Origin of the sequence: Pedobacter ginsengisoli, from assembly GCF_030244015.1 — a bacterium.
Taxonomy (GTDB): domain Bacteria; phylum Bacteroidota; class Bacteroidia; order Sphingobacteriales; family Sphingobacteriaceae; genus Pedobacter; species Pedobacter ginsengisoli.
Map to the genome: position 1 here is coordinate 346,030 of NZ_JASSYX010000001.1, position 115,343 is coordinate 461,372.

Below are 115,343 nucleotides of genomic sequence, written 5' to 3' on the forward strand. Positions count from 1 at the left end.
ATCTGGACAGCAATCTCTGGGTACTGTCATCCGGACAGGCGGCAAAAGTATATTCATGGCCTGGTTTAATTCTGAAACCTGAGATGGTCGTTAATAATAAAGGATTTTGGGAGGACAATGTCTGGAATGATATTTTTTGCAATGATGATGGAAAAGTATGGCTCGCCGGGTGGACTCCAAAAAGCTTTGGAATTGCAATCTATGACCGTTCAAAGCGTTACTTTAATGAAATAAGTAAACTGAAGGCAAACGCAGACCAATCCTTGTTTGTAGGTGATTATTATAACCGGATCACTAAAACACGTAACGGCGACATTTTGGTTTCTGCCTACGGGGGCTGGAATCTGCTGAACCCGGACGGCATAGTAAAAAAGCAGCTGAATACAAAAAAATATGAAGTAGCCAATGACAGGGTCGAAGGAATAGAAGAAGACAACAACAGGAAAATCTGGTTTGCAACTGAAGAAGGATTGCACGTTTACAATAACAATACTGATAAAGTGATCAGAATCTCGCAGATAGATGGATTGCCGGCTGATGATCTGGTCCATGGATTCAGAAAGTTAAACAATGGAAATCTTGCACTTGGATTTGAAAACGGACTGTCAATTGTAGATGTAAATATGATAGTCAGGTCGCAACTGGTAAACAAGCTGGAGCTGTGCGCCGTAAAGATCAACGGGAAAGTCATCAATACGAGCAATACTGACATCAGGCTTAAGGAAGGCGAAACGGAACTGGAGCTATTGTTCTCTTCATTAACTTATATAGACAAGCGAAAGATCATTTACAGGTACAGATTTTCTGAAGAGAAAGAGTGGAACTATTTGGGAAACAAACCTGAACTGTCACTAAGACATCTGGCACCGGGAAATTATAACATCAGGATCGAGGCAGGGGATAACCTGGAAAACTGGCAGTCCAAAGATTTAAAGGTATCCCTGTATCTGCCAGCTCCCTTTTATAAAACACAATGGTTTACGCTCCTGATCTTCGTTGCAATTGTATTGGTGATTATTTATGTATATCGTTATTTACTCCATCAGCATAAGGTGGAAGAACAATATAAGAGAAAGTTAAAAGAAGCAGAGATGCAGGCATTGCGTTCACAAATGAACCCGCATTTTATGTTCAATACGCTCAACTCAATAAATAGTTTCATTATAGAACACAAAACAGATGCTGCGAGTGAATACCTGACCACTTTTTCCAGACTCATGCGGGATATTCTGGACAATTCCAAACACACCAGTATTCCGCTTCATAAGGAGCTGCAGACGTTAAAACTGTATTTAAGCCTGGAAGCTACACGACTGGAGCATATTTTTGATTATTACATTAAAGTGAATAAAAATATTTCGCAGGAAACATTGAAGGTCCCCCCGCTGATCTTGCAGCCATTTGCGGAGAATGCAATCTGGCATGGACTTAGAAATAAGGAAGGGAAGGGGCTGCTGGAAATCCTCATTTCTCTTGAAGATGAAAATACGCTTCATATCATTATTAAAGATAACGGGATAGGCAGAAAAGCTGCCGCCCTGTTTATGGTCAGCCAGTTTAAGCACAAATCTTACGGCGTAGACATTACCTCGAGCCGCCTGAGGCTGCTGAGCAGTGAAAGCAGTATTGCAATCGAAGATTTGTATGACAAACACCATAAGCCCGCCGGTACGGCTGTCCATATTTATTTAAACCTGGACATAAAGAATTGAGGGCCAGTGTCTGCCGTTCAATGGCTCAAACCCACCATTCACTAAATAATTTTGATATTATAGGAAATATTAAATTAAATTTAGCTGATTTGATACCATACTTGTACATCTAAATCTCGCCCTATGAGTTTAATCAAAGCAGTCATCATTGACGATGAAAAACACGGTCTCGTAACACTTCAGCATTTGATCAGTCAGTATTGTGAAATGGTTGAAGTGGTTGCAACATGCCAGAAAAGCACTGACGCCAAACGGATCATTGAAGATCATCAGCCGGATATCGTTTTTATGGATATTGAAATGCCGGTATTAAGCGGTTTCGATGTGTTGAGCCAGTTTGATGAATTTAATTTTCAAACAATCTTTACGACGGCCTATGACCAGTATGCTATAGCAGCATTGAGGCTGAATGCGCTGGATTATCTGCTGAAGCCTATAGACCGTGAAGAGTTAAGAGATGCAATTGACAGATTTACCCGCAGGGAAACTACGGCTTCAAAAAAGCAGTTTCAAATGGCCAAACAGTTTACCCAGTCTGGTGTGATGGATACGCTTGCACTTTCCAGCAGCAAGGGTCTTCACTTTGTTAAGATCAAAGATATACTATACCTGGAAGCGACCAGTTGTTATACCAATATAGTGATGAACGATGGTCAGGTCCATCTGGTCAGTAAAACATTGTGTTCTTTTGAAGAAGCATTAAACGACCATTCTTTCTTCCGGGCCCATAAGTCCTTTATCATCAACCTCGAATTTATTAAACATTATATCCGCGGTGAAGGCGGAGAGGTGATCATGACCAATAATGCATCCATTAACCTGAGCCGCACAAAGAAACAGGAATTTTTAAATTTCTTCACTAAGATCTGATACCGCTGTTTGCCGGTAGGGCGCAACAGCCGGCAATAAAGAAAGGGATGAAACGCATCCACGTCATCCCTTATCTAACCAAATATAAACCTGTATGAAACGGGTTTTATTTTAAATTCGAGTAGTACTCTACGAATTTGGCCAATGCTGAAGAATAGCCCCATTCGTTGTCATACCATGAAACAACTTTTACGAAGTTATCATTCAATGCGATACCCGCATTTGCATCAAAAATAGATGCGTGATCATCTCCGATAAAGTCAGAAGAAACAACTTCATCTTCTGTATATCCAAGAACACCTTTCAAAGCTCCTTCAGAAGCAGCTTTCATAGCGTCTTTAATTTGCTGGTAAGTAGCAGGTTTTTCTAAACGTACAGTTAAATCAACTACTGAAACGTCAGCTACCGGTACACGGAAAGCCATACCTGTTAATTTTCCTTTTAAAGCAGGAATTACTTTAGTTACTGCTTTAGCAGCACCTGTTGCAGAAGGAATGATGTTAGAGAAACCACCACGTCCACCTCTCCAGTCTTTAGCAGACGGGCCGTCAACAGTTTTTTGAGTTGCTGTCACAGCGTGAACAGTACTCATTAAACCTTCAGCAATGCCCCAGTTGTCATGCAATACTTTAGCAATTGGTGCCAGACAGTTGGTTGTACATGATGCATTGGAAACTACAGTTTGATCTGCAGTCAGCTGATCATGATTTACACCCATTACGTAAGTTGGGATAGCATCATCTTTGGCCGGAGCAGAAAGAACTACCCTTTTAGCACCTGCTGCGATGTGTTTCTCAGCATCTGCCTGAGTTAAGAACAAACCAGTTGACTCAATAACGGTTTCAACACCAACTTCATTCCATTTCAAATTTGCAGGATCTCTTTCAGCAGTGATACGGATAGTTTTACCGTTTACCACAAGATGTCCGTTTTCTACAGCAATGGTGCCGTCAAACTTACCATGTGTAGAGTCATATCTTAACATATAAGCCATGTAATCCGGCTCTACAAGATCATTGATTGCTACAACATCTAATCCTCTTTTTAAAGCAGCTCTAAAAACCAGTCTGCCGATGCGGCCAAAGCCGTTTATTCCAATTTTGCTCATTTTAATTTTTATTAATTCGAATAGTAGTTTAGTAAATTATAAATCGGTTCTTTAGTAATTGATGTAATTTCAAGACCGTGCCTTCTGGCAGTCTCCCGCAGCTGATCCTGGAAGCTTCCCGCTACGATGCCTACAAAATGGATCTCTTTTCCCGGATGCAGTTTAACTGTTGGAAGCATATAAGTTTTGAAATAACTTTCAAACGCCGAGGTAATCAGTTCCAGTATAAATTTATGGTCACGGTTTTCCAGAAAAAAGTCAAAAAATGAACTCAGAAATTGCTGGGCCAAAGGTTTTCTGTAAACCCTTTCCAGTATCTGCGGTCTGTCCAGGTTATATTTGGACTCAAATTTTTGCTGAAGATCTGCAGGCAGCTTCGTCTGCATAAAATTTTTCAAAAGAATTTTACCCAGGTAATTGGCAGAGCCTTCGTCACCAAGGATAAAACCGAGTCCGAAATTGTTCTTTTCAGCGATCTTGCCGTCAAAGTAAGCACAGTTTGCGCCGCTTCCCAAAATACCCACAATGCCTGTATTGTTATAGCATGCGGATATGGCCGCACCGTACAGGTCATCTTTTACAGAGATCTTGCTGTATTTAAAGAATATACCCAAAGTTTCGGCCAGTTCGTTCCGTCTTTCTGCAGAAGATGCGCCCGCGGCAAAGACATAGATCTTTTTAATGCTTTCAGCGTGATTGATCAGGGTAGCTTTTTTGTTGAGGAACTGAAGGATGGACTTCTGGTCATTAAAGCAGGGGTTAATGCCGGGCATACTGCACTCGGCAATGGTCTTACCATCCCTGGCTATTTTCCAGAAAGCTGTCTTCGATCCGCTGTATACTACCGCTATCATTTTATATGGACAAAACTTTAGTCATTTCTAATAAATCACTTTCCAGTTTAAAGCTATGCTTGTTCAGTGCCTCCTCTATACTCGTAGTCCTGATGTCATTTCCCCGTAAACCGACCATTTCCATCGTATTTCCCTTCAGCAATTCATTTACTGCCGCGAAACCAAGCCTGCTTGCCAGGATCCTGTCAAAGCTGCTTGGACTGCCCCCGCGCTGAAGGTGGCCTAAGATAGTTACTTTTGTGTCATAATGATCAAAACGGTCCTTAACTTTTTTTGCAATGTCGTAAGCACCGCCAGCTTTATGACCCTCAGAGACAATTACGATACTTGAAGATTTTTTGGTGGTAGCGCCTGCTTCAAGCTGCTGGATCAGTTCATCCAGACTGGTTTGTTTTTCAGGTAACAGTACAGCTTCAGCACCGCTCGCAATCGCGCTTCTCAAAGCTATACATCCCGAATCCCTGCCCATTACCTCTATGAAGAAGAGCCTGTCATGAGAATCGGCTGTATCCCTGATCTTATCTATGGCCTCGATAACTGTATTGATCGCAGTATCATAACCCAGGGTAAAATCTGAGCCATAAAGGTCATTGTCTATGGTTCCGGGTATACCCATCACCCTTACACCGTGCCTTTTGGCGAAGCGTTGCGCGCCGGTGAATGTTCCGTCACCACCTATGACGACAAGACCGTCTATATCCCTTGCTTTTAAATTCTCAAAAGCGATATCCTGGCCTTCGTCTGTTTTAAATTCTAAACAGCGGGCTGTTTTCAGTATTGTACCACCCTGATGGATTATGTTACTTACGGATCTTGCATCCATCGGAATAATGTTGTTATTAATTAATCCCTGATATCCTTGCAAAACTCCAAACATATTTATACCATTGTATATCCCGGTTCTTACTACTGCTCTTATGCAGGCGTTCATTCCCGGGGCATCTCCTCCAGAGGTTAATACAGCAATATTTTTGATATTTGGTTTCATGATTTATTTATACGAATATAGCGTGTATATTTTACACTAAGTAATTTATTTTGTAATTTTCTATGTAATTAGGAAACAAGTATATTTATTTGCTTTAATATTTAAAAATTTAATATTTTGAAAGAAGTTTTACCAAAGTTTGATTCCACTTTCTCGATTGATTGTGTGGTGTTCGGATTCGATGAAGGAGAATTAAAAATTCTTTTAATAGAACGTAATGAAGAGCCTTTTAAAGACTGGTGGGCACTGCCCGGCAATATTGTAGGTGAAGATGAAAGTTTAGACCAGTCCGCATCAAGGATATTGAATGAGCTTACAGGCCTTACAAACATATACATGGAGCAGTATTATACTTTCGGAGATGTAAACCGGCATCCTCAGGGCAGGGTGGTAAGTATTGCCTACTATGCATTGCTCAGGCTGGGCGGAGAGAAATCTGTCAAGCCGCTAAGTACTTATGCTAAACAGGCCTACTGGCGAAATGTAAAAGATCTTCCCAAGCTTGCATTTGACCATCAGAAGATCTTTGAAAAAGGCCTGGAGAAAATCAAAAGGAGGATCAAACATCAGCCTATTGCTTTTGAACTTCTACCCGAGAAGTTTACACTAACCCAGCTGCAGAATGTGTATGAGGTCATCCTCAATAAAAAACTCGACAAGAGGAACTTCAGAAAGAAAATGCTGAGTTTTGGTGTCCTGAGAGACCTCGATGAGAAGCAACAGGGAGTCTCCTTCAGAGCAGCTACACTGTATAAATTTGACAAGAGGAAATACGCCAAGCTTTTTGGAAAAGAGATCTCTTTTTAACACCTGCGTTATTGATCAATAATGAAAACTATTTTAAAAGAAAACCCCCCAAAGGCATTCGCATTTGGGGGGTTGTTATAAAAAGAGTGATCCGTTGCTTATTTAGCAGCTACATTCAAATGATAGTCCACCAGATCGTCTATAGGTGAGCGGATAATTTTTCCAATTCCCATTTCGTAACGGTCTGCCACTACACTCAAAATATCCCGGAAGCTGTATCCTACTGAGCCAACACAGTTTAATGTATAATCTTTATAGTTAGGGTAGTGGATCACCAGGTTTTCAAAGAATGCGGAGAACGCGTAGTCAACTGTAGCATAAGTATAGTCTTCATAATTGTCTTTGAAGTCATATAAAAACTTACTAAAGCTTGCACAAAAGCGATTTGGTAACGGTTTATTGTAAATGTTATCAAAAATATCTTCATTGGTCAGAGCGAAGTTATCGTAGAAACTTTCTCTTAGTCCTTTGGGCATATAGCCTTTCATATAATCAGAAAGAATTCTTTTGCCAATGAAGCAGCCACTTCCCTCATCACCCAGAAAATAGCCCAGTGAATCGATATTCAGTGTAATGTCTTTTCCATCATAAAGACAAGAATTGGTTCCCGTCCCTAAAATAGCTGCAAAACCAGCCTCATCTCCAAGAAGGGCCCTGCATGAAGCCAAAAGATCGTGGCCAATATTGATCTCCGCATTTACGAAGATCTGTTTCATTGCATCAGCAACAATTTTTCTTTTGGCATCTGTAGAACAACCTGCTCCGTAATAATTTACCTCTGTAAGTTTGTCCGCTTCTAAATGATCAGGCAAAGAATTTCTTAAGGATTCAACAATATATTCTGTACTTGAAAAATACGGGTTGTAACCCTCTGTATTGAAAAGGATTTTTCTACCTGCCTCATTAATTAAACACCAATTGGTTTTGGTTGAACCACCATCTGCAATAACTATCATCTTAATTTGAATTTTTGGGGATAAAAGTAAATAATCCTAACACTTTGGTAGATTTTTTTTTCATAAATTTAATTTATATCTTTTGGTTTCAGTTTTAGTTTTGTGCCCTGAATTGTCTTTAAATGGACTTTATTTGTATTTTGCTCGCTATTTTAAAGTTACCATATTGTTAAAAAAACACTAAGCCTAAAATACACTTAGTATTTTAAAATCCAAATTTTAAAATTATCTCTCCTTTGATAACATTTTAACATTAATCTTAAATCCCCCTTTAATTGAAATTAACGTACATTTTCGTAAACTTACTTTGTGAAAAAAGATAAAATTATGGCCATAAAAATTGACTTTAGAAGTGATACGGTAACCAAGCCTACCGCAGAGATGCTTGAGGCAATGATGGGCGCTAAAGTAGGAGACGATGTATTTGGCGAAGATGAGACGGTAAACAGGCTCGAGCATAAGCTGGCTGCGATGTTCAATATGGAAGCTGGTCTGTTTTGCCCGTCCGGGACCATGAGCAACCAGATTGCCATAAAGTGCTTTACTCAGCCTATGGATGAAGTAATCTGCGACCAGACCGCACATGTTTACCGTTATGAAGGCGGCGGCATCGCCTACCATTCTATGGCATCTGTGCGTCTGCTGAATGGCTCCCGGGGAATACTGACCCCCGAACTTATTGAACCCGAAATCAACGAGGCCAACATTCACTATCCCAATTCCAGTCTTGTTGTGCTGGAAAACACGGTGAACAAAGGGGGCGGAGCTTGCTATAGTCTGGCCCAGATCGAACCGATCCATACGCTGTGCAATATAAAAGGACTTAAATTGCATCTGGACGGCGCGCGGATCTTTAACGCCCTAATCAGGACCGGAGATGCTGCAAGAGATTACGGCAAATATTTTGACGGCATCTCTGTCTGTCTGTCAAAGGGTCTGGGTGCACCTGTAGGGTCTGTATTACTTGGATCCGCAGAAACTATAAAGAAAGCAGTTAAGATCAGGAAAGCTTTTGGCGGCGGCATGCGCCAGGCAGGGTTTTTAGCCGCCGCAGGAATTTACGCTTTAGACCATCATGTCGACCGTCTGTCTGTGGACCATACCCATGCACAAGCCCTGGCCGGCGCGTTGAGCAAAGTGAGTTATGTTTCTTCCGTAGTACCTGTTGAGACCAATATCGTGCTTTTTGAAGTGGCCGAAGGATTTAAGGCGGGCAGCGTTGTTCATCAGCTGGCAGAAAAAGGAATAGCCTGCAATGCCACAGGTCGTAAAACGATAAGAATGGTCACACATTTAGATATTTCTGCTGAAATGATAGATATGGCAATTGAAAACATAATACATTTGCATCCGTAGTCCATAAATAAAAAAAAGCCCGGTGATGAAGAAAATTCTTGTAGCAAACAGAGGTGAAATCGCATTACGCATCATGCGGTCTGCCCGGGAAATGGGGATCAAAACTGTTGCTGTTTATTCCGAGGCAGACAGAACAGCCTTGCACGTCAGGTATGCAGATGAGGCCGTTTGTATCGGACCCGCGGCCTCAAATCAATCTTACCTGCTTGGCGAAAAAATAATAGAAGCCTGCAGAACAACCGGAGCAACAGCAATTCATCCCGGGTACGGGTTTTTATCAGAAAATGCCGCCTTTGCCAGAATGGTTAAGGACGCAGGGCTTATTCTGATCGGGCCGACACCCGAAGCCATGGAAGTTATGGGAAATAAACTTTCAGCGAAAGCGGCAGCCTTAAAATACAACATCCCGATGGTCCCCGGTACGGACACAGCGATAACTGATGTCAGCGAAGCAAGAAACAGAGCGATAGCAGTCGGATTTCCAGTTCTGATCAAAGCAGCCGCAGGAGGTGGGGGTAAAGGTATGAGGGTAGTAGAGCAAGTGTCCGATTTTGAAGAACAGATGCAGCTGGCAGTAAGTGAGGCCACTTCTGCATTTGGTGACGGATCTGTTTTTATAGAACGTTATGTTTCTTCACCCCGCCATATCGAAATACAGATCCTGGGCGATACCCATGGAAACATCGTTCACCTGTTTGAACGTGAGTGTTCCATACAACGGCGTCACCAGAAAGTAGTTGAAGAAGCCCCTTCCAGTATCTTAACAGAAGACATCCGTCAAAAGATGGGTAAGTGCGCAGTTGATGTAGCCCGATCGGTCAGTTATACAGGAGCAGGTACAGTAGAATTTATCCTCGATGAAAATCTCGACTTTTTCTTTCTTGAAATGAATACCCGTTTACAGGTCGAGCACCCGGTTACGGAAATGATCACCGGCCTGGACCTCGTCAAGGAACAGATCAGGATTGCCAGGGGAGAAAAACTGGCTTACACACAAGACGACCTGAAAATAAACGGTCATGCGCTGGAGCTGAGGGTATATGCTGAAGATCCCGAAAATAACTTCCTGCCGGATATAGGCATACTTCAAACTTATCGTACCCCCAAAGGTAATGGGGTACGCGTTGACGACGGTTTTGAGCAAGGCATGGAGATCCCGGTATATTACGATCCGATGATCGCCAAACTGATCACCTTTGGCAAGGACAGGCATGAAGCCATAGAAAGAATGATCAGGGCCATCGACGAATATGACATTACCGGTATAAAAACTACCCTTAACTTTGGGAAATTTGTCATGCAGCATGAGGCTTTCAGAACAGGGAAGTTTGACACACACTTTGTGAGTAAATACTTCAATCCCGGCCAGGCGGCAACTGAAACTGAAGAAGAAGCATTGCTGGCGGCGATCGCATCAGTGATCTCACTAAAAAAACAACCGGAAGTTATTTCGGAAAGTCAGCAGACGGCTGGCACAGCCAGCAACTGGAGAAGGAACAGGGTAAAGTTTAATTCATAAAAATGTTTACAGGAATCATAGAAACACTTGGCACGATCACGGAAGCCCGGACAGAAGGAACCAATATTCACTACACCATTCATTCTGAGATCAGCGCGGAATTAAAGATAGATCAGAGCGTGGCCCATAACGGCGTCTGCCTCACTGTAGTTGAGCTGAATGGAGATACCCATACCGTTACAGCGATCGAAGAAACCCTTAGAAAAACAAACCTCTCTGATTTAAAACAAGGCAGCAAAGTTAACCTTGAACGCTGCATGCAAATGAACGGCAGGCTGGATGGCCACATTGTACAGGGCCATGTAGATCAGACAGCAGTTTGTATAAAACGGGCCGAATTCGACGGGAGCTGGGAATACCGCTTTAAGTATGACCGGAGCATTGGAAATGTAACAGTAGAAAAGGGCTCCGTATGCGTAAACGGGATCAGTTTAACGGTTGTCGGCTCTGCTGACGATGAATTCTCGGTATTCATCATACCTTATACATTTGAACATACAAATCTTCAGGAAGTATATGAGGGCGATACAGTAAATATCGAATTTGACATTATCGGCAAATATGTCGCCCGCTTGATCAATAGATAACTATCGTTTTAAATCCTCTATTTTAGTATTGATGAACTTAACAAGCTTCGGCTGTTTGGCCTTATCAATCGTTTTGAGATATTGTTCATAATAGCTGATCGCATTTTTTTTGTCATTTAACTTCGTTTCGTACACCAGGGCAATATTATAGAGCAAGCTGCCGTCATTCTCAAAGTCCAGACCTTTCTTGTAAGCCTTATTTGCGTCTTCATTTTTGCTGAGGTTTTCAAATGAATCACCCAGCAAACCATAATAACTGGCAGCCAGGGGAGATACACCCTCATTAATTGCTTTTTGCAAATAAACTACTGCATTGCTGTAATCCCTTACACCTCTGTAGCTTCTGGCGATATTATAATACAAGGCCTCCCGGTCATTCATGTTTTCCTTGATCAGCAGAAAATATTTAAGCGCGTTTTTGTAATCCAGCGTAAGGTAATAGGCCTTTCCCAGATTATTCAGGACGAAAGTCGAGCTGTCGCCAAAACTCAGGAGTTTTTGCCCTGTTTCAATGGCCTCACTGTACTTCTTTTCAGCGGTATTTATTGGCATACTCATTTTCAGCAACTGCAAATTGGAGGTGTCTGCTTTTAAAGCAGGAGCGATCACCGCAGCGGCCCTGTCCATATAATTCATCTTAAAATAGAGCTCTGCCAGATCAAATGCCACTTCAGCATCTTCGGGGTTCAGATCACTTGCTTTGCGCAGGTACTCTATCCTGTTGATATCCAGATCCGCCTTAGTCAGTTTCGACAATTGCTTGTAAGTAATATAGTTCGTACTGTCTGCCTTAAGTGCCTGCAGGTAATATTTTTTCGCTTGTGAATTATTTCCCCTCCTGATATTAATATCTGCCAGACTGTATAATACAGGTATGCTCGCGGAATCCTTTGCATACAGCTGCAGATAGTTTTTTTCAGCTTCCGGAAGTTTTCCGGCCATTAAAAATGCGTAGCCGAGTTCGGAAAGCTCTTTTGGGTTTTCAGTATCTTCCTTGTATATCCCTTTCAGGTAATCTGATGCTTCTGCATACTGCTGAGCCTGGTAATAATCGAGTAATTTTCCTTTGTCAAATTTCAACGAGTCCTGGCTCCAAACGGTTTCAGCCACAGTAATCAACATCAAAAATAGGAGTGTCTTTTTCATAAATTCTTCGGTATAGAACAACTAAGTTATTAGTTATCCGTCAGATATACAAATTTGAACTTTTCAATACAAGCAATTTCATAGCCAAAACAACCCGTCCGGGTTAATTTTTTAAAACATATCCATAGGTTGGTTCGTTGAATAGGTATAAAACTGAATGTTAATCTTAATTAAAATATAATATGGATACCTTAAAGAAGTTTGAATTGATGCAGAAGATAGTTAGGGAACTTGAAGATTTACAGCACTCCCAGCAGGCCATTATTCAAAAGATTGGAAAAATTGAAGTAGACAACATTGAACTCGGTGATCAAAGACTGGAAAAAGACCTGCCTGATATGCACCAGCGGGTCTCAGATAATCTTGATGCCATAGGCAGCATACTTGAATATTTTGCCGGCAAGACTGAAAATTTCGGAAATAAAAATAATGTTGATGCGCTAAAAGAACAGCAAGCCATTAATCAGGCCACCGGAAACAGCTAATTTAAAAAACAATCAAAGGCTCAGGCTTCTATCGTCTACCGGAAGATAGGCCGAAAAGCTTGAGCCTTTTCCGATTTCGCTTTCCGCGACTAATTTCCCGTCGTTCTTCTCCGCAAACTCTTTACAGACCATCAGGCCAAGCCCCGTACCCTTTTCATTCATGGTGCCGCGGGTAGACTTGTTTTCTCCCAGGAATAATTTATCCAGTGTTTCTTTAGACATACCCACGCCATTGTCTTTTATGCAAAGCCGGATCATGTGTTCGCCGGAATAAACGGCAGTAATGTGAATGGTGCAATTTACATGGCAGAACTTGATGGCATTGTTCAAAAGATTCCTGATAATGATCTGAACCATCAGCACGTCAGCATAAACCATTTCCCCTGGAAAGACATCCTGTATGATTTCGATATTCTTTGCTCTGGCAGCCGGCAGATGATGGTCTACCTCATTTACGATCAGCCCCTTGAGGTCAAAGAATTCCTTGTTGACTCCATAACCTTTTAACTGGCTTCTGGACCAGTGCAGAATGTTTTCAAGCAGATCAGTGGTGTATACAATGTCTTTGTTCAGATTCGGGGAAAGGGTTTTAAATTCTTCGCTGCTGATCTGATCCTCAGAGATCATTTTAAGAACCTCAGATAAATTTACCAGAGGTGCCCTTAAGTCATGGGCAATCACGGAAAATATCCGGTCTTTAAGCTGGTTGAGCTTCTGCAGTTCTTCAGCCTGTATTTTTGATTTTAACGACTCAGCACGGAGTATAGTTAAGTCCTGCAGTTTGATGATAATGGCCTCATTGTTCAGCTGATTGTCATCCAGGTATCCAATGTCAGCTTCCAGATCAAACAAACCCTTGTCCGTTTCCATTTTCAGTTCTAGCTTTCCTGCGCGGTGCGCCTTTAAGAATTCAAGCAATTCTGTTTGTCCGGGAATAAGCACTTCCAGCGGAGTACCTATAATTTTATTCTTGCTATTTGCCGGCAAATATTTGCTGAAGGTTTTATTGTAATCAATAATGCGGTGCTTGTTGTCTAATACCAGGAAACCATCCTGCATCAGGTCGAGGACCTTTTCCCGGGCCACCGGCAGAATGTCGAAAAGTTTAAAGCGATAGATCGCCAGCGAGATCAGGAATATGGTGGCAATAAAAGAAAATGGAGTAAGGTCAAGGTTCTTCACCGGCCTGAAGCCGGCGATATAACTGAGATTGGTGATCCATGGGATCATTGCCGCTATGATGACACTATAATTCTGACGTTTATATATCGGATCCGCCTTTCGGAACTTAACGATCAGCAGGTAGCTGCCGGTGGCCAGGAGTATATAGAAATAAACCGTGAACAGGATGTAAGAAATACCAGGCTCTACAGTTACTGTTGGAAAATCACCAGTCAGGTCCAGATAGTAATTTTTATAGTGAAGGTGGTGAAAATGATTGGTCCATACCAGCAAAACAGTAACAACCGGAACAGCGATCAGCAGAAAAAGTACGGACCTGTTCTTATACCAGCCTTCCTTACCTGATAATTTCAGACAGAACAGGAACCAGGTAAGGGGCAATGCAGTGATGCCCAGATACTCAATATTTATGAAAGCCTTAGCCTGTCTGAGCGTGATGCTGGCCAGTTCAAATCCATATGCAAGTGACCAGATGGCATTGGCAAGCATCATGATACCAAAGAACTGAACGGCTTTCCCCTCCTTTCTATAGACGTAATGAGATAGAAATAATGTAACTGACCCGCAAAAAATTAGAATGAGGGAATAAAAATTAAAAGTAAAGTCCATTAAAAAGGTATCCTAAATATAATTTGAAGGAGTACTATTTTAACAATAAGGGTGATTATCGCACTTTTACGATAAAACTACGTATTTTAGTTCCAAATTAAAAATATTCTTATTTTTACCCTTAACTATTAAATAACACACCAAGTATGATGTACTGAAACTATCCCATTTATTGATTGTTTGAGTATTATAAAAAACAAAACCATAAAAACATGAAAAAAATATTCTTAGCAGTGCTGTTCGCGGGTTTCAATCTTGCAGCCTTCAGCCAGGTACTCCCAAGCTTTCAGTTAGGTGTTAAAGCAGGAACAAACCTATCTAAACTGAGCACTGAAAACACTTTTAGCAGTGACAACCGCGCAGGTTATTACGCCGGCTTATGGGCCCGCATAGGAGCAGCAGGCATTCATCTGCAGCCAGAGCTCTATCTGAGCGGCAAGAACACGACTTTAAAAGCAGAAAACGGTGAAGAAAACAAAGTAAAATTTACCAGTCTGGACGTTCCAATATTAGTAGGCACCAAAATAGGCGCTGCCGGGATCGGCCTTCGTTTAAACACAGGCCCAGTGGTTTCTTTTATCCTGGATGATGAGCAATCCTTTGGAGACGCAGCAAGTGAAGCGTTTAAGGGGAACTTCAAAGGCCAGAACATTGCATGGCAGTTTGGCGCGGGACTGGACATCAAAAATCTCGGTGTAGACCTCCGGTACGAAGCAGGCCTTTCTAAGATAGGTAAAGACGGCTATGACGACACCAAACTCGGTCTGTTTACACTTGGACTTGCTTATAGATTGTTCTAAAAAACATCAGTTAAACATAATTTTGTAAAAGAGGTAAACTTTAAGGGTTTACCTCTTTTTTTGGCTTTAAAATTGATATTGCTTTCATTCCTAACCTAATGAATACTACTATGAATATCAAAGAATTATTGCTAAACGGGCAGAGCTTTTCTGATCTGCTAAAACAGTTCTCAATTGATGCCAGCGACGTGAAAATACAAGACGAAGATGTGATCCTGAATGATCAGAATTTAGAACACCGGGAGATTGTAAAAGAAAGTATTTGTATCGAGGGCAGGAACAAAGAAGGCGGGATTATCAATTTCTTTGGTACCTTACATTACAACTTGTTCAATAAGCTTGCTGTGTTTGAAATGCAGGGTTTTGAGCGGGTGTCTAAGCCGGTAGCTTGTTAGGAACCCTTTAAAATCTCTTTTATTTCATAATTGAACGCCCCTTTAATTGGTCGTATAGGTGTTTCCCGGTCGTCACTCAATACTTTTACGTAACATGCCCCGAAATAGAATATGAAAGAAGAGTAGAATACAAAAAGCATGATCAGGACGATAGAACCGGAAGTGCCATAGATATTTCCTATGCCGCTTAGAGGGAGCAGGATCCTCAATATATACTTTCCAAAAGTAAACAGGACGGCAGTGAGCAGGCCACCCCTAAGCGCTGCTTTCCATGTTGGCCGGCCATTGGTCAGGAAACGGAACAACACCGTAAACCAGATCATAACAATGGCAATAAAGACCATTTGATTGAGTACATATAAGAACAGCCGGCCAAATGTAGGAGAAGCCGTATTGATGTATTCGCCAATGTAAGCCTGGATACTGTCTGTTAAAAAGCCCAGCAGGAACAAGACACCCGCGAGCAGGATGATCACCATAGACCTGCCCCTAAGTTTCAGTTTAAACAAAAATCCCGACTGCGCTTTATTTGCTATAGACCAGATCTGGTCCATAGAATTTTTGATTACATTAAATAAGGTGGTCGCTACAAATAAAAAAAATATGAAGCTCAGTAAGGTTGCATACCATTTATGATCTATCCCTCTTATATTTCTCAGGGTCTGTCTGATCTGCAGCGTACTGCTGTCGTCCAGGATACTTGCCAGACGTTCAAATAAACGCGAAGCAAGTATCTTCCGGTCCATAAAAAAACCAAATAATCTGATGAGGATCAGTAAAATAGGAGGCAATGCAAAATTTGTAAAAAAAGCAGTGGCACCTGCCAGCCTTAAAGGATCGTTCTTGCTAAAGAGCTTGAATGCCAGCCTGAGCCGCATAAAAAATAATGATGTCCTCTTGATCAGGTTAAATTCCATGCCCCCTCATTAATGCCTTGAAGCCCGAAAATAATAAAAAAAGCGGACATCCATATTATGAATGCCCGCTCCGTTTTTAAATGAATAAGAGGTTTATAAATTTCCCCTTAGCTCTTGCTCGCGCTCCAGCGCCTCAAACAATGCCTTAAAGTTGCCCGCACCAAATGACTGGGCACCTTTTCGCTGTATAATTTCAAAAAATAAAGTAGGACGGTCCTCCACAGGTTTCGTAAATATCTGGAGCAGGTAACCTTCCTCATCACAATCTACCAGGATGCCCAGTTCTTTCAACTGTGCGATCTCCTCGTCAATATCCCCGACACGCTCCGGCATCATATTGTAATAGGCTTCAGGGGGTGCGCTTAAAAACTCAACCCCCCGGGCTTTTAATTGCCTCACGGTAGCCAAAATATCCTTGGTTGCTACCGCAATGTGCTGCACCCCCTCACCTTCATAATATTCCAGATACTCTTCGATCTGTGATTTCTTTTGTCCCTCGGCAGGCTCGTTGATCGGAAACTTGGAATAACCGTTTCCATTGCTCATTACCTTGCTCATCAGGGCACTGTATTCCGTATTGATCTGTTTGTCGTCAAATGAAAGGATGTTCACAAAGCCCATCACCTCTTCATACCATTTTACCGTCTCGTTCATCCTGTTCCAGCCCACATTACCCACGCAATGATCGATGTAAAGCAGGCCGGCATCCGCGGGGTTATAATCACTGTTCCATTCCCTGTAACCCGGCAGAAAAGCCCCTTTATAGTTCTTCCGCTCCACAAAAAGGTGTACCGTTTCACCATAAGTATAAATCCCTGATAAGCGTACCTCCCCATGTTCGTCTGACTGGGTCACAGGCTCCAGATAAGGTTTTGCACCACGTTTGACCGTTTCCTCAAAAGCGCTGTAAGCATCATCGACCCACAGTGACAAGATCTTTACCCCGTCACCATGTTTGCGGACATGCCCGGCAATGGCACTATCCGATTTCAGTGCTGTTGTAAACACCAGCCTGATCTTTCCCTGCTGCAGTACATAAGAAGCCCTGTCCCGCAATCCCGTTTCCGGACCGGCATAAGCCAGCGACTGAAAACCAAAAGCAGTTTTATAATAATGCGCCGCCTGTTTCGCATTTCCAACATAAAACTCAATATGGTCTGTCCCGTTTATCGGGAGAAAATCCGGAGCCTCAGCTATCTTTTCTGCAAATGTTTGTGTTGACATTTTAGTTTTTTTTATGAATAATAAATCAGTTTTTCAGTTTTTGTATATCTCACTACAATCATTCCTTAATTTTTCTACTCCCTGCTTTCCCCTTAAAATTCTGTACGCTGAACTGACATGTGAAATCCTCCTTCAGGATTTCGAGTCAGTGAGGCGTATTGAATTTTAACCTCCTCCTTCAGGATTTCGAGTCAGTGAAGCGTATTGAATTTTAACTAGCCCCCCTGCCAGCTCTTGTAGTACCCCTCATCCTCAATCGCCACCGCGTCCTCTGTAAGCATCAGCGGCCGGAAGGGATCAATCATTACCGCAAGCTCATCAGTGCTTTCTTTCCCAATGGATTTCTCTACCGTACCCGGATGCGGCCCATGGGGAATACCCCCCGGATGAAGAGTGATCTGCCCTTTTACCACACTTTTCCTGCTCATGAAATCACCATCCACGTAATACAGCACTTCATCGCTGTCCACATTACTGTGGTTGTACGGCGCAGGAACAGATAAAGGATGGTAATCATATTTGCGCGGCACAAAAGAGCAGATTACAAAATTATGCCCTTCAAAGGTCTGATGTACAGGCGGCGGCTGGTGCAAACGGCCAGTGATCGGCTCAAAATCATGAATAGAAAAAGCATAAGGATAATGAAAACCGTCCCAGCCCACGAAATCAAAAGGATGTGTGCCATATATATAAGGATACATCAGTCCCTGCTTTTTGATCAGCACTTTAAAATCCCCAAACTCATCAATGGTTTCCAGGTCTGAAGGCCTTCTGATATCGCGTTCACAATAGGGCGAATGCTCCATCAGTTGTCCGTACTCATTCCGGTAACGCTTGGGCGTGCGGATCGGACTAAAACTCTCAACAATGAAAAGGCGGTTCTGTTCATCGTCAAACACCATCTGATAGATCGTGCCCCGGGGCACAACCAAATAGTCCCCGTAACCGAAACGGATCTGCCCAAATCCGGTTTTCAATGTACCTGTCCCTTCGTGAACAAAGATCACCTCATCTGCCTGGCTGTTCTTATAAAAATAATCCGTCATCGATTTGCGGGGCGCAGCCAGTGAAATGTGCAGGTCATTGTTGACCAGTACTGGCTTCCTGCTCTGCAGGTAATCATCTTCAGGTTTGATGTTAAAACCAATCAGGCTGGTATGCTTCAGGTGTTTCTCCCTGGCGATCTTTGGCGCTACCGAATACGGTTCACCCAGCGATTTTACAATAGTAGGCGGATGACAATGGTAAACAAGCGAATATAAACTCGAAAACCCTTCGGTAGATACCAGTTCCTCAGCATAAAGCTGTCCATCCGGTTTTCTGAAAACGGTATGCCGTTTAGCAGGTACAGTTCCTAATGTATGATATACAGGCATAACATAAGTTTAATATGGTGAATTTGATTAAATAATAACGTTTAAACGTTCAAAACGTTTTTAATGAGCGGTTGTTAAGCGCATTTAGAGTACAGCAGGCAAGTGTGTATCTAATCAGGAAATCTTAAAGGGAATATTGGGCAAAAATGAGCTTGGACAGCATGGCATATCTAAACGAGGCCAGCACTTGTCTGGCTATTTGATCCTGAGCGATGTAATTGCTTTTTACCATTATTTTTATTGCGTCAGCTAAATTAAGTATTTAATCGCGTAAACAACAAACTCTAAACCATTTATCTCATCAGAATTTATTTTAGTATCAGGTTTGCTGTATTTTTATATAGCTTTGGACAACAACTTCAAACATCATAAACTAACGATATGAAACTGGTATCCTATAAAACAGAAGACAGAGAACACCTGGGTGTTTTTGTAAACGGACACATTTATAACCTGAATTCCTGCGATAAACAGCTCCCTGATCAAATGAATGGTTTTTTGGAAGGCGGGGAAGTATTGATGGAACGCGCAAAAAAGATTGATGCACAAATTAAATCAGGTGCGATCGAACCCAAACAGGAAGCCTTTTTCGAATTGCTTGCCCCGGTACCTCATCCCGCTTCGTGCAGGGACGGTTATGCTTTTCGTCAGCATGTAGCAGCGGCACGCAAAAACCGCAGGGTAGAGATGATCCCTGAATTTGACAAATATCCCATCTTTTATTTTACCAACCACAATGCCATACAGGGCCCCGGCGAAATCGAATGCATGCCGGATCATTTTCAGAAGCTTGATTTTGAACTTGAAGTAGCAGTCGTGATCGGAAAAAAAGGGCGGAACATCACCGCCGCAGAAGCCGACAGTTACATTGCAGGTTATATGATCATGAACGACATGAGCGCCAGGACACTTCAGCTGGAAGAGATGCTGCTGAACCTCGGCCCTGCAAAAGGGAAGGATTTTTCTACGGTAACCGGTCCCTGGCTGGTCACCCCTGACGAACTGGAGCCCTATAAAATCGACCCAAAGCCCGGTCATACCGGCAATTCCTACGACCTGAAAATGACCTGCACTGTCAATGGGATACAGGTATCCCGGGGCAATATGGCCGATATGGACTGGACCTTTGCAGAAATTATCGAACGCTGCGCTTACGGCACTGACATTCTGCCCGGCGATGTCATTGGTTCAGGTACCGTAGGCACAGGTTGTTTCCTTGAGCTTAATGGTACCGGCCTGCTCAGCGATCCTGATTTTAAACCGCAATGGCTGCAGGACGGGGATGTAGTAGAAATGGAAATTACGGGGCTGGGTCATTTGAGCAATACGATCAAAGCTGTAGATACTGATTTTTCAATCCTGGCCCTGAAAAAATAAATGCTGACCCTCGACACCTCAGAACTTTCCCCTGCGCAACTGCAGAATTACATGCAATATGCCATTGCGCCCAGGCCCATTTGTTTTGCCTCTACCATAGATGCAGCCGGCAACATCAACCTGAGTCCCTTTAGTTTTTTTAACATGTTCAGCACCAACCCGCCACTGTGCGTCTTTTCACCGGCAAGGCGTGTGCGCGACAACACCACAAAGCATACCCTGGAAAATGTATTGGAAGTGAAAGAATGTGTCATCAACATTGTCAACTATGCGATGGTACAGCAAACCAGCCTGGCCAGTACAGAATATGCAAAAGGCACCAATGAATTTGAAAAGGCAGGATTTACCATGCTGCCGGCTCAACTGGTCAGACCTCCCCGCGTAGCGGAGGCACCCGTACAGATGGAATGTACCGTAAAAGAAGTTATCCATCTTGGTGACAATCCTGGCGCAGGCAACCTCATCCTTGCTGAAGTCAAACTGATCCACATTAAGGAGGAAATATTGGATACAGAAGGTAAAATAGACCAGGCGAAAATAGATCTCGTGGCCCGGCTCGGTGGCGACTGGTATTGCCGGGTGACCCCTGAAAGCTTATTTAAAGTAACCAAACCCCTGACTACACTTGGGTTGGGGGTTGATGCACTGCCAAAAGCGGTTCGCAATTCAAAAGTACTGACCGGTAATGATCTGGGTATGCTCGGCAATATAGAACAATTCCCTTCGGATGAGGAGATAGACGCCGCGTACACATGGCCGCAGGTAAAAGAAATACTGGACGCTACTATAGGGGATTCAGGGAACCGCGAGCGTGAGTTTCATGAACTGGCCAGACAATTACTGAATGAAGGAAAAGTAAATGAAGCACTGAAGGTTTTGTTACTGTAACCGGCCGGCCCGCCGGGAGAAAACGCGGCAACAAAGCGATCTAAAAAATGCTGATCACCTTTAAAAAGCGTTTTTTATAAAAGCCCTCGTTTAGACTGGTAATGGTTACCCCCCTGGCACTGCCGGAAGAAGAATGTATAAATTTAATCTCATCACCATCTATTGAATAAACAATACCTACATGTCCCGGCCTGCGTGACCTGCTGTTTGTCCCGGTAAACAGGATGACATCTCCGATCTTGGCATCTTCCAGCTTTACCGCGTCGCCGCTTGCTGCAAAGTCCCTTGAAGAGCGGGGTACCTTAAAACCAAAATTGCTGAACACATAATTAACAAAACCGGAACAGTCAAAGCCCCTGCTTGGGCTGCTGGAAGCCGCCCGGTACCTGATACCGATCATCGATTTCGCAAATTCAATGATCTTGCTGGTTGATGTGGCTTCCTGATCTTTTAGGGGCGGGCTGACCAGTTGTTTGGAAAGCTTGTCCACCATTTCCTGGTATTCTGCCGGAATAGTGGTCTGCGATTTTGCCGCAAACGTACCAACCAATAAAACAGTAAACAGGACAATGGTTTTTCTCATCAATAGGATCTTATTTAATTGCAGTTATGTGCAAGCCCACAATGCTAAAGGTATTAAAATTATTTTTAACCCTAAGAAATGTTGATAAAATGGCGGTTATGGTGTTGTTACGGCCACAGGGAGGGTTTTTCCGTTGAAAAACTTGTGCCCTGTTCTCGCAAAATCAGCAATGTACTTGCCCATTTCAAATGCCATGACCGGCGATTCATAGCCCGGAAATGCCTGTTCCAGCATCTCCGTCTGCGCCGATCCCAGCGCCAGGCAGTTTACTTTTATGCCGGTATCAGCCAGCTCATAGGCCAGGCACTCCGTCAGTGTATGCAGCGCAGATTTAGAAGAAGAATACGCAGAAAGTCCGGGAAATTTAACACTGCCCTGAAAACCGCCCATACTGCCGATATTTACAATATGGCCGCCTGTGCCCATTAAAGGCAGGATATTTTGGATCATATTAAAATGCCCTATTACATTACTCTCAAACATCTGGTACATATCAGCGGCAGAAGTTTCCAGAAAGGGCTTGTTGATCAAAGCTCCGGCATTGTTGATCAGGATATCTACATTGCCCAGGTGTTCTTTCAAAAAGGGAACAAGAGCAGCATAGTCGTCATTTACAATGTCAAATTCGACGGGAAATAAAATACAGTCCGGATTAATTCCCCTGGCGATCTCCAGGAGCTTGCGCAGCTTGTCTGCTGATCTGGCAATGCAGACCACTTTGTTTTCCTTGCTGAGTGTAAATTCTAATGCAGCTTCAAAGCCAATTCCACTGCTGGCACCTGTTAGTATTATGTTCATTTCCTGTTTTATTGTTTTCGTCATTGCGAGGTACGAAGCAATCTCATCATAAAGGAGATTGCTTCGTACCTCGCAATGACGGGATGTATATCAAAATCTGTTCTAATCTTCTTCTGTAATCAGCTGCAAAACCGGGTTTTCAATAACGTGCAATCCGTCATTAATTAATTTCGTATGTTCAGGCTCAGCTGAGGATTTCAGTTCCAGGTACACACGGATCTCTTTTTCCAGTTCAGGATACAGCCCTCTATGGTGCAGGATCTCCAATATCTCGAGAGCAGAAAGCCAGTCGTCGCGGTGGTTTTTTTTCAGGGCATCAAAAAGTGCCGGCAATTCTTCAAATCCAAGCTCTTTTTCTCTTATTGACCTTACCTGTTTATAGATCTGGTGCAGTTTAGCCGTTTTCTCATCGTATACAATTTTATGCGTCTGCTTGTCGCTCACATGGGTGGGCTCCTCGTAAGCATCCTTGTCGGCTGCGCCGTTAAATACCGAAACGATCTTTTGGCCGACAGCCATATCATATACCCCCCAGTCCGGCTGAAATAAAATGTTGCCATTGCTTTCCTTAACCGTGCAATCTTCCAGTGTGATCATAAAGGTCCGGCCATCCTTATGCTGATGAATGATGGTCACCAGGCCCTTTACAGTAATGCCGCTCTCAAATTCCAGAACGGCAATATGGTTTGGCCTGATTCCACAATTTATCAGCATAAGGATGTCCATATCCTCAATCGCCCTGTCAATCCCCTTAAGTTTGCCGACCGGCGATGAAAAACCGTCCTTATGGTAAAATTTACCATGTCCTTCCAGCTGCCTGCCTTCATAAGCCAAAGCTGAAGGCCCTGAAGTCCTCAGAAAAGTAAGCTCATCCTGCTGGTCCAGACCCATGTCTGTAAATATACCCGTGACCTGCAGGCCTGAACTGTAAACAGCCGTTGCAGGGTTTTTGCATTCAATCGCCTTCACAATACCTTCCGAACCGCCGCGTCTGAAAGCCATGGTATCTGCAAAAGCCTCCAAAACATCAATCAGGTTCTGGAAGGTCTCTGTTACAAAGAGCTGAGGCTGCGGCTTGGTGATGTCGTAGGCATAATTGACAGTATCCATATTGTACCACAATTTTTCTACTTCAGGTTTCATACAGGAGGAACTCTCGCCAATGGAAGAGAGCAGGCCCGCCCCGTAGATCTTTGGATTTTCCAGCGTGCCGATCAGGCCATATTCTACTGTCCACCAGTGCAGTCGGCCCAGCAAGGCCATTTCAGAAGGCTCACCCATGTTTTCGGAAATCAGTTCCAGTTGTTTCTCTGCCCGGGCAATTTCCTGCGCCGGTGCGTCCGGTGCTTCCTTTAAGATAGACAAGTGGCGGATGGCTTCATAAAGCTCAAAATCTTTGGATGAAAACATCGCTTTGGCGCCTATAGAGCCAAAATAACTCAGGTAATTGTTGTAATCTGTATCAGCAATGATCGGCGCATGGCCCGCCGATTCATGAATGATATCCGGAGCTGGTGTGTACTCAATGTGATTGATCTGGCGGATATCAGCCGCAATGACCAGCACCCGGTAGGCCTGGTACTCCATAAAGGCCGCAGGAGGAATAAATCCGTCTACCGTAACCGCACCCCAGCCTATTTTGCCCAGGTTGTCGTTCATGGTCTGCAGATCCGGAATGTGTTCGATACTCAGACCCGCACGCTGCAAGCCTTTAATGTAAGGATAATAAGCAACGTGTTTTAAATAACTATAGTTCTGCCGCATCACATAACGCCATACTGCCTGATCTACAGGAGTATACCTTTCATAACGCTGCTCTACAATAAACTGTTGCAGGTGCCTTGGCAGTTTGGCTACCTGTGGATTGTTAAAGTCATTAAAATCGTTCATCGCCTGATCAAATTGAAAACGCGGCTAAGTTAAGCCTAACGTCAAAGGATAACAAATAAAAGCGGCTTGTTTACCCCAAAACAGGAAATTAAACTTTTTTTACCCTGAAAGTGAAGTATTTTTGCAGAAAATAGCTCATTAAAGACAACACAACAGTAATAATTGCCTGTGAAATGGAAGGGTAGAAATGCAGGCCCTCCACCAGGTACTTGATCATGCCGTAGTTGATCATAAAATTTAACAGGAACACCACAGCATACCGAAAGATCTGAATCCTGCCCTTCAAATTGGACTCTGTGAAGATCAGGTATTTATTGAGCACGAACCCAACCAGGAAAGTACAGGCCGTACTGATGACCAGTGCAGCTACGTGCGCAGTAATCATTTTCGGCAGAAAAGGAAACTCAACATAAATGTTCTTCTGATGCAGGATCCAGTTGTAAGCAATATAATAAGAAACAATCGCTGAGGACGCAGTTGTGCCGCCTGAAGCAAGATACCTGAAAGTATGTAAAGATAACCAGCGCGAAAAAGGAGGATAGAAGAAGTCAATGATTCTCAATAAGGCTTTGCGCATCCTTTTATTTTGCAGTTAAAGTATTGTTTATCATTCTGTTGTTGTATTGCTGCTCAAAAGCCTTCAGAAATTTCCCCATTTTATCAGCTACTAACGGTTCTTTTTGCAATATGTTGTTATGGGTCAGCCGGTCTGTCTTTAAATTATAGAGTGCGGTATTTTCCTTTCCGTCATTGGTCAGCATATAATCTCCCTGGTAAAAGCTGAAATTTCCGTCGTTGTTGTTCACCACAAAGTTATCATTACCTTTTGCAAAAGCATCAAAACCCAATGCGAAATATGGTTTGTCATAATGTAAATAATTTAAGACAGTAGGCATGATATCGATCTGCTGCACCAGCTTGTCCGTCTTTCCTTTTAGGTCCCCGCCAGGGTAATAGAAGAGAATAGGTATCGAAAAATAACCGGGAGTGGTCTGGTATTCCGGAAAATAAGAAACAGTCGCATGGTCTGCACAGAGCACAAAAAGGGTGTTTTTAAACCAGGGCATGCCGGAAGCTGTCCTGAAAAAGTTCCGGAGGGCCATATCTGTATAACCGATCACTTCCTGTACCGGGAGCGGTCCTTTAGGAAACTTACCTTTATATTCATCGGGCAGCCTGAACGGATGGTGCGAAGACAAAGAAAAGAAACTGGAAAAGAAAGGCTGTTTTAAGGTATTCATGGTCTGTGCCATGTACTGCATAAACGGATCGTCCCAGATCCCCCAGGTACCATCAGAATCCCCCGTTTTCTTATATTCATTTTGCCCGAAGTAATGTTTGATGCCGGCAAGGTGCGTATAAGAAGAAAAACCCATGGAACCGTTGGGTGCTCCGTGAAAGAAAGCAGTTTCGTATCCTTCATCGCCCAGTAGTTTGGCAATGCTGGTGGTTCTATTGCCCGAGTAAATAGACAATACAAAAGGCTCCCGGATAGAGGGAATGCCGGTGATGACCGAAGGAATGGCGTCAATGGACTTGCGGCCATTGGCATAAGTATGGGTAAAGGTGTAGCTCTGCGCTACCAGTGAATCGATAAAAGGCGTATAACCCTTGTACTTGCCGCCCGCCAGATCTTTGTTGAGACTGCCCACGTGTTCCTTCCCAAGACTTTCAATGATCAGAAAAACCACATTGAGTTTTTTGAAATGACCGGTATCTGCCGGCAGGTGCACGGGGTTGTAAATCGAAGCCAGGGTTTTTTCATCATAAAAATCCAAATGCTTGAGCTTAGAGGCTTTGAGTGTCCTGAAGATGCTAAAAGGTGTGTTCAGTACCAGGCTCATCTGGTCAGGCGTGTCCACATACTCGCCGGCATTGCTCAGTGTAATGGGCCGGGTACCAAAGCCCCAGCCACCCCTGATGCCAGTGAGGCAGGCGACAGCGATAGCCAGCATTAAAACCGTCTGAAAAAGGTAGGCAGGCCAGCCAAAACGCTGGGCCTTTTTAACTTTGACCACATCATAAGCCTTGATCAGCAGCCACACAAGCAAGGCAAAAAGCAGGAGCAGGTACCAGTAATCTGCCAAAAAATCCCCCGTCAGCTTGAGCTTGTTCTGCTCATTTTTGAACTGGCTGTATACGGTAGCGGTGGTGCGTTTTAAAGTATACTTATAATAAGCAAAATCAGCCAGATTGGCCGCAATGCCGATGCTGTTGGTGACGATAAAGAGCCACTTGCAAAATTTCTGGTAAGTTTCCCCGTACTTGAAGGGGGCGGGGAGCACATGGAGCAGAATGAATACGGAATTGATGTAAAGCAGGGCGGAAACGTCAAATTTTACACCGCCATAAAGGATCCGCAGGTATTTTACAAAAGAAATGTGCTGAAAAAGGCCTGAATTAAACAGATAAAAACCGACCCTGCAGAAAGTATAGATGACCAGTATGATCAGGAAACGGTATGCCAGTGAAATATATAGATTTAACGCCGTACTTGCTGTTGTTTTCAATTTGCCCGAAATTATGGGCGCAAATTTAAGTAATGGTAACGATGTGTTAATATTAAATTAACACAAATGACTCATCTAAAGGTAAATTAATTGTTATTTTTCAAAGCAAGCCCGGCAGATAGCTATCTTAGTCATTCAAAACGATAAAAATAAATGAACAGGATTTTTTTGGCTTTATGGATGTGCGGTATGCTGGCGGCAGTTACTGCTGATGGGCAAACTGATACCACTGTTTACAAGAACCTGGCTGCGGAAATACAGCAGAAACATGCACCCGACAAGCGTTCTGTTTTTTTCAGGACAATTATAAAATCAGATTCCCTGATTGTAGAGAGTACCTCTGAAGCAGCATTAAAGGAGTATGTTCAGTCGGCCAAAACACTTAAAGGGTTAAAAGTGGTTCAAAATCTGCTGCCCGACAGTTCACTGGGCGCGCAGACTTATGGGATTGCCAATCTGTCCGTCACCAATAATAGAAGCAACCCGCGCAACTCCGCAGAGATGGTCACCCAGCTCGTCCTCGGCACCCCTGTGCGGGTACTGAAAAAGGAAGGGCCGTTTTACCTGGTGCGCAGCCCCGATGGTTATTTGTCCTATACAGACAGGCAGGCAATCGCGCTCATGGACCTGGCGCATTTTAAAAGATGGCAGACTGCGGAGAAGGTGATATTTACAGCCGACGCAGGCCATGCTTATAGTGAAAGTTCTGTGAAATCTTCCAGGGTATCTGATCTGGTGGCCGGAAATATACTGGAAGTAAAAACAAAACAGGGTAAATTTTACCAGGTTGTGTTTCCTGACGGCCGGCCCGGGTATATTGAGAAAGACCAATTGCAGCCTTATAAAGAGTGGATTGGCAAACCTGATCCGAAAGCAGATGACATTTTAACCACAGCCAAAACCATGATCGGGGTACCTTACCTCTGGGGCGGTACTTCGGTGAAAGGAGTGGACTGCAGCGGCTTTACCAAGACCAGCTACTTTTTAAACGGCATTATCATCCCGAGAGACGCTTCCCAGCAAGTCCTGGCAGGGACGGCAGTAGACATTATGGACAATGATAAGCTCAGTACCGAAAAATGCCTGAAAAACCTGCAGCCCGGAGATTTGCTGTTCTTTTCAGCTTCAAAGAGAAGAGGGATTAGCGGCGGACGGGTCACTCACACAGCCATTTACATGGGCAAGGGGGAATTCATCCAGTCGGCCGGTATGGTGATGATCAGCAGCCTGCTTCCCGGGGCCGCAAATTATGACCGTTCACAAGTGCCTACTATAGTCGGTGCCAGGCGTTTTTTAAACAATATCGGAAAGCCGGAAATTACAAGGATCGACAAACATCAATGGTATAACGGCGACTAGCAGGCTATCAGCTTAGGGGCAGGCATTTATTTGGGCAGGGCGACAAAATCCATTACCGCGCAGTATTTGTAACCCTTGTGCGGCTGTATGCTTACGCCCACAAAATTGAGCTCATAAGAAGTATCGAGTATCAGCTTTCTGTGCCCAAGATTAGAGACACCCTTGTCCAGTATCAGCATACAGGCATTGCCAAGGCCTGTCGCAAAGCCAAATGACAGGTTTTCGCCCATCGCCCGTCTTGGATACATCTGGCTGATCCTGTCCCTGACGGAGCGGCCGTCGCGCGACTGGTGTTCTGCATAGTTGTACCTGTTCATGTCCTTTGCGTGTTGCCTGGCCACCCAGCTCAGGGCCTCATCGGGCCAGAATACAGGCAAATCTCTGATGTCCTTCAAATCCTTTTCAAGACTTTTATAATATTTATCTGTCCTGCTGATCTTTAGTGAATTGTAATTGGCATACTGGGCCATTCGTTTGTTATGCGCATCAACATAATCCTGGAAAAAAGTATTGAAGAATTTCTCTCCGTTCATCCGGATCAGGTTGGTATACATGATGAAGTCACGCTCTTCGGGTGTAAGGTATTTTTTATCACCGGCTGTATTGGCCAGTGTCAGTTCTTCTTTGGACCAGCTTTCACGGTTTGATAGCGCAGCATAATTTTTATCGCTGGCCGGGGTGCTGCTGCTGATCGCCGAAGACAAAAAAGAGAAAATGGAAACTGCAATACTGATCAAAAAATGCTTCATGTTTATGGGCATACAAAAGCCAGGCCAGAGCACAATGGTTAAGGTAGGGCGGTATTACTGTTCAGAACTAACAATATTTGAACAGGGTAGTAACAGGGTCTTAACAGGGTGATAACAGGGTCGTTGATATAATTATTATCTTATTATGATATACTAATCATCTATTTTATGTATTTTTATGCTGCAATCATCAGGCCCGAAAGGTAAAAGGAAAGAAGCAGGGGGTTAGCATTAAATATAAAAAAATGGCAAGAATAAAGAATGGGATTTTAGGCGCGTTTAGCGGAAAGGCAGGAGCCGTAGTGGGCTATATGATTGGCGATGAAGCATACATGCGTGGCTTGCCGCGTAAAAAAACATATACGGATGCGGAGCGGCTGAACCAGAAAAAATTTAAACTCGTACAGGATTACCTGGAAGATTTAAAAGACCTGCTAAAGGTTGGTTTTAAAAACTATTATACCAAAACAGGTGGATTCAGGGCTGCTGTGGCCTATACGCGTAAGGTTGCCCTGGTATCTGATGATGCGGGCTTTTATATCGATCCTGCTTTGTTCAGGATCAGTGGGGGTGACCTGCCGGTTGCGGTCGATCCGTCGGTTACGCTTGTCGAGCCGCTCCAAATGCGTATCGACTGGAATGCGGCTGAATTGCCGTATGAGATCAAATCAGATCAGCTGATGCTGCTGATTTATGATCCGGTTGCCTATAAGAGTAAGTCGCTGATATTCGACGGCCCTTTTCGCAGAGAAGGGACACTAACTGTTGAATTGCCCGCTTACTTTAAAGGAACAGAACTGGATGTTTATATTGGTTTTGTGGCAGCTGACAGGAGCAGGCAGTCGGATAGTCAGTATTTGGGGCGGGTCAGTGTGCCGGGATAAAGAGAGAATAGTTTACAGATTGCGTAGTAACAGTGGTATGTTTTGAATAACCCTGCCGAAATCAGCAATCAACTAGCTGAACTGATTAAATTTACTAATCGGCTCATTTTTTGCTTATATTTGAGCCGATTAGTAAATTTAATCGGCTCATGAAATACAACTGGGAACTTCCGGACTGGCCAAACTTTAGTTATAACCTTAAAAAAATTGAGGGTATGTTGTATGCTTTTGCTTTGGAAACAGGTGAAGTCAGCGGAATACTAAAGGCGCTTCCTGATGATGTGCAGCAGGAAGCTTTGCTGCAAACCATGATTTCGGAAGCGATCAAAACCTCTGAAATAGAAGGAGAGTTTTTGAGCAGGCAGGATGTCATGTCGTCCATAAAAAATAATCTTGGTCTGACTGCCGTTCCGGAGATCGTGCATGATCAAAAAGCTGCCGGAATTGGAAAGCTGATGGTCGATGTCAGAGGTTCATTTAAAGAAGAACTCACTATAAAAAAACTATGGGAATGGCATAAATTACTGTTGGGTGCCGTTAAGGGCATTAACACAGGGAAATGGCGTGCAGGTGATGAGCCTATGCAGGTCATATCAGGGAGTATTGGCTCTGAGAAAATCCACTTTCAGGCACCTCCTTCTGCAGTGGTTCCGCAGGAGATGAAACATTTTATAGACTGGTTCAATGCAACAGGTCCCGATGGTAGCCTGGAGATCAGCAGTGCCCCTGTCAGGGCGGCTATTGCCCATTTGTATTTTGAATCTATCCATCCTTTTGAAGACGGGAACGGACGTGTCGGAAGGGCTATAGCAGAAAAAGCATTGTCGCAGACCCTGGGCAGGCCAGTCATGCTGAGTCTCTCCAAGAGCATCGAGGCCAATAAAAGCAATTATTATAAAGCGCTGGAAATGGCACAGCTTAATAATGAAATTTCTGAATGGCTGGAGTATTTTGTATTTACAGCACTGACAGCCCAGCGTGAAGCTAAGTCCCTTGTAAATTTTACACTAATAAAAACTAAGTTTTTCGATAAGCATATCGGGCGGTTAAATGAGCGACAGCTGAAAGCAGTGAATAAAATGCTGGATGCGGGTTTTGACGGGTTTAAAGGTGGGATGACGGCTAAGAAGTACATCTCTATTACCCGGGCATCTAAAGCGACCGCAACCCGTGATCTGCAGGAACTGACCGAGTTGGGTTTGCTGCTGGCGACCGGGGCGGGGCGTAGCGTATCTTATGATCTGAATTTGTAACCCGTCAAAAGCGATAAAATATCAAAGAGAAAATAAATGAGCCGATTAGGGTAGCTAATCGGCTCATCGTTAAAATATATTGCTGTTTGCTGTTTTGCAATTCAGCTGATCTGATCTCTTGCAATTCAGCTTACCTCAACAAGTTTTTCCAGCTTACTTTATTGCCGATGATGTCAAACAGGTCCTTGATCTCTATACGCTGCTGCTCCATGGTGTCGCGGTGACGGATGGTAACCGTATCGTCTTCTAAAGTCTGATGATCGATGGTCAGGCAGAATGGTGTGCCTATGGCATCCTGACGGCGGTAGCGTTTGCCGATGGCATCTTTCTCTTCATAAATACAGTTGAAGTCCAGCTTTAAGCTGTTCATGATCTCTCTTGCTTTTTCCGGCAGGCCGTCTTTTTTGGTCAGCGGGAAAATGGCTACTTTAACAGGGGCCAGGCAAGGGTGCAGGCGCAGTAAAGTTCTGCTGTCCTGTTTGTCTTCAGTGCTCAGGTCTTCTTCTTCAAAAGCATTGATCAAAGTCAGTAAGAACATCCGGTCCAGGCCGATAGAGGTCTCGATCACATACGGGATGTAATTGCCATATGGCTTGCCTTCTTCGTTCAGATCGTTATCAAAATACTGCATTTTCTTACCGGAATATTCCTGGTGCTGCGAAAGATCAAAGTCTGTACGGCTGTGGATACCTTCTACTTCTTTAAATCCAAATGGAAATTCAAATTCGATATCAGTAGCCGCGTTTGCATAGTGAGCCAGTTTTACATGGTCATGGTAACGGTATTTTTCTGCCGGCGTGCCCAGTGCTTTGTGCCATTTTAAACGGGCTTCTTTCCAGTAAGCAAACCATTTCTGGTCTTCTCCCGGACGTACAAAAAATTGCATCTCCATTTGCTCAAACTCGCGCATACGCATGATGAACTGTCGGGCGATCACTTCATTTCTGAAGGCCTTGCCGATCTGTGCAATACCAAATGGGATCTTCATCCTTCCTGATTTCTGCACATTGAGGAAGTTGACGAAAATGCCCTGTGCGGTTTCAGGTCTCAGGTAGACTTCTTCAGAACCTTCAGCCATGGCGCCAAACTGGGTGCTGAACATCAGGTTGAACTGGCGTACTTCCGTCCAGTTTTTGGTGCCGCTAACCGGGCAGGCGATGTCATTTTCTTCAATCAGCGTTTTCAGCAGCTGCAGGTTTTCAGCTTTGAGGGCGTCATCCATGTCGGCCTGCAGTTTTGCTGCTTTATCTGTTTTGCCGTCTTTTTCATAACGGGCTATTTTATCTTCTAATAACTGATCGGCACGGTAGCGTTTTTTCGAATCCTTGTTGTCGATCATCGGATCGTTGAAGCCGTCTACGTGGCCGCTGGCTTTCCATACTTTCGGATGCATAAATATGGCGGAATCGATGCCTACAATGTTTTCATGCATTTGTACCATGGCCTTCCACCAGTAGGTTTTGATGTTGTTTTTTAGTTCGGCACCCAACTGCCCGTAATCGTATACAGCGCTGAGTCCATCATATATTTCGCTGCTCTGAAATACAAAACCATATTCCTTAGCATGTGATATTACATTCTTAAATTGCTCGTCGTTAGTGTTTTTTGCCATAGTGATGCAAACTTAGAAAAAATTGTTAATGGTTTTCATGATTGCAGGGGTGATTTTTCTACTTTTGGGTATGAGTATCAGGGTAAAGGATTTATCGAAAGATTATAAGGGCCAAAAAGCGGTTGACGGGATTAGCTTTGAGGCTGTTCCTGGCAGGATACTCGGGTTTTTAGGGCCAAATGGCGCAGGGAAATCGACGACCATGCGCATGCTCACAGGTTATCTGAAACCCGACTCCGGAAGGGCTGAGGTCTGCGGTTTTGATGCACAGCTGCAAAGTATGGAAGTGAGACGTATTATCGGTTACCTTCCGGAAAACACACCTTTATATACTGACATGTATGTTAAGGAGTTTTTGACTTTTGCTGCTGAGGCCTACGGACTGGTTGAGCCGAAACGTAAAGTTGAACTGGCATTGGAACAGGTTGGGCTGAAAGATGAGGCACATAAAAAGATCAGTATGCTGTCTAAAGGGTACAGGCAGCGCGTGGGATTGGCACAGGCCATCATCCATGATCCTAAAGTGCTGATACTTGATGAACCAACTTCGGGGCTGGATCCCAATCAGCTTGCTGAGATCAGGGAGCTGATCAAAAAACTGGGCAGAGACAAGACCCTGATCCTGTCTACGCATATTATGCAGGAAGTGGAGGCTTTGTGCGATGATATTGTGATCATCAGCAAGGGACGGATCGTAGCAAACGATTCAATAAAAAGCCTGAAGGACGCACATACCGGTGCTGCTCTGGAAAGTATTTTCAAGATATTAACAGCCTGAACGCTCTTTGAGGTCTTTAAAATGCAGTTAAATTTCTCTTACAGAAAAAATACATTTACTTTAGCTGTCATAAGCTAGTCTTTATAGCTCATAGATTAATCTCATTTAAATTAACGTGAAAAAATGAAAAAACTATTACTATCAACGGTGATCGCTGGTGCTGCACTTACTGCATCAGCCCAGAATCCTGTGAAATACACCATTAAGGCAGGGGCAACTTTTCCAACTTATTCAACTCCGGACGTAGAGGAGAACGGGGTTTCATCAAACCGCTTGTTTTATGCTGGTATTACTGCAGATGTTCCGGTCGGAGGCGTCGTATCAATTCAGACAGGCCTCATGTTTGTTGGTAAAGGCGCTAAATTCGGGGCATCAGGGACAGAAGAAGGCAAAACTTTTAGAGGAACATTGAAGCAAAATTTAATGTACCTCGAAATTCCGATAAATGCAGTTTTAAATATTCCGGTAGGAGCGCATAAAATATTTCTTGGGGCCGGACCTTATTTTGGTATGGCTGTTATTGGAAAAAACAAACTGACAGGCACTTTAACCAGCGGTGGCCTGGAGGAGAATTTCTCTGAGTCAGATGATGTCGATTTTGACAATGAGAATAAACGCCCTGATTATGGCATAAATGCACTTGGCGGCTTTCAGCTTAGCAACGGATTTAATATCCATGCGGGTTACGGCTTTGGTCTTGCCAATATTATTCGCTCCAGTGAGGGAGAACTAAATCACCGCGTATTTTCTGCTGGAGTTGGCTACTCATTTTAAAGTCTCTGAAAAATCCTACACTGCTGAATTAAAATGGCGACATTCCGTATACAGGGGGATAAAAATTCCGAAAACTGACTTCTCAAAGTAAAAAGTCAACTGCATGATTTATTGAGCTATACTTGAACACAGCATCGAATTTGACTTATTTTTGTTTAAATGTTGATAACTTACTGTAACGATTGGCAACGTTTTTGCGTCAAAGGACTTTAATTATTTAAACACATTTAAATTAAACAAGCATGAAAAAATTAATTTTACTAACAGCAATCGCGGGTATTTTTACATTTTCAACTGTAAAAGCTCAGGACGCAGCAATGTCAGGACCTAAATTAGGCATTGGCGCAGAATTCGGATTTCCAATGGGAGATTTCGGTGACGGTTACAAATTTGGTGTAGGTGGCTCTTTACTTTATCAGCATCCAATCGCCGACAAGCTGAATTTAACTGGTAGCGCCGGTTATTTAAGTTTTCAGGGAAAAGATATTGATACAGAGATAGGGACAATTAGCCTTGGTTCTGCCGGATTTATACCTGTAAAAGCTGGTCTAAGGTATTTCCTTGCAGAAAACATCTATGTAGGTGGTGAGCTCGGTGCTGTTTTTGCAACAGGCGATGGTGCCAGCGGTACCGCCTTTGCTTATGCTCCTGGAGTAGGTGTTGAATTTCCGGTAGCCGATAAATCTACTATTGAACTCGGCGGACGTTATGAAGGATGGTCAAATGACGGAACTTCTTCTTTCATCGGTCTGAGACTGGCCTGGAACTTCGGTTTGTAGTCCAGAAATTATTTAATAGAATGAAAAGGCCCCGATTTAACATCGGGGCTTTTTTTTGTAGATTTGGATTTTTAGAGTTCTATGAAGAAGATAATTTTAATGACTGCCTTTATTGGCCTTGCTTGTTTTTTAAAAGTGAATGCACAATCTAACGACGATGGGCCTAAATTGGGAATAGGTGTTGATTTTGCTTTCCCATTAGGCTCCTATAGCGATGCAGCCAATTACGGCGTGGGTGGTTCGCTGCTTTATCAGCACCCGCTGGCGGAAAATCTGAGGCTCACCGTGAATGCGGGCTACCTGAGGTTCAACGGTAAGGAAGTTTTTGTCGGGGTGAAGTTCAGAGAAGGGTATGTGCCCATTAAGGCAGGACTGAAATATTTTTTTACAGATTACATTTATGGAGCTGCCGAGGCGGGTGTCGCGATATCTACTGCTAATGGCTCGGGGACGGGAACGGCGTTTGCTTATTCACCAGGTATTGGAGCGGAGTTTCCTATAGCTAAAAGGCAATCGCTGGATTTTGGTGTCCGGTATGAAGGCTGGTCCAGAAGTAATGGTACACGCTCCTTTGCTGGCCTGAGGGCCGGGTTTAATTTTTAAAGACCGATATTTATAAATCAGGATATTCAATAGTAGTACATGTACGCAGTTTTCAAACGGGAATTATTTAGCTCACTCCACTCATTGATGGCTTATGTCACGATTGGTATATTTTTGCTGGCATCCGGCCTGTTGCTGTGGTTTTTTCCCGAGACTTCTATTCTGGAATACGGATATGCGGAACTGACCGGGTTTTTTAGCCTGGCGCCTTTTCTGTTTATGTTCCTTGTGCCAGCCATTACCATGCGGTCATTTGCTGAAGAGCGGAAAGAAGGTACCTATATCCTGCTCGCGACCAAACCGCTTTCAGACTGGCAGATCATTCTGGCAAAGTATTTTTCCTGTTTTGTTCTCGTAGCCTTTTCGCTGCTGCCCACTTTAATCTATTACTATACGGTATACCAGCTGGGCCTTCCGGCCGGCAATGTGGATACCGGTGCGGTAACCGGTTCTTATATAGGACTGCTGCTGCTGAGTGCTGCCTTTACTGCCATTGGCATATTTGCTTCTTCACTGACGGGCAACCAGGTGATCGCCTTTGCGGTTTCGGTATTCATCTGCTTTATCGCCTATCTTGGCTTTGATGCCATGAGCAAAATCTTTGCGCTGCGTGCTCTGGAGGGCTTGTTTTTGGGCCTGAGTGTAAATGAGCATTATCAATCCATCAGCAGAGGCGTTTTGGATACGCGGGACCTGGTTTATTTTATCACGGTGGTCTGCGTGTTTTTGGGGCTGACCAGGCTCGTACTGGGGGGCAGAAAATGGTAAAGTCAGGGATGAGAAAATTTATAGTGCCGCTGGCTTTTATCGCTGCGCTGGTGATGCTGAACGTCATTGCGCAGCAGGTCTATACACGAATAGATTTTACCAAAGAGAAAAGATTTACACTGACAGCGCAGTCAAAGTCGGTTTTAAAAGGCCTGGATAAAGAAATCATCATTACCGTCTTTCTGGATGGTGACCTGCCGGCAGCGTTCAAACGGTTGCGCAGTGCGACCAAAGACCTGCTGGCCGATTATAAGGCTTATTCGGGCGCTTCGTTCAAAGTTGTATTTGTTGATCCTATAGCCGGATTAAGCGCCGGTGATCAGGATACGGTGATCAATAACCTCTATCAGCTGGGGATCGAGCCGACTACGCTCAACATTAAAAATGATGCCGGCTTTGCACAAAAGACCATTTTTCCGATGGCTATAGTGGAGGGGGACGGCAAACAGCTGCCGGTAAAACTGCTCCAGAATATGGATGCCATGGGGAATTATGAGGAGAACATCAACAATTCTATTCAGAACCTGGAATATGTTTTTACATCGGCCATTCAAAAGGTTTTGAGCGGTCAGCATCCGAGGATCGGAATTACGGAGGGCAACGGCGAGTTGCCGGATCTGCAGCTGCATGATGCGATTAAAGGCTTGTCCGGCAGTTATGAAGTGGGCAGGGTCGACCTGAATGTGATCGATAAGCAGGGTCTGGACAAGCTGAAAATGCTGATGATCGTCAAACCCCAAAAAGAGTTTACGGAAGCTGAAAAATACAAGATCAACTATTTTGTGATGAATGGCGGCCGGGTGGTCTGGTGTATTGACCAGGTAGGAGCAGAACTGGACAGCATGGGGCGGACGGGCGAACAGCTTGCTTTCAATAGAAAACTGAACCTCGACGACATGTTGTTCATGTACGGCACGCGTATCAATTATAACCTGATCGCAGATGCCAATTGTGCGGAGATTCCGCTGAGTACGGGCGGCGGACAGCAGGGACAGATCCAGATGGCACCCTGGGTATATTATCCTTTGCTGATTCCGGATACCACGCATAATCTGGTCAAGAACATAGATGGGGTGCTGGGTCAGTTTGTAAGTACGGTAGACACGATAGGCGTGAAGGGGCTTAGCAAACAGGTCATATTGAAGAGTTCGGCATTTAACAAGGTCCATGCTGCACCTAAGCTGCTTACTTTGCAGATGGTGGCTGAACAGCCTGATCCAAAAGCGTATGCCAGTGTTCCGGCTTCTGCAGGAGTACTGGTTGAGGGTGTTTTTCCTTCTGTATTTTTGAACAGGCCTCTGCCTCAGGGCATTTCTGAAAATTATGGAGCACCCGCGCAGAGCAAACCAAATAAAATGATCGTGATCGGGGATGGGGATGTGTTCAAAAATCAGGTGAGTAACCGCGACGGATCTGCTTTTCTCCTGGGTTTTGACAGGTATACAGGACGCACTTATGGAAATAAGGCGCTGTTGCTGAATATTGCCGATTATCTTTGTAATGATCATAATTTGATCGCTCTGCGCAATAAAGAAGTCAGGATCAGGTTATTGGACAGGGCCCGTTTGCGTACAGAAAAATTGCAGTGGCAGCTGATCAATGTCGGCGCACCGATATTATTGTTAATATTGTTTGCAATTTTTCAACATTATTACCGCAAGCATAAGTATGCAAGGTAATTTTTATATTTTTGAGAACTGACTAAATCATATTATGAGATTTATTGTATCCACATCAACGTTATTAAAACATTTGCAAACAGTAAATGGTGCGTCAAGCAGCAGTACTGTATTGCCTATACTAGAAAATTTCCTTTTTGAAATTAAAGATGGAAGTTTAACCATATCTGCTACGGATCTGCAGACCAGTATGACGACTTCTTTGCCTGTTGAATCTAAAGAAGGAGGAAAAGTTGCTGTTCCTGCGAGAATATTACTGGATACTTTAAAGACTTTACCGGATCAGCCCATTTCATTTAATATTGATGACAGCACTTTTTCTATCGAGATCAGTGCGGGTGACGGTAAATATAAGCTGAGTGGTGAGAATGGGGATGATTTTCCTAAGATCCCTGTGGTTGAAAATGCGTCCTCGGTAAATCTACCGGCTTCTGTGCTCACTGAAGCAATTACAAAAACCATTTTTGCTGTGAGCAGCGATGAGCTTCGCCCGGCAATGACAGGGGTTTTTTGCCAGTTGTCAGACCAGCACATCACTTTTGTAGCAACAGACGCGCATAAACTGGTCAGGTACAGACGTACCGACAGCAAAGCTGATAAATCATCGTCTTTTATCCTGCCTAAAAAAGCTTTGACCTTATTGAAGGCGGCATTGCCTTCTACTGATGTAAATGTATCTGTGGATTATAATGCGACCAGTGCTTTCTTTAAGTTTGAGAATATTAACCTGGTTTGCCGTCTGATTGATGAGCGTTATCCTGACTATGAGGCAGTTATTCCTGTCAATAACCCCAATAAACTGGTGATTGACAGGGCGCTGTTCCTGAACACACTGCGCAGGGTTGTTATTTTTGCCAATAAAACTACCCACCAGGTACGCCTGAAAATCAGCGGCAGTGAGCTGAACATTTCATCTGAAGATCTGGATTTTGCCAATGAAGCGCATGAGCGTTTGAGCTGTCAGTATGAAGGTGAAGACCTTGAGATTGGATTTAACGCCAAATTCCTGATTGAAATGCTGAGCAATCTGAGTGGTGAGGAAGTTACTCTGGAACTTTCTACGCCAAACCGCGCCGGATTATTAATCCCTCAGACCAATGATGAAAATGAGGACGTTTTGATGCTCGTCATGCCGGTCATGCTGAACAGTTATAACTAACATTTGTTAAAATATGTGAAATGGCCCGGTATATTGCCGGGCCATTGTTGTTTTTGGTATATTTGTTATAAGCGTAAAAATGAGCGGTGCTGTGTGTAGCGAATACCATATTTCTTACGTTTACATTAAATTAAACTATGTATCAATGAAAAAAAGACTACTTTATCTGGGTTTAATCGTATTGTTCGCCTCTTGTGTGAAACAGGATCCTCCTGAACCTGTAGGGGACATCAAAGTAAGATTTGTAAATGCCGTGCAAACTTCTAAGCCGCAGGATATGTTCGTTAGGGGCGTCAAAGTGCCAAATTCTGTAGCGCTGATCTATGGACAATTCTCGCCTTATTATACCAGCACTTCCGGAGATAATGCTTTTGCTTTCGCGGATATGGGTACAACGGACGGTACCGGTAACGCCGGTATAGGCGGAAAGTTTGAGATCGGAGCGGAATTCACTGTCTTTTATTTTAAGTTGCTGGAACGCAGGGACAATGGTGCACTCGCAGCAGGTATAAAATATGACGACAATACTGTGGTGGCCGGCAAGGCTAAGGTAAGGTTTCTCCACCTCAATAATTCTCTGGAAAACTTTATTAATTTTACTGTGGTTGAAGATGGTGTTGATGGAAAAGTGCTGAGTACGGGAATTGGCTTTGCAGCCTCATCTCCATACTTTGAAGTTGATCCGGGAACAAAGATTAAAGCCAATGCCACGGGGGTTACAGATCCACTCATTATGGATTTAAATCTAAAGGCCGGTAAAAATTATACGGTATGGTTGGACGGCCCTTCTGAGAAGGTGCTGGTAAGCCATGTGATCATCCAAAATTAATTATGACATTATAAGGTTTAAAAATATCATGGTTATTGCCGTGATATTTTTACTTTTGGGCTTAATTTATAAAAACTTGGAATTTTTCACTTTTTTACTTGATTTCATCCTGCACATTGATAAGCACCTGGAGGAGATCATCAGAGATTATCAGAACTGGACTTACGCAATTCTGTTCCTTATTATTTTTGCTGAAACAGGTTTCGTTGTTACCCCTTTTTTACCCGGGGATTCTTTACTGTTTGCAATGGGTACCTTAATCGCTGGTGGAAACACTGGGTTAAGTGTCTGGGTGATGCTTTTTTTACTGATCATCGCGGCAATATTAGGCAATTCGCTAAATTACAGGCTGGGTACTTACCTGGGCGTCAAAGTTTTTAATGAGAAGAACAGGATCTTAAAGCTGGAGTATTATAACCAGTCTCACCAATTTTTTGAAAAGCACGGCGGTAAGGCCATTATATTCAGCCGCTTCCTGCCGATATTCAGGACTATTGCTCCGTTTGTTGCCGGTGTGGCTAAAATGCCGTTTGGCAGATTTACTTTTTTCAATGTGATCGGCGGTGTTGCATGGATCACCAGTTTGCTGATGGCAGGATATCTGCTTGGACAGATCCCTGTGGTAAAAGCCAATTTTGATGTGGTAATCGTACTGATTGCTGTAGTGACCTTTTTCCCGGCGATATTTGCTGCACTGAGGTCGAAGTTCAAAAAGAAAGCTGTGATCAAGGAGGATGTGAAAGTTTAATCTTCAAGGTTTGGCTGACCGGCATCTATCCAGGCGGAATACCAGAATGAACCTGTTTTATATATAGCTGAACGCATTTGCCGTTCTACCATGTTGTTCATTTTATCGTGATACGCCTTGGAATAGGCTTTGGAGTATTGTTTCAATACCTGGTCTCTTCTTTCTGAATAACTATATTTTCTATACGCCGGGAATGTCTGATAAAGTTCTGCTTCACACTTTAAAACGGAATCGACCAGGCCATGTGTGTGCGTGACGATCTTCCAGGCCTCTGTTAAAGGGTTTTCTATATACTGTGCCTTCCCGACCAGGTAATTGTAATTTTTGCTGAACAGTTCCGGTAACCTGCTTTCCCAAAAGGCATGGATCCCAATTTGATCGGTCAGCTGTCCGTTGTGGTTTTTCGTGGTGTGCAGGGGCACATGGGCATCGGCTACGTAGTGTCCAAGATAGGCGGAGTAAATGAGTATTTTGGCGGAGTCACGTTCTTTAAATGCACTGACCAGTTTGTAATAGCTTTTTTGGATCTGCCAGGGAAGGATACCGTTTTGATGGAGTCTGTTTAAACCATATCTGCCTACTGCATCATCCCATTTTCTGGGAATACTGTCTATACAGTTCTCATAGAGTTCGACATCCAGGTAATGCCTTGGGGCTTCTGTTGTATCTGCATATCTGCGTTTATCGGGGTCTACTGCATGATCTGACAGGTATTTGAGATTTGATTTGTAAAACCTGCTGATGCCTTTTGGCAGCGTAAATACGGCAAGCCGGTTGATCTCCATGTGGGCAAAGAAACCCCAGGAGTTTAAGAGCAGCAATGCAATGCAGCAACCAAATGTAAGTTTAGCGGATAAAAATATTCGTTTCATCCGCTAAATTAGATCAGGAAATCTACATGGTGTTAATTGTCGATGCTTTTACCTTTCATTGCTGCAGAAACAGCAACGTCCATAACGCGTTCCGCAAATGGGCGGGTGAACTCATTCAGCTCGTCGGCTTTTTTTAGTATCTCATCTTTTTCTGCTTTTTCCAAAGCTTGCTGTAGGTTTTCGATATGTATTTTGGTATTTTTAATCTCATCCGTGCTTAGGTAGGAGGCGTGTTTATCTAAAAAGCGCTGTGCAGTATAGACCAATTGTTCGCCTTCGCTTCTGGCTTCAATCAGCATACGCTGGTCCACATCGCTTTTTGCGTGGGTAATGCTGTCGATCAGCATCTTTTCTACGGTGTCATCTGTAAGTCCGTAGCTCGGGGTAATGTCTATTTCCTGCTTTACGCCGGACCTGAGTTCAATGGCTTGTACGGTAAGTATGCCATCGGCATTGAGAATAAAGTTGATGTCTACTTTAGGCAGGCCGGCAGGCATGGGAGGGATTCCCTTTAGATCAAATTCTGCGAGTTTTCTGTTCTCCCGTACCAGGTCTCTTTCTCCCTGATAAACAGAGATTTTCATATTGACCTGTCCGTCCAGTGAAGTGGTGTATTGCCTTCCGGCTTTTGTGGGCACTTTAGCATTTCTCGGGATGATCACATCCATCAGTCCACCCATGGTTTCTATACCCAGGGAAAGGGGGGTAACGTCAAGTAATAAAATATCTGAACGGTTGCCCGCCAGGATATCGGCTTGTATGGCTGCACCAAGCGCCACTACCTCATCCGGGTTGATCTGATCATGCGGCTCACGCTGAAAAAATGCGGCAACCTGCTGCTTCACGTAAGGGCTGCGGGTGGAACCTCCAACCAGGACCACTTCGTCAATTTCTGCTGTGGTCAGTTTGGCATCTGATAAGGCCAGTTTACAGGAAGCTATGGTTTCTGCTACTTTACCGGCGATAAGGTTTTCAAAGGTCTGTTTGTCCAGTGTGCACCAGATCTCACCGGGCTTAACTTCTTCGAACCCGTCAAAGCGTAGCTTCTCGTTGTAAAGGCTTTGGGTACTGAGTGCCTTTTTCGCTTCTTCTGCCTTAAGTCTTAAAGACTGCATTAACCCGGAATCCTTTGTAACAGCTTCTTTATCCAGCTTATTGCTTTCTATCCAGTAGTAGACAATGGCACGGTCAAAATCATCCCCGCCGAGAAAAGTATTGCCGTTGGTAGACAGAACTTCAAATATTCCGTTTTGTATGGAGAGTACGGATACATCAAATGTCCCACCCCCCAGATCGTATACAGCAATTGTTTTTTGCTGTGCCGGGTCAAGGCCTAGTCCGTAAGCCAGACTTGCGGCGGTAGGTTCATTTACGATCCGCAGTACATCGAGCCCGGCGAGTTTTCCGGCATCGCGGGTAGCCTGGCGCTGACTGTCATTGAAATATGCCGGAACCGTAATTACAGCTCTGTTTACAGGGGTTTTCAGTGCGTGTTCTGCTCTTGCTTTGAGTTCTTTCAGGATCTCTGCGGAGAGTTCTATAGGGGTGTAAAATTTATCGCCGGCTTTGATCTTGACCAGGGAATCACTTTCGTCGTCTATGATTTTATAAGAAAAGGTGTCCTGGTGTGCAGCGACGTCTTTATAAGATCTGCCGAGTAACCGTTTTACGGAAAAAATGGTATTGGCGGGGTCGGTGATCAGGAATTCTTTGGCATCATTTCCTACCAGGGCATCTCCCTGCGCATTGAAGTGTACGACGGATGGGACTAAAAGTCCTTTCCCGGTGTCATTGATGACCTGTGGGTTTTTATCGGGATTGATAAAGGCAACTAAACTGTTGGTGGTCCCCAGGTCAATTCCGACGATGATCTCTTCCTGCTGAAATGAACCTGTAGCCAGGTTGATGGATATTTTTGCCATAGTGAGGCAAATTTACAAATCTTTTTTATGGATATTGTAAAGCCAAAGTACTATATCCTGGTAGCTGTCGGTGCCCCGGCTCTGGTTATTGAGCTTCAGGAACCGGTCAAATGCGAGGTCAAGATAACCAAACATCTGGTTGTTGTATTTGCGCCAAAAGTCGCGGTCGTTCTTAAAGTCCTGTATGGTTTTGGCATTGATGGTATTGTACAGCAGGTCATAATCATCAGAAGATTTGATTTTGATCTCGAAGAGAATGCTCTTTAGCATGGCATAGGCCGCGGAATACCGGAAGTTTTCGTTGGCGCTGTTGCTCGCTACCAGGTAGCCGACCAGGTTGGCCTCATCTTCGCGTCCCACACCCAGCTGGTGTGCGATTTCATGGCAGGTGACAAAAGGAAGCTCCGTAGCGGGCAGCCTCATGTTGACATTGGCCTCTCCGGAAAGGGGATTGTAATAACCTTCTATGCCTATTTTGGTAATGATCCAGCTGTTGAGCACCGGTTTTACCGATGGGCTGGCATACCTGAAAAATGGATATTTCTTTTCCATGTGGTCATAGCCCGCTTTTGCGATACTCCTGAGCTCAGTAATGCTGTACCTGTTCCTGCTTACATTTTGTAGCTGGTTGAGCCTGCGGATGTAAAACCTGCCCAGCGATACGAGTTCCGGTGTGGTATACCTTTCGTTGCTGATGCCGAGCTGTGTGGATACTGTCGGACGGGAATAATTGAGCCCCCAAAGGATTTTGAACAGCAGGTAAAGAACAAGCAGGAAATTCATGCATTGCAAGGGGATCTTAATGCGGTCGTCTTGTTTTAATTGTTTGCGGACAGCCTTTCTATAGAAAAGAAAAAGGCATCTGATGACGTACAGGATCAGGAGCAGGTAAAGGAAATCACCGATTGCAAATGGGATGGAACCGGTAAGGAAACGCTGGATGACTGAACTGAACTGATAGAGTCCGCCGGAATAAATAATTTCGACCGTGATGTCGCTGTAACCAATGATAAATACGATCAGGGAAAGTACAGAAAGCAGGACGAACTTGTTTACGGCGGACCTGTACTGGCTGTTCATTACCTGTTGAAAGCTAATCTTTTGCCGGTCTCATTGGTCATGAATTTGCCTTTTTGATAGGCGAGATTGCCTGATACAAATGTGTGGGTAATCTCTGACTGGAATGTTTGACCTTCAAAAGGAGACCAGCCGCATTTGTAAAGGGTATTGGCACGGGTAACTTTGACGGGGTCATTTAAATTTACCAATACCAGGTCTGCCCAGTAACCTTCCCTGATAAAGCCCCGCCTGTCAATATTGAAACAGATGGCCACATTGTGCGCAGTCTTTTCGGCGATCTGCTGGAGGCTGATCTTGTTTTGATGGTACATTTCCAGTAGGGCGGATAAGGCATGCTGCACCAGTGGCCCGCCGGAAGGCGCCTGCAAATAAGGCTGTTCTTTTTCGCTAATGGTATGTGGGGCATGGTCTGTGGCAATGATGTCTATGTGGCCGTCAAGAACGCCTTTCAATATACCAATTTTGTCTGTTTCTGTTTTTACGGCAGGATTCCATTTGATCCAGTTGCCCTTGGTGGCATAGTCCCGGTCATCAAACCACAGGTGATGTACACAGGCTTCTGCGGTGATCCGTTTGTCTTTTAATGGGGTAATGTTGTCAAACAGGCCAACTTCTATGGCAGTAGAGATGTGCAGGATGTGGAGCCTGGTATTGTATTTTTTCGCGAGGCTTAGGGCCAGCGAAGACGACAGATAGCAGGCTTCTGCGCTCCGGATCAGCGGATGCATTTCTATGGTGATGTTATCCCCGTACTTTTCTTTAAATAAGGCTAAGTTTGCTTGTATCGTATGTTCATCTTCGCAGTGTGTAGCCACCAGCATCGGGGCTTCTTTAAAGATGTTTTCGAGCACCTTTTCATTGTCGACCAGCATGTTGCCGGTAGAAGAGCCCATAAATACCTTGATGCCGCAGACGTTTTTTGGGTCGGTCTTCAGGACTTCCTCAATATTGGTATTGGATGCACCCATGAAAAACGAATAATTGGCCAGTGACATTTCTGACGCGATCTGATATTTGTCTGCAAGCAGTTCCTGGGTCAGTGTGTTGGGCACGGTATTGGGCATTTCCATAAATGAGGTAATGCCGCCGGCTACTGCGGCCATGCTTTCTGAAAAGATGTCTGCTTTATGGGTCAGTCCGGGCTCTCTGAAATGGACCTGGTCGTCAATCATTCCCGGAAAAAGATGAAGGCCCTCTGCGTTGATCTCAAGATCGGCAGTTTCATTGATGCTGCTGGCTATTTTTTCTATAAATCCGGCTTTGATAAGTACATCGGCCACAATTATTTTGCCTTCATTCACAATGGACGCTGCTTTGATCAGGATAGTGTTCATGCATCAAAATTAGAAAAAATAAATGATCGGTGGGCCGTGTTCAGGCAGGCTAAATAAATTTTGTCTATTTTTGCAGAATGCCCAAAATGTTTGAAGAGTTTAACCTCAATCGACAGATCTTAAATGCTGTGGAAGACGCAGGATTTACGGTTGCCACGCCGATACAAGAAAAAGCGATAGGACCTGTGCTGTCAGGTCAGGATCTTTTTGGCATAGCCGAAACAGGCACAGGTAAGACCGCTGCTTATGTGCTGCCCATTTTGATGCAGCTGAAGTATGCCCAGGGCGAGCATGCCCGGGCACTAATCCTGGCACCGACCAGGGAACTGGCCATGCAGATCACCGAACATGTACAGGTTTTTTCAAAGTATACCGACTTACGTACCGTTGTGATGTATGGGGGACTGGGGCCTAAAACTCAAATCGAGCAGGTCAAAGCGGGTGTGGACATTATTGTGGCTACTCCGGGCAGGTTCCTGGATATCTATCTGGCAGGACACATCAATACCCAGTATTTAAAATTTTTGGTGTTGGATGAAGCTGACAAGATGATGGACATGGGCTTTATCCGCTCGATTCACAGGATATTGGAAATTGTACCCCGTAAGCGGCAAAATTTGTTGTTTTCTGCCACTATGAGCGATCTGGTGCAAAAGATAGCGGGTGATTTCCTGAAGCATCCGACGATAGTTGAAGTAGGGGAACAGGCAACTCCGGCTCAGACAGTGACGCAGGTCTTGTATGAGGTGCCCAATTTCAAGACCAAGATCAATTTGCTGCAACACCTGATGAAAAATGACGAGGAGTTTAAGAGACTGATCATTTTTTGCAAGACCAAGACGGTTGCGGATAATATTTTCGCCTTCATTGAACGCAGGTTTGGCGCGGATGCGGTAAGGGTGATCCATGCCAATAAAGGACAGAATACAAGGATCAATTCGATCAATAGCTTTAAAGAAGGCAACATCAGGGTGCTTGTGGCTACTGATGTGGCGGCAAGGGGTATAGATGTGACTGAAGTAAGTCATGTGATCAATTTTGACGTGCCCATTATTATTGAAGATTATGTACACAGGATAGGCCGGACAGGCCGGGCATATGCCAAGGGCGATGCTTTAACTTTTTGTACTCCTGCGGAGAAATATTACATTCAGAAAATACAAAAACTGATCCGGCAGGAAATTACTGTTGTACCTTTGCCGGAAGAAGTTTTTGTGGATGAAACTCCTTATGAAGAAAGACAGGCCATCGCAAAGGCCATTGATGATCAGAAACGAAAGGAAGATCCTGATTTCAAAGGGGCATTCCATGAAAAGAAACATGCCGCGGCAATAGCTGCTGCGGCCAGGAAAAAGCCGTCTAAGGAGCCGGCATGGAAGAGAAGAAAATTCAAAAAATAGGTTTGCATTGAAGATAAAACTGACCCCGCTTAACATTGTCTCCTCGATCTGCCTGGTCATTGGCGTATTGCTGCTGTGGAGTAAGAAACCGGTTGAGCGTCCCGGTCAAATTGATATGACTTATACGCTTGCCGGATTTAGTTTTCTTTCGGCGGTGGTATTTTTTGTATCTGACCTGATCTTCAGAAAATTTATCAGCAGCTTGAAAAAGCTTTGGATCATAGAAGGAGTATTGGTTATTTTCATTGTCATTTTAGTATTTATTATAAAATCGAGTATAAGTTAATGAAGCAAGCAGAAATCAAAATCACGGTAGAATTAGACGATAATAATGTACCTGACAATATTTTATGGGAATCAACCGATGCACAGACCCAGGAGAAAGTGCCTGTTAAATCGATGATGCTGGCATTGTGGGACCACAATTATAAAAACTCTATGCGCATCGATCTTTGGACTAAAGATATGCCTGTGGACGAAATGAAAAGATTTTTTTATGAAACGTTGCAGACTATGGGCGACAGCTTTTTGAAAGCTACCGGGGAAAAGCTAATTGTAGAAGACCTGCGTGATTACTGTGCGCATTTTGCAGATAAAATGGGCATCAATACCCAGGGGTAACAGGAAATGAGGAGACAGGGAATTATAGGTTCAGCATTGATGGCAATAGGGGGACTGAGTCCGCTGATGCACCTGCCGATCATCGGCAACTGGAACTATTTTGATATCGACATTCGACTTGCGGTAGCCTTTTATATATTGGTCGGACTGGGTTTTATAGGTGCATTTGCCAAAAAATCCGGCCTGATCAGATTTTCAGGTATTGCAGCCCTTGTACTGGTCATGATTACGCTGGCAGGTATTTACTTTAAAGCACATGATTCCTTCAGTTTTCTGCATTTTAAGAAACTGGTAAATTTTGCCGCCGGTATGGTTAAATATAAGTGGGGCTGGTATGTGATTGCCGCCGGTGCGTTTGTATTGGCGACGGTAAGAAAGCCGAAAGTCGTTAAAGTGGCACCGCAGGAAGGAATTTAAATTATATTTGTCCCTGCATGCAACTGTTACACCAGGTAAAATATTTAATAAGGAAAGAATTGCTGTTGGAATGGCGTTCAAAATATGCCATTAACGGTGTTTTGCTGTATGTTGTGTCGACCATTTTTACCTGTTATTTGTCCTTTATCAGCCTCAATGACAAGCTTGCGTGGAATGCCCTTTTCTGGATTATCATGTTGTTTGCTTCTATTAACGGTGTATCCAAGAGCTTTTTGCAGGAGACAAAAGGCAGGCAGCTGTACAGTTATATTCTTGCCAGCCCCTCTGCCATCCTGATTTCTAAAACCGTTTACAATGTTTTGCTGATGCTGGTGCTGACGACTATCGCACTGGGCTTTTATTTATTGGTTTTTGATACTTTTTCTCCTCCGGATCTGCTGATGTACTATGTTGCTGTGATATTGGGCAGTATCAGTTTCTCGACGGTATTCACTATGGTTTCAGCAATTGCCAGCAAAGCGGGGAACGGTGGTATGTTAATGGCCATTTTGAGCTTCCCGGTTATTATTCCTGTCCTGATACTTTTGATCAGGCTTGCAAAAAATGCAGTCGACGGGCTGCCATGGGAAAATAGCTGGGATGATATCGGGATGGTTCTGGTCGTCAATGTATTGGTCGTTTCGGTCTCTCTGCTTTTGTTTCCTTACTTATGGAGAGACTAGTTGTCGGAGGGCTGATGAGAATAAAAAAATGTATTGCTAACTTTGACCCGATTAAATGCTAATCAACATATGAACAAAACCTGGTGGAAAATTCTGGCTTCTGTATTGGTAGTGTATACTGCTGTTGCTGGCCTTTTGCTTGAAGTGCCGCATCTGGCCATATTGAATGAAACGATAAGGAACCTGTATTTTCACGTGCCTATGTGGTTTGCCATGATCGTATTGTTTTCTATATCTGTTTTTTACAGTGTCAGGTCACTGCTCAGTCAGGACAGAAATGATGACATCAGGGCGGTAGAGAGTGTGAATACCGGTATCATTTTTGGTTTGCTGGGACTGCTGACCGGAGCGGTCTGGGCCAAATATACCTGGGGCCAGTTCTGGAGTTTTGATCCAAAACAGAACTTTGCAGCCATTTCCATTTTGCTATACTTTGCTTATTCTGTGCTTCGCAATGCGATCGATGAAGAGCAGAAAAGAGCCAAGATCTCGGCGATCTATAATATTTTCGCTTTTCCGATGATGGTTGTGCTGCTGTTCGTTTTACCGCGTCTGCAGGATTCCCTGCATCCGGGAAATGGCGGAAACCCGGGTTTTAATAGTTATGACCTGGACAGCAACATGCGTTTGGTTTTTTATCCTGCATGCCTGGGCTGGATATTAATAGGGTATTGGGTATATACCATCAGGTTCAGGATCCGTTTATTAGAAAACAAACAAAATTCCATAAGATGAAGAAGATCGTATTTGCATTAATGATGCTGTTAAGTTCGGTACAATTGTTTGCCCAGACAGACCAGGTAGAGATGGCTGATGCCATGAGAAGCAATGGTAAAATTTATGTCGTGGTGATCTGTATTGTGATAATTCTGGCGGGCTTGCTTATTTATCTATTCTCCTTAGATAAAAGATTAAAAAAAATCGAGAAAAAATCTTAGGCTAAAAACTAATTTTAAATCGTCTAATCGTTGTTTTTAGGCTCCAAATGCCGTAGTGTGCCGTATACACTAAGGGAGCTGGTGTTTGTAATAATCGTTTTTTTTAATGCAATTTTGCACCATAAGACTAACAACTTATTTCAAATTCATAAAAAACTAAAATGGCTAATTCAGCAAACGAGACAAATTTTTTCGCAGACGTATGCAAAAATTTTGACAGTGCGGCAAAATTTACTTCCCATCCGGAAGGATTATTAAATCAGATCAAAGCTTGTAACAGTGTGTATCGCTTCCAGTTTCCCATTCGCAGAGGAAATGGTTTTGAAGTGATCGACGCATGGCGTGTGGAACACTCTCAGCACATGAATCCTACCAAAGGTGGTATCCGTTATTCAGATATGGTGAATGAGGACGAGGTAATGGCACTGGCTGCGCTGATGACCTACAAATGCGCGATAGTGAATGTTCCTTTCGGGGGCGCTAAGGGCGGTATTTGCATCAACCCTAAAAATTACTCGGTGGCTGAGCTGGAGACCATTACCCGGAGGTATACTACGGAGCTTATCAAAAAGAACTTTATTGGCCCGGGTATCGATGTGCCGGCTCCTGACTATGGATCCGGAGAACGTGAAATGAGCTGGATAGCCGATACCTATATGACCATGCACCCCGGGCAGCTGGATGCGCTCGGCTGTGTGACCGGAAAGCCCATTGCATTGCATGGTATCCGCGGCAGGAAGGAAGCTACGGGCCGTGGTGTTGCGTATGCGGTAAAAGAGTGTGTAAACGTGGCTGAAGATATGGCCAAGATCGGCTTTAAGGCTGGTTTGGGTGATAAAAGGGTCATTGTTCAGGGTCTTGGTAATGTAGGCTATCATTCTGCCAAATTCCTTTCAGAGTTTGGGGCGACCATAGTTGGTCTGTGTGAGTTTGAAGGTGCAATCTATAATGCAAACGGGTTTAATATTGATGAGGTATTTGCGCACCGTAAAAATACCGGGTCGATCTTAGGATTTCCGGGGGCTACTGACTTTAAAAATTCTATGGAAGGGTTGGAGCAACCCTGTGACATTTTGGTTCCTGCTGCTTTGGAAAACCAGATCACAGAAAATAACATCCGTAATATCAAAGCCCGGATCATTGCGGAAGGTGCGAACGGACCGTGTACGCCGGAAGCTGAGGTGATATTTACGGAGATGGGCGGGATCATCATTCCGGATATGTATTGTAATGCCGGTGGGGTTACGGTCTCCTATTTTGAATGGCTGAAGAACCTTTCTCATGTTGCTTTTGGCCGTATGGAAAACAGGTATGCCGAAAATTCAAATGCCAACCTGATCAATACCATGGAAAGCCTGACCGGAAAGAAAATTCCCGCGGAGAACCGGATGATGATCGTTAAAGGTGCTTCGGAACTGGAACTGGTTAACTCCGGACTTGAGGACACCATGATCCACTCTTATCACGAGATCAGGGAGAACCTGATCACCAAGCCAGGTGTCCAAACACTAAGGACGGCAGCTTTTGTGGGTTCTATTGATAAAATTGCAGTTTCTTATATGAGCCTTGGTATCTGGCCATAATTTTTTCGTAAAGTATTAGGGGGGTGTCAGGGCTTTATTGCCCGGCACCCTTTTTTTGTCAGAATTTTGCTATTAAAGCAGTCCCCGGAAACCCCGGTGCAATCATAGACGTATCTTGCATTAAAGTTAGGATTATGAAGTGTAAGCATCTTTTAGTTGTGTTTGCCATGTTGATGGGTGCCTGCAATGAGCGGCAGCACCTGGAAAGTAAAAACGGCTTTGCCGTGGTTGTTCCGGCAAAGCCGGGAGAGGCTGTTGCTACCTATGCAGGCGGATGTTTTTGGGCTATGCAGGAATGTCTGCTGGAACTAAAAGGTGTGAATAAAGTCATCAGCGGTTATGCTGGTGGTACTACTCCGGACCCTTCCTATGAACAGGTAGTTTCCGGAAAAACAGGCCATGCAGAGTCTGTACAGGTCTATTATAATCCCAAAGTGATCAGTTTTGAAAGACTGACTGCTGCATTCTTTAATGCCCATGACCCTAAACAGGCGGACCGTCAAGGGCCTGATGTCGGAACTGACTACCGCTCTATAGCTTTTTACCGCTCAGAAGCGGAGGAGAGGATCATCCGCAATAAGATCAGCGAGCTGGATTCCTTAAATGGATATGTAACTCCTGTAGCTACTGAGGTTACCGGTTTTAAAGTTTTCTATCCTGCGGAAAGCCATCATCAGGATTATTACAGGAGGAATTCCTGGGATTATTACATCAGGAATGTCTCCAGGCCTAAGGTGATAAAACTGAGGAAAACGATGCCGGAACTGATTAAACCAGAATACAAGGATTAATGTTTTTTTTCGGTACAATCGTTCACAACACCTGAGTTAATGTTGTTTTTGTCAGAGAACTATCAATAAACTGTCATCTCACTCAATTGGACTGGCCTAAAAGCCTTTAGGTACTTATATTTTTTATCTTTGTACCATTCTTTTTAAGCTTAAATACGAACATGAAGAAAAGTGCAATTATTGGTTTAATTACAATAGCTATTTGTGTGTGCTTTTTGGTAAGTCTGAATGCAGATACCAGCAGCTATTCAAATTTTACCGAGGCTGCGAAGGATTCCAGGGAATTTCATGTCATGGGATATTGGGAGAAGTCAAAAGGTACACATTACGACCCTCAAAAAGATGCCAATCATTTTTCTTTTTTCATGAAAGATCAGAATGGCGTGGTGAACAAAGTGGTTTACAAGGGAACCAAACCGCAGGATTTTGAACGTTCTGAGAAGCTGGTGCTTATAGGCGAAATGAAAACCGGAACTTTCTATGCCTCTAAGATATTAATGAAATGTCCATCTAAATACAATAATGATCTTGTAGAAGTGAAGCAGGACGGTACAGCAGAAAAATACAATTAATCTTAATGGATATACAATTTATTGGAGAAAACCTCCTTCCGGGTAAAATCGGGCAGTTCTTTATTGTTTTGGCATTTGGGGCTTCCCTGTTATCGACGATTTCTTATTTCTTCGCAGCAAAAAATAAGGATCTTTCAGATCAGTCCTGGACCCGCCTTGGCCGTGTTGCTTTTTTTATAAACTGGCTGAGTATCATCGGGATTGGATCCACTTTATTTTTCCTGATATTAAACCATTATAACGAATATTATTACGTTTACTCACATTCTTCCAAAGAACTTCCTGTTTATTATATTGTTTCTGCTTTCTGGGAAGGACAGGAGGGAAGCTTCTGGCTTTGGGCATTCTGGCAATCTGTGCTGGGAATGGTTTTGATGTGGAAGGCAAGGAGCTGGGAAAACGGAGTAATGACTGTGGTGGCATTCTCTCAGGTATTTCTGACCTCAATGTTATTGGGTGTCGAGATTTTTGGGGAAAGGATTGGAAGTTCGCCGTTTATATTGTTGAGAGAAGCCGTAAATTTAAAAGAAATGGCTCCGGTGGTATTTGCTGATCCTGAGAATTTTAAGAATTACCTGAAATTTATTACAGATGGCAGGGGCTTAAATCCTTTACTGCAAAATTATTGGATGGTCATCCATCCGCCGACTTTATTCCTGGGTTTTGCAAGTATGGTGGTGCCTTTTGCTTATGCTGTTACCGGGGTATGGTTAAAAAAATATAAGGAATGGATCAAACCTGCAATGCCCTGGGCCTTGTTTGCCGTGATGATATTGGGTACAGGCATTATAATGGGTTCTTTCTGGGCGTATGAAGCCTTGAACTTTGGTGGCTTCTGGGCATGGGACCCGGTGGAGAACGCATCAATTATACCGTGGCTGACCCTCATCGCGGGGATACATGTCATGATCGCTTTTAAAAATACCGGGCATGCTTATTTTACAGCGATAGTGCTGGTTTTTTTAAGTTTTATTTTAGTACTGTATGCTTCTTTCCTGACCAGAAGCGGGATACTGGGCGAAACGTCGGTTCACTCTTTTACAGATCTGGGAATGTTTGGTCACCTGATCTTATATAATGTTGTTTTCCTGCTCATTCCTGTGATTTTACTGATTTCCCGCTGGAAAGAACTGCCGATCACCAATAAGGATGAGGAGACTTACTCCAGGGAATTTTGGATGTTTATTGGTTCTTTGGTGGTCACCATTGCCTGTATACAGGTTATTTTTGTGACCTCGGTGCCTGTATTTAATGCGGCTTTCGGCACCAACTTTGCACCTCCTATAGACGCTGTTAAATATTATAATCAATGGCAGGCGCCATTTGCTATTTTGGTGACCATTATATCAGGTTTTTCACAGTTCATGAAATACAAGCGGACAGATCCGCGTAAGTTCTATAGCGGTCTTATCGCCACAGTGGTGTTTTCTATAGTGATCACGGCTGGATTTGTTTACATTACCAATGTTTACCAGAACCTTATGTTCATCCTGCTTACCTTTAGCTGCGTATTTGCGATCATGTCTAACGCAAAGGTCCTTGGACTGGCATTTGGAGGTAAAAAGAAGTTGGTGGGGGCTGCAGTAGCTCACATTGGTTTTGCGTTACTGCTACTGGGCGCTTTGGTCGCCGCGGCGACCAATAAACCGATCTCATTAAATGCTTCGAATTTTATTCCTGTGAAGGACTTCGAAAAAGCCGAAAAGCCAGGTGAGAACATTGTGCTTTATAAAAATGAGCCTAAGAAGATGGGCCGGTATACTGTGACTTATATCAGTGATACAACGGTTGCTCCGAATACATTTTATAAACTGAACTTTAAAGTCTATAATGAAAAGGATGGTTCAATCGAGGAGGACTTTGATCTTAATCCTCACATCCAGTCCAACGAAAAGATGGGCCTGATCGCATCGCCGGATACTAAACATTATCTTACTTATGATATTTATACCCATGTTACGAGCGCCCCATTAAAAGAGGAGCAGGATCACGAGGCTCATGAAGGACATAGTGAGGAAGAAAATTATAAAGCACCAAGGATAGTTAATGTAAGCGTGGGGGATACATTACATACCAGCAGCGGAATATTAACTGTAAAAGCAATAAATCCTAAACCTGAAGCAAAAAACCTGGTTCTCGCCAAAGGAGATCTGGCTGTGGGCTTGCCGCTGGAAGTTGAGGTAAGCGGTAAAGTTTATAAAACTGAACCGATCTTCCTGGTAAAAGGCAATAATGTCTTTGACTTTGCCCGTAATATAGATGAACTGGGACTGAGGGTCCGCTTTACAAAAGTACTTCCCGACCAGGGTAAAGTAGAATTGCAGGTTTATGAAAAACCTCAGCAAGCTAAGGACTGGGTTGTTTTTAAATCCATAGAATTTCCTTATATCAATTTATACTGGTTAGGGACCATTATCATGGTGATCGGCTTTTTGTTGTCTATTTTCAGAAGACAAAAAGAAATTGGAACGGTTTGATGAAGGTAACTTTTGTCGGTTCGGGAAATGTGGCAACACATATGGCGCTTGCATTAAAGGCGGCAGGAGCCCTTATTGATCAGATTTGGAGCAGGAATATTGGGCACGCTGCTGCTTTGGCCGATCTGGTAGGAGCCAGACCTGTCTCTGGGCTGTCTGAAATTGACACTAACGCTGATTTAGTCGTAATAGCAGTAAAAGATGACGCTATCGCAGAAGTCTGTAACGCTTTGAAAGGTATCGGGGCTTTAGTCGTCCATACTTCAGGCGCAACTGATCTTCATGTCCTTTCCTCTTTTGCAAATTATGGAGTGCTGTATCCTTTGCAGACCTTTTCTAAAAGCAGGCCTATAGATTTTAATAAGGTTCCTTTATTTATAGAGGCGAATAACCCGCCGGTGCTGGATGAGTTAAAAATTATTGCCTCCAGGCTGAGTCCATTGATATATCAGGCGACTAGTGACCAGAGGAAGATCCTGCATTTGTCTGCAGTTTTCGCCTGTAATTTTGTCAATCATCTTTATGAATTGGGCAATCGGGTCCTTCAGGATAATGGTCTTGACTTTGAAATGTTAAGGCCGTTGATATTGGAGACCGCTGAAAAGGTCCAGCATGATCTGCCGCTGAATGTCCAAACCGGACCTGCGGTGCGTAATGATCAGCAGACTATATTAAAACATCTGAAATTGCTCGATGGTGAACCCGGTTTGCAGGAAATCTATCAAGCATTAAGCAAAAGTATTAAAAAAACAAGTTGATAGTTAGATTGCGGTTTTTGGTTGTTATTTTTGAACACGATTATGAGTATTTTTAAATTAAAGATAAATTTTGAAGAGGCTGGAAAGGAACCAATAGAATTGCCAATCGCTGGCGGTGAATCGGTTTTGGATGCCTGTTTGGATAACGGAATAGAATTACAACACAACTGTGGTGGTGTATGTGGCTGCAGCACCTGTCATGTTTATGTATTAAAAGGCATGGACAACATTCAGGAGATCTCTGATAAGGAGGAAGATTTCATTGACAGGGCGGTGCGCCCAAGGATCACTTCCAGATTGGGTTGCCAGTGTGTGGTAATCAATGGAGATATAGAGGTTAAAATACCGGATCAGTCCGAGTTTTTAGGTCATTAATGAATAAATAACGATAATATGCAGGATAAATTCGCTTTGCCAATATACTGGAATGATCACGAAGACATTGCCCAGGAGCTTTACGAGAAATTTGGTGATGAGTTTAATGAATCTAAAATATACAGGATACGGTTTACTGAACTGATCGAGTGGGTGCTTGAACTCCCCAATTTTAAAGGTACCCGTGAGGAGAGTAATGAAGGCCATCTGGAGCAGATCCAGTCTGCCTGGGTATATGAGTGGCGTGACAATCAGAACTAATGTTCCTGGAGAAGCTTAAAGAGATCACTACGTTTATTTTCGATGTAGATGGCGTACTGACAAATGGCGATATCATCGCTTCAGACAGTGGTGAGTTTCTGCGTACTTTTAACATTAAAGACGGTTATGCATTGCAGCTTGCGGTAAAGAGAGGATATTTGGTTTGTGTGATATCCGGAGGCAGGGGACAGGCCATGCAGAAACGCTTTGAAGGACTGGGGATCCAGGAGATCTTTCTCGGTGTTTCTGATAAAGTAGAAATACTGGATAGTCTGCTGCTAAAATACCAGGTCACGGCAGACCACATCTTATATATGGGAGATGATATACCTGACCTTAAAATAATGCAGGTAGTGGGTTTGCCAACTTGTCCCGCCGATGCAGTGCCGGAGATTAAAGCGCTTTCCCAGTACATTTCTCCGTATGACGGGGGAAGTATGGCCGTTAGGGATATCATTGAAAAGGTACTCAGGGTGCAGCACAAATGGTTTGATGAGCATCCTTCTGCAGCTGATTCAGGTAAATGATTCAATCGCTGCAATTGCAACAAGTATGTTACTGTGGGCTATTAAACTTCTGCTGGCATTAGTCCTCTAATTTCTACAAAACGATAAAACAACATGAAGAAATTATTGATGATCTGTGGATTGTTATTCAGTGTAATAACTTTCGCAAATGCACAGGACGGCCAGGGCCGCCGTGGTGGTACTCCTGAAGAAAGGGCCAAAAGACAAACTGAAACTTTGGCTGAAAAGCTAAAACTAAGCGATGATCAAAAAGCAAAGGTTTCAGCAATCTATTTGGAGCAGGGTGCAAAAATGAGGAAAATGCGTGATTCGCTTGGTGATGACAGAACTGCGTGGAGAGGGGCGATGGTGAAAGGCAATGAGCAAGCTGAAGCAAAGATCAATGCAGTATTGAATGATGATCAGAAAAAAGCATTTGCTACCTGGGTTGCAGAACGTAAGGAAGCCATGAAAAAAAGAATGGAAGCTAACGGAAATGGCCAGTAGTTTCAAATGATAATGAAATAATAAAAGCGACTTAGAGTCGCTTTTATTATTTTAGCACAAATTTTTAGAATGTATAAGCAAAACCTCCCTATTATCCTTGCCTCAAAATCCCCTCGCAGACAGGAACTGATGAAATCAATGGATCTTGATTTTAAAGTAATGCTTAAAGATGTGGATGAAAGCTACCCTGATGACCTGCCGCCATCGGAAATAGCTGTTTATATAGCCGGGAAAAAAGCCGCAGCTTTTTTGGCCGACAGCGAAGATACCATTGTCATCACGGCTGATACCATAGTGGCTTATGACAACGAAATATTGGGTAAACCTGCAGATGAACAAGATGCGATTGCAATGCTCAAAAAATTATCCGGTTCAAAGCACGAGGTATACACGGGAGTGAGCCTGAGTTACCGAGGAAATACAGTATCTTTTTATGACCTTACCGAAGTTTATTTCAGAACTTTATCGGAAGAACAGATCCATTATTATGTGGGAAATTACAATCCTTTAGATAAAGCTGGTGCGTATGGCATACAGGATTGGATTGGCATGGTAGCCGTTGAAAAGATCGAAGGGTCTTATACCAATGTCATGGGCTTACCTACTGAAAAGCTTTATCAGGCATTACTGGCCATTTGATTGACAGACCGAGTAAAGGACCCCCATTTTCAGATCGTAGGTAGAGAGATGTAAGGAGATAAGATCAAGCTCTTTAATTACATAATTAGTGAGTATAGCTGCGATTACGATCATATCGACTCTCAAAGGTATCAGCCCTTTGATGTTCCTTCTTTCTTCATGGGTTGATCTGATCAATTGCCCGGCCAGTTGTTGATAAGCTTCGGCATCAAGTTCTGCAGAAATGGTGTTTTGCAAGTCTGTGTCTTCATTTAACAATAGCGCAAAGGTTTCAAATGCACCTGCGGAGCCCACCAGGGTCTGCGGCTTGTATTTGCTGCAGGCTGCTTTTAAATCAGCTAATTCTTTGTCAAGATGAGTTATGATCGCAGCCTGGTTTTCTTCACTGATCGGATCTGTGTTGAAATAGGCCTGCATCAGGCGCGCCGCCCCGATATTATAGCTTTTTTTCCAGATCAGCCCTTCCTCATCGCAAATGATAAATTCCGTACTTCCGCCACCTATATCCATAATTAGTGAAGCCGCATTGATCGTTCCGGTCGCCTTCACCCCCTCAAAGATATATGCTGCTTCCTGATCGCCGCTGATCACTTCTATTTCAAGGCCTGCCAGTTTTGCCGCATCGACAAAATCCTGACCATTATCAGCACTTCTCACAGCAGAGGTGGCTATGGCACGGATCACCCTCACTTGGTGCCGGTCAATCTGAAGTTTAAAATCTTTTAAAACCTGTATACCCCTTTCAAAAGCTTCAGGAATGATGATATTCTCATTGATGCGTCCCTGACCTAGCCTGACGGGGACATTTGTCTTATAAAGAACCTGAACATCAGAACCCAGGCATTCTGCAATGATCAGGTGAAAGGTATTGGTTCCAAGGTCTATAACGGCAGCTTTCATTCAGGATTGGTTTGCTGACCGTAAAGCTATTAATTTATGGGTTATTTGTCTGCTGTTATTTCAATCAGCTGCCTGGAGTTTTTTAATGCAGAGCCACCCCAGGTATTGTTGAAATATACGTAAATCTGCTTATGTGAATCTTTAATGGCATCTGCAAAATCCTTAAGCTGGGCCTTAGAATATTCAGATTTATACAATTCGGGTTTGCCATGAAAACGGTAGTATACGGGGTCAATATCCTGAATGACATCATCCGGGAGAGCAGAGGGATAGCTTATCCCGCTGAAAGTGATGTTATGGTTTTTAAATTCCTGTAAAACAACAGGGTTCCACCAGCTGATCTGCCTGCCTTCAAATACATTGTTAAAGCTTTTCTTCATGCTGTTCAATACCAGCTCCATTCTTTCTTCGGAATATAAAAAACCAGGGGGTACCTGAAATAGCACACAACCCAGTTTTTCTTTGAGTCCGTCATTTATGACTTCATAAAAACTATTCAGCTCCTCCTTTGCGTCAATGAACCTCTTATAGTGTGTAATGGTCCGGGGAGCTTTTATGCTAAATAAAAAATCATCCGGACTGTCATTATACCAGGTTTGAAAGCTCTTTGGAGCAGGTTGTCTGTAAAAAGATGAATTGATCTCTATGGTATTGAAATGCTGGCAATAATATTTAAACCATTGTTTTTGCGGCAATCCCGGCGGATAGAAAATATCTTTCCATTCCTTATAATAGAAGCCCGAACAGCCAATTCTCCAGTCAGTCATGATGGGTTAAAAATTCTTTTAATTTGTCGATCACTCCTGTTTTTTTACCGCGCTGATGTTCAGTGCCGATTAGAAAGCCATAAGGCTGAAGATCCGGGACTTGATCACATACAATTTTTATAATTCCTAACAAGGGAATAGCCAATATCATTCCCGCAACGCCCCAAAGTGTTTCACCCAGTACAATTACCATGATGGTGAACAATGGATTAATATTGACTTGTTCGCCGACAATCAGTGGTTCAAGGATATAAGTTTGAATAAATTGAACCAATCCGTAAACAATGATCACCCCGATGATCATTTTACTGTCCCCGCCCTGAGCAATTACTGCCAGAAGGGTTATAGAAGTGCCTGTCAGATTGCCGATAAAAGGGATGATTTCCAGTATGCCGCAGAGAACCGCAAAAAAGATCGCGCTTTCCACGCCGACCAGTGTAAATCCTATTCCATACATAATCCACAATACGCCAATCATTGCGCCCAGGCCACTTAAATAATGCTGGGCAACCTTGCCGGCTTTGTGAACAACGTTGTCTGCCTTTGTCTTTTCATCGCCGGGTACAATTTTCAATATGAACTTTTTGATGTGACTCCTGTAACATAGAAAAAGGAACATGTATACGATGACAAGAACAGTATTGACCAGAACGCCAAAGAGGCTGTTTGCAAAGCCGGCCATCATACCTTCAGAGCCCTGACTTTGAGATTTGACAATCTCTTTCTGGGTAGTTTTGTTAATACCTGTTTGTTCCTGCAGCCATTGCTGAAAGTCAGATAATGTTGTGGTAAGTCTTTGTTTCATAGCACCCATGTTTTCAGCGAGGCCCTGCAGTTGCCAGGACAGCAGAAAAACAATAAGCCCCAGGGCGCTTAGAAAAATAAGGGTACAAATCAGGGAAGAAACAGGCCTGCTTAGATTTTTGATTTCAAACCAGTTGGAAAGTCTGATGAACAGCATAGAAAATACTGCCGCAAGTGTAACCGGAATCAAAAAGCTTGCTGCAAAATACAAACCTGCAAAAGAGATGAAGAAAAACAAAAGGATATAGATACTGCGCTGAAGTTTTTCCATAAAGCATTCTTTACGGTACAACAACAATATAGAAAGAAAGTTTTTGGCATAAAAAAGGCAGTCTAACCAGACTGGCCCTAATTATTTTATTTTTAATTAATTATTCAAAATACTCTTTCATTTTCTCAAAGAAACTTTTGTCATTTTTACCGGGCTGCGGTTTGAAGTTAGGAGATTCCCTTAATTTTTCCAGCATCGACCTTTCTTCAGAACTTAATGCTTTAGGAGTCCATATGTTCACGTGGATGATCTGATCGCCGCGATGGTAAGAATTGATCTCAGGTATGCCCTTACCTTTTAAACGAAGCAGTTTCCCGCTTTGTGTTCCAGGTTCTATTTTGATCTTCGCCTTACCATCAATGGTAGGTACCTCCGCACTATAACCAAGTGCCGCGTCTATTATAGAAACATGCAGGTCATAAACGACATTATTTCCTTCACGTTTCAGTGTTTCGTGAGGCATTTCTTCAATCAGAATGATCAGATCCCCCGGAATACCACCATTAGGGGCAGCATTACCTTTGCCGCTCATGCTCAATTGCATACCGTCACTCACACCTGCAGGGATGTTAATGGTAATGGTTTCCTCACCTCTTACAGTGCCTTCACCATGACAAGAGTTACATTTCGCAGTGATCTGCTGGCCGCTTCCGTTACAGGTAGGGCAGGTAGAGGTAGTTTGCATCTGGCCCAGTATCGTATTGGTCACCCTGCGTACCGCACCGCTTCCGCCGCAGGTTTTACAGGTACTTACCGATGAACGGTCCTTGGCGCCTGTACCATCACAGGTTTTACAGGTGATCTGCTTATTGACTTTTATTTTCTTTTCAGTGCCATTGGCAATTTCTTCGAGAGAGAGTTTTACTTTAATGCGCAGGTTTGTACCCTTAGCTACCCGGCGGCCACCGCGGGATTGCTGACCACCTCCTCCAAAGAAGCTCTCAAACGGACTGCCGCCACCACCAAAGATATCACCAAACTGGCTGAAGATATCTTCCATGTTCATGCCGCCGCCACCGTATCCACCAGAAGCACCACCAACCCCAGCATGACCATAATGATCATATCGTTGTTTCTTTTCAGCGTTGCTCAATACCTCGTAAGCTTCCGCTGCTTCCTTGAAGTTGTCCTCAGCTGCTTTATCTCCCGGGTTCTTATCAGGATGGTATTTTATAGCAAGTTTGCGATAAGCCTTTTTAATCTCATCGGCAGATGCGTTTTTGGCTACACCAAGCACATCGTAATAATCTCTTTTACTCATATAATATTAACTACCCACTACAACTTTAGCAAAGCGGATCACTTTATCATTTAATGTATAGCCTTTTTCCAGCTCATCGATCACTTTTCCTTTCATCTCCTCATTAGGAGCAGGGATTTTAGTGATGGCCTCATGATTGTCAGTATCAAAAGGTGTATTGATACTCTCCATTTCCTTTAATCCCTTTTGGGCCAGCAGGTTTTTCAGCTTGCTGTGCACCAGTGAAATTCCTTCCCGTATAGGATTGATGTCAGTAGCACTTTCTATGGCTTTATTTGCACGGTCAAAATCGTCTAAGACCGGTAGCAGCGAAACGATCACATCTTTTCCGGCAGTCTGCAACAGTTCTGCACGTTCTTTTTGCGTGCGGCGTTTGAAATTGTCAAATTCGGCGAACAAACGTAAGTATTTGTCATTCAGGGCAGCATTTTCCTGCTGTAACTTCTCTTCCAGAGAAAGCTCCGGGACAGTTTCTTCTGTCACTTCGTTTTCTTTGCTCTCTACGCTTTCCACGTTCTCTGTGCGCTCTTCTGCTTTCACTTCGTTATTATTCTCCACAGTAGGGTCTTCCTTGGTATTGTTTTTCTTCTTGCTAAACATGGTATAGTAGAATTTTTGGATGAAGGTTCAAAAGTTTTGCCAATAGTATTTTTCAGTCATGCTGTCAGTTTTAAATAAAATATACTGACCAGAATGACTGAAAAAGAATGTTTTGTCAGATTTTCGGGTTAGACGATCTGTGCATCTTCATGCACTATGCCACCTTCACATTTTATAATTCTGGAAGGCATGGTACGGATAATGTGATAATCGTGAGTGGCCATAAGTACAGCAGTCCCGCTTTGGCTGATCTGTTTTAACAACAGCACGATTTCTTCTGAAGTATCAGGGTCAAGATTCCCTGTAGGCTCATCTGCCAGAATGATCTCAGGATTGTTCAGCAATGCACGTGAAATAACCACACGCTGCTGTTCCCCGCCGGAAAGTTCATGTGGCATTTTCCTGATCTTGGATCTTAATCCTACTTTTTCAAGAACGTCTTTAATGCGCTCCTGGATTAAGTTTTTATCGGTCCAGCCAGTGGATTTCAATACAAATTCAAGGTTCTTTTCAACGGTCCTGTCAGTAAGCAACTGAAAATCCTGAAAGACGATTCCCAGCTTTCTGCGCAAATAAGGCACATCCTTTATGGCCAGGTTTTTTAAATCAAAACCCGCTACCAGGCCATCACCGTTACCAATATGAAGATCGCCGTATATGATCTTAAGCAGACTGCTTTTTCCAGATCCGGTCTGGCCGATTAAAAAAACAAACTCACCCTTGTCAATATTCAGGTTCACATCTGATAAGACCAAATGCTTCTGCTGAAATACATCGACTTTTCTTAAATTTATAACTGCGTTTCCACTCATTTTTAAATATCAATTTTAGCGATCTGCCCAAAGGGAAGATCATTTACAAAACTCATAATGTAAGGCAACTTATCACCAAGGCCAAGCTTGTCCAGCGACTTATCAGGCCTGTCGACCCTAAAGTACGCCAATAAAGTAAATTTGTCATCCCTCAATTGAACGTAGTCTGGTATTTTGGCTATGCCCTTTACTTTAATAACATACATCAGGTCAAAAATAGTATTTCAAAATGAGAATAAGGCACGCAGTTTATTTATCTGATGAGGGTGACAGAGCCGCTTAAGGGCGGCAGGTCATTGCTCAATTTAATCTGATAGTAATAAACGCCAGCCGGGAGATCTGCATTTTTGTGCTTACCATCCCATGGGACAGCATAGCCGGTGCTTTCAAAAACGAGTATACCATAGCGGTTCATTACCTGGACCTTCGGTGTGTCAAAGGCATCAATAGCTGTAATTTTCCAGACATCATTTGAACCATCACCATTAGGACTAAATACGTTTGGAACAACCACCTTATCATATACAGTCACATAAACCTCGTCGATGCCCGGCATGCAGCCCACTTCGGATACGGTATTTAACGTGTAAACCATGCTAAAAGGTGGATTGGCGACGGGATTAAGTTTATTAGGATCATCAAGATAATCTGCAGGTGTCCAAAAATATCTGACCTGTTCACCCGATGACTTTCCATTTAGGATAATTGGTCTTCCTTTTACCATTTTTTTATCCGGACCGGCATCTGACAGCGCGTCCTCAAGTACCACAACCTCCACCTGAGTGCTTACCTCACAGGCTCCGTCAGCTATAAAAACAGTATAAGTAGTCGTTTCATTAGGATTAGCAATGGGATTAGGGATATCGGTTGCAGACAGGCCTGTGGCCGGAATCCAACGAAAACTAATGCCCCCGGTTGCTTCAAGCTGTGCGGACCCGCCTCTGCAGATCGGGGGTACTGATTTGACCGATACAGATGGTTTTGGAACAATAGTTATAACTTTAGAATCGGATACGGTACATCCTGCAGCGCTGGTAACGGTTACTTTATACGTTCCTGTCATACGATCGTCCGCAGGCTCAATTACCGGTTGTCTTTCCGTTGAAGTAAATCCATTAGGTCCCTGCCAAAGATACGAACCCGATTGATCCACACTTAGTAAAATAGCATCTCCGATACAGACCTTGTCCGCTGCAGAAATATGTGGATCAGGAAAAGGATTGACTTTAATTGTAAAAGTTCTGGAGCTGGACCGGCAGTTGACTGAGGTAATATTTCCCAGTTCAGATATCAGGGCACGGTATTCATATGTTCCCGTCTGTGCATTTCTAAATAGTACCTGTATATCTGCAGTAGTCCTGTTTAAGTTAGTCCAGTTGCCGTTTTCATCCCTTTGCTGCCATAAGTATTGAGGATTTACGTAGGCACCTGGCTGAACTTCAACACTTAATGTAAAGTTTTTTGTATCACCGACGCAGAGATTTTCCTCTTCCTTGTTCACCCCGTTGATTGAATTCATGATAATTGGTCCGCATGGCCTGAAAGTAATGTCGTCGATCACAAAATCATTTCCACCGCCGCCTAAACCTACATTCCCTATTTTCAATATCACCTGTGTATCGTTAGCACCTGTGGTAAAAGTAGCTCCATATTGGATCCAGTTGTCAGCGCTTCCTTCCGGTATTTCTCCTGTTTCAGATTCACCCAGGGGTGCGCCAGTTATTGTTTCAATCGAAAATCTTACGTTAGGCCTGATGCCTTGATTGACTAGCAGATTGTTGATCCATGCCGCAAACTCATATTTCGTATTCGGACAAAGATTGGGGATCTCGGCCCGGTAAAACAGCCCGGTCCTGTTATCAGATGCATTGATGAGCATCATGTATCCATTGGCATCATTGTATGTGTGATCAGGTATCTGATGCCAACCGTCGGGATGCAGACCCCGGGTGTGGTTGACTACTGTATAAGTACCTTCGGCAATAGGATCACCCCGAACATACTGATAGGTGTTTCCGCGTAGGGGAGCACCGAACTGTTCAACACCCGAGCCAAAAGTGAGATTTACCACAGGATCGCCAAGCGACCCTGTACATACCTGCGCAGTTACCGAACCGGCAATGAAAACCAATGCCAATATTGAAAGGAGCGTGTGAAGATTTAGCTTATGGGTGGTCACCTATTAAATTTTACCGTTCAATATACCTGTAAAATGTGACATCCTATAAAAATTATGTACAATCAGCGATGCCAGGCCGCCCTTAAAGTCCTTTCAGAAAGGCAATTGTATCTACATTGTCTGCGTAATCCCAAAGCTTGGGGTTCTGGCTCTGTCCAAAGCCCAGGACCGGGACTTCCGCTTTCAAATCTGCTGCACTCACCACACACTGGATATTTTCAGCCTGTGCCGCAAGAATTTCTTCCACCTCATCAAGGCCGCTGTACCTTTCAAAATACAGAACCGCTAACGGCGATGACAAGCTTTTGTCTTCCCTGAGCAATAAAAAACCATTGTCAAAATGCTCAGCCATGTTGACCAGGTAAATTGACTTATTGTAATCGTAATTGTTGTTGTATTTGAAATGATTGGCGATGTCTTTAAAGTGCTCAACAGGCTCAAAAAACTGCTTAATGTCATATCCTTCCGGGATATAAAGCTTGGAAACGTTTCTACAGCCCAGACCGAAATAGTCAAATACATCGTGTCCGAGCAGGGCAATTTCGTCTGCGGTTTCATTTCCTGTCAATACTGCTACGCTGTTTCTGTTCTTACGGATGATGTTCGGACCCTTCCCAAAGTAATAGTCGAAATATCTTGATGTATTGTTGCTGCCCGTGGCAATGATGGCATCAAAATCTTTAAGGCGTTCCGTATAGATGATTCGTTTTTCGAGTAAAGGCTCAATTTTTATAAGTTCAGCCAGCAAAGCCGGAAGCAGCTTGTCATCAGACGAAGAAAGCTTGACCAGTGCAACGTTCCCTGTAGCCAGTACACACAGCACATCATGAAAACCCACCATTGGAATATTTCCGGCCAGTATAAGCCCGACTTTTTTTGGTGTGGCAGTTATGGCAATCTCCTTAAACCAATCCTCCAGATCGTTAGCATTCAGCATGTTTTGTAATGCACGAAGTGCTTTTTTAACCTCCCCGACTGTAAACCAACTATTACTGTTTTGTGCTGAAGAAACCAGATTTTTGAAGTTCTCATCCGGATTAGCGATAAAGTCACTAAGTTTTTTAAATGCAATAATTAGTTTTTCAGCAGTAAGCATTGGCATAAATTTCAACAAAATTAAAGTTTAAGTGTTATATTTGCGTTGCAAAGGTAACTTTACCTATAGACTTAGACGAAGACATGGCTATTAAAATAACAGACGAATGTATTAACTGCGGAGCATGTGAGCCTGAATGCCCTAATAATGCAATTTATGATGCAGGCACAGCCTGGAGATTTTCTGATGGTACCAATTTAAACGGAATCATTGATTTTGGTGATCAGCAGATCGATGCTGAATCTGCCCAGGAAGCAAAATCTGATGAAGTATATTACATTGTATCAGATAAGTGTACTGAATGTAAAGGTTTTCATGATGAACCACAATGTGCTGCAGTATGCCCTGTGGATTGCTGCGTAGATGATGAAGATGTTCGTGAAACTGAAGAGGAGCTGCTGGCAAAAAAAGCATGGCTGCACCAGGAAAATTAAGATTTGAGATTAATTAAACAAAATACAGGGTGCTTATAAAAATAGGCACCCTTTTTATTTGGTAAATAATGATCAGTCTTTTTCTTCGTATTTATTAGGTACGATCAGTACCGGGCAGGCAGACTTTCGGGCTACATGTTCTGCCACGCTCCCCATTAAAAAGTGATAGAGTCCTGTTCGGCCATACGTGCCGATCACGATCAGGTCAGAACCATATTCGTCAGATTGCTGGATGATCCCATGCGCGGCGCTGTCTATCACACTCAGATAAGTAGTGGTAATCCCATTGCCATATTTCTTTTCTATTTCCTTCAATAACATGTGACTGTTTTCCTCACTATTGTCATAGGCTTCTAAAAATACAGGAGCAAGGGTAAGATCCGGATTCACATTGGCAGGTACCGGTTCTATGATATTCACGAGGGCTACTTCCGCATCAAATGTTTTTGCTACTTCATAACCCACCCTGGCCGCCTTTTCAGAACAGGTGCTGTTGTCTACGGCAATCAAAATTTTCTTGAGGTTCATCGTCTTTAGATTAAGGTTTACACCATTAATATAACAATTTAACCATAGAAAAGTTTAATTTTATATCTTCAATTACGATATGGAACAACATTATGCAGTATGCAGGGTAGCAGTTGCGCCTTTGCGTACCGAACCTTCAGACAAAGCCGAGATCAGTTCACAATTGTTATTTGGCGATCATGTAGAGATTCTCCAAAAGACCGAACGCTGGTGGCAGGTGCGTAATGCCTATGATGATTACGAGGGCTGGATGGATTTTAAACAGCTTACGGAATTGTCTCAGGAGCAATTCCTTGCCAGCCACGGCTGCAAATACCTTGTGCCCGCATCGCCTGTCAATGTGGTTACCGATTCAAAGGGGGACAAATATTACCTTTCACCGGCCAGCACACTGCCATTTTACGAAAACCGACATTGTTATCTGGGCGGGGCAAAATACAAAGTGCTTTTTGAGCCACATCATGTGACAACGCCAAGCCCTGAAAATATCATTAAAAACGCCTTGTTCTTTCTGAATGTATCCTACCTCTGGGGCGGACGCAATTTTTTTGGACTGGACTGTTCCGGATTCGTCCAGATCGTATTTAAACTCAATGGCATCAACCTGAACCGGGATGCCTGGCAACAAGCTGAACAGGGAGTCATAGTGGATTTTTTGCAGGAAGTACAACCTGGCGACGTTGCCTTCTTTGACAACGCCGAAGGAAGGATCACCCATGTAGGCATCATGCTCAGTCCTGCAGAAATTATCCATTCATCAGGAAGAGTACATATAGACCCGATAGACAACCAGGGCATTTACAATACAGAGCTTGGCCGGTATACCCATAAATTGAGGATCATAAAAAGATATAGTTAAAAAGTTTTATGTAAATTGGTAATTATTGCATCATGCAGTAAACCAAATAGATGAAACGACTCTTACTCTCTCTGTACTTGTTCATTGCCGGCAGCGTTGTCCTGTATGCCCAAAGAAAACTTACTACAAGTCCTATTTCAAGTCATTATACCTACATTTATAAACTCAATGATAAAGAAGCTGCGGATTTTGCCCTCGGCTCTGTTCATAAGCTCCAGGATAAAGTACTTCATACACTGGTAGATTCTTTTAGTGTTGATCAGCCTGCTTACTTTAAGCAACTGCCATACGGAAACTACCTCTACCTATCAGTCTCGCGCAACCGATTAAAATACAAGATAAGGAATGTAAGAAATGTACAGGTTAAATTCATCAGTGACGGTGACCGGTTTCAGTTTATATTAACTGATTTACAGGGAAGACTTATCGAAAACGCCGACGTCACACAAGGTGCACATTATACCATTAAATTTGACCCCCAGTCAAAATCTTATCATGGAAAGCCGGATTCAAAAGACAAGCTGATCAGCATCAGGTATGGAGATGTTTCCAGTTTTTATAAATATGCATTTGACCGCCCTCAACAGCCCAAAAAAAAGAAAAAACCGTCAGCACCTGCAGAATCCGAACCATATACAGGACAGCTGCATTTCAATAAACCAAGATACCGTCCGCTCGACACTGTCAGGTTCAAAGTTTACCTGGTTACAAAAAATGGAAAGTCCATACACAACAAAACATTGAAACTGGAGCTGAAGAATTCAGGGCGGGACATCCCTATCGCCAGTTTAAATCCTTACCGGGAAGGGGGATATGAAGGCAGTTTTGTTTTAGCTGACAGCATGAAACTCAAATTGAATGAAAGTTACGTGCTCCATTTTAAAGAAAACGTTAAAGGCAAACTGAAAACTGTTTTTTCGGGGTTTTTCTACTATGGAGATTACGAGCTGAAGTCAGCTTCCTTTTTTGTAAGGACCAATAAAACGGTACACCACCCTGGCAGTCCGGTTATTTTTTATATGAAAGCGACCGATGAAAACGGGCTTGCCACTCCTGACGGAAGAGTAGAGGTCGATATAAAAACAAGTGGCGTCAGAAAATTTTATAACCCGAAGGAATTTGTCAGGACAGAATTATGGAAGACCAGCCTCAGACTCGATCCAGTCGGAGAGACCGTTCTAAGGCTACCGGATAGTATATTTCCTAAGGTCAATATGAACTTTACTGTTAACTTCAGTTTCCGGAACAGCAACAATGAATCCAGGCAGGCGTCCCAAAACCTCAGTTATGAATACGAGAACAAAAAGATCACCACTTTGCTCGAAAAGGACAGTTTGAAGTTCACTTTTGAGGTCAATGATTCACCGGCAGCGCATGAGGGCATACTATACACCATTGGTGAAGATGGAAGATATACTGATTCCATCGTTACAGGCCTTCCACAGAAAATAAAACTCGATCCCCGCGTCATTGATTATGCTTTCAGGACTGCAGAAGGAATCTCCTATCCTACGGATTACAAATGGCTCCAGCCCCAGTTTCAGGCATCTGCTGAAAGGCGTCAGGACTCGCTGCTCATACACGCCGGGAGCGCGCAGCAAATCCCTTTCTGGTATACCATTTTTTCCGGGGGAAAAGTGCTCAAGCGGGGTTATAGCACCCAACTTGACACTGTTCTGCAAAAAAAAGCCGGAGAAGATGAGAAAATTCATCTCTCCTACCTGTGGCAGGGAAGGGTCCAAAGCCAGCAAAACCATGTCTATACTTCGCCAGAGTCACTTCAGATAGCGTTTGAAGCACCCGAAGCAGTCTATCCAGGACAGATCGCGCAAATGAAAGTGCTGGTCACGGACAAGGCAAAGCGTCCGGTTGCGGGCACAGATCTTACGGCATACGCTTACACCGCAAAATTCGGAGACATTCCTTATTATCGGGATCTTTTTGAAAAGCCATTTATCTACAAGGCCGGAAAACCATTGCCCTATTCTCCCGAACCATTTGATCAGACACAAAGCCTCAAACTGGACTGGCTCAGATGGCACCAGAAATTCGGTTTGGATACAGTACCTTATTTCCAATTTATTTATCCAGACGAGCTTTATGCCGGAAGGGAAAAAATAGAAAGCAATCAAACCATTGTGGTTCCCTTTCTGATAAGGGAGCATGCGATAGACCCGGCAATCCTGGTTTATATAGACGGAATTCCGGTATACTATAGCGGGGCGAAGCAACTCAAAAGATACGCCTTCAATATCAGTCCCGGCACGCACAAAGTAGAAGTCTACAGCCGGGAGTATAAAGCGTCTGTTACCCGGAATTTTGAACAAGGCTTCAAAACCATTCTCGGAATTGCTGCTGATCCGGCCAATTCAAAAGCCTCGGTTTCGCTTCTGGAAGATAAAGAATTCGAACAGCGGCTCCGCGGACTGAACGGATATATGATTTATGTCAACGAAAATTTTGAAGGCAATAAGGCAGTTATTTATAGCGGAAGCGAAGAATTTCTCATTAATCCACCGCCAAATACCATCCCCCGGAAGTTACTCTACATCGGTCCGTTCAAAGAGAAATCGCTTAGGTTTAAATCCGGTGACCTCGATATTCCTTTTACCCGGGACAGCAATAAAGTCTTCACCTTTCTGCATTCAGGGATCACTTTGAGAGCGCTGGATACCGCCGATAAATACCACCCTGTTGTGAACCTCGGAATTGAAGGGGTCTCCTACAGTCAGAATCCCGTGCTTAAACATGAAATAGATAGCATTTGGACAGATTACCTTGATTTCAAAAGCAGGAACACGCATTTTCTGGCAGAAAATCCCAAACCTAAAACTGTGCATACAGGCAGCCTCAGGATGGTAACCGACACTTCACTGACCAACCGGCTTCCCTATATAAAGAATATCGTTCTTTACAAGAAAGATGACCCTGCGTTCATGCATGTTAACGGAGGTTATATAAATGACCTGGTGCTGGATGAAGCCTGGTACCGAATTTTCGTCCTGCTCAAGAACAACAGTTACTTCACAGAAGACATCCGCATAAGGGCGGGTGGCATCAACTATATTTTGCTGAAAAACAAACAGGTCCATCCCGCAGATGAGATGAGCAAAGCATTGGACCATAAGATCAAATTTTCCGGAATGACCAGTCCGGGAATCCGCAACTACAATTATAAACTGCCAGGAAAGGTAGTCTCTCCTTTGACAGGCAAGGCACCTCGGGGAAAGATGGTCATCAGCGGAACAATTATCGATGAGTATACAGGTGAACCGCTGCCTGGTGCCGGTCTTTTTTTCGGCAGGCCGCTTAAAGGCCTGGGCCAGACCAATGGAAACGGCTATTTTAGTTTCATAGTACCGAAAAAAACTGTGCTGACGGTTACCTACGTGGGTTATGAAACTAAAACAATCACTATAGGCAGGAAAAGCGATTGGCTGATCACTTTGAAGGAGCGGACTGACCTTGAAGACGTAGTCATCAGAGGATACTCAGGCAGTGGACGAAGGAACTTCGAAGATGTTCCGGTAGCAAATGTGGAACAGCTGCTGCAGGGTAAAGTTGCGGGTTTAAATATACAAAACAATAGCGGAGGCCCGGGGTTGAGAGGGTCCGTTAATATCCGGGGGTTAAGCACCATAACCAGTACCGGTTCAGGTTCAGAAGAAGGTAAAAACGCCCTGCTGATCGTAGACGGCAAACCATTTAACGGAACAATGGAACAAATCAGCAATTCGGCGATTGTTTCCATAGAAATGCTGGACCCGGTTAGGGGCGCTGCCATTTATGGCAAGCTCGGTGCAAACGGAGTGACTGTTATCACCACCAACGGTTCACAATATTTTGGGGCTGAAGGCGGGCAGGAGCCAAGCGGACGGCAGAGCCTGCGCAGTAATTTTTCAGATTACGCTTTCTGGCAGCCAAAATTGCTTACAGGCCAGGACGGAAAAGCAAGGTTTAAAGTCAAGTTTCCCGACGACATGACCAATTGGAGCACTACGGTCTATGCCATGAACGGGCATAAGCAATATGGCTATCTTAACACTTCTATCCGTTCATTCAAAAGTTTGAGCGCGAATATAACCTCACCGTCTTTTGCGCTCTCTGGCGATAGCCTGAAGGTCATCGGCAAGCTCATGAACTACAGTGACAAAGAAGAAACCGTGACCAGGAAGTTTGAGTACAATGGCTCAGAAATCCGGAACAACAACCTGACTTTTAAAAATGCACATATTGATACGATAGCAGTCCTTGCCACAGGATCAGCAAAAGCCAAAGATAGCCTGCAGTTTCTTTATACATTACACCAAGACAAAGGGTATTTTGATGGCGAGAAACGCGGAATTCCGCTTTTGCCACTTGGTATACAGGAAACCAAAGGATATTTCAGCGCCTTACACGGGGATACCACTACCTCCTATAACTTTGATGCCGCTCCAGGGCAGGTTACCCTGCATGCAGAAGCCTCTGTTTTCCCCGTTTTGCTGAGCGAAATGGATAAATTGCGCAATTACGAATACCTGTGCAATGAACAGCTGGCCTCCAAATTGAAAGGCCTCATCCTGGAGCAAAAGCTGCGGAAATACCTGAACGAAGATTTTAAAGAGGAAAAGAACATTAAAGAGCTGATCAAAAAACTGCAAAATAACAGAGGGCCGCACGGTGGCTGGGGCTGGTGGCAGAATACTGAAGACGAGATGTGGATCAGTGGTCATGTCGTAGAAGCGCTATTGCTGGCCAAAGAAGCAGGCTATGCGGTAGAGCTGGATACCCGCGTTTTGTACAACTACCTGAATGACCAGCTGACCGGCCGAAAAAATACTGATCAATTGTTTATGGTCAAACTGATGCGGACGCTGGAAAATAAGTATGATTTTAGAAGCTGGTTTGAAGCGGTAGAAAAACAAAAGGCTGACCAGAAAGACCAGACCCTCTTTAGCCGCCTCCAGCTGATGCAGCTGAAGCAACAAGCAGGAATGCCTGCAGACATCAACTGGTTGCTCAAACAGAAAAAGTCAACCATGTTTGGCAACAGCTACTGGGGTGAGCCAGGCATTGCCTTCTGGGACAACAGCATCCAGAATACCTTGCTGGCCTACCACATTCTGAAAGCAAAAGGAGGATACAACGATGAACTCAACCTGATCATACAATATTTCCTTGGACAGCGTAAAGACGGGCAGTGGCGTAACACCTATGAGTCCTCACTCATCCTGGAAACCATATTGCCGGAACTGATGGTAGAAGGGAAAAAACAGGAAGCACCATCAATTACACTCAACAAAACCGAGGTAGTTAATGCTTTTCCCTTTACCAAAACAATCCATCCGGGCAAAATAACCGTTGATAAGAAAGGAACAGCGCCAGTCTATTTTACTGCCTATCAGCAGTTCAACAATCCTAAACCTGAGAAGGTCAGTAAAGATTTTGAAGTTAAAACCAGTTTTGAGCAAAATGGCAAACCCATAACACAGCTTAAAGGCGGGGCATCGGTTTTCCTGAAAGCAGAAGTGGAAGTCCGTGCCGACGCAGACTATGTGATGATAGAAATCCCGATCCCGGCGGGTTGTTCTTATGAAAACAAGCCACAAAGTTACTGGGGAGTAGAAACACACCGGGAATATTTCAAACACAAAACTTCGATATTTTGCACGAAGCTGAAACAGGGAAAATACACCTTCAGCATTCAGCTGATGCCAAGGTATTCAGGAAATTATAACCTCAATCCCGCCAAAGCAGAAATGATGTACTTCCCAGTATTTTACGGCAGAGAGGGGATGAAGAAAGTCAATATTAATTAGACGATACTAAATGAATAAAATTATACGCTTAATTCTGTTACTGGTTGTTGTTTCAGGATCTGTTGTTGCACAAAAGAAACTAACCCTGGCCAGAACCTCCGGATATTATACCTATATCTATAAATTAAGCGATCAGGAAGCCTATTCCGTTGCATTCGGCGGAACCAAAATAATTAATGACAGCTTTATGCATACTTCGGTAGATTCTTTTTTGACTACCGGATTTCCTTCCCGTAAAAAGCTGCCTCATGGCAATTACCTGTATGTCCGGCCAAACGGTAACCAACTCGAATATGAGGTCGTTCCTGTGGCCAATACCTATGTGCATTTTACCAATAATGGGAAGGACTTCAGATGTGTCATTACCGATTCTTCGGGCAAACAGATCCGGGATGCGGAAGTGACCATCGGTAAAAGCAAGAAGGTAGCTTTCGATAAGTCCAGCAATTTTTACGTAGCACCCTATTCTTCAAAGCAGACTGTGGTCACTGTAAAATACCAGGGCATCAGCAATTATTTCATGTACAATATAGCCCCTGAAAAGAGACCAAAGAAGAAGCTGTCGTTTTTCCGGAAGATGTTCGCTAAAAAACCCTACTACCCGGAACGCGACAAAGCAAGGGAAAAACAGGAAAAATACCGGAAAAGGTATAAAGGTTATATGGTTTTCAGCCAGCCAAAATATAAGCCGCTCGATACAGTCAGGTTTAAGGCCTACCTGCTCAACACAAAAGGTGCAGCACTCCACCACAAAAAGATGCGGGTCAAGCTCGCTGGTGCCTACGCCAATGATGGATACAAAAGTATAATACTGGATACCATTGATGCTTACCACGAAGGCGGTTATGAATATCGGTTTGCCCTGTCAGACAGCCTCAAACTCAGATTGGATGCCGCCTACAGCATTACGCTCGAAGAAAAGATCGGTGCAGACTGGATAGCTGCTATCAGCAATAATTTCTCGTATGAAGACTATGAATTAAAGTCTGTTAATTTTTCCGCACGATTGGAGAAAAAAGGGCACAAAAGAGGAGATCCGCTCGTTCTGTTTTTGAAGGCAGTCGACGAAAACGAACTTGCTGTACCCGATGGGAAAGTGAGTATATGGTTAAAAACCAGTTATATAGACCGGTATCATAGTGCCAGTGTTTTTGTGAAAGACACATTATGGACGAGCACGGTCGTGATGGATCCGGTTGGTGAAACCAAAGTCGTCATCCCCGACAGCATATTTCCAAAAGCAGATCTAAATCTGAACCTGGATTTCCGCTTTTCCAACAGCAATAACGAAACACGGAGCCAATACTTATATCTCCAGCACATGGAAGACAACCGTTCCATTTCCTGGAAATTTAAAAATGACAGTCTTCATTTTGACTACCAGGTAGCAGGTAAACCGGTAAAACAGAAAGCCACCATTTATACCGTCCTGTCCGGGAATGATCAGCAGTCCTATACAGATTCTGTAATGGTGGAGCTGCCGGCAGTGATTAAACGTGACCCCATGGCCTTTAACTATGACCTCAAAACGGCCGATGGCTATAAACAAACAGTAGAATTGAACAGTATAGAATCAAATCTTGCTGCATCAGCTATACATAGCAAAGATTCGCTGCGGGTTAGTGTAAGCAACCCGCACCATATTCCATTTTGGTACACCGTATTTTCCGGAAACAATGTGATGTTCCAGGGATATACCACTACCCTGGATACGGTACTCAGACACCGTGCAAACGACGCAGCTCATGTACTGATCCACTACCTCTGGGCCGGACAATTGCACTCACGGGAAACCAGCGCAGCCTATTTTGCCAAACAGCTCAATGTTGCCCTGCTCAGCCCCGAGCTGGTCTACCCGGGACAGACCGTAAAAATGCAGGTTAAAGTCACCGACGCAGAAGACAGGCCGGTGCCGGCAACTGACGTTACTGCATTTGCTTATACCTCAAAATTCGGAAATCAGGGCAGTATCACACTACCGGATTTTAACCGACCCTTCTTTGGCCGAAAGCTCAAGCCCCGGCTGCCCAATAAAAACCTGGCGGAACAGTCCGGACAAATGCAGCTAAACTGGAACAAATGGGGACGTTCGCTCCATTTGGATACCATGGAATACTATAAATTTACACAGACCAGGGATCTGTATAAAATCGAGGAAAAAACGGTGGTTCAGGCCCCTGTGATCTCACCTTTTGTCGTCAAAAATGGAGCCATAGAGCCGCTCCATATCGTTTACATTGATGGAATACCGGTATATTTCAGCCAGGCACAGCAGCTCAGGCGCTATGCGTTTACGATGACTCCGGGCTATCACTACATCAAAATGCGTACGGCTACACAGCTGGTCACTCTGGAAGGGCTGGAATTCGCACCAAATCGTAAAACCATTCTCAGCGTTGCTGCAGACTCCTCCAATAAAAAAGTCACCATTCAGGTAATGCCATCCGAACTGACACCCGATGAAGCTGCGGAGCTTGACAAATATATGATCCGGATTGCCGATAATCTTGAAGGCGAAAAAACTATCCTGAAAGGCTTAGGACAGGATATCCTGGTCAATCCACCACCATATGGCGGCCGAAATAGGGAAATACTCGTTGGCCCGCTCCGGGAGAACTTTCTGTTCCTCCATTCAGACTTGATGGACCATTCCTTTTTCAAGGAGCCTGGATATACCTATACTTTTCGGCCTCAGCTGCTTAAACAGAAATCATTTTCAACCAAATACGCCTTTAATCCAGATCTTCGCGCTGCGCCGGGAAATACAGGTTATGCGGACTACCCGCTTCAAAGCGGAGAAATAGACAGCATCTGGAACGAATACCTGAACCTCAGGAGCCATACAACCAATTTGTTCGGGCCAAACTATGGTTCCTGCCGTCTGTATATGAGGATAGATCCTGCGGTAACGATAGACATGCCTTATGTTAAAAACATCATTATATACAATCCAGAGGAACCCGATTATGTGCAGATCTACCCCGGACAAAATCAAAATATTCAGGTACCGAAAGGGACCTACTGTGCCATATACCTTTTGAAGGATAACAGTTATTTTATCAAAGAAGAGATTTCCGTTATGCCTTACGGATACAACTATTATTTTTGGAAAGCAGTAAAGTTGCAGTCTGCAGATAGCCTGTCAACTGCCATTGACGCCAGGATCAAATCTTTATCGCAGTATTTTGCTGCGGCACAAACTGCAAAAGTGAAAGATGAAGTGGTCGAGCTCATCAACGAGAAACAGTTTGATCCAAAATATTTTAAGAAAAAAATAAACGGAACCGTCCTCGACCATAATACAGGCGACCCGCTTCGCGGAGTAACGGTCAGGATGAAAGGATTGAAATATGAACTGGCAGTCACGGACAATAAAGGACATTATACGGCAAAGACGCCGGAAAGAGGCACGCTGGTATTTTCAATGAATGGCTATGATGACATTCAGATCAGCCTTGTTGACCTCAAGGGTCGCATCGAAATGATGAAATCCACAAAAACCACACTCAACGAAGTGGTGATCAGGGGATATCAGAAAAGATCGCGTGAGCAAACGACCGGTTCCTCGTTTATAGTGGCTGGAAAAGAAGTGCCCAATGTTCCACTCACTCCGGGAATGCCAGGATTAAGAGGCTCAGTCAACATCAGGGGACTAAACACAGGAAGCGGCGCCGTCAAAGGAGCCCCTTTAGTCTTTCTGGATGGCTTGCCTTTCCCTGGAGATATCAATTCACTGGACCAGGAAAATATTGCAGATATCAGCATCTTAAAAGATGCCGACGCCACAGCCATCTATGGTGTCAGGGGCGCTAATGGTGTCATCCTCATCAAAAGTAAAAAAGTCAACCCGCAAACCGGTGCTGACGGAGCTCCGGTCAACGCGCAGCAGAGCATGCGCAGGAACTTTTCAGACTATGCCATCTGGCAGCCCAGGTTACTCACAGATGCCGACGGAAAAGCATCCTTTAGCGTGAAGTTTCCGGACGACATCACCAGTTGGAACACCAGGACTATCGCTATGAACGGGCGCGGGCAGACAGGGCAGAGTCAAATGACCATCAAGTCCTTCAAATCATTGAGCGCAAACTTTGTCAGCCCGCTATTTGCCGTCGAGGGCGACCAGATCTCCGTCATCGGAAAGCTGATGAACTATACCAATATGGAAGAAAGCGCCATCAGGAAACTATCCTACAATGGAAAAGAGCTTTTGAACTCTGAAATCAAATATAAGAATGCCCATATTGATACGGTCAGCATTGCGGCCAAAGCCCTTGCCGGCGCAGCGCCCGACAGCCTGGATTTTGAATACACGATGACACAGGCCAATGGTTATTTTGACGGCGAGCAGCGCAAGATCCCCTTAATGCCAATAGGCGTAAAGGAAACCAAGGGATACTTCGATGTGCTTTCCGGCGATACCAGCAGCAATTATAACTTCGACGCGGCTTTAGGCAAAGTGACTGTCAATGCCGAAGCATCTGTCTTCCCCGTACTGCTCAGTGAAATTGAGAAGCTGCGCAACTATGAATACCTGTGCAATGAACAGCTGGCTTCCAAACTCAAAGCCATCCTGCTGGAGAAAAAAATCAAAACCTATCTGGACGAACCATTTAAAGGAGAAAAAAACATTAAAGAATTGCTCAGCAAACTGGGAAATAACAAACGTCCGGAAGGAACCTGGGGTTGGTGGCAGGGTAGTGGTGAGGAAATGTGGATCAGCCTCCATGTGGTAGAAGCCTTGTTACAGGCCGAGCAAAGCGGCTATACCACGTCCCTCAACAAAGACCAGCTGTACCGGCATCTGCTTGGAAAGCTGGCAGAAGGCACCAGATTCAATCAATTGTACCTGATCAAGCTCCTGCACACACTCGATAGTAAATACTACATCAAAGACTGGATTGAAGCGGTAGAAGAGCAAGCGGAACAAGCAGCAGCACTCAGGCAGAAAGAAAGAAAGATAAATCCGCGCATTCCCGAGTACCGCCCGCCACTTTATGAGAAGTTACAGCTGATGTCGCTGAGACAAAAAGCCGGTATACCAATCGATATCCAGTGGTTGCTGAAGCAAAAGAAAACCACCATGTTTGGCAATGTGTACTGGGGTGAGGCCAATAGCTACTTCTGGGACAACAGCATACAAAATACGCTGCTGGCTTACCAGATCCTTAAAACAAATGGCGGCTATCGGACAGCACTTGATAAAATTGCACGGTATTTCCTGGAACAACGTAAAGACGGGCAATGGCGCAATACTTACGAATCCTCGCTGATCCTGGAAACCATTCTGCCGGAACTAATTACAGAAGGGAAGAAACCTGAGCCACCAAACCTGGTGCTCAATAAAACAGAAGTGATCAAAACTTTTCCATTTAGCAAGGTCATAGAGCCCGGCAAGCTCAGCGTAGATAAAAGAGGCAATGCTCCGGTCTATTTTACAGCCTACCAGCAATTCCACAATTCCAATCCGGAGAAAGTGAGCAAAGACTTTACTGTCAAATCTGCATTTCTCCAAAACAACAATGAAGTGAAAAGCCTCAAAGGGGGGACAACTGCTATTTTGAAAGTAGATGTAGAAGTCCGTGCCGACGCAGACTACGTCATGATAGAAATTCCCATCCCGGCGGGTTGTTCTTATGAAAACAAACCGCAGAGCTACTGGGGAGTAGAAACGCACCGGGAATATTTTAAACACAAAACTTCGATATTTTGCACGAAGCTGAAACAAGGGAAATACACATTTACAGTGCAGCTGACGCCAAGGTATTCGGGAGTTTATAACCTCAATCCGGCCAAAGCAGAAATGATGTATTTTCCAGTGTTTTATGGGAGGGAGGGGATGAAGAAGGTTAAAATCGGGCCGTAGATATATCGGAATTTTTATTAATATTGCATTAAACCAAATGTTCATGCGCTCACATTTCATCCCTAAGCTATTTTTAGCTACTCTTTTCCTGTCCATTTTTGCTATTGAAGCCAACGCCCAGAAAGTTATCCCCACAGACACTTCTAAAACCATAGAACTGCGTGTAGATCCTGCCAATGCCATGGGTGGCAATGCTTCTGAAATATTTGAAAGTGTCAGTTATATTCCGCTGGAAACCACAAAGGAAAGCACCTTTGGTCGGATAGAGCAGCTTGAAGTGACCGAAGACCGGTTTATTATCCTGGATGAGAATACCAATTGCATTCTCCTGTTTAAAAAGGATGGTAAGTTTGTCGCCAAAATCAAAGGCGGAGACAAGAAATTCCCGGGCTCGCCCATGTTCGATTTTAGTGTCCGTATCTATGATTTTAAAGTCAACAGGTGGACAAAGGAAATTATGTTTACCAGCGTAGACACAAAAACGCATATCTGGACCTATCATTTTTACGATTTCGACGGGAAAAAAGTCAGGGATATAGTGCGTGGCTCCAAAGACCCTCAGTTTGATGATGGGATGTTTATTGGCAAAGACCTCCTGGTTACAGCCAGCAACTTAAATGATAACAAAGAGGATGGGGTGGGTACCAGGCATCAGGTGGAATATATCCGGGACCTGAAGGAAATCAGGTACCGCGGTTTCCCTTACCAGGTAAAAGGACTGGAGGTCGATGGGGATATCATGGGCGTAGCCAGCGGTCCGCTTTTTTATTATGGAAATGATACAGCAGTCTTCTATACAAAGCACCACGACTATAACATTTTCAGGCTGACGCCGCATACCATCCAGCGGGCCTACAAATTGATATTGCCTATGATCAATGTGCTGCCCTCAGACATCATCACCAACAGCAATTACAAAGACAAGCGGATGAAGTACCTCCAGGAACATCCTGATGCAATCTACGGGTTGGGCAATTGCTTTCTGACAGGCAACAACCTCACTTTTAAAGCCACCAGTTCAATGGGCCAATCTAAACTGTCAACCATCATTTACAACCTTAAATCCGGGTCAGCCATCGGGCTTGGCCACATTACCACAGATGAGCTTTCTTACTTTCTGCCCGTAGCAGATGACCGGATGTATAGTTATACAGGTTTCGTGGCCAGCGACGGCAAAAATTTGTATTCTTCATTTTCATCTATCACGATGTTCCAGGAACATGAGGCCAACCAGAACAAGGGAATTAAATATAACCAGGTTTTAAATGATTATTTCAACAAAGGAAAGAAAGAAGACAATCCTGTTCTTGTGCAGATCAAAGTAAAGGACGATCTTTGAAAATAGAGTTAAATCATGAAAAAAACGCTGCTCATTACCATTTTTCTGCTGTCGCTCTCTGTGGCATTAAAGGCACAGCGAATCATTCCGGTCGATACGATCAACGTTAAAACATTAAGGATAGACCCCGGAAACGCCTATGGGGCCTCAGCTTCAGAAGCATTCGAATCTGCAACTTACATCCCACTGGAAACCACCAAAGAAAGTACCTTCGGAAAGATAGATAAGCTCGAAGTTACAGAAGATCACCTTATTATATTTGATGAAAACACCAATGCCATACTGTTCTTTGACAGACAGGGGAAATTTCAGCATAAGATATCCGGGGGCAATAACAAGACTATGGACAACAATGACCGGATCGCTACCTTCAATGTCAACAGAAAAGCAAAAGAAGTAGTTTTCCTTCAAATGAGAAGCCGGATCTGGACGCAAATGGTTTTCGGTTTCAATGGAATTAAAAAAAGACAGGTGTCTGTAAAAGATGATGATGCTTTGCTAAATAATGCCGTATTCCTAACCGCGGACCTGGCAGCGTCTTCTATGGGCTATGATGATGACCAGAAAGAGCGGGTCAAAACACGGTTTCTTCTCCATTACGTAAAAGGCTTTAAAACCGCGACTTCAAAAGCATTTCCTTACAAAGTGCCTAGACTTAAAATACGGGATGACTATTTTGATGGAGGTTCAGGACTTTCTGAAACAGGACTGGATACAGCGGCTTTATTTACCATTTCCAATGATTACCGGATATTCAAGGTGGGTCCCTCAAGAATACAGCAGCTCTATTCGTTGATTTTTCCGTTGATCAACGCTGTTCCAAAAAACTTCCTGACAGACTCCAGTTACAATGGCAAGAGACGTAAGATGTTCAACGACAACCCGAAGCTGATCTACTCCATTAGCAATTGCCAGCAAACCGGTCCAAACCTGCTTTTTCATACAGGCAACCTGTATCCCCAAAACCTGATCTGCAATATCAATTCGGGTACAGTAATCGACTTCGATCACATCCTTACCGATGAACTGACCTGTTTCCTGCCGGTAAACAAAGGCAAATACTACCATACATTTCCCCTGGCCGCCTGCGACGGCAAATTTATATATACCAGTTTCTCCTCGCTGCAAATGTTTGATGCGCACAAAGAAAATTCCGGCAAAGGGGTCAAATACAGCCCAGCACTGGAAAATTATTTTAGCAAAGGTAGTAAGACGGATAATCCGGTAATCCTGCAGATCAAACTTAAAGACAATCTCTAGTCCCGGAATATGTTCAGTGCGCTAAAAATTTTCCTTTTTTCTCTTGTCTTGTGCACGTTTTTTATGTCAGCCTCTGCCCAAAAAAAGGATTCTGCGAATGTCGGATCGCTTGAAGGAATTGTTAAAGATTCTGTTCACAACTATGTGCTGCGGTCCGCTACACTCTCAGTTTACAAGGATGATACAAAACTGATCGGCTACCAGCTGACCAGCAACTTTGGAAAATTCCAGTTTAAAACACTTCCTGTAAATACCAAATTGAGCCTGTTGATGAGCTACGTCGGTTATAAAACATACAAAAAAGATTTTATCATCCCGGCTGATACTAAAAAACTCGACCTCAAGACCCTGATCGCAGAGCGGGCGGAGAACAATCTGGACGAAGTAATGATCGTAGCCAAGCCACCGGTCGAAATGAAAGGGGATACCCTGGTATTCAATGCAGATGCCTTTCAGGTAGACAGCAATGCGACAGTTGAAGACCTGATGCGCAAGCTTACCGGTGTAACTGTATGGAGCGACGGGCTGATTACCGTAAACGGAAAGAAGATCAGCAAGCTGTTTGTCGAAGGTAAACCATTTTTTGGCGGTGACCCCAAAATAGCACTGCAGAACCTGCCCAAGAATGTAGTAGATAAAGTCCAGGTTTATGAGGATAAAGACAGCCCGGACAAACTCAATCCTGAGGTGAACATGAACATCGTCTTGAAAAAGGACAAGAAGAGTGGTTTGTTTGGCAAGATCGGGGCAGGATATGGTACCGATCACCGATATGCAGCAGATGGGATGCTGAGCGGCTATACCCCGAAAACTCAGGTAAGCATCATTGGTACACGCAATAATGTCAACAAGACGGCTAACAGTGTCCAGTCGCTGATGGGATACAGCTCCTACAAAGGCGAAGGCACAAACTATGATTACCAGTCTGACTTTGGCCGACGCGGGCTCAACGTATTTACTTCTGCCGGCTTTACAATGGCACATGAATTCAGCAAACCGGACCGGTTAAATGCCGATTACTTCTTTTCCCGTTCCAAACAGGAAGAACTGGAGCAGGTCCGGACTGTAGAAAGTCTGAACGGGGGCAATCAACTGGAAAAAAACGCAACCGGAACGGCAAACTCAAGCCAGAACAATCACAGGCTGGGGTCGCGTTACAGTCATTCTTCTGAAAGCTGGGAGCTGGATGCGAATTACGATATGAATACAGGCAACAACAGCAGCGTCAATACACAGCTGAGTGATGTGCTGAACGTGGCCACAGGGGCGACCAGCAGAAATGCTTCCAGGCAGGAAAATACCGGCGATCAGAGAACCATTGACCTTGGTCTGAAATTTAAAAATAAGAATGCCTACTACTCAAATTCTGCTGATAAATCCGCGCCCTTTGATGCCAGCTATGCCTATAAAAACAATAACGGTACCAACAGCAGCAAAAGGACTACAGATTTTACTGCTTCAGATCCATCGCAAAACCAGTATTATAACAGGCGGTATGAAACCGAATATAAGAACTCAGCGCATAAGATCAGCTTTACCATGCCCGGTATTCAGCCCCGTGATCTGGCTTACCTGGGTATCAACATGTACCTGGAAAATACCGTAGACATTAGCAATAATACTGAAGCCGCCAAGGTAGGAGACCTGAGCAGTACCGGACAGTATGTTGCCAATGATTACCTGACTAATAGAACCCAATACAATACCGTCAGTGAAAAACCTGCCATCGGCATTTCCAGGACCTATAGAAATTATTTGAGCAACCGTTACGAAAAAAGCTTCAGCATTAACCTGCTTTCAGCCGCTGAGGTTTTTTACCAGGAGAGCGTTTCCGGTAAACTGTTCCAGCAGTTCAACGAATCTTATTTCCGGTTTTTGCCGAGTGCAAGTTTGCGCTACACCCATCAAAAGCACGGCGACTTTTACAGGGTTCACAGCCTTAGCTACAATACATCTGCTATTTACCCTAATTTATACCAGCTGGCCCCGCTTACCGATAGCTCAAACGTCAGTTTTTTGCATTTCGGGAATCCCGGTCTTAAACCGTCCTACAGACAGGAACTATCGCTGAGATTTGAACACAGCAACTATGCCGCTGGAGGTTCGGATATGCTTAGCTTTAACATCAATGCAGGTAAGGTCAGCAAATTTATTGGTGACAGCAGCAGTTACGATGCGCTGGGCCGCCGGGTCCATTTCAATGTTAACCTGGAGGGCTATGAATTTGCAGGTTACAATGTCAATTGGCAGAAAGCATTTAAGATGAAGGAAAACCAGTTGCAGGTGTATTTCAACAGTGCTCTGAATTATGCCCGGACGCCTGCTGTGATCAACGGTGATGCAGTACTTCAAAACAACCTGAACACTTATAACTGGCTCTCCCTGGCCTATACTTTCAAATCCAGGGTGACCATCTCCGGATCACAATCTTTAAACACCGGTATCACCAGGCAGGACGGTGAGGTCAATTACAGCTATAAAAATTATACGACAACAGCAGGGACGAGCATCGTATGGCCTAAAGGGCTGAACTGGAATACCAATATCAAGTTCAACCGGAGCACATCCATCTATTCAGACCCTGTCAATTTTGCCATCTGGAATGCCAGCGTTGCCTACAGGTTTCTCAAAAAAGAAAATGCCGAAGTCAAGTTTTCAGCCCTGGATCTGCTGGGACAAAATAAAAGCATCATCAACTATGGGTACAACAACAGTATTTCCACAGGTACAGTCAACGTATTGCAGCAGTATTTCATGTTTACGCTGGCTTATTATCCAAGATTGTTTGGCAGCACGGAGTCCAAAAAGAAGTAAGAGTCAATAAAGGGTGACTTACAAACCTGATAAAATAAATAAGCCCGCTTTTGTTGCGGGCTTATTTTTTGAGTAAATTTGTACAGATGCAAAATCCAATGAAGAAGGAAGATAAAAATATGGTCAATGAGCCTTCGGAAGTTTATTTAACAAATTCCCCGGAAGCAGAGCGCCTCAAAAAAGATGTGTTCAGGCCTGATATGGAGAAATTACAGCTATTTACCAAAATGCTGCGGACGAATGCGCTCCTGAAGAAAGCCATAATTACTCATAAGTAATTTTATGGACATTTTAGATGAAGGTTTGCTTCGGTTCTGGAAATCATTAAATGATCATGACGTTAAATACATCATGGTTGGGGGATTTGCAACTCGTTTTCATGGCTTTAACCGCAGTACCGACGATTTGGATATTTGGCTTTATGATACTCTAGACAATCGTAAGCAACTTAGGTTAGCTTTTAGGGAGCTTGGTTACGGCGATTTTCAATCATTTGAAACGATGCAGTTTGTACCAGGCTGGACCAGTTTTTACGTCGAGAACGCCATCGAACTTGATATTATGACATCAATGAAAGGGATAGAAGACCTTTCGTTTTTAGAATGCCTGGAAATTGCTTCTGTTGCGGATCTAGAAGGAATAATTGTTCCCTTTCTAAATATCAACCAGCTGATAGATAATAAAAAAGCAGTCAACCGCCCAAAAGATCAAATTGACGTAATTGCTTTAGAGAAAATCAGAGCGCTAAGAGAAAACTCCTGAGAATACTAAGGATCAAACCTCCACACCATCACCTGCCGGTCGTCACCTGTAGAGATCAGATACTTCCCGTCAGCACTCCAGATCAGCTTATTGATCGAATGAAAATGCCCTTCCGTATTCTTTTCCAGACTCAGAATCTTGTAGAGCTTGAAGTCATTACTGCCCCATAGCTTAATGCCCTTGTCCTGACTGCAGGTCGCAAAGAAAGGCTGCGTAGGGTGGTAGGCAACTGCATATACACTAAACATGTGCGCAGCGATGTTATTGGCCAGTTCATAGTCCGGCAGACCCCAGACCTTCAATTGTGCATCACGTCCGCCAGAGATCAAATACCTTCCGTCCGGTGAATACTGCAAAGCAGTTACCGGCATTTTATGACTGCGCAGTTCCCTTACCAGGCCGTAGTCAGCAGAATTGTAAATCCGTACCACACTGTCCTTGCTTCCGAGAGCGACTTCACGCTCATTCACGCTGATCGCTATAGTACGCACAGTATCATTGATGACCGGAAAGCTATAGAGCATTGTATAATCATTTAAAGACCATACCGCCACCATACCATCCTCACCAGTACTGATCAATTCCTGCTTCGAAGGAATGGTCTTCACATCAAAAACCGCTTTTTTATGGAAATTGAGGGTAGCAACAACCTTTGCAGCAAGAATATCAAACACCAGGATCAGTCCGCTTCTTTGGGCAATAAACAACAAGTTCCCAAAACAGTGCAATGCATACACCGAGCTTTGCACCGGTGCCAGCACCTTGACAAAAGCCATTGTCTCCAGCGACCATTCCACTACGCCCTTATCATTGCCCGCGCTGTAAAACCCCTTGCCGTCGGCTGTATTTGCCAAGGTATAGATGGGATTCTGGTGACCGCTTAATGTATGGAGGTGCTTCAGCATTTCAAATGAATAAGCTCTTATTTATGCCTTCCCTCCAGGTTCAAACCTATATCCGCAAGGGTTTTGCCCTTCTCTCTCAGGAGAACCAGCAGGTGAAAGATCAGGTCAGAACTCTCGTTCACAAAATCCACATCCGTCTCGGCCAATGCCGCGATCACAGTTTCCACACCTTCTTCGCCCACTTTCTGCGCAATCTTGTTCAGCCCTTTTTCACGGAGCTTGTTCACATAAGAAGCCTCAGAAGGGTTTTCATACCGGTCTTTGATCACTTGCTCCAGTTCAAATATAAAGTTCTGGTTATAGTCGGTTTTAAAGCAACTGCGGGAACCTGTATGACAAGTTGGGCCAACCGGGCTTACCTTGATCAGTAAAGTGTCGTTATCGCAATCAATATGCGTTTCCTTCACAAAGAGAAAATTACCGCTTTCTTCACCCTTGGTCCAAAGGCGGTTTTTTGTCCGTGAGAAGAAAGTAACTTTCCCCTCAGCCTGAGTTTTGTCCCAGGCCTCCTGGTTCATATAACCCAGCATCAAAACCTCCAGGGTTTGTACATCCTGTATGATAACAGGTACCAAACCCTGCGTTTTTTCAAAATCTATAGTCATAACCTTACCGGTATGTTGTGTTTTTTCAATTCATTTTTTAATACAGGGATCGGGATCTCACCAAAGTGAAATACCGAAGCCGCCAATGCCGCATCCACACCCGTCTGTAAAAAGACCTCTGTAAAATGTTCCATCTTGCCCGCACCCCCTGAAGCGATAACAGGAATGTTAATGCTGCGTGCAACCTTATCCAGCAGCAAACAATCAAAACCGTTCTTTGTGCCGTCATGGTCCATAGAGGTCAGCAGGATCTCTCCCGCACCGAGGCTTTCCGCACGCAGGATCCAGTCTTCAGTTTCCAGTTCCGTGATCAGACGGCCGCCGTTCAGGTGTACCATATTACGTCCCTCAACCAGCTTGGTATCGACCGCCACGACTACAAACTGCACCCCAAAGGCCTTAGCCAGTTCTTCAATCAGCGCAGGGTTCCGCACCGCTGCCGAATTGATGCTGATCTTGTCCGCACCTGAATTTAACAGCGCCTCAGCATCAGCAACAGAAGTAATGCCGCCACCTATGGTAAAAGGAATGTTGAGCTGACGGGCTACTGATTTCACCATTTCAATAGTCGTCCCTCTTCTTTCGTGAGTAGCAATGATGTCCAGAAATACCAGCTCATCAGCACCCTGCTGTGCATATTGCCAGGCCAGTTCCACCGGGTCGCCCGCATCCTTTAGATCCACAAAATTTACACCCTTTACTGTTCTGCCATCCTTTACATCCAGGCAGGGGATGATGCGCTTACTTAACATGAGGTCTTCATTCTATTCAGCATCCTGTTACAGCGATGTCATTTGTCGCAGGTTCCATTGTTTGATCTCGTCGATGCTGATCTTGTTCTCATAGATGGCCTTTCCGACCACTACCGATCTGATGTCCAGTTCGGCAAGCTCCTCAATATCCTTCATCGAGCTTACCCCGCCAGAAGCGATCAGCTTGATGAAAGGAGAGTGGTCGAGCAGTTTACGGTACAGGTCAACAGCCGCACCGCCCAGTTTACCATCTTTATTGATATCCGTGCACAGGAACCTGAAAAAGCCCAGCTGCAGACACTTGTCCACATAATCCATGAGTTTTATCGGCGAGCTTTCCATCCATCCGCTGTACTTGATCACCTCATCCAGCACATCGATCGCGATGACAATCCTGTTCGCGTAATCGTATTTTTTGCCGACCTCGGTGCTCAGTTCTTTCAGAAAATCAGGATTGGTGATTGCCTGTGTACCTACAATAACCCGGTGGATGCCCGCATCCAGCAGATCGGTTACCTGCTTAATGGTCCTGATCCCGCCGCCATACTGCACCCGCATGTCTGTTTTCTTGATGATGTCAAAGAGTTCCTTTTGATTGCTAAAATCGCCCTTTGCGCCATTTAAATCGATAATATGTATAAATTCTGTACCATTAGATTTATAAGTATCTATCATATCAGCGATAGAAACATCATAAACCGTTTTCTGGTCGTAGTCACCTTCCCTCAGGCGGACAACTTTACCATCTAATATGTCAATTGCAGGAATTATGTACATCTTGTATTTTAAGTTTAAAACCATCAGCCATTAAGCCGCTGATCTATAAATTTGAAAAATTCTTTAATAAACGCTCTCCGGCGATGCCCGATTTCTCAGGGTGGAACTGCACGCCATAGAAATTATCCTTTTGTACCCCCGCAGAGAATGGCATGCCATAGTCCGCAGTTGCGATGTCAAAAGTAGGGTTATATTCAATAAAGTACGAATGCACAAAGTAAAATTGTGTTAGATTTTCAACACCTTCAAATAACAAATTGTTTTTATGGGCGATATTATTCCATCCCATGTGCGGGATTTTAATCCCCTGATCCTTGTCAAACAACTTCGTACGGACCGGCACAATGTTCATCATGTCTGCATCTCCTTCTTCAGAATGTGCCGTCAGGAGCTGCATGCCTACACAAATCCCGAGCACCGGTTTTTTTAATGCTTTGATCGGTCCGACCAGTCCGGTTTGCTCCAGTTTTTTCATGGCTGCACCTGCGTGCCCCACACCCGGAATGACGATGTGCGTATATTTATCGAGGTCAGCCTCTTCATTGATCATGCCGTAAGGCAATTTCAGCCTGTCCAGAGCTGATGTAAGCGAAAAAATATTACCCGCTCCGTAGTTTACAATTCCAATCATTCGTTTACTTTATTATATCCGTCATTTTTTACACTTCGTCATTGCGAGGAACCGAAGCAATCCAATACTTGTATGGAGATTGCTTCGTCGCGAAAAGCTTCTCGCAATGACGACTGGAGCCAGTTACAATACCCCCTTAGTGCTCGGAAGCACCAGCTTCTCCGCATCCCTTTTTATCGCCATTTTTATCGCCTTGGCAAAAGCCTTAAAGATCGCCTCAATCTTATGATGCTCATTGTCTCCCTCCGCTTTAATGTTCAGATTGCATCTGGCCGCATCACTAAAAGATTTAAAGAAATGATAGAACATTTCTGTAGGCACATCGCCCACCTTTTCACGCTTAAACTCCGCGTCCCAGACAATCCAGGCCCGGCCGCCAAAATCAATAGCCGCCTGCGCCAGGCAGTCATCCATCGGCAGACAGAAGCCATACCTTTCCAGCCCCAGCTTGTTGCCGATTGCCTTCGCAAAAGCCTCACCCAAGGCTATACCTGTATCCTCAATCGTATGGTGCTCATCGATGTGCAGGTCACCATCGGTTTTAATGCGCAGGTCCACACTGCCGTGACGGGCAATCTGGTCCAGCATGTGGTCAAAGAAATTCAGGCCCGTATGGATCTCCGCTTTACCCGTACCATCCAGGTCAATATCAATACTGATCTTAGTCTCGTTGGTGTTGCGCTCATGATGAACCGTACGTGTACCCGCCCTCAGCATGGTATAAATATCCACCCAGTCAGAAGTCTGCAGGACGATATACTCGCTCAGTTCCTCTGCCTTACCTAAGTTTTCAGCAGCACCCAGACCGTCATTGTTGCGCAGCCAGATGGCTTTGGCGCCCAGGTTCTTAGCCAATACCACATCATTCAGCCGGTCGCCAATGACAAAAGAATTTGCAAGGTCATAGTGCTCATTTAAAAAATGCTGCAGCAAACCCGTATTTGGCTTGCGTGTGATGGCATTTTCATGCGCAAAGGTCTTATCAATGATCACCTCACTAAATACTACACCTTCACCGGCAAAAGTATCCATGATGAAATTGTGTACCGGCCAGAAGTTTTCTTCAGGATGGGACTCTGTGCCCAGACCATCCTGATTGGTCACCATCACCAGCGTATAATCCAGTTCGGCAGCGATGCGCGACAAATAATACAGCGCCCTTGGATAAAATTCCAGCTTGGCAAAAGAATCAATCTGCTCATCCTCAGGTTCTTTGATCAGTGTGCCATCCCTGTCTATAAAAAGTACTTTTTTCATTATTTCTATTTTATATCGTCATCTCGGATTTATATCGTCATCTCGAACGAAGAGAGAGATCTCTTGATTGAGCATGAACAAGAGATCTCTCTCTTCGTTCGAGATGACGGTTTATTTTAAATCTTCTTAAGCGCATTAAGCAAAATCTCGTTTTCTTTACCGGTTCCAATCGTAATCCTCAGACAACCCTCACAGAGTGTCACTTTAGACCTGTCCCTGATGATGATCCCCTGATCTACAAGCACATCATAAGTAGCTTTGGCATCAATTACTTCAACCAGTACAAAGTTAGCATCTGAAGGGTAAACTTTCTTCACGATCTCCAGTTCAGCAAGATCTTTGCTGAGCTGCTCCCGGTCTGCGACAGTTATTTTGATCCATTCATTCACCTGCTCAATGTTCTGCAAGGCCTTTAAGGCGATGTCCTGGGTGGCCTGGTTGATGTTGTAAGGCGGTTTTACCTTATTGAAAACATCGATCACAGACCTGGACGCAAAAGCCATACCCAGGCGCAAAGCCGCAAGGCCCCATGCTTTAGAAAACGTCTGCAATACCACCAGATTAGGGTATTCAGTCAGTTCCTGGATAAAGGTCTTCTGCTTCGCATAATTGATGTAAGCCTCATCAATCACCACCAGGCCATTAAAATTGGCCAGTATGGTCTCAATATCCGTACGGATGATCGAATTTCCCGTAGGGTTATTAGGCGAGCAGATGAAGATCAGTTTGGTATTGACGTCAATCGCTTCGGCAATACCCTCCAGGTCCAGCTGGAAGTTTGGAAGCAGGTTGACCTTGCGCGTCTCCACATTGTTGATGCCTGCAGAAACCTCATACATTCCATACGTAGGCGGAAGGATGATCACATTGTCCCGTCCCGGTTCACAAAAAGCGCGGTAAAGCAAGTCTATTGCCTCATCACTGCCGTTGCCCAGAAAAGTGTTTTCAATAGGAACTCCCTTGATCTTGCTGATCGCGTCTTTCAGGTCCAGTTGTAAGGGGTCAGGATAGCGGTTGTAGTTTTGCTGAGCAGCATCCTCCTCATTAAAAAGCGGCGAACCGTAACTGTTTTCATTGGCATCCAGAAATACACTGGCCTGCCCTTTATATTCATCCCTCGCCGTAGAATACGGTTTCAGGTTTTTAATGTTTTCTCTTTGTAATTTATTGATATCCATGTTGTAATGGCTTTGTCGTCATCTCGAGAGCAACGAGAGATCTCTTGATTGGGTATTCTTATTCAAGAGATCTCTCCCATTGTCGAGATGACGTGATGCTTAAACTATTTTTTTCAATCGTATACTGATCGCGTTCCTGTGTGCCCTCAGCCCCTCAGCCTCGGCTAGCACCTCAACAGTGCCGCCAATGTTCTGCAGGCCCTGCGGGCTGATGTGCTGAAAAGTGACCTTCTTCACAAAAGAATCCAGCGATACACCCGAATATGCCTTTGCAAACCCGCTGGTTGGCAAGGTGTGGTTCGTTCCCGAAGCATAATCACCCGCGCTCTCCGGAGTCAAATTCCCCAAAAACACCGAACCCGCATTACTGATCAAAGGAATCAGCTGCTCAAAATGATCCGTTGCCAGGATCAAATGCTCCGGCGCATACACATTGCTAAATTCCATTCCCTGCTGCAGGCTATCTACCAGCACCGCATATGAATTGTCTATCGCTCTGGCAGTTACCTCTTTCCTTGGAAGTTTTTCCAGCTGTACCTCAAGTTCTTCAAGTATACTGGTGATGATCTCTCTTGAAGTGGCGACCAAAATTGACTGAGAATCAGCACCGTGTTCTGCCTGTGCCAGGAGGTCTGAAGCCACGTATGACGGATTGGCAGTCTCGTCTGCAAGTACCAGGACCTCTGATGGGCCGGCAGGCATGTCAATAGCAGTGCCCGCTAAAGACTGCACCATTTGCTTGGCCTGGGTCACATACCGGTTGCCCGGGCCAAAGATCTTGAAGGTCTTAGGAACTGTTTCTGTACCATAAGCCATGGCCGCAATAGCCTGCGCCCCACCAATCATATAAACCCTTTCTATCCCGAGTTTTAACGCCACATAAGCCACAAAACAATTGGTTTTTCCATCTTTTTGGGGAGGAGAGCAAACCACAATCTCCTTGCAGCCGGCCAGCACTGCAGGGATACCCAGCATCAGAAAAGTACTGGGCAATACCGCTGAACCACCGGGAATATAAAGGCCTACACGTTCAACCGGCCTGCTTTCGCGCCAGCAGGTCACACCTGGAATGGTTTCAATCTTAGCCTCCTTTACAGCCTGCGCCGCATGAAAAGTACGGATGTTGTTGTAAGCAATGTCAATAGCTATGCGCGCATCATCCGGTATCGACGCTGCTATGGCTGCAATCTCTTCTTTATCGATGTACAGACGTTGCAGTTCCACCTGGTCAAAAGCCCGGGCATAGTCAAACAAGGCTGCGTCGCCCTTGGTCTTCACTGTCCCGAGAATGCTTTTTACCCGGTCCTGAATGTCGGAGTCATCTTCCAGCTGCCGCAAACAAAGATCTTCAACTTCTTGTTTAGATAAATCTGTATAACTGTAGATTTTCAATGTCTTATATTTTTGTGTTAACTATTAGTTAATGCTGAATTTAACGGAATTTATCAATTAAGCAATGATCTTTTCAATCGGCATGACCACAATTCCTTCGGCGCCGGCAGCTTTTAAGCTATTGATCTTTTCCCAGAAATCATACTCCGCGATGACCGAATGAACAGCCACCCAGTCGGCATCAAACAAAGGTACTACCGTCGGGCTTTTTACTCCCGGCAGCAGGTCAACTATTTTCTGCAGGTTACTTTTCGCCACGTTCAATACTACATATTTAGTTTCCTTTGCACGCAGTACTGAACGAATCCTCTGCAGCAGTTCCTGAACTTCAGGCAACAGGTCAGAGCCTTCCTTGCCGATCAGTACTGCTTCGGATTTCATCACTTCAGAAAAAGGTTTGAGGCCGTTACTTTTTAAGGTACCGCCTGTAGAAACGATGTCGCAGATGGCATCGCTCAGGCCCAGACCTGGGCCAATTTCTACCGAACCTGAGATCATCCTGACCTCGGCATTTACTTTGTTTTCGTCCAGGTATTTTTGAAGGATGACGGGGTAGGAAGTAGCTATCGCTTTTCCACCCAACTGGGAAATGTCAGTGATCTGGCTTTCATTAGGGATAGCGATCTTCAGCGTGCATTTGCCAAAACCAAGTTTTTGGAGATACGTCACTTCGGCTCCAGCCTCAACGATTACATTTTCCCCAACTATACCCAGGTCGGCAATACCGTCCTGTACATACTCAGGAATGTCATCATCACGAAGAAATAGGATTTCCAACGGGAAATTGGTAACTGTTGAAATTAATGAGCTTTTGTAGTTTTCAAAAGATAAACCACAGTTTTTAAGGATCTCTACTGATTTTTCGTTTAATCTACCCGATTTCTGGATAGCTATTTTGAGTGTTTTCAATTTTGCTGTTTATGATATTATTGATTGAACAAGAAATAAAAAGGTCGGAAACAAGTTTTGAAGTACAAAACATTACATATACATCGCCAGCAGGCGATGGTGCAAATGTAAGTGATGGTTCAAAATATTGTTCATTTTTTTATTTTAAGTTCCTTATCAACAATGACTAGCATCTCTTGAGGAGATGCAAATATATAAAATGAAACATTAAATTAAAAATATACTGTATTTTAGTTGCTGTATATCTCCTGGCCAAGGGCTGTTTCATTTTTTTTATTCATACAGGCTTGCCTTGTCATGCGTTGCAGATGAGTAGTACTTGCGTTCGTACTGAATACGCAATAACTGAACATTGAGTACGCTCTGAGTACGCCTTTTTTCTAGAGAAAAGGCGTACTCAGGGCGTACTCACCCCGTACTCACGGCGTACTCAGTACGAACGCAAGTACTACTGATACAGAAACCGGGTCAAATAAAGAAATAAAGCAAATGAAAAATGGGCTGGGCTGATATCTGGCACTTAATTTGATTTCAGTAAATATAAAAAAATAACATCTAAATTTGCCGCAAATCTATCTGCCCTTGAAAAGATCCTTATTGCTCATTTTTCTGTTTGCAGCCCTGTTCAGCTCTTGCAGATGGTTTAAAGACACACCCGAAGTTGGCCTGGTGCTTTCTGAGCATTTTAATAATAAGCTATATAAGGATTTTGACACTGCGGTTTACAATGTGCTTTTTAAAAAACATCTGGACTCCGCTGGAAGTAAATTTTCAAACCCGAAGGTAGTAACCGCGTTTTACAAGGCAAATAATTTTGAGCCGGTATTGGTAACCCGTTTTTTTGCAGATGGTCAGCTGGATTCACTTGCAGCTTATATTAGCCGGAGCCCCGAACATGGCTTTAACCCTAAATCTTTCCGGTACCGGCAGATTGAAGAACTATTGCAAACCCTCAAAGAGAATAAATTTAAGGACATCGCAGAGGTTTACCCGGTCATTGCAGATCTGGAGCTCAATGCGGCTGAGGGCCTGATCAAATACAACAACTATGTCAATTATGGAGTAGTCAACCCGCGTAAAGTATTCAGCAGGTATTACATCCCGGTAGCACGTCCGGACAGTCTCTCAATCAGTAAAGTGCTGGCGACAGAGAATATGGTCAGGCTGCTGAATGATGTGCAGCCCAAAGATAAGGGGTACATGATCTTTAAGCAACAGCTGGCGAAGTTCAGATTGAAGCCGAACGCAGACGGAGCAAGGGATGATGCAAACGCGATAAGTCCGGTTGCAAAAACCTTGCTGGTCAATATGGAGCGCCTGCGCTGGAAAATGCCCGATATGGGCGAGGAATATGTGGAGGTCAATATCCCGGATTTCTCCCTGACCTGGTTCAATGATAAAGACACGGTGACCCATATGAAAGTGTGTGTGGGCGGGCCACGCAACGAGGATTATGCGGAGCAGCTCAAGCTGTTTATAAAAACCGGCAAGCTGGATGATAAACCTAAAAATCATGAGACACCGGTCATGCTGAGCAAGTTCAATTCGATACAGGTCAATCCGGTATGGAACATTCCTGTGAGTATTGCACGCAGCGAGATCTATTACCAGGCACTTAGAGATCCTTATTATTTGTCCAATAACAACATCAATGTGTATTATAAAGGCAGGCTGGTGGGCGATCCGGATACGATCCAGTGGAATAAATACCCAAGGGAAAAGCTTCCTTTCCAGTTTAAGCAAGGATCGGGGGGCGGTAATGCTTTGGGCAAGTTTAAGTTTGTGTTTGAAAACGGATCGAGTATTTATCTGCACGATACGAATAATAAAAGTGCATTCCGGCTGGCCAACAGGGCGATCAGTCATGGCTGTGTACGGGTAGAGAATCCGCTGAATTTTGCGCAGAATCTGGTGAAAGATAAATATCAGTATGATGACCTGCGGATGGAAGTGAACCTGCCGCCAACAGACACTACACGCATGGCTGTCTACAAAAAGAAACTGGCCAAAAAAGCGGATACGGTGAATGTGTTTAAACTGAAGCCCAAATGGTTTGGTGTAAAAAAGGATGTCGATATCCTGATCAATTACCGTACCGCCTGGATCGAAAATGGCAGGCTGCAGTTCCGTCCTGATGTGTACCGCCTGGACGCTGCGCTTTGGGATGCGATGAAAAAGTTTAGATAGATATTCAGCTAAAAGTTCTACCTTTGGTTTTTAATGAATTTCCTATACCCAGGTTTTCTTTTTGCGCTGCTGGCAATAGCCATTCCTATTGTAATTCATCTATTCAATTTCAGAAGATTTAAGAAGGTCTATTTCAGTAATGTACAGTTTCTGAAGGAAGCCAAAGAACAAAATTCATCCCGGGAAAAACTAAAGAATTTATTGGTTTTGCTGAGCCGGATCCTGGCCATTGTATTTCTGGTGCTCGCTTTTGCGCGGCCTTTTCTTCCTTCTGATTCCAGCGATAGTCCGGCTTTGAGAAACGCGGTGAGCATTTATATAGACAATTCTTATAGTATGGAAACGGTAAACAAAGAAGGCAGTTTACTGGACGAGGCCAAACGCAAGGCGAAAGAAATAGCAGCCGCATATAGCTTGAATGATCAGTTTCAGCTGATCACCAACGATTTTGAAGGCCGTCACCAGAGATTGGTCAGCAAGGAAGAATTTGTGCAGCTGCTCGATGAAATAAAGATCTCGGGGACGAGCCGTAACCTGCAGCAGGTCATCAACAGGATGCAGTCTGATGCCAATGCGGGCAGGAACCAGATTTGCTATCTGCTGTCAGATTTTCAAAAAAGCTTTGCCGGTCTTTCAAAGATAGAAGGTGGTAAGGCCATCAGGTATAATTTCGTAAAGCTCAATGCCAACAGTCTGCCCAATATTTCGGTGGACAGCGTTTGGAGTTTGTCGCCCGTTCACAAACCCGGACAAACCGAACGGATGGTGGTGCAGTTAAAAAATTATGGTGAGGAAGACGCTAAAGGCATACCCTTAAAACTGACGGTAAACTTGCAGCAGAAGGCAATCAGCAACGTGGCCGTCGGCGCGGGTAAAACGGTGGCCGATACCCTGTCATTTAGCGGGCTGAAACCAGGCTGGCAAAAGGCAAGCATTTCCATTAAAGATTTTCCGCTGACTTTTGATGATGAACTGAACTTTAGCTTCAACGTAAGCAATGAACTAAGGGTGCTGAACATCAGCGGAAATCCGTCGGATAAATTCATTGCTGCGCTTTTCGGCGCTGACAGCTATTTTAAGCTGACGGAAATGCCTGAATCAAACATCAAATATTCTACGTTCCCGGACTATGGCCTGATTGTTTTAAGCGGGCTCAGGGAGCCGTCATCAGGTTTGGCGCAGGAACTGAAAAGCTATGTTCAAAACGGTGGTTCAGTAGTGATATTTCCGGATCTGGATGTCAGCGCCGCGGTTTACAATCCTTTTCTGACGGGCTTGTCTTTGCCTGCTATACAGCAGCTCCAAACGGGTGTGCCTATCGCCACTACCATTGACCTGAAGAGCGAGATATTTAAGGATGTGTTTGATCAGATTCCAAAAAATATGGACCTGCCTGTGGTGTCCAGATATTTCAGCTATGCTGACGGGAGCCGGACCAGCAGGGAAAGTATCCTTCAATTGCCATTAAACCGTTCATTGTTTGCTAAATATACTGTTGGTGCCGGGAAAATATATCTATCTGCCAGTTCACTGAGCCTGAAAGACGGCAACTTGCCAAGGCACCCTGTATTTGTACCCTTGATGTATAAAGTCGCTTTTTCCGGTGCCAGGGAACGGCCGCTCTTTCATACCATTGGTCAGGACAACCTGATCGGAATGGAAAAGATCAGCTTACTGGCAAACCAGTCGCTGAAACTGGTGTCGGCAGACTTTGAGGTGATCCCTGAGATAAGACAAACACCCGGCAGGACATTGCTTTATGTGGCTGACCAGGTCAAAAAATCCGGGTTCTATGAGCTGAAGAAAGCCGATTCCACGTTGGCCGTTGTCGCTTTTAATGACAACCGGACGGAATCGGATATGCATTACGCAACAGAGCGGGAATTGGAGGGCTTGTTTGGCAAACAAAAGATATCGGTCTTCAACTCAAGAAAAGATGCCATGTCACTGAATATAGCCGCAAAAAATAACAGCACGGAGTTATGGAAACTTTGTATAATTTTAAGTGTTGTTTTTTTAGCGATGGAAATACTACTGATCAGATTTTTTAATAAAAATATACAAACAACATGAACCTTCTCCTCAGGGGCATAACCATTGCCGATCCAAACAGCCAGTTCAATCAAAAGAAATGCGATGTTCGTGTAGAACAGGGAAAGATTACTGCGATCACCGTGGTGGGAGCAGGCGCAGCTGGTTTAAAATCAAAAGGTGCTGAAGAAGTTTTTGACGGGACCGGATCTGTGCTGTCTCCTGGCTTTTTTGACCTGAACTGCTCGGCAGGTGATCCGGGTTTTGAGACCAGGGAAGACATCAGAACGGTTATGGCGGCAGCGGGCGCGGGTGGTTTTACAGGTCTGGCAGTTTTGCCAAATACCAAGCCTGTGATCCATTCCAAAGCTGAGGTGGAGTATGTGATCAATAAGGCAAAGGGCGGATTGGTAGATGTTTATCCGGTGGGTGCGTTAAGCCGCGATCTGGAGGGAAAGGAGCTGGCCGAATTGTTTGATATGAAACGGGCAGGTGCGGTAGCTTTTTCGGAAGCGGGCAGGTCTATTGAGGATGATGGATTTATGAGCAGGGCATTGCAATATGCGCAGGGCTTTGGCGGTCTGCTGATGGTTTACCCGGAGAATAAGTCGATAGCCGGTAAATCGCAGGTTAATGAAAGCAGTACCAGTGTGCTTTTGGGCATGAAAGGTATTCCGGCGCTTGCCGAAGAAATGCACATCAGCAGGGATATATTTTTGGCGGGCTATCATGACGCACCGGTGCACATCAGTACGGTGTCCACGGCGGGATCGGTAGCGCTGATCAGAAAAGCAAAGAAAGACGGCATAAAGATCAGCTGCGATGTCGCGGCACATCACCTGGTATTTACGGAGGAACTGCTTAACGATTTTGACAGCAATTATAAGGTAAAGCCTCCTTTGCGTGCGAAATCTGATGTGAAGGCATTGCTTGCCGGTTTAAAAGACGGTACTGTCGATGCGGTGGTTTCGCAGCACCGTCCCCACGAAATTGAGTTTAAAGATGTAGAATTTGAAATCGCTGCTTATGGGATCATTGCTTTGCAGACGGTATTGCCTTTGCTGATTAGCGCAGGTTTGGACGCTGTGCAGATTGCAGAGAAGCTATCTCTGAACCCGCGGAAATTGCTGGGACTGGAGGTGCCGGTGATTGCCGAAGGCGCTGATGCAAACTTTACGGTATATGATCCTTCTGCAAGCTGGGTATATGATGCAGACCGGAACTATTCAAAATCGGCAAATTCGCCGTTATTAAATAAAACACTGACTGGCAAAGTGCAGCTGGTTTATAACAACAAACAACTACAATCTTATGGATAATCATGTAAAAGTCGCGCTGATCGCAGCGCTGGATAACTTTGCCAAAGTAAATGGTAATGACTCCGTAAAACTGGAAGAAAGCCTTGTAGAGGTATTCAGCAAGGATTTGGGCTTTATGGAAAAGCTTGAGGAATTTGACGAAGTGTTTGACGAACATCCGATGTTTGACGAACTGAGAGAAGTCTTCTTTGACCTGCTAATGATCAATTTCTTCGCCAGTGACATTAAGAAACTGGAAGAAGATTACCTGGAATCGGATGAATGGGCAGATATTGAAGAGGAGACGATAGACAGGGGTACTGAACTCTTAAACTTGCTGCTTTATATCAATGAGTGCCATGATGAACGGATCAAACCTGAGCTTGGTGATTTCCTGAAAGAGTTCTTATTGGTAGAGGAGGATGAGTTCCAGGACGAGTTTCATATTTATGAGGACCTGATCAGCAACCAGCAGCTGGTAGAAAGCAGTGTAGAAGACATCTGCAGCCATGCGGGGATGATCGAGCTGGGTGAGGAGATGGAGGAGCTGTTTGTTCCTTTTATGGTGTTTTTCCACCAGCCTAAGCCAGATGATAAAATTATAATGGAGCTGGAAGAGTTTAGCAATAATAAAGCGTTTGATGTTGCGGTTTACACCTTAATTGCTAATTTTAACATTAATTAATGTTCAACAAGATATGGAAACGACCAACGCACCGATAAACATCAAACAAGAATCCATTAAGAACGGCTTTATTATGGCCGGAGTTAGTATTGTAATCTTTCTGGTTATGAATTATATCCTGCCGGATATGCAAGGATCATTTATAATGCTGGGTTTTCAATTACTTATTGGATTAGCAATTAGCATTGCTTTGTGTCTTGATATGCGTAAAAAAGTGGGCGGTTACTGGACGTTTAGTGAAGCGCTGCTGCATATTTTTGTAATGTTTATGGTGTCCGCTGTTATTGTTTATCTCTTTACCCTGGCGTTTGGGAAATATATCGATACGACATACCCGGTAAGGATGAAGGAAATGATCAGTTCAAAAACAGCGGATATGCTCAGGAGCCTTCATATGGACGACGAGAAAATAGCTGAGGCGATGGCAAAACAAAATGAAGATCTGGAGAAGCAGTTTAACCCCACATTTTCCCAGGTGATTGTCGCGCTGGGTATACAGTTGGTGATGTATTTTATCGGGGCGCTGATTTTTGCGGCGATATTTAAAAAAACAAAGCCTCTTGGTTTTGAGCAGATCAGCGAATAGTGATTCATAAGTATTAATATTGAGTGTGTGCATGGATACTTACTTAAGTTTATCTAAGTTTGCACATTGACAAAAGCTGCTAAAGTGCACATGGATATTTCTGTTGTAATTCCTTTATATAATGAAGATGAATCGTTACCGGAACTGACGGCCTGGATCGCTAAGGTGATGCAGGAACATAAGTTTACTTATGAGGTGGTTTTTGTGGACGATGGAAGTACTGACAATTCATGGGCGGTGATAGAGGACCTCAAAACTCAGTATCCGGCGGTGAGGGCCATCAAATTCAGGAGAAACTACGGAAAGTCTGCAGGGTTGAATGTTGCTTTTGAAGCGGCACAGGGCGATGTAGTGATCACCATGGATGCCGATTTGCAGGACAGCCCTGATGAGATCCCTGAACTGTACAGAAGGATAAAGGAAGAAAAATTTGACCTGATATCGGGATGGAAGAAAAAGCGGTATGATCCGCTGAGTAAGACCATTCCTACTAAAATATACAATGCGGCGACCCGCAGGATGTCTGGCATCCATAACCTGCATGATTTTAACTGCGGACTGAAGGCTTACCGTAAGGAAGTGGTGAAAAATATTGAGGTATATGGGGAGATGCACCGCTATATCCCGGTGATTGCCAAATGGGCGGGCTTCACCAAGATTGGTGAGCAGGTGGTAGAGCACCGTTCCCGCAAGTATGGGGTGACCAAGTTTGGAATGAGCCGCTTTATCAATGGGCTGCTCGATCTGTTGTCTATCTTTTTTGTGGGCAAGTTTGGCAAGCGCCCGATGCATTTTTTCGGGACAATGGGCGTGCTGAGTTTTCTGATCGGTACTTTTATGGCGCTGTGGCTGATCGGGGATAAGCTTTACCACATTTCAAATGGCATTCCATTGAAGCGGGACGTGACTGACCAGCCCTTATTTTATATTGCATTGGTAGCTATTATTTTGGGTTCCCAGTTGTTTTTGACGGGTTTTGTTGCGGAACTGGTATCCAGAAGCGCTCCTGAACGTAACCATTACCTGATAGAAAAGGAGATCAGTTAAGCGATGTTTTTCTCGATCATTATTCCCCTATATAACCGTCCGCAGGAGATAGACGAACTGCTTTATACACTGACCAAACAGACTTATCTGCAGTTTGAAGTACTGGTGATAGAGGATGGCTCTTCAAATGACGCGAAACATATTGTAGACAAGTATGTCAACCTGCTGGACCTGAAATATTTTGTAAAACCAAATTCTGGTCAGGGTTTCAGCCGTAATTTCGGTTTTGAAAAGGCTAATGGAGATTATTTTGTGATCTTTGATTCGGATTGCCTCATTCCGGCGAATTACCTGGAGATCGTAAGTGATTATCTGTATGAGCATAAACTGGATGCCTTTGGCGGTCCGGATGCGGCGCATGACAGTTTTACACCGGTACAAAAAGCGATCAGTTATGCGATGACTTCACCTTTTACTACCGGGGGGATCAGAGGCAATAAAAAGCATATCGGACAGTTTCATCCGCGGAGTTTCAATATGGGCCTGTCCCGGGAAGTGTGGGAAGAGGTTGGCGGGTTTATCCTGACAAGGTTGGGCGAGGATATTGAGTATAGCATCAGGATTCATGAGGCTGGTTTTAAGATCGGGCTGATCCCCAATGCTAAGGTATACCACAAGCGAAGGACCAGCTTTCTGCAGTTTTATAAGCAACTGCATTTCTTTGGCAGGGCACGGATCAATGTTTATAAACATTTCCCGTCGGAACTGAAATTGATCCATTTCTTTCCTGCGGTATTTACCTGTGGCCTGATAATGGCAATTCTGATCAACATATTTTACTGGCCTTTGGCATTTGTGTGTAACTTTTTGATACTGGTATACTTTATGTTGATATTTTTTCATTCCTGGCAGGTCAATAAGTCATTAAAAGTTGCATTTTTGAGCATAATTGCTGCCTTTATACAACTGACGGCCTATGGGCTGGGTTTTATGCAGGATTTTATTAAAAGAGTAGTATTTAAACAACAATGATAGATTTTTTAAAGGAGAGTACTTTTGCTGTAAATGAGGTGCTTAGCAAGGCCTGGACGGTGACAAAGAGGCATTATTTGTCGATTGCCACGCTTTGCTTTCTGATGTTCATTACTTCTAATGCTTCATTTTTGATGACCTTCTTTTTAAAGGACGTGAGCAAAGGACTGAATATACTGATGGCTGTAGTGTTTATCTTTTTTTATTTTACCATCAATCTGGCGCTGTTCAAGTATGTATTTCATTTGCTGGATGATGAGGAACATGATGTGAGCATTGTGAGTACCATACCTACAAGGCAGCAGATCATCCGTTTCCTGGTTGCTACGGTATATTTTTCGCTTTGCATTTTCGGGGTTTATCTGGTGGTGATTGTGGTCGGGCTTCCTTTCGTATATTTGCCGGGGATCAATATCAATAAAGTAACCAATATTGCGGTTCCTGTGGGCCTGGTGGCGATATTTATTACCTGGGTAAGGATTTCGTTTTTTCCTTTCTTCATCATTGACAGGAACCTGGGGCCTTTTGCTTCTATAAAGTACAGCCTGGCAACAACCAAAGGGAATTTTACCAAGATATTTATGTTGCTGCTGGTTCTGGGCAGTTTTCAGATGCTATACCTTTTCTTCGGGTTCATACAGTGGCCGATAGTGGCTTTCTTTACAAATGTCCTGAGCTCCTTTATCATCATTCCTTTATCCAGTGTGGCGCTTACGATTGCTTACCGTAAGATGATGAGCGAATACAAGGGGGAGGATGAACCTGATATTATACACAATATAGTTTAAAAACGGAATCATGGGTTTAAAAGCAGCATTGAGCAAGCCATTTGCTGCCTTGGTAGTCCGGGGCATCAACAAGTGGAAAATAAATGCAGTAGCAGCACAGGAGGAAACCCTTGCCGGACTTGTTGCCGGAGCAAAGAATACAGTTTTTGGCAGGGATCATGATTTTGCGGGCATCCGTAATTATGAAGATTTTAAAAAGCGTGTCCCGGTTAGAGATTACGAGGCTTTGAGACCCTATATAGACCGGGTAGTAGATGGAGAACCTGATGTGATGTGGAAAGGTAAGCCGCAGTATTTTGCCAAAACTTCCGGGACTACCTCTGGTGTCAAATACATCCCGATCTCGAAAGCGTCTATGCCTGAGCATGTGAAAGCGGCAAGGAATGCCTTGCTTACCTATATCCATGAGACTGGTCATGCTGAGTTTGTGAACGGAAAGATGATTTTTTTGCAGGGCAGTCCTGTATTGAAGAAAAAGAACGGGATTAACGTGGGAAGGTTGTCTGGCATTGTCGCGCACCTGGTCCCGGGATATCTGCAAAAAAACCGCCTGCCATCTTATGAGACCAATTGCATTGAAGACTGGGAGGAAAAGGTGGATGCAATCGTAGAGGAAACCTTTCATGAAGACATGACGCTGATCTCCGGGATACCGCCCTGGGTGCAGATGTATTTTGATAAGCTTTCCGGGAAATCGGGTGGTAAAAAGATCAAAGATATTTTTAAAAACTTTAACCTGTTTGTTTACGGCGGGGTCAATTATGAACCTTACCGTGCAAAAATAGAGGCCAGCATCGGCAAAAAGATAGCTACCATTGAAACTTATCCTGCATCCGAAGGCTTCATTGCTTATCAGGATACACAGACCGAAAAAAGCTTGCTGCTGCTGGTTAAAGCGGGGATGTTCTACGAGTTTATTCCTGCGGAAGATTTTTATAAGGAGAATCCCCAGCGGATAAGTCTGGCAGATGTCGAACTGGACAGGAACTACGCCCTGATCCTGAATACCAATGCTGGTCTGTGGGGCTACAGCATAGGGGACACCGTGAAGTTTGTGTCTAAGAATCCATATAAGATCCTGGTGACCGGAAGGATCAAACATTTTATATCGGCATTTGGAGAGCATGTGATCGGCGAGGAAGTAGAGCACGCGCTGCTGACTGTGGCCAATGAGGAGGGTGTCGGGATCACAGAATTTACCGTTGCGCCGCAAGTGGCCACTCCGCAAGGCGAACTCCCTTATCATGAGTGGTTTGTAGAGTTTTCGAATCCGCCGGCAGATTTGAAGGCTTTTAGTAAAAAAGTGGATAATGCCTTGCAGCAAAAGAATATTTACTATTTTGACCTCATAGAAGGGAAAATATTGCAGCCTCTGATCATTCGTTCGCTGAAAAAGGACGCTTTTGTGAGCTATATGCGTAGCCTGGGAAAGCTTGGCGGGCAAAATAAGGTGCCAAGGTTATCAAATGACAGAAAGATTGCAGACGAATTAAGTAGTTTTACAGATTGAAACATATATCAATATTAGGATCAACCGGTTCCGTAGGGACGCAGGCTTTGCAGGTTGTGGCTGCGAACCCTGCTTTGTACCGGGTTACTGCACTCAGTGCACAGTCAAATGCTACTTTACTGATCGAACAGGCGCTTCGCTTTAAACCAGGTACGGTAGTGATCTGTGATGAGACCAGGTATGCTGAAGTGAAATCAGCTTTATCTGGTTTGGCTATAAAGGTTTTAGCCGGAGAAGATGCCTTGTGCGAAGCAGCAGGTATCGATGAAGCTGACCTTGTACTTACTGCTTTAATGGGTTCTGTGGGGTTGAGACCTACAATAGCCGCTATCGAGGCGGGTAAGGACATTGCACTTGCCAATAAAGAAACGCTGGTGGTGGCCGGTGACCTGATCACCTCCCTTGCGAAGGAACATGGGGTCAGGATCATTCCAGTGGACTCTGAACATTCTGCGATATTCCAGTGTTTGGCCGGAGAGGAAAACAATCCGATAGAAAAAATCTATCTGACTGCTTCCGGCGGGCCGTTCAGGGGTAAGGACCGTGCCTTTTTGGCTGGTGTAGGCCGTGCTGCGGCGCTGAAACATCCAAACTGGAACATGGGCCCCAAGATTACGATAGATTCGGCTTCGCTGATGAATAAGGGCCTGGAGGTAATAGAAGCCAAATGGCTTTTTGGCCTGGATCCGGACCAGATCGATGTGGTGGTACATCCGCAGTCAATCATTCACTCTATTGTGCAGTTTAATGACGGCTCTATGAAGGCCCAAATGGGCCTGCCGGATATGAAGCTGCCCATTCATTATGCCCTGGCTTATCCAAACAGAATATTAAGTAATTTCAAACGTTTTAGTTTCATTGACTATCCGGAACTTACTTTTTCGCAGGCAGACAGAGAGTCGTTTAGAAATCTGGACCTGGCGTTTAAGGCATTGCGCATGGGCGGAAATATGCCTTGCATTATCAATGCGGCAAATGAGGTGGTCGTCGATGCCTTTCTGAATGAGAAGATCGGGTTTTTGCAGATGAGCGATGTGATCCAGCAGTGTATGGAAGAGCTGGAGTTCATCGCAGAGGCGAACCTTAATAATTATTTAGAAACGGACAGGCATACACGTATATTTGCCGGCGAGCTGGTAACAAAACAAGTTTATCTTAATCAAAATATAAAATATTAAAATCTATATATGAGCGGACTGATTATGGCGGCCCAGTTACTTCTGGGATTATCGATACTGGTAATTTTACATGAGTTGGGGCATTTTTTGGCAGCGCGTGCCTTTGGTATTAAAGTAGAGAAGTTTTATCTGTTCTTTGATGCATGGGGCGTTAAGCTGTTTAGTTTTAAAAGAGGAGATTGTGAATATGGTATAGGCTGGCTGCCGCTTGGGGGTTATGTAAAAATCGCCGGGATGATCGATGAGTCCATGGATACTGAACAAATGGCACAGCCGGCACAGCCCTGGGAGTTCAGGTCTAAACCAGCCTGGCAGCGTCTGATCGTAATGCTGGGTGGTGTAATTGTAAATATTGTGGTCGGGATATTCATTTTTTGGATGCTTACCTTTAAATATGGTGAGACTTTTATCCCGAACAGTTCGGTACAGGGGATCAACCCTGGTATCATAGGCAAGGAAATAGGCCTGAAGAAAGGAGATAAGGTTGTTGCGGTGAACGGTAAAAAAGTGATCCAGTTTGATGAACTGATCAGCTCTAAAGTTTTGCTGGGCAATACAACGCTGACCGTTATGCGTGAGGGTAAGGCTTTGGACATCAAAGTTCCGGATAATATACTAAACAAAGTTTCTGACCTGGGTATTGAAGAGTTTATCAGCAGAATGCCGTTGGAGACATCTACAATAGACAGTGTGGCACCGGGAAGGGCAGCTTTTAAGGCTGGACTGAGGGCTGGTGACCTGGTGACGGCGATTGACGGAATACCTGTTAAATTTGATGCTGATGTACGTGACCTGATTCCAAAATATAAGGGAAAGACAGTAAATATAGATGTAAACCGCGGAATGGAACATTTGGCACTTAACATTCCTGTGGATACTGCTGGAACGATCGGTGTAGCTTTCAGACCGAATGAGCTAAAGGAAGAAACCATCCACTTTGGGTTTTTTGAATCTTTTCCTGTTGGGGTAAACCAGGCCTGGAAGGTATTTAGCGACAATGGCAAAGGAATCTGGAAGGTGCTGACAGGTAAAATTAAGGCCAATAAGGCGTTTTCCGGTCCGGTGGAGATTGCACGTAAAGTTTACGGGGGTGTGTGGATCTGGGAGAGATTCTGGGCATCTACGGGTTTTATATCCATTGCGCTTGCGTTTATGAATTTGCTGCCTATTCCGGCTCTTGATGGCGGGCATGTTGTTTTTCTCATTATCGAGATGATCAAAGGCAAGCCGATGGGCGACAAATTTATGGAGCGTGCACAGATCGTCGGATTTGTATTGCTGCTGTCGCTGATGGTCTTCGTGCTGGGCAACGACATTTTCAAGGCGGTAATGCATTAGTGGCCTCAGATGACTGATTATTTCGAGTTTTATGGTTTACCGGTCAGCTTCAATCCTGATCAGGTACTTGTAAAAAAGAAATTTTACGAGTTCAGTAAACGGTACCATCCTGATTTTTTCATCAATGAAAGTGACGAAAAACAGGCTGAGGTACTGGAGATGAGCACGGTCAACAACAAGGCTTACCAGGTGCTTTCTGATCCGCAGAGGCGGCTGCATTATATCCTTGAATTAAAAGAGGTCCTGACAGAGGGGGAGAACTATGTTTTGCCCCAAAGCTTTTTGATGGAGATGATGGAGGTGAACGAAGTGCTGATGGATATGCAGTTTGATCCCGATGCAGAAAAACTGGCAGCTTTAAAGAATGAGGTGGCAGGGATAGAAAAGGCGATCTCAGATGAAATTATTGCTTTAACTTCAGATTTTGATGTGAAATCTGAGGCGGAGCAAATTAAATCACTGGCTGCGGTAAAGGATCTTTATTATCGCAATAAGTATTTACTTAGAATAAAAGACAGTATAAAAGCTGCATCTAAATAGGGCTGCGGCCCGTAATGAGTAGGATATGATCGAGGTTCTAAAACAACCCTGGCCCTGGTATGTATCAGGACTCGCCATCAGCGCAATAATGCTGGTACTGATTTTCTTTGGTAAGTCTTTTGGGTTTTCTTCTAACCTGCGTACGATCTGCAGCATGATGGGTGCAGGTAAGCGTGTCAGGTTTTTTGACTTTGACTGGAAAGCCCAGCGCTGGAACCTGATGTTTCTGGTTGGCGCTGTGGCCGGTGGGTTCATCTCTTCCCATTGGCTTGGTTCCGGGGCGCCATTGACACTTTCGGAGGCTACTGTTAACGATCTTGGAAAGCTCGGAATCGCTTTTGACGGACAAACCGTTCCTTTGCAGCTGTTCAACTGGGAATATGTATTTACCCTGAAAGGGCTCTTTATATTTCTGGGCGGTGGTTTTCTGGTAGGTTTTGGTACCCGGTATGCCGGAGGCTGCACTTCTGGTCATGCGATCAGTGGTTTGTCAAACCTGCAATTGCCTTCTCTGATTGCGGTGATTGGATTTTTTATAGGCGGACTGGTCATGACGCATCTTATCTTCCCACTTTTATTTACCTGATCATGCTGAAGACTTTTAAATATATATTCACCGGGATCATATTCGGTATAGTAATGAGCAAATCTGAAGCAATCTCCTGGTACAGGATCCAGGAAATGTTCAGGTTTCAGTCTTTTCAGATGTTTGGGATCATTGGTACTGCGGTGATCACAGGTATTGTTGCGATTGCCCTGGTTAAAAGATTTGGCGCAAAGACGATCGGCGGCTCCCCAATTGTTTTCACTGCGAAAGAAAAAGGCTGGCGAAAGTATTTGTTTGGGGGGATCATATTTGGTTTTGGCTGGGTGCTCACGGGTGCTTGCCCCGGGCCTATATTTGTCTTACTCGGGCAAGGGTACCTGGTCATGGTCATCGTGATTATTGGTTCATTGGCCGGAACGTATGTTTATGGTGTGTGTAAGGATCGTTTGCCGCATTGACACAATCGACTTACTCAATGCGTTATGTGATTGTAAAAAAGCCAAATTGTTCTGTTTTGTAAAGGTGTTTAGTGTATTTTAGCGGCTGAATCAATTGTACATATGGATACATCAACTACTTTTAGAAAAATTGCTGTTGCAGAGGGGGTTTCTTATATTTTACTTGTTTTTGTAGCCATGCCACTGAAATATTGGGCCGGTATTCCTGAAGCTGTAAAATATACCGGCTGGGCACATGGTATTTTATTTATGCTGTATATTGTCCTGCTGATCATGGCCTGGATGGAATATAAATGGGCCTTTAAAAAGACAGCGCTATTTGGGCTGGCTTCTCTGGTGCCTTTTGCACCGTTTTGGGTGGATAAAAAGCTTAAAGAAGATAATTCAAATAAATCTTGATAATTATGGATGCAATTGATACATTTGCATCCCGCTGATAAAGCAAATGCCCAGCTGGCGGAATTGGTAGACGCGCTGGTCTCAAACACCTGTGGGAAACCGTGCCGGTTCGACTCCGGCGCTGGGTACGACCCCTCTGACACACACAGAGGTTAAAAATTAAAACAGCCTTAACCTTATGGATAAGGCTGTTTTTATCTCAAATTAATTGGTATTTTTTGGTGTTTCGTTTCAACCTCGTTTAAACACGAAAAATTCGCATATCTATGCTGCCAATCAGCCACTGCCGAGTTTTTCTTAAATCAAAAAACTTTATGGTAAGCTATTCCGTAAAACTCATTTGCAATAAGTCCAGAATCCAGTTAGATGGCACTGCATCCCTGTATTTAGTGGTGATCATCAACCGGGTTGTAAAACATTTGCCTTTAAACCTTAAGTGGCCCGCTTCCCTGGTTGACAATAAAAAAGGCATTATAGAACCGAGAAAGAGAAATGACCCTGATTATAATGACTACCAGCTAATTATTGATACGGAACTGAGTAAGGTTAACGAAATTTTTAAAATTTACCGCATTCAGGACAGAGTGCTGACCATGGAGTTATTCCTTGAGGATTTACAAAATATTGAGTGCAGGCGCGATTTCATCCCCTATATGGAAAAGAAGATTATGGAGAGGTATAAGTATAAGGAAATCGGGTTTAAGACCAAAACAGCACACATCGGCACCTTACGGAGATTAAAAAAATTTCGGACAATCATACCACTTTATATCACGGACAGAAAGTTTTTGCAGCAATTCAAAGCAAGACTCATCCAAATATATAAAAATGATGCAGGTACGGTTTGGGGTAGGATAAAGGACGTAAAAACTTACCTTCATCTCGCTATTGCTGACGGGATGACTGTAAACCCGGACTTTGAAAATTTTGTAAATACACCGCCATTACCTTCAATCACTTATTTGGAGGAAGAAGAAATAAACAAATTGCTTTCTCTTTATAATTCTGGCCGTCTTGATGAACAGAGACAGAATGTCTTGCGGGCTTTCTTATTTTCTTGCTTTACTTCGCTCCGAATATCCGATGTACAACTCGCAGAATGGGGATGGGTAACTTTAAATAATGAATTGCAATTTATTCCCTATAAGAACCGGAGATTTAAAAGAGAGGTAACTATACCGCTATCCGCTATCGCTAAAAAATTCATTGAACGAAAAATAGGTAAGTTTTTTAGCCTCCCTACAGATCAGGAAATGAACCGCAGTCTAAAGGATATAGCCGCTTTAGATTGCGTAAATATTAAAAAAAACCTAACCTTTCACGTATCCAGGCATACCTTTGGCACTCATTATTATAAGCAAACAAAGGACGTAGTAACACTTCAAAAGATAATGGGACATTCTAAAATCACCACAACAATGATTTATGTTCACGTAAATGAACAGGACAAGCGAACCGGGATTGACATTATGAATGATTCATTTCTGAAAAACTCCGGATTTTTAAGACTTGTCAGATAGTATATTTTTTATTGGATAGCTGGATAATTTCTGTGTTTTTTGGTGTAAATGGTTTCCGAGCAGCGACTTACATTATCCAACGCCGTTTATTGAATATCCAGCAATATCCGTCATATTAATTTTTGTGCGGTTATTTTACAGTTATCTCACACCTCAAAGTCGAAGTTTCAGTTTCTACGGTCAAGGTTGTTTTGCCGCGATTTTCCGCTGTGAATAGCCCTGATGCACTCATCCTACCAATAGGGATATTGGAGCTATTTACTTCGAATTCAGAGATATTGTATTGGGTTTTTCCCTTAGTAATGATAAACTGAAAAGTTTCTCTGATGGTTAGGCTGACTTCTGTTGCGTTCAATTTATAAGTTGCTTCTTCCTTTTTACAGGATAAAAAAAGGCTCAACACGACAACAACCAATAGGATTAATTTCTTCATCTTTTAATTTTATAGTGTTAAGTTATAAATAAAAGACAAATAAATTAAATCTTAGTAAAGGTTATGCACTTTGATCTTCCCTAGTAGCATCTACTTCCGCCTTGAAATCTTCGAATTTGGAATAATTGAAGATTAAACCCTTACTGATGGCGTCAATAACCTGGTCCAGTTTTTTCTCGACAGCCGAATTATTCAGGTTTACGATTGGCGCCGGATTCGGTTGCACCGGCGCTGGCGATATGGATGAAGAGCTACCGCCAGAATAGCCGGATCGGTATGACAATTCCGCTTCCCTTGCAGCTTCATTTGCAACGGAATATTGAACAGGAGGGTACAGCTGCTCACCCAAGGTCCTGCTTAAAATGTCGGAAGTATCGCCCGCATTGTAAACATCTGTACCAGGGGAAAGATTAGTCAATTGCGGTTTTTTTGTGAGCCACCAACGCCCTTCTTCTTCAACCAGCTCCATGCCCGCTTCTCCAATGACCGCCGGGCCTCCTTCAAAGTTTCTAACACCTCCGGCAAACTCAGGGGGTTTGGTGGTCGCAATAACAGCGATTTGGGCAGCAGCGGCAATACCGGCAGCACCGGCAAGGAATAAATTCGGCAGCGCCTTTACCACAGCGAGTGCCCCGCTAATGATGGCCTGTGTGATTGCAGCCTTTTGATCCGCTTTCCATGCGCGTAACTTTTCTGCCCGTACCTTAGCATCGTATTTTTTATTGATCTTCTCTTTCTGCTCTTCGGTAAGATTTTTATTGCTGAGTTCTTTTTGACGTTCCTCATCAATTTTACTCAGGTTTGCATCGCTTTCCGCCCTTCTGTTATTCGCTGCAATATCAAAAACAGCTGTAGCAACATCTTGCGCACTACCTATGGCGGTATCCTTAATTTCTTTGTGTTTTTCGGCCTCTTTTTCCTTTTCTTTTTTTACTTCTTCATCAAGGATAGCGGAACGGGCCGCGGCCCATTTTTTTCGGATATCAGTAGCATCGAGCCCAAATTTATCTGCTAGCGCCAGCAGGTCCTTATAGTGTTGATCAGCCTGGTACAGCTCTAATTTTGCCCCGGTTAAACCTGATTCACCAATTCTGGCAACAGCATCAGCCTTATTTTTCGCTTTTTCTGCCGAGTCAGCCTTTGTTTTGGCAAGTTCCTCACCGGCTTTCTTTGCTGCATCTAAATTCTCTTTCTCGAACTTTGCATAGAGCTGCAGCATTTCCTGACCTTCAAGATTTGCAATCTCTGTGAGGGCGGCTTTGTTTCCTTTTGCCTGTTCTTCTAGTTTTTGATATTTAACCCTGACCGCCTCGATTTCCTTGTCATTCTTTTCGAGGGAATTCTGGTATATTTCTTCCGAAATGGCCTCGATCTCTTCTGCAAGTTTCTGCGCTGCCTGCTTTGCTTTTTCTGATGCCGGATCTTTGTATCCGGAAGCGTTGGCAGGGATCACTACGGGCGCTATATTATTTTGCGCCATTTTCTCGGTTTCGCCTTTAGAATTGAGCTTGTATTTACTGGCAAAACTCGTTTGTGCATTTAAAAGTTTATTGCGTTCTTCACCCGCTTCCGCGTAGGCCCGCTTAAGTTGCATCAGATTGGTCTGCGCAATTCCAATATCTTGCACCGATTGTTTGATGTTGAGGCCAGTTCCATCTTTTTTGGCTTTGTTTAAGCTGTTTATCAGAAACTCTGCCTGCTCAATGTCAGTGATATCTTTCGGGAGTACTATGTTCAGCCCTTTATCCCTGGCGCGCTCGATGATCACAGCCATAGTCTGTGACAACTGTGTCCCCGCTTTATCCATTTTTAAAAATGCGTCTGCCTCATCTTCAATAGAATTGGTCAGAGCTTCGTTTTTTTTCTGGAAAGCAATGCGCATAACAAGTGCTTTGTTAACTTCATTCAGCACCGGCAGAAGTTTTCCGTTTGAGACCTTTTCCGCGTCGATCTGTCCCAAATAGGCAGGGTATTGCTCTTTTAAGGTCTTGATAATACTTACCCTGGTTTCATGAGTCGTATTACTGGCTTGCAACTGAACCATGTTGGCGGCAAGTGATGCCCGGTCTCTGTCCAGCGTATCTGAAAGCTTTGTCGCAGTAGCCCGTTCTAACCAGGTAACCAGCGGAGCGAAGACCTGAGACATAGAAGCTTTTGATTTTACTATGAACCCGCCCAGGGCTTCCTGAATATTGCCTAACCGGGTCTGCATTTTCTGCATGCCCCCGGATTCTGTATCGGACATGGCCTTTGCGACTCCGCCAAACTCGGTTGTTAGTTCATTAAGAATAAGTTTTTGAGCACCCGCGACATCATTTGTGGCAACTAGGCTTTTTACGGTTTTTACCTGGTCTTCGGTAAAAGAAACCCCCACTTTGCGAAGTGCAGTCATGCCCTTTATCGGATCGTTCAACGCTTTTCCA

106 protein-coding genes and 1 tRNA gene (2 of these 107 only partly in view) are annotated in these 115,343 nt (G+C 44.0%); 66 read left to right on the top strand and 41 right to left on the bottom strand.

The window, feature by feature from the left end; all coding sequences use genetic code 11:
* Together QEP08_RS01400 and QEP08_RS01405 are read left to right on the top strand one after the other, a co-directional pair.
* Positions 1-1,712 carry the 3' portion of a sensor histidine kinase gene (locus QEP08_RS01400; protein ID WP_285054899.1) on the top strand. 1,276 nt of this gene lie to the left of the window's left edge, so only the last 1,712 of its 2,988 coding nucleotides appear in the window; its start codon lies off the left edge, out of view; the stop codon is at positions 1,710-1,712.
* A 123-nt stretch (positions 1,713-1,835) separates the two neighbouring features.
* Positions 1,836-2,582 carry a LytR/AlgR family response regulator transcription factor gene (locus tag QEP08_RS01405; protein ID WP_285054900.1) on the top strand — a complete coding sequence of 249 codons (747 nt, stop codon included), beginning with the start codon at positions 1,836-1,838 and terminating at the stop codon, positions 2,580-2,582.
* Positions 2,583-2,688: 106 nt separating this feature from the next.
* On the opposite strand, the gene gap is transcribed toward QEP08_RS01405, so the two are convergent.
* The 3 genes from gap to pfkA are packed head-to-tail and all read right to left on the bottom strand — an operon-like array spanning position 2,689 to position 5,532.
* Positions 2,689-3,690, bottom strand: a complete 1,002-nt coding sequence (gene gap, locus QEP08_RS01410; RefSeq protein ID WP_285054902.1) for a type I glyceraldehyde-3-phosphate dehydrogenase — start codon at positions 3,688-3,690, stop codon at positions 2,689-2,691.
* An 11-nt stretch (positions 3,691-3,701) separates the two neighbouring features.
* Entirely contained in the window at positions 3,702-4,544 is an 843-nt protein-coding gene (locus tag QEP08_RS01415) for a hypothetical protein (protein WP_285054904.1), read from the bottom strand.
* 1 nt (position 4,545) lies between these two features.
* Positions 4,546-5,532, bottom strand: coding sequence for a 6-phosphofructokinase (gene pfkA / locus QEP08_RS01420; RefSeq protein ID WP_285054908.1), 987 nt, complete (start codon positions 5,530-5,532; stop codon positions 4,546-4,548).
* A gap of 117 nt (positions 5,533-5,649) precedes the next feature.
* On the opposite strand from pfkA, the gene QEP08_RS01425 reads away from it, so the two are divergent.
* Entirely contained in the window at positions 5,650-6,339 is a 690-nt protein-coding gene (locus QEP08_RS01425) for an NUDIX hydrolase (protein ID WP_285054910.1), read from the top strand.
* A gap of 98 nt (positions 6,340-6,437) precedes the next feature.
* On the opposite strand, the gene QEP08_RS01430 is transcribed toward QEP08_RS01425, so the two are convergent.
* On the bottom strand, positions 6,438-7,295 hold the full coding sequence (locus tag QEP08_RS01430; RefSeq protein ID WP_285054911.1) for an N-acetylglucosamine kinase: 858 nt from the start codon (positions 7,293-7,295) through the stop codon (positions 6,438-6,440).
* 327 nt (positions 7,296-7,622) lie between these two features.
* On the opposite strand from QEP08_RS01430, the gene QEP08_RS01435 reads away from it, so the two are divergent.
* The 3 genes from QEP08_RS01435 to QEP08_RS01445 are packed head-to-tail and all read left to right on the top strand — an operon-like array spanning position 7,623 to position 10,757.
* Positions 7,623-8,651 carry a threonine aldolase family protein gene (locus QEP08_RS01435; RefSeq protein ID WP_285054913.1) on the top strand — a complete coding sequence of 343 codons (1,029 nt, stop codon included), beginning with the start codon at positions 7,623-7,625 and terminating at the stop codon, positions 8,649-8,651.
* A 25-nt stretch (positions 8,652-8,676) separates the two neighbouring features.
* Complete coding sequence (accC, locus tag QEP08_RS01440) at positions 8,677-10,170, top strand: acetyl-CoA carboxylase biotin carboxylase subunit (RefSeq protein ID WP_285054916.1); 1,494 nt, start codon at positions 8,677-8,679, stop codon at positions 10,168-10,170.
* A gap of 2 nt (positions 10,171-10,172) precedes the next feature.
* On the top strand, positions 10,173-10,757 hold the full coding sequence (locus tag QEP08_RS01445; protein ID WP_285054919.1) for a riboflavin synthase: 585 nt from the start codon (positions 10,173-10,175) through the stop codon (positions 10,755-10,757).
* Here the strand turns inward: QEP08_RS01445 and QEP08_RS01450 are convergent, their stop codons facing one another.
* Positions 10,758-11,903 (bottom strand): tetratricopeptide repeat protein, encoded by a 1,146-nt coding sequence (locus QEP08_RS01450; RefSeq protein WP_285054921.1) that lies wholly within the window; start codon positions 11,901-11,903, stop codon positions 10,758-10,760.
* Between the two features lie 182 nt (positions 11,904-12,085).
* Between QEP08_RS01450 and QEP08_RS01455 the strand changes: the two genes are divergently transcribed.
* The gene (locus QEP08_RS01455; RefSeq protein ID WP_285054924.1) at positions 12,086-12,388 is read left to right on the top strand and encodes a hypothetical protein; all 303 of its coding nucleotides are present in this window, start codon (positions 12,086-12,088) and stop codon (positions 12,386-12,388) included.
* 12 nt (positions 12,389-12,400) lie between these two features.
* Here the strand turns inward: QEP08_RS01455 and QEP08_RS01460 are convergent, their stop codons facing one another.
* Positions 12,401-14,179: a sensor histidine kinase gene (locus QEP08_RS01460; protein ID WP_285054927.1), complete on the bottom strand. Its 1,779-nt coding sequence runs from the start codon at positions 14,177-14,179 to the stop codon at positions 12,401-12,403.
* Between the two features lie 212 nt (positions 14,180-14,391).
* Here QEP08_RS01460 and QEP08_RS01465 point away from each other — a divergent pair, with 212 nt between their 5' ends.
* Positions 14,392-14,979, top strand: coding sequence for a porin family protein (locus tag QEP08_RS01465; protein WP_285054929.1), 588 nt, complete (start codon positions 14,392-14,394; stop codon positions 14,977-14,979).
* A gap of 110 nt (positions 14,980-15,089) precedes the next feature.
* On the top strand, positions 15,090-15,374 hold the full coding sequence (locus QEP08_RS01470; RefSeq protein WP_285054931.1) for a hypothetical protein: 285 nt from the start codon (positions 15,090-15,092) through the stop codon (positions 15,372-15,374).
* On the opposite strand, the gene QEP08_RS01475 is transcribed toward QEP08_RS01470, so the two are convergent.
* From QEP08_RS01475 to QEP08_RS01485, 3 genes are all read right to left on the bottom strand, one after another.
* Entirely contained in the window at positions 15,371-16,291 is a 921-nt protein-coding gene (locus QEP08_RS01475; protein WP_285054934.1) for a YihY/virulence factor BrkB family protein, read from the bottom strand. The genes QEP08_RS01470 and QEP08_RS01475 overlap by 4 nt on opposite strands.
* 93 nt (positions 16,292-16,384) lie before the next feature.
* Entirely contained in the window at positions 16,385-17,515 is a 1,131-nt protein-coding gene (hppD, locus tag QEP08_RS01480) for a 4-hydroxyphenylpyruvate dioxygenase (protein ID WP_285054937.1), read from the bottom strand.
* A gap of 215 nt (positions 17,516-17,730) precedes the next feature.
* Complete coding sequence (locus tag QEP08_RS01485) at positions 17,731-18,891, bottom strand: homogentisate 1,2-dioxygenase (RefSeq protein ID WP_285054939.1); 1,161 nt, start codon at positions 18,889-18,891, stop codon at positions 17,731-17,733.
* Positions 18,892-19,272: 381 nt separating this feature from the next.
* On the opposite strand from QEP08_RS01485, the gene QEP08_RS01490 reads away from it, so the two are divergent.
* Together QEP08_RS01490 and QEP08_RS01495 are read left to right on the top strand one after the other, a co-directional pair.
* Positions 19,273-20,268 carry a fumarylacetoacetate hydrolase family protein gene (locus QEP08_RS01490; RefSeq protein WP_285054941.1) on the top strand — a complete coding sequence of 332 codons (996 nt, stop codon included), beginning with the start codon at positions 19,273-19,275 and terminating at the stop codon, positions 20,266-20,268.
* Positions 20,269-21,156: a flavin reductase family protein gene (locus tag QEP08_RS01495; RefSeq protein ID WP_285054943.1), complete on the top strand. Its 888-nt coding sequence runs from the start codon at positions 20,269-20,271 to the stop codon at positions 21,154-21,156.
* A gap of 40 nt (positions 21,157-21,196) precedes the next feature.
* Here the strand turns inward: QEP08_RS01495 and QEP08_RS01500 are convergent, their stop codons facing one another.
* The 5 genes from QEP08_RS01500 to QEP08_RS01520 form a co-directional block, all read right to left on the bottom strand.
* Complete coding sequence (locus tag QEP08_RS01500; protein WP_285054944.1) at positions 21,197-21,739, bottom strand: C40 family peptidase; 543 nt, start codon at positions 21,737-21,739, stop codon at positions 21,197-21,199.
* A 96-nt stretch (positions 21,740-21,835) separates the two neighbouring features.
* Positions 21,836-22,537 (bottom strand): SDR family NAD(P)-dependent oxidoreductase, encoded by a 702-nt coding sequence (locus QEP08_RS01505; RefSeq protein WP_285054946.1) that lies wholly within the window; start codon positions 22,535-22,537, stop codon positions 21,836-21,838.
* A 102-nt stretch (positions 22,538-22,639) separates the two neighbouring features.
* Entirely contained in the window at positions 22,640-24,427 is a 1,788-nt protein-coding gene (locus QEP08_RS01510) for an aromatic amino acid hydroxylase (RefSeq protein ID WP_285054949.1), read from the bottom strand.
* Between the two features lie 88 nt (positions 24,428-24,515).
* Positions 24,516-25,004, bottom strand: a complete 489-nt coding sequence (locus tag QEP08_RS01515; protein WP_285054952.1) for a GtrA family protein — start codon at positions 25,002-25,004, stop codon at positions 24,516-24,518.
* Between the two features lie 4 nt (positions 25,005-25,008).
* A complete protein-coding gene (locus QEP08_RS01520) occupies positions 25,009-26,937 on the bottom strand; it encodes an LTA synthase family protein (RefSeq protein ID WP_285054955.1) in 1,929 nt (642 codons plus the stop codon).
* A 153-nt stretch (positions 26,938-27,090) separates the two neighbouring features.
* On the opposite strand from QEP08_RS01520, the gene QEP08_RS01525 reads away from it, so the two are divergent.
* Positions 27,091-28,296: a C40 family peptidase gene (locus tag QEP08_RS01525; protein WP_285054958.1), complete on the top strand. Its 1,206-nt coding sequence runs from the start codon at positions 27,091-27,093 to the stop codon at positions 28,294-28,296.
* Positions 28,297-28,322: 26 nt separating this feature from the next.
* On the opposite strand, the gene QEP08_RS01530 is transcribed toward QEP08_RS01525, so the two are convergent.
* Positions 28,323-29,045, bottom strand: a complete 723-nt coding sequence (locus tag QEP08_RS01530; protein WP_285054961.1) for a CAP domain-containing protein — start codon at positions 29,043-29,045, stop codon at positions 28,323-28,325.
* Positions 29,046-29,290: 245 nt separating this feature from the next.
* Between QEP08_RS01530 and QEP08_RS01535 the strand changes: the two genes are divergently transcribed.
* Together QEP08_RS01535 and QEP08_RS01540 are read left to right on the top strand one after the other, a co-directional pair.
* Complete coding sequence (locus tag QEP08_RS01535; RefSeq protein ID WP_285054963.1) at positions 29,291-29,929, top strand: DUF6266 family protein; 639 nt, start codon at positions 29,291-29,293, stop codon at positions 29,927-29,929.
* Positions 29,930-30,078: 149 nt separating this feature from the next.
* Entirely contained in the window at positions 30,079-31,182 is a 1,104-nt protein-coding gene (locus QEP08_RS01540; RefSeq protein WP_285054965.1) for a Fic family protein, read from the top strand.
* Between the two features lie 130 nt (positions 31,183-31,312).
* Here QEP08_RS01540 and QEP08_RS01545 read toward each other — a convergent pair whose 3' ends face one another.
* Positions 31,313-32,794, bottom strand: coding sequence for a glycine--tRNA ligase (locus QEP08_RS01545; protein ID WP_285054967.1), 1,482 nt, complete (start codon positions 32,792-32,794; stop codon positions 31,313-31,315).
* Between the two features lie 70 nt (positions 32,795-32,864).
* On the opposite strand from QEP08_RS01545, the gene QEP08_RS01550 reads away from it, so the two are divergent.
* The 9 genes from QEP08_RS01550 to QEP08_RS01590 all read left to right on the top strand — a co-directional run bounded on the left by QEP08_RS01550 (position 32,865) and on the right by QEP08_RS01590 (position 40,911).
* On the top strand, positions 32,865-33,572 hold the full coding sequence (locus QEP08_RS01550) for an ATP-binding cassette domain-containing protein (RefSeq protein ID WP_285054968.1): 708 nt from the start codon (positions 32,865-32,867) through the stop codon (positions 33,570-33,572).
* A gap of 123 nt (positions 33,573-33,695) precedes the next feature.
* Positions 33,696-34,346: a porin family protein gene (locus QEP08_RS01555; RefSeq protein WP_285054969.1), complete on the top strand. Its 651-nt coding sequence runs from the start codon at positions 33,696-33,698 to the stop codon at positions 34,344-34,346.
* Between the two features lie 242 nt (positions 34,347-34,588).
* Positions 34,589-35,125, top strand: coding sequence for an outer membrane beta-barrel protein (locus QEP08_RS01560; RefSeq protein WP_285054970.1), 537 nt, complete (start codon positions 34,589-34,591; stop codon positions 35,123-35,125).
* Between the two features lie 81 nt (positions 35,126-35,206).
* Positions 35,207-35,728, top strand: a complete 522-nt coding sequence (locus QEP08_RS01565; RefSeq protein WP_285054971.1) for an outer membrane protein — start codon at positions 35,207-35,209, stop codon at positions 35,726-35,728.
* 39 nt (positions 35,729-35,767) lie between these two features.
* The gene (gldF, locus tag QEP08_RS01570) at positions 35,768-36,496 is read left to right on the top strand and encodes a gliding motility-associated ABC transporter permease subunit GldF (protein WP_285054973.1); all 729 of its coding nucleotides are present in this window, start codon (positions 35,768-35,770) and stop codon (positions 36,494-36,496) included.
* A gap of 8 nt (positions 36,497-36,504) precedes the next feature.
* Positions 36,505-38,175: a gliding motility-associated ABC transporter substrate-binding protein GldG gene (gene gldG / locus QEP08_RS01575; RefSeq protein ID WP_349019017.1), complete on the top strand. Its 1,671-nt coding sequence runs from the start codon at positions 36,505-36,507 to the stop codon at positions 38,173-38,175.
* A 34-nt stretch (positions 38,176-38,209) separates the two neighbouring features.
* Positions 38,210-39,334, top strand: coding sequence for a DNA polymerase III subunit beta (gene dnaN, locus QEP08_RS01580; protein ID WP_285054978.1), 1,125 nt, complete (start codon positions 38,210-38,212; stop codon positions 39,332-39,334).
* 145 nt (positions 39,335-39,479) lie between these two features.
* A complete protein-coding gene (locus QEP08_RS01585) occupies positions 39,480-40,163 on the top strand; it encodes a DUF4397 domain-containing protein (RefSeq protein WP_285054980.1) in 684 nt (227 codons plus the stop codon).
* A gap of 76 nt (positions 40,164-40,239) precedes the next feature.
* Positions 40,240-40,911 carry a DedA family protein gene (locus tag QEP08_RS01590; RefSeq protein WP_285054982.1) on the top strand — a complete coding sequence of 224 codons (672 nt, stop codon included), beginning with the start codon at positions 40,240-40,242 and terminating at the stop codon, positions 40,909-40,911.
* Here the strand turns inward: QEP08_RS01590 and QEP08_RS01595 are convergent.
* Genes QEP08_RS01595 through QEP08_RS01610 form a run of 4 tightly spaced genes read right to left on the bottom strand, consistent with a single transcriptional unit; the run spans position 40,908 to position 46,119 of the window.
* The gene (locus tag QEP08_RS01595; RefSeq protein WP_285054985.1) at positions 40,908-41,783 is read right to left on the bottom strand and encodes a zinc dependent phospholipase C family protein; all 876 of its coding nucleotides are present in this window, start codon (positions 41,781-41,783) and stop codon (positions 40,908-40,910) included. The two genes, QEP08_RS01590 and QEP08_RS01595, sit on opposite strands and share 4 nt — an antisense overlap.
* Before the next feature lie 32 nt (positions 41,784-41,815).
* Positions 41,816-43,705: a molecular chaperone DnaK gene (dnaK, locus tag QEP08_RS01600; protein ID WP_285054986.1), complete on the bottom strand. Its 1,890-nt coding sequence runs from the start codon at positions 43,703-43,705 to the stop codon at positions 41,816-41,818.
* Between the two features lie 12 nt (positions 43,706-43,717).
* Complete coding sequence (locus QEP08_RS01605; protein ID WP_285054988.1) at positions 43,718-44,785, bottom strand: DUF3810 domain-containing protein; 1,068 nt, start codon at positions 44,783-44,785, stop codon at positions 43,718-43,720.
* Entirely contained in the window at positions 44,785-46,119 is a 1,335-nt protein-coding gene (locus QEP08_RS01610) for a dihydroorotase (RefSeq protein WP_285054991.1), read from the bottom strand. Before QEP08_RS01610 ends, QEP08_RS01605 begins: the two co-directional genes overlap by 1 nt.
* 77 nt (positions 46,120-46,196) lie before the next feature.
* Here QEP08_RS01610 and QEP08_RS01615 point away from each other — a divergent pair, with 77 nt between their 5' ends.
* From QEP08_RS01615 to QEP08_RS01695, 17 genes are all read left to right on the top strand, one after another.
* The gene (locus QEP08_RS01615) at positions 46,197-47,519 is read left to right on the top strand and encodes a DEAD/DEAH box helicase (protein WP_285054993.1); all 1,323 of its coding nucleotides are present in this window, start codon (positions 46,197-46,199) and stop codon (positions 47,517-47,519) included.
* Between the two features lie 7 nt (positions 47,520-47,526).
* Positions 47,527-47,805, top strand: a complete 279-nt coding sequence (locus tag QEP08_RS01620) for a hypothetical protein (protein ID WP_285054996.1) — start codon at positions 47,527-47,529, stop codon at positions 47,803-47,805.
* Positions 47,805-48,140, top strand: coding sequence for a gliding motility protein GldC (gene gldC / locus QEP08_RS01625; protein ID WP_285054999.1), 336 nt, complete (start codon positions 47,805-47,807; stop codon positions 48,138-48,140). Before QEP08_RS01620 ends, gldC begins: the two co-directional genes overlap by 1 nt.
* A gap of 6 nt (positions 48,141-48,146) precedes the next feature.
* Complete coding sequence (locus QEP08_RS01630; protein WP_285055002.1) at positions 48,147-48,557, top strand: hypothetical protein; 411 nt, start codon at positions 48,147-48,149, stop codon at positions 48,555-48,557.
* 17 nt (positions 48,558-48,574) lie between these two features.
* Positions 48,575-49,240, top strand: coding sequence for a heme exporter protein CcmB (locus tag QEP08_RS01635; RefSeq protein WP_285055004.1), 666 nt, complete (start codon positions 48,575-48,577; stop codon positions 49,238-49,240).
* Positions 49,241-49,309: 69 nt separating this feature from the next.
* A complete protein-coding gene (gene ccsA / locus QEP08_RS01640; RefSeq protein ID WP_285055007.1) occupies positions 49,310-49,975 on the top strand; it encodes a cytochrome c biogenesis protein CcsA in 666 nt (221 codons plus the stop codon).
* Positions 49,972-50,178: a CcmD family protein gene (locus QEP08_RS01645; protein ID WP_285055009.1), complete on the top strand. Its 207-nt coding sequence runs from the start codon at positions 49,972-49,974 to the stop codon at positions 50,176-50,178. Before ccsA (QEP08_RS01640) ends, QEP08_RS01645 begins: the two co-directional genes overlap by 4 nt.
* Before the next feature lie 161 nt (positions 50,179-50,339).
* On the top strand, positions 50,340-51,761 hold the full coding sequence (locus QEP08_RS01650; protein ID WP_285055012.1) for a Glu/Leu/Phe/Val family dehydrogenase: 1,422 nt from the start codon (positions 50,340-50,342) through the stop codon (positions 51,759-51,761).
* A gap of 134 nt (positions 51,762-51,895) precedes the next feature.
* The gene (gene msrA, locus QEP08_RS01655; RefSeq protein WP_285055014.1) at positions 51,896-52,552 is read left to right on the top strand and encodes a peptide-methionine (S)-S-oxide reductase MsrA; all 657 of its coding nucleotides are present in this window, start codon (positions 51,896-51,898) and stop codon (positions 52,550-52,552) included.
* A 161-nt stretch (positions 52,553-52,713) separates the two neighbouring features.
* Positions 52,714-53,124, top strand: a complete 411-nt coding sequence (locus QEP08_RS01660) for a cytochrome c maturation protein CcmE domain-containing protein (protein WP_285055016.1) — start codon at positions 52,714-52,716, stop codon at positions 53,122-53,124.
* A 5-nt stretch (positions 53,125-53,129) separates the two neighbouring features.
* A complete protein-coding gene (gene ccsA, locus QEP08_RS01665) occupies positions 53,130-55,601 on the top strand; it encodes a cytochrome c biogenesis protein CcsA (RefSeq protein ID WP_285055019.1) in 2,472 nt (823 codons plus the stop codon).
* Complete coding sequence (locus tag QEP08_RS01670; RefSeq protein ID WP_285055021.1) at positions 55,601-56,359, top strand: Rossmann-like and DUF2520 domain-containing protein; 759 nt, start codon at positions 55,601-55,603, stop codon at positions 56,357-56,359. Before ccsA (QEP08_RS01665) ends, QEP08_RS01670 begins: the two co-directional genes overlap by 1 nt.
* A gap of 42 nt (positions 56,360-56,401) precedes the next feature.
* The gene (locus QEP08_RS01675) at positions 56,402-56,734 is read left to right on the top strand and encodes a 2Fe-2S iron-sulfur cluster-binding protein (RefSeq protein WP_285055022.1); all 333 of its coding nucleotides are present in this window, start codon (positions 56,402-56,404) and stop codon (positions 56,732-56,734) included.
* Between the two features lie 18 nt (positions 56,735-56,752).
* Positions 56,753-56,995 carry a Fe-S cluster assembly protein IscX gene (gene iscX / locus QEP08_RS01680; protein WP_285055023.1) on the top strand — a complete coding sequence of 81 codons (243 nt, stop codon included), beginning with the start codon at positions 56,753-56,755 and terminating at the stop codon, positions 56,993-56,995.
* Positions 56,995-57,522: a KdsC family phosphatase gene (locus QEP08_RS01685; RefSeq protein WP_285055025.1), complete on the top strand. Its 528-nt coding sequence runs from the start codon at positions 56,995-56,997 to the stop codon at positions 57,520-57,522. Before iscX ends, QEP08_RS01685 begins: the two co-directional genes overlap by 1 nt.
* 93 nt (positions 57,523-57,615) lie before the next feature.
* Complete coding sequence (locus QEP08_RS01690; RefSeq protein ID WP_285055028.1) at positions 57,616-58,008, top strand: DUF4890 domain-containing protein; 393 nt, start codon at positions 57,616-57,618, stop codon at positions 58,006-58,008.
* A gap of 69 nt (positions 58,009-58,077) precedes the next feature.
* Positions 58,078-58,647, top strand: coding sequence for a Maf family nucleotide pyrophosphatase (locus tag QEP08_RS01695; RefSeq protein ID WP_285055031.1), 570 nt, complete (start codon positions 58,078-58,080; stop codon positions 58,645-58,647).
* Here QEP08_RS01695 and QEP08_RS01700 read toward each other — a convergent pair.
* The 9 genes from QEP08_RS01700 to QEP08_RS01740 all read right to left on the bottom strand — a co-directional run bounded on the left by QEP08_RS01700 (position 58,633) and on the right by QEP08_RS01740 (position 67,337).
* Positions 58,633-59,547, bottom strand: coding sequence for a Ppx/GppA phosphatase family protein (locus QEP08_RS01700; protein ID WP_285055034.1), 915 nt, complete (start codon positions 59,545-59,547; stop codon positions 58,633-58,635). The two genes, QEP08_RS01695 and QEP08_RS01700, sit on opposite strands and share 15 nt — an antisense overlap.
* A gap of 41 nt (positions 59,548-59,588) precedes the next feature.
* A complete protein-coding gene (locus QEP08_RS01705; protein ID WP_285055037.1) occupies positions 59,589-60,314 on the bottom strand; it encodes a DUF72 domain-containing protein in 726 nt (241 codons plus the stop codon).
* The gene (locus tag QEP08_RS01710) at positions 60,307-61,389 is read right to left on the bottom strand and encodes an AI-2E family transporter (RefSeq protein ID WP_285055039.1); all 1,083 of its coding nucleotides are present in this window, start codon (positions 61,387-61,389) and stop codon (positions 60,307-60,309) included. The genes QEP08_RS01705 and QEP08_RS01710 overlap by 8 nt, the downstream gene beginning before the upstream one ends.
* 100 nt (positions 61,390-61,489) lie before the next feature.
* On the bottom strand, positions 61,490-62,650 hold the full coding sequence (dnaJ, locus tag QEP08_RS01715) for a molecular chaperone DnaJ (protein ID WP_285055041.1): 1,161 nt from the start codon (positions 62,648-62,650) through the stop codon (positions 61,490-61,492).
* Between the two features lie 6 nt (positions 62,651-62,656).
* Positions 62,657-63,250, bottom strand: a complete 594-nt coding sequence (locus QEP08_RS01720; RefSeq protein WP_285055043.1) for a nucleotide exchange factor GrpE — start codon at positions 63,248-63,250, stop codon at positions 62,657-62,659.
* A 128-nt stretch (positions 63,251-63,378) separates the two neighbouring features.
* Positions 63,379-64,062, bottom strand: a complete 684-nt coding sequence (locus QEP08_RS01725) for a cell division ATP-binding protein FtsE (RefSeq protein ID WP_285055046.1) — start codon at positions 64,060-64,062, stop codon at positions 63,379-63,381.
* 2 nt (positions 64,063-64,064) lie between these two features.
* Complete coding sequence (locus QEP08_RS01730; RefSeq protein WP_285055048.1) at positions 64,065-64,268, bottom strand: fructose-6-phosphate aldolase; 204 nt, start codon at positions 64,266-64,268, stop codon at positions 64,065-64,067.
* Positions 64,269-64,315: 47 nt separating this feature from the next.
* Positions 64,316-66,241, bottom strand: coding sequence for a T9SS type B sorting domain-containing protein (locus QEP08_RS01735; RefSeq protein ID WP_285055050.1), 1,926 nt, complete (start codon positions 66,239-66,241; stop codon positions 64,316-64,318).
* An 82-nt stretch (positions 66,242-66,323) separates the two neighbouring features.
* Positions 66,324-67,337, bottom strand: a complete 1,014-nt coding sequence (locus tag QEP08_RS01740) for an acyl-CoA reductase (RefSeq protein WP_349019018.1) — start codon at positions 67,335-67,337, stop codon at positions 66,324-66,326.
* Positions 67,338-67,420: 83 nt separating this feature from the next.
* Between QEP08_RS01740 and QEP08_RS01745 the strand changes: the two genes are divergently transcribed.
* Entirely contained in the window at positions 67,421-67,771 is a 351-nt protein-coding gene (locus QEP08_RS01745; protein WP_285055053.1) for a 4Fe-4S dicluster domain-containing protein, read from the top strand.
* Positions 67,772-67,843: 72 nt separating this feature from the next.
* Here QEP08_RS01745 and QEP08_RS01750 read toward each other — a convergent pair whose 3' ends face one another.
* Entirely contained in the window at positions 67,844-68,299 is a 456-nt protein-coding gene (locus tag QEP08_RS01750) for a universal stress protein (protein WP_285055056.1), read from the bottom strand.
* A gap of 79 nt (positions 68,300-68,378) precedes the next feature.
* Between QEP08_RS01750 and QEP08_RS01755 the strand changes: the two genes are divergently transcribed.
* The 8 genes from QEP08_RS01755 (at position 68,379) to QEP08_RS01790 (ending at position 86,997) form a co-directional block, all read left to right on the top strand.
* Positions 68,379-69,158: a C40 family peptidase gene (locus tag QEP08_RS01755; RefSeq protein WP_285055058.1), complete on the top strand. Its 780-nt coding sequence runs from the start codon at positions 68,379-68,381 to the stop codon at positions 69,156-69,158.
* Between the two features lie 50 nt (positions 69,159-69,208).
* The gene (locus QEP08_RS01760; protein ID WP_285055061.1) at positions 69,209-74,959 is read left to right on the top strand and encodes an alpha-2-macroglobulin family protein; all 5,751 of its coding nucleotides are present in this window, start codon (positions 69,209-69,211) and stop codon (positions 74,957-74,959) included.
* Positions 74,960-74,969: 10 nt separating this feature from the next.
* Complete coding sequence (locus tag QEP08_RS01765; RefSeq protein ID WP_285055064.1) at positions 74,970-80,822, top strand: alpha-2-macroglobulin family protein; 5,853 nt, start codon at positions 74,970-74,972, stop codon at positions 80,820-80,822.
* Between the two features lie 43 nt (positions 80,823-80,865).
* Positions 80,866-82,161, top strand: a complete 1,296-nt coding sequence (locus QEP08_RS01770; protein ID WP_285055066.1) for a DUF4934 domain-containing protein — start codon at positions 80,866-80,868, stop codon at positions 82,159-82,161.
* A 15-nt stretch (positions 82,162-82,176) separates the two neighbouring features.
* Positions 82,177-83,421, top strand: coding sequence for a DUF4934 domain-containing protein (locus tag QEP08_RS01775; protein ID WP_285055068.1), 1,245 nt, complete (start codon positions 82,177-82,179; stop codon positions 83,419-83,421).
* A 63-nt stretch (positions 83,422-83,484) separates the two neighbouring features.
* Entirely contained in the window at positions 83,485-86,235 is a 2,751-nt protein-coding gene (locus QEP08_RS01780) for an outer membrane beta-barrel protein (RefSeq protein WP_285055071.1), read from the top strand.
* A gap of 98 nt (positions 86,236-86,333) precedes the next feature.
* Complete coding sequence (locus tag QEP08_RS01785; RefSeq protein WP_285055072.1) at positions 86,334-86,513, top strand: hypothetical protein; 180 nt, start codon at positions 86,334-86,336, stop codon at positions 86,511-86,513.
* A gap of 4 nt (positions 86,514-86,517) precedes the next feature.
* Positions 86,518-86,997: a hypothetical protein gene (locus tag QEP08_RS01790; protein ID WP_285055074.1), complete on the top strand. Its 480-nt coding sequence runs from the start codon at positions 86,518-86,520 to the stop codon at positions 86,995-86,997.
* A gap of 5 nt (positions 86,998-87,002) precedes the next feature.
* Here QEP08_RS01790 and QEP08_RS01795 read toward each other — a convergent pair whose 3' ends face one another.
* From QEP08_RS01795 to hisG, 9 genes are all read right to left on the bottom strand, one after another.
* A complete protein-coding gene (locus QEP08_RS01795) occupies positions 87,003-87,902 on the bottom strand; it encodes a WD40 repeat domain-containing protein (RefSeq protein WP_285055076.1) in 900 nt (299 codons plus the stop codon).
* 17 nt (positions 87,903-87,919) lie between these two features.
* Positions 87,920-88,507, bottom strand: a complete 588-nt coding sequence (gene hisIE / locus QEP08_RS01800) for a bifunctional phosphoribosyl-AMP cyclohydrolase/phosphoribosyl-ATP diphosphatase HisIE (protein WP_285055077.1) — start codon at positions 88,505-88,507, stop codon at positions 87,920-87,922.
* A complete protein-coding gene (gene hisF / locus QEP08_RS01805; protein WP_285055078.1) occupies positions 88,504-89,259 on the bottom strand; it encodes an imidazole glycerol phosphate synthase subunit HisF in 756 nt (251 codons plus the stop codon). The genes hisIE and hisF overlap by 4 nt, the downstream gene beginning before the upstream one ends.
* A gap of 27 nt (positions 89,260-89,286) precedes the next feature.
* The gene (hisA, locus tag QEP08_RS01810; RefSeq protein ID WP_285055080.1) at positions 89,287-90,036 is read right to left on the bottom strand and encodes a 1-(5-phosphoribosyl)-5-[(5-phosphoribosylamino)methylideneamino]imidazole-4-carboxamide isomerase; all 750 of its coding nucleotides are present in this window, start codon (positions 90,034-90,036) and stop codon (positions 89,287-89,289) included.
* A gap of 43 nt (positions 90,037-90,079) precedes the next feature.
* Positions 90,080-90,667, bottom strand: a complete 588-nt coding sequence (hisH, locus tag QEP08_RS01815; RefSeq protein ID WP_285055082.1) for an imidazole glycerol phosphate synthase subunit HisH — start codon at positions 90,665-90,667, stop codon at positions 90,080-90,082.
* A gap of 123 nt (positions 90,668-90,790) precedes the next feature.
* On the bottom strand, positions 90,791-91,924 hold the full coding sequence (gene hisB / locus QEP08_RS01820) for a bifunctional histidinol-phosphatase/imidazoleglycerol-phosphate dehydratase HisB (RefSeq protein WP_285055083.1): 1,134 nt from the start codon (positions 91,922-91,924) through the stop codon (positions 90,791-90,793).
* Positions 91,925-92,040: 116 nt separating this feature from the next.
* Positions 92,041-93,102 carry a histidinol-phosphate transaminase gene (gene hisC / locus QEP08_RS01825; RefSeq protein WP_285055085.1) on the bottom strand — a complete coding sequence of 354 codons (1,062 nt, stop codon included), beginning with the start codon at positions 93,100-93,102 and terminating at the stop codon, positions 92,041-92,043.
* A 99-nt stretch (positions 93,103-93,201) separates the two neighbouring features.
* The gene (gene hisD / locus QEP08_RS01830) at positions 93,202-94,494 is read right to left on the bottom strand and encodes a histidinol dehydrogenase (RefSeq protein ID WP_285055087.1); all 1,293 of its coding nucleotides are present in this window, start codon (positions 94,492-94,494) and stop codon (positions 93,202-93,204) included.
* Between the two features lie 57 nt (positions 94,495-94,551).
* A complete protein-coding gene (hisG, locus tag QEP08_RS01835; RefSeq protein WP_285055088.1) occupies positions 94,552-95,403 on the bottom strand; it encodes an ATP phosphoribosyltransferase in 852 nt (283 codons plus the stop codon).
* A gap of 582 nt (positions 95,404-95,985) precedes the next feature.
* On the opposite strand from hisG, the gene QEP08_RS01840 reads away from it, so the two are divergent.
* From QEP08_RS01840 to QEP08_RS01920, 17 genes are all read left to right on the top strand, one after another.
* A complete protein-coding gene (locus QEP08_RS01840) occupies positions 95,986-97,590 on the top strand; it encodes a L,D-transpeptidase family protein (protein ID WP_285055090.1) in 1,605 nt (534 codons plus the stop codon).
* 33 nt (positions 97,591-97,623) lie between these two features.
* A complete protein-coding gene (locus tag QEP08_RS01845) occupies positions 97,624-99,663 on the top strand; it encodes a vWA domain-containing protein (RefSeq protein ID WP_285055091.1) in 2,040 nt (679 codons plus the stop codon).
* Positions 99,660-100,940: a dihydroorotase gene (locus tag QEP08_RS01850; protein WP_285055093.1), complete on the top strand. Its 1,281-nt coding sequence runs from the start codon at positions 99,660-99,662 to the stop codon at positions 100,938-100,940. The genes QEP08_RS01845 and QEP08_RS01850 overlap by 4 nt, the downstream gene beginning before the upstream one ends.
* The gene (locus tag QEP08_RS01855) at positions 100,933-101,604 is read left to right on the top strand and encodes a hypothetical protein (protein WP_285055095.1); all 672 of its coding nucleotides are present in this window, start codon (positions 100,933-100,935) and stop codon (positions 101,602-101,604) included. Before QEP08_RS01850 ends, QEP08_RS01855 begins: the two co-directional genes overlap by 8 nt.
* Positions 101,605-101,617: 13 nt before the next feature.
* Positions 101,618-102,190, top strand: coding sequence for a DUF4199 domain-containing protein (locus QEP08_RS01860; RefSeq protein WP_285055096.1), 573 nt, complete (start codon positions 101,618-101,620; stop codon positions 102,188-102,190).
* A 90-nt stretch (positions 102,191-102,280) separates the two neighbouring features.
* Positions 102,281-103,237, top strand: coding sequence for a glycosyltransferase family 2 protein (locus tag QEP08_RS01865; RefSeq protein ID WP_285055098.1), 957 nt, complete (start codon positions 102,281-102,283; stop codon positions 103,235-103,237).
* Between the two features lie 3 nt (positions 103,238-103,240).
* On the top strand, positions 103,241-104,209 hold the full coding sequence (locus QEP08_RS01870; RefSeq protein WP_285055100.1) for a glycosyltransferase family 2 protein: 969 nt from the start codon (positions 103,241-103,243) through the stop codon (positions 104,207-104,209).
* The gene (locus QEP08_RS01875) at positions 104,206-104,997 is read left to right on the top strand and encodes a hypothetical protein (RefSeq protein WP_285055102.1); all 792 of its coding nucleotides are present in this window, start codon (positions 104,206-104,208) and stop codon (positions 104,995-104,997) included. Before QEP08_RS01870 ends, QEP08_RS01875 begins: the two co-directional genes overlap by 4 nt.
* Before the next feature lie 10 nt (positions 104,998-105,007).
* A complete protein-coding gene (locus QEP08_RS01880) occupies positions 105,008-106,507 on the top strand; it encodes a GH3 auxin-responsive promoter family protein (RefSeq protein ID WP_285055104.1) in 1,500 nt (499 codons plus the stop codon).
* Positions 106,504-107,685: a 1-deoxy-D-xylulose-5-phosphate reductoisomerase gene (locus tag QEP08_RS01885; protein ID WP_285055105.1), complete on the top strand. Its 1,182-nt coding sequence runs from the start codon at positions 106,504-106,506 to the stop codon at positions 107,683-107,685. The genes QEP08_RS01880 and QEP08_RS01885 overlap by 4 nt, the downstream gene beginning before the upstream one ends.
* A 9-nt stretch (positions 107,686-107,694) precedes the next feature.
* Complete coding sequence (rseP, locus tag QEP08_RS01890) at positions 107,695-109,023, top strand: RIP metalloprotease RseP (RefSeq protein WP_285055106.1); 1,329 nt, start codon at positions 107,695-107,697, stop codon at positions 109,021-109,023.
* Positions 109,024-109,032: 9 nt separating this feature from the next.
* Positions 109,033-109,563 carry a Fe-S protein assembly co-chaperone HscB gene (gene hscB, locus QEP08_RS01895; protein WP_285055108.1) on the top strand — a complete coding sequence of 177 codons (531 nt, stop codon included), beginning with the start codon at positions 109,033-109,035 and terminating at the stop codon, positions 109,561-109,563.
* 25 nt (positions 109,564-109,588) lie between these two features.
* Positions 109,589-110,149, top strand: a complete 561-nt coding sequence (locus QEP08_RS01900) for a YeeE/YedE family protein (protein ID WP_285055110.1) — start codon at positions 109,589-109,591, stop codon at positions 110,147-110,149.
* 2 nt (positions 110,150-110,151) lie between these two features.
* A complete protein-coding gene (locus QEP08_RS01905) occupies positions 110,152-110,568 on the top strand; it encodes a DUF6691 family protein (RefSeq protein ID WP_285055112.1) in 417 nt (138 codons plus the stop codon).
* Between the two features lie 102 nt (positions 110,569-110,670).
* Positions 110,671-110,967: a DUF3817 domain-containing protein gene (locus QEP08_RS01910; protein WP_285055113.1), complete on the top strand. Its 297-nt coding sequence runs from the start codon at positions 110,671-110,673 to the stop codon at positions 110,965-110,967.
* 48 nt (positions 110,968-111,015) lie between these two features.
* Positions 111,016-111,095, top strand: a tRNA-Leu gene (locus QEP08_RS01915).
* Between the two features lie 186 nt (positions 111,096-111,281).
* Entirely contained in the window at positions 111,282-112,487 is a 1,206-nt protein-coding gene (locus tag QEP08_RS01920) for a site-specific integrase (protein ID WP_285055114.1), read from the top strand.
* Positions 112,488-112,617: 130 nt separating this feature from the next.
* On the opposite strand, the gene QEP08_RS01925 is transcribed toward QEP08_RS01920, so the two are convergent.
* Positions 112,618-112,920, bottom strand: a complete 303-nt coding sequence (locus QEP08_RS01925; RefSeq protein WP_285055116.1) for a hypothetical protein — start codon at positions 112,918-112,920, stop codon at positions 112,618-112,620.
* Positions 112,921-112,981: 61 nt separating this feature from the next.
* Positions 112,982-115,343, bottom strand: the 3' portion of a protein-coding gene (locus tag QEP08_RS01930; protein WP_285055118.1) for a hypothetical protein. 638 nt of this gene lie beyond the right edge of the window; 2,362 of the gene's 3,000 nt are visible here — the last part of the coding sequence; its start codon lies off the right edge, out of view; its stop codon occupies positions 112,982-112,984.

What these genes read in the sequence shown, in the direction of transcription:
- QEP08_RS01405 (WP_285054900.1), top strand. Translation starts at nt 1,836, where the DNA reads ATGAGTTTAATCAAAGCAGTCATCATTGACGATGAAAAACACGGTCTC.
- gap (WP_285054902.1), bottom strand. Translation starts at nt 3,690, where the DNA reads ATGAGCAAAATTGGAATAAACGGCTTTGGCCGCATCGGCAGACTGGTT.
- QEP08_RS01415 (WP_285054904.1), bottom strand. Translation starts at nt 4,544, where the DNA reads ATGATAGCGGTAGTATACAGCGGATCGAAGACAGCTTTCTGGAAAATA.
- pfkA (WP_285054908.1), bottom strand. Translation starts at nt 5,532, where the DNA reads ATGAAACCAAATATCAAAAATATTGCTGTATTAACCTCTGGAGGAGAT.
- QEP08_RS01430 (WP_285054911.1), bottom strand. Translation starts at nt 7,295, where the DNA reads ATGATAGTTATTGCAGATGGTGGTTCAACCAAAACCAATTGGTGTTTA.
- QEP08_RS01435 (WP_285054913.1), top strand. Translation starts at nt 7,623, where the DNA reads ATGGCCATAAAAATTGACTTTAGAAGTGATACGGTAACCAAGCCTACC.
- accC (WP_285054916.1), top strand. Translation starts at nt 8,677, where the DNA reads ATGAAGAAAATTCTTGTAGCAAACAGAGGTGAAATCGCATTACGCATC.
- QEP08_RS01445 (WP_285054919.1), top strand. Translation starts at nt 10,173, where the DNA reads ATGTTTACAGGAATCATAGAAACACTTGGCACGATCACGGAAGCCCGG.
- QEP08_RS01450 (WP_285054921.1), bottom strand. Translation starts at nt 11,903, where the DNA reads ATGAAAAAGACACTCCTATTTTTGATGTTGATTACTGTGGCTGAAACC.
- QEP08_RS01455 (WP_285054924.1), top strand. Translation starts at nt 12,086, where the DNA reads ATGGATACCTTAAAGAAGTTTGAATTGATGCAGAAGATAGTTAGGGAA.
- QEP08_RS01460 (WP_285054927.1), bottom strand. Translation starts at nt 14,179, where the DNA reads ATGGACTTTACTTTTAATTTTTATTCCCTCATTCTAATTTTTTGCGGG.
- QEP08_RS01465 (WP_285054929.1), top strand. Translation starts at nt 14,392, where the DNA reads ATGAAAAAAATATTCTTAGCAGTGCTGTTCGCGGGTTTCAATCTTGCA.
- QEP08_RS01470 (WP_285054931.1), top strand. Translation starts at nt 15,090, where the DNA reads ATGAATATCAAAGAATTATTGCTAAACGGGCAGAGCTTTTCTGATCTG.
- QEP08_RS01475 (WP_285054934.1), bottom strand. Translation starts at nt 16,291, where the DNA reads ATGGAATTTAACCTGATCAAGAGGACATCATTATTTTTTATGCGGCTC.
- hppD (WP_285054937.1), bottom strand. Translation starts at nt 17,515, where the DNA reads ATGTCAACACAAACATTTGCAGAAAAGATAGCTGAGGCTCCGGATTTT.
- QEP08_RS01485 (WP_285054939.1), bottom strand. Translation starts at nt 18,891, where the DNA reads ATGCCTGTATATCATACATTAGGAACTGTACCTGCTAAACGGCATACC.
- QEP08_RS01490 (WP_285054941.1), top strand. Translation starts at nt 19,273, where the DNA reads ATGAAACTGGTATCCTATAAAACAGAAGACAGAGAACACCTGGGTGTT.
- QEP08_RS01495 (WP_285054943.1), top strand. Translation starts at nt 20,269, where the DNA reads ATGCTGACCCTCGACACCTCAGAACTTTCCCCTGCGCAACTGCAGAAT.
- QEP08_RS01500 (WP_285054944.1), bottom strand. Translation starts at nt 21,739, where the DNA reads ATGAGAAAAACCATTGTCCTGTTTACTGTTTTATTGGTTGGTACGTTT.
- QEP08_RS01505 (WP_285054946.1), bottom strand. Translation starts at nt 22,537, where the DNA reads ATGAACATAATACTAACAGGTGCCAGCAGTGGAATTGGCTTTGAAGCT.
- QEP08_RS01510 (WP_285054949.1), bottom strand. Translation starts at nt 24,427, where the DNA reads ATGAACGATTTTAATGACTTTAACAATCCACAGGTAGCCAAACTGCCA.
- QEP08_RS01515 (WP_285054952.1), bottom strand. Translation starts at nt 25,004, where the DNA reads ATGCGCAAAGCCTTATTGAGAATCATTGACTTCTTCTATCCTCCTTTT.
- QEP08_RS01525 (WP_285054958.1), top strand. Translation starts at nt 27,091, where the DNA reads ATGAACAGGATTTTTTTGGCTTTATGGATGTGCGGTATGCTGGCGGCA.
- QEP08_RS01530 (WP_285054961.1), bottom strand. Translation starts at nt 29,045, where the DNA reads ATGAAGCATTTTTTGATCAGTATTGCAGTTTCCATTTTCTCTTTTTTG.
- QEP08_RS01535 (WP_285054963.1), top strand. Translation starts at nt 29,291, where the DNA reads ATGGCAAGAATAAAGAATGGGATTTTAGGCGCGTTTAGCGGAAAGGCA.
- QEP08_RS01540 (WP_285054965.1), top strand. Translation starts at nt 30,079, where the DNA reads ATGAAATACAACTGGGAACTTCCGGACTGGCCAAACTTTAGTTATAAC.
- QEP08_RS01545 (WP_285054967.1), bottom strand. Translation starts at nt 32,794, where the DNA reads ATGGCAAAAAACACTAACGACGAGCAATTTAAGAATGTAATATCACAT.
- QEP08_RS01550 (WP_285054968.1), top strand. Translation starts at nt 32,865, where the DNA reads ATGAGTATCAGGGTAAAGGATTTATCGAAAGATTATAAGGGCCAAAAA.
- QEP08_RS01555 (WP_285054969.1), top strand. Translation starts at nt 33,696, where the DNA reads ATGAAAAAACTATTACTATCAACGGTGATCGCTGGTGCTGCACTTACT.
- QEP08_RS01560 (WP_285054970.1), top strand. Translation starts at nt 34,589, where the DNA reads ATGAAAAAATTAATTTTACTAACAGCAATCGCGGGTATTTTTACATTT.
- QEP08_RS01565 (WP_285054971.1), top strand. Translation starts at nt 35,207, where the DNA reads ATGAAGAAGATAATTTTAATGACTGCCTTTATTGGCCTTGCTTGTTTT.
- gldF (WP_285054973.1), top strand. Translation starts at nt 35,768, where the DNA reads ATGTACGCAGTTTTCAAACGGGAATTATTTAGCTCACTCCACTCATTG.
- gldG (WP_349019017.1), top strand. Translation starts at nt 36,505, where the DNA reads ATGAGAAAATTTATAGTGCCGCTGGCTTTTATCGCTGCGCTGGTGATG.
- dnaN (WP_285054978.1), top strand. Translation starts at nt 38,210, where the DNA reads ATGAGATTTATTGTATCCACATCAACGTTATTAAAACATTTGCAAACA.
- QEP08_RS01585 (WP_285054980.1), top strand. Translation starts at nt 39,480, where the DNA reads ATGAAAAAAAGACTACTTTATCTGGGTTTAATCGTATTGTTCGCCTCT.
- QEP08_RS01595 (WP_285054985.1), bottom strand. Translation starts at nt 41,783, where the DNA reads ATGAAACGAATATTTTTATCCGCTAAACTTACATTTGGTTGCTGCATT.
- dnaK (WP_285054986.1), bottom strand. Translation starts at nt 43,705, where the DNA reads ATGGCAAAAATATCCATCAACCTGGCTACAGGTTCATTTCAGCAGGAA.
- QEP08_RS01605 (WP_285054988.1), bottom strand. Translation starts at nt 44,785, where the DNA reads ATGAACAGCCAGTACAGGTCCGCCGTAAACAAGTTCGTCCTGCTTTCT.
- QEP08_RS01610 (WP_285054991.1), bottom strand. Translation starts at nt 46,119, where the DNA reads ATGAACACTATCCTGATCAAAGCAGCGTCCATTGTGAATGAAGGCAAA.
- QEP08_RS01615 (WP_285054993.1), top strand. Translation starts at nt 46,197, where the DNA reads ATGCCCAAAATGTTTGAAGAGTTTAACCTCAATCGACAGATCTTAAAT.
- gldC (WP_285054999.1), top strand. Translation starts at nt 47,805, where the DNA reads ATGAAGCAAGCAGAAATCAAAATCACGGTAGAATTAGACGATAATAAT.
- QEP08_RS01630 (WP_285055002.1), top strand. Translation starts at nt 48,147, where the DNA reads ATGAGGAGACAGGGAATTATAGGTTCAGCATTGATGGCAATAGGGGGA.
- QEP08_RS01635 (WP_285055004.1), top strand. Translation starts at nt 48,575, where the DNA reads ATGCAACTGTTACACCAGGTAAAATATTTAATAAGGAAAGAATTGCTG.
- ccsA (WP_285055007.1), top strand. Translation starts at nt 49,310, where the DNA reads ATGAACAAAACCTGGTGGAAAATTCTGGCTTCTGTATTGGTAGTGTAT.
- QEP08_RS01645 (WP_285055009.1), top strand. Translation starts at nt 49,972, where the DNA reads ATGAAGAAGATCGTATTTGCATTAATGATGCTGTTAAGTTCGGTACAA.
- QEP08_RS01650 (WP_285055012.1), top strand. Translation starts at nt 50,340, where the DNA reads ATGGCTAATTCAGCAAACGAGACAAATTTTTTCGCAGACGTATGCAAA.
- msrA (WP_285055014.1), top strand. Translation starts at nt 51,896, where the DNA reads ATGAAGTGTAAGCATCTTTTAGTTGTGTTTGCCATGTTGATGGGTGCC.
- QEP08_RS01660 (WP_285055016.1), top strand. Translation starts at nt 52,714, where the DNA reads ATGAAGAAAAGTGCAATTATTGGTTTAATTACAATAGCTATTTGTGTG.
- ccsA (WP_285055019.1), top strand. Translation starts at nt 53,130, where the DNA reads ATGGATATACAATTTATTGGAGAAAACCTCCTTCCGGGTAAAATCGGG.
- QEP08_RS01670 (WP_285055021.1), top strand. Translation starts at nt 55,601, where the DNA reads ATGAAGGTAACTTTTGTCGGTTCGGGAAATGTGGCAACACATATGGCG.
- QEP08_RS01675 (WP_285055022.1), top strand. Translation starts at nt 56,402, where the DNA reads ATGAGTATTTTTAAATTAAAGATAAATTTTGAAGAGGCTGGAAAGGAA.
- iscX (WP_285055023.1), top strand. Translation starts at nt 56,753, where the DNA reads ATGCAGGATAAATTCGCTTTGCCAATATACTGGAATGATCACGAAGAC.
- QEP08_RS01685 (WP_285055025.1), top strand. Translation starts at nt 56,995, where the DNA reads ATGTTCCTGGAGAAGCTTAAAGAGATCACTACGTTTATTTTCGATGTA.
- QEP08_RS01690 (WP_285055028.1), top strand. Translation starts at nt 57,616, where the DNA reads ATGAAGAAATTATTGATGATCTGTGGATTGTTATTCAGTGTAATAACT.
- QEP08_RS01695 (WP_285055031.1), top strand. Translation starts at nt 58,078, where the DNA reads ATGTATAAGCAAAACCTCCCTATTATCCTTGCCTCAAAATCCCCTCGC.
- QEP08_RS01700 (WP_285055034.1), bottom strand. Translation starts at nt 59,547, where the DNA reads ATGAAAGCTGCCGTTATAGACCTTGGAACCAATACCTTTCACCTGATC.
- QEP08_RS01705 (WP_285055037.1), bottom strand. Translation starts at nt 60,314, where the DNA reads ATGACTGACTGGAGAATTGGCTGTTCGGGCTTCTATTATAAGGAATGG.
- QEP08_RS01710 (WP_285055039.1), bottom strand. Translation starts at nt 61,389, where the DNA reads ATGGAAAAACTTCAGCGCAGTATCTATATCCTTTTGTTTTTCTTCATC.
- dnaJ (WP_285055041.1), bottom strand. Translation starts at nt 62,650, where the DNA reads ATGAGTAAAAGAGATTATTACGATGTGCTTGGTGTAGCCAAAAACGCA.
- QEP08_RS01720 (WP_285055043.1), bottom strand. Translation starts at nt 63,250, where the DNA reads ATGTTTAGCAAGAAGAAAAACAATACCAAGGAAGACCCTACTGTGGAG.
- QEP08_RS01725 (WP_285055046.1), bottom strand. Translation starts at nt 64,062, where the DNA reads ATGAGTGGAAACGCAGTTATAAATTTAAGAAAAGTCGATGTATTTCAG.
- QEP08_RS01730 (WP_285055048.1), bottom strand. Translation starts at nt 64,268, where the DNA reads ATGTATGTTATTAAAGTAAAGGGCATAGCCAAAATACCAGACTACGTT.
- QEP08_RS01740 (WP_349019018.1), bottom strand. Translation starts at nt 67,337, where the DNA reads ATGCTTACTGCTGAAAAACTAATTATTGCATTTAAAAAACTTAGTGAC.
- QEP08_RS01745 (WP_285055053.1), top strand. Translation starts at nt 67,421, where the DNA reads ATGGCTATTAAAATAACAGACGAATGTATTAACTGCGGAGCATGTGAG.
- QEP08_RS01750 (WP_285055056.1), bottom strand. Translation starts at nt 68,299, where the DNA reads ATGAACCTCAAGAAAATTTTGATTGCCGTAGACAACAGCACCTGTTCT.
- QEP08_RS01755 (WP_285055058.1), top strand. Translation starts at nt 68,379, where the DNA reads ATGGAACAACATTATGCAGTATGCAGGGTAGCAGTTGCGCCTTTGCGT.
- QEP08_RS01760 (WP_285055061.1), top strand. Translation starts at nt 69,209, where the DNA reads ATGAAACGACTCTTACTCTCTCTGTACTTGTTCATTGCCGGCAGCGTT.
- QEP08_RS01765 (WP_285055064.1), top strand. Translation starts at nt 74,970, where the DNA reads ATGAATAAAATTATACGCTTAATTCTGTTACTGGTTGTTGTTTCAGGA.
- QEP08_RS01770 (WP_285055066.1), top strand. Translation starts at nt 80,866, where the DNA reads ATGCGCTCACATTTCATCCCTAAGCTATTTTTAGCTACTCTTTTCCTG.
- QEP08_RS01775 (WP_285055068.1), top strand. Translation starts at nt 82,177, where the DNA reads ATGAAAAAAACGCTGCTCATTACCATTTTTCTGCTGTCGCTCTCTGTG.
- QEP08_RS01780 (WP_285055071.1), top strand. Translation starts at nt 83,485, where the DNA reads ATGTCAGCCTCTGCCCAAAAAAAGGATTCTGCGAATGTCGGATCGCTT.
- QEP08_RS01785 (WP_285055072.1), top strand. Translation starts at nt 86,334, where the DNA reads ATGAAGAAGGAAGATAAAAATATGGTCAATGAGCCTTCGGAAGTTTAT.
- QEP08_RS01790 (WP_285055074.1), top strand. Translation starts at nt 86,518, where the DNA reads ATGGACATTTTAGATGAAGGTTTGCTTCGGTTCTGGAAATCATTAAAT.
- QEP08_RS01795 (WP_285055076.1), bottom strand. Translation starts at nt 87,902, where the DNA reads ATGCTGAAGCACCTCCATACATTAAGCGGTCACCAGAATCCCATCTAT.
- hisIE (WP_285055077.1), bottom strand. Translation starts at nt 88,507, where the DNA reads ATGACTATAGATTTTGAAAAAACGCAGGGTTTGGTACCTGTTATCATA.
- hisF (WP_285055078.1), bottom strand. Translation starts at nt 89,259, where the DNA reads ATGTTAAGTAAGCGCATCATCCCCTGCCTGGATGTAAAGGATGGCAGA.
- hisA (WP_285055080.1), bottom strand. Translation starts at nt 90,036, where the DNA reads ATGTACATAATTCCTGCAATTGACATATTAGATGGTAAAGTTGTCCGC.
- hisH (WP_285055082.1), bottom strand. Translation starts at nt 90,667, where the DNA reads ATGATTGGAATTGTAAACTACGGAGCGGGTAATATTTTTTCGCTTACA.
- hisB (WP_285055083.1), bottom strand. Translation starts at nt 91,924, where the DNA reads ATGAAAAAAGTACTTTTTATAGACAGGGATGGCACACTGATCAAAGAA.
- hisC (WP_285055085.1), bottom strand. Translation starts at nt 93,102, where the DNA reads ATGGATATCAATAAATTACAAAGAGAAAACATTAAAAACCTGAAACCG.
- QEP08_RS01845 (WP_285055091.1), top strand. Translation starts at nt 97,624, where the DNA reads ATGAATTTCCTATACCCAGGTTTTCTTTTTGCGCTGCTGGCAATAGCC.
- QEP08_RS01850 (WP_285055093.1), top strand. Translation starts at nt 99,660, where the DNA reads ATGAACCTTCTCCTCAGGGGCATAACCATTGCCGATCCAAACAGCCAG.
- QEP08_RS01855 (WP_285055095.1), top strand. Translation starts at nt 100,933, where the DNA reads ATGGATAATCATGTAAAAGTCGCGCTGATCGCAGCGCTGGATAACTTT.
- QEP08_RS01860 (WP_285055096.1), top strand. Translation starts at nt 101,618, where the DNA reads ATGGAAACGACCAACGCACCGATAAACATCAAACAAGAATCCATTAAG.
- QEP08_RS01865 (WP_285055098.1), top strand. Translation starts at nt 102,281, where the DNA reads ATGGATATTTCTGTTGTAATTCCTTTATATAATGAAGATGAATCGTTA.
- QEP08_RS01870 (WP_285055100.1), top strand. Translation starts at nt 103,241, where the DNA reads ATGTTTTTCTCGATCATTATTCCCCTATATAACCGTCCGCAGGAGATA.
- QEP08_RS01875 (WP_285055102.1), top strand. Translation starts at nt 104,206, where the DNA reads ATGATAGATTTTTTAAAGGAGAGTACTTTTGCTGTAAATGAGGTGCTT.
- QEP08_RS01880 (WP_285055104.1), top strand. Translation starts at nt 105,008, where the DNA reads ATGGGTTTAAAAGCAGCATTGAGCAAGCCATTTGCTGCCTTGGTAGTC.
- rseP (WP_285055106.1), top strand. Translation starts at nt 107,695, where the DNA reads ATGAGCGGACTGATTATGGCGGCCCAGTTACTTCTGGGATTATCGATA.
- hscB (WP_285055108.1), top strand. Translation starts at nt 109,033, where the DNA reads ATGACTGATTATTTCGAGTTTTATGGTTTACCGGTCAGCTTCAATCCT.
- QEP08_RS01900 (WP_285055110.1), top strand. Translation starts at nt 109,589, where the DNA reads ATGATCGAGGTTCTAAAACAACCCTGGCCCTGGTATGTATCAGGACTC.
- QEP08_RS01905 (WP_285055112.1), top strand. Translation starts at nt 110,152, where the DNA reads ATGCTGAAGACTTTTAAATATATATTCACCGGGATCATATTCGGTATA.
- QEP08_RS01910 (WP_285055113.1), top strand. Translation starts at nt 110,671, where the DNA reads ATGGATACATCAACTACTTTTAGAAAAATTGCTGTTGCAGAGGGGGTT.
- QEP08_RS01920 (WP_285055114.1), top strand. Translation starts at nt 111,282, where the DNA reads ATGGTAAGCTATTCCGTAAAACTCATTTGCAATAAGTCCAGAATCCAG.
- QEP08_RS01925 (WP_285055116.1), bottom strand. Translation starts at nt 112,920, where the DNA reads ATGAAGAAATTAATCCTATTGGTTGTTGTCGTGTTGAGCCTTTTTTTA.